The sequence below is a fragment of the Rhodopila sp. genome, from assembly GCF_035548095.1.
Lineage (GTDB): Bacteria > Pseudomonadota > Alphaproteobacteria > Acetobacterales > Acetobacteraceae > Rhodopila.
Window position 1 is genome coordinate 1 of sequence record NZ_DASZUV010000004.1, and the last position, 115,343, is coordinate 115,343.

A 115,343-nucleotide genomic window follows, 5' to 3' on the forward strand; every position below is an offset into this window, starting at 1 on the left:
CAGAAGCCAGCCGCAACACCGCGGCCCTGGCCGGGCTTCAGCGGCGTCTTGTAATGCGGGTGTTCCCTCGCCGCCTTCAGCGTGGCGAGGAAGCCGATGTTCTGGTGCGTCGGGCCGTAATGCGTCTTGGTGCCGTCGCGCGCACCATTCTGCTCCCGCAGCTCGATCGGGTCTTTGCCCAGCTTGCGGGCCAGGTCGTCCATCGCACTCTCCACCGCGAAGGAGGAGATCGGTGCCCCCGGTGCACGATAGGCAGCGACCTTCGGCCGGTTGGACACGACATCATAGCCGACCACGTCGATGTTCGGGATGTCGTACATCGCGAAGCCGCACATGCAGCCGGGGCCGATCGGCGAGCCGGGGAAGGCGCCGGCCTGATACTTCAGTATCTCCTGCGCGGCGACGATGGTGCCGTCCTTCTTGGCGCCGATCTTTACTTCGATCGTGGCGCCGGAAGTCGGGCCGGAGGCGCGGAACACTTCCTCCCGCGTCATCTGCATCTTCACCGGGCGGCCGGCCTTCTTCGACAGCGCGATCGCCACCGGCTCCAGATACACCAGCGTCTTGCCGCCGAAGCCGCCACCAATCTCCATCGCCACGGCGCGGATATTGGACAGCTCCAGGCCGAGCAGCTTGGCGCAGTAGGCGCGCACCATGAAGTGGCCCTGGCTGCTGCTCCAGATATTCACCTGGCCATCGGCGTTGTAGCTGCAAACGCAGGCATGCGGCTCGATATAGGCCTGGTGCACCGGCTTGGTGGTGTAGCGGCCCTCGACGATGACGTCGGCTTCCTTGAAGCCGGCCTCGGCGTCGCCTTTCACGAAGGTCACGACCTTGGCGATGTTCGACGGCTTGGTCGGCTTCGGGTTCACGCCCTGGGTGAACATGTCCTCGTGCAGGATCGGCGCGTCGTCCCGCATCGCCTCATCGGCATCGATGACATGCGGCAGCACCTCATACTGCACGTCGATCAGCGCCAGCGCCTCATCGGCGACCGACTGGCTGACCGCCGCCACCGCCGCCACCGCGTGCCCCTCGTACAGGGCCTTGCCACGCGCCAGGACGTTCAGCGACAGGTCGCGGAAATTCATCGGCCCCTCGCCGACGAACGCCTCCTCCGACGGGATGTCCGGCAGGTCCTCGGCGGTCACCACCGCCTTCACGCCGGGCAGCGCCAGCGCCTTGCTGGCATCGATCTTCAGGATGCGGGCATGCGCGTGCGGCGAGCGCTTGATCTTGCCCCACAGCATGCCGCTGATGCGGGTGTCGGCCGCGAACACCGCGCGGCCGGTCACCTTGTCGACCCCATCCGGGCGGACCGGACGGGTGCCGACGACTTTCAGGCCCGAGTCGATGTAGTTCATGCTACGGTCTCTCCTCGCATTTCAGCCGCGGCGTCCATCACCGCCCGAATGATCTTGTCGTAGCCCGTGCAGCGGCACAGATTGCCGGCCAGCCAGTAACGCGCCTCGGTTTCCGTCGGGTTCGGGTTCTCGTCCAGCAATGCCTTCACCGCGACGATCAGCCCTGGGGTACAGAAGCCGCATTGCAAGGCCGCGTGTTCCAGGAACTTCTGCTGGATCGGGTGCAGCTTGTCGCCCTCGGCAATGCCTTCGATCGTGGTGATCGCCTTGCCCTCGGCCTCGACGCCCAGCATGAGGCAGGAGCAGACGAGCCGTCCGTCCACCATGATGGAGCAGGCGCCGCAGTCACCCGACGCGCAGCCTTCCTTGCTGCCGGTCAGCCCGACGACGTCGCGCAGCACGTCCAGCATCGTCTGCTGGGTCTCGCACAGATACTCAACGGCCTCACCGTTGATCGTGCAGGAAACGTAGTTCTTCTTGGCCATGGTTTCAGTGAGCCTTTCCAGAGGATTTGCCGCTGGCGCGATCGAAGGCGATCGCGGCGGTGCGGCGCGCGAGCACGCCGGCCACCTTGGTGCGGTACTCGACGGTGCCGCGCTTGTCGCTGATCGGCTTGGCGGCGGCCTGTGCGGCGGCGTCCAGCTTGGCCAGCGTGGCCTCGTCCAGCTTGTTGCCGATCAGCACCTTCGCCGCCTCCGGCACCAGGATCACCGTCGGCGACACCGCGCCCAGCGCGACCCGGGCGGCGGTGCAGACACCGTTGGCGTCGAGCGTGACGTTGACGCCGCAGCCGACCACCGCGATGTCCATTTCCGTGCGCGGAATGAACCGCAGATACGCGTCGCTCGACCGCGCGGGACGTGGCGGGAACCTGAATTCCAGGATGAACTCATCCTTCGCCAGCGAGGTGCGGCCGGGACCGGTCGGGATCTGTTCCACCGGCACTTCGCGCCTGCCCTTGGACCCGACGACCACGGCGATGGCGCCCGCGGCGAACATCGCCGGCACGCTGTCGGCCGCCGGAGAGGCGTTGCACAGGTTGCCGGCCAGGGAGCAGCGACCCTGCACCTGCGTCGAACCGATCAGGTCCAGCGCCTCCACCACGCCCGGCCAGGCGGCCTTCATGCCCGGATGGGCCTCGACCACCGCGCCCGGCGTCGCCGCGCCGATCACGAAGCCGCCATTCTCCTCCCGGATGCCGATCAGGCCCGGGATCTTCTTCGTGTCGACGATCAGGTCCGGCTTCACCCGCCCGGAGCGAAGCTGCACCAGGAGATCGGTTCCCCCGGACATCACCTTCGCCAGCCCGGACGCGCCGGCAAGAACCTTGACCGCCTCGTCCACCGAGGTGGGGGCGGCGTAACTGAGATTTGACATCATCGCTCCCGATTGCACGCGTTCTTACGCATCCCGCGCCGGAGGGGCGCGGGGATGGTCCCTGAACGTTAAGGGATTGTCGGCGAATGGTCGAGTGCGCCCGGCCGCCCGGCCCGCCAGGCCGCCGGTGATCGCGGCCGGCGCTGGCGGCGGCCCCGGCCTACCGCCGCCGCAGCCACAACAGCGGCGCAAGATAGCGGCGCGCACATGCCAGCACGCGCTCCAGCTCGGTCAGCCGAGCGGCGTGGTCAGCAAGGATCGCGTGTACCGCGTCCTAGCCAACAGCCGCCTCCCGCGCCGCCGCGACCCGCTCGGTCTCCCGCACCACCCCAGCGCGTGCGGCGGGATCGGCCACGGCATCGGAGCATCGCTGATATAGCCCGGCCATGCCCCGCCGGGACGGGTCGATTTCCGCACCAGGGCGATATTGGTTTCCACGATCAGCCGCTCGATCGCCAGATAGAACGGCGCGCCGATCGACAGCTCCTGCATCAGATGATCGATCAGCTGCTTGATCACGCCGACCATGCCGCACTGGCTGCCGCGGAATTCCCGCATCCCCGGCTGGGCATTGGTCCAATCGGGCGGCGTGAACGCGACGCCGTCGGGATATTCCGGCAGGAAGCCGGTGCCGGAATCCTCGATCACGTACCAGCCGCCCGGCGCCAGCCAGCGCGGGAACAGGTAGTGCAGCGACCGCTTGGTCAGGTAGCCGATATGCGAGGCGTCATCGATGAATCAGGTCTTCCTTGCCGCGATCCTACCGCGAACGCCGCGCGCCGCAGCCCCTGATCGGACCGCCCTCCTGGCCGGGCGGCACGGCGGCGCCATTGCATGGGCGGCGGAACTGCGGGATGTGATCCACGTCATGCCGCGCGACAGCATCGTTGGATCAGACGTCGAAACGCCGTCCCAGCACCCGGCGCCGCGCCGGCGCGGACCGGCACGCCGCCTCGCGGTGCTGGCGCTGGTCATCGTCCTGGCCGCCGCCGCCGGCCGCTTCGGCTACGACTACTGGCGCTTCGGCCGCTATGAGGTCTCCACCGACGACGCCTATGTGAAGGCCGACTACACCACGATCGCGCCCAAGGTCGCCGGCTATATCAGCCAGGTCCTGGTCGGCGACAATCAGCGGGTGACGGCCGGCGACGTGCTGGCGCGCATCGACGACCGCGATTTTCGCGCCGCGCTGGACCAGGCCAGAGCCGATGTCGCCGCCGCCCAGGCCGCGGTTGGCAACATCAACGCCCAGATCAACCTGCAGAAGGCCGAGATCGGCCAGGCCCGGGCCACGCTCGCCGCCACCAAGGCCAGCCTCGCCTTCGCCCAGGCCGACGCCGACCGCTACCAGAACCTGGTCAGGACCGGCGCCGGCACCATGCAGCGGGCACAGCAATCCAGGGCGCAGCTCGACGAACTCACCGCGCGGGTCCAGCGGGACGAATCGGCGGTCACCGCCGAGGAACGCAAGATCGACGTGCTGACGACCTCTCGTGCCCAGGCCGAGGCGCAGGTCGCCAGGGCCAGCGCGGTGCTGCGCCAGGCGGAGCTGAACCTGGGTTATACGGCGATCACCGCGCCGGTCGACGGCACGGTCGGCGCGCGCTCCGTGCGCGTCGGCCAGTACGTCACCACCGGCACGCAGCTGATGGCGGTGGTGCCGCTGAACGCCGCCTACGTGCTGGCGAACTACAAGGAAACCCAGCTCGCGCACGTGCATCCCGGCCAACCGGTGCGGATCACCGTGGACGGCCTGCCCGACCTGCTGATCACCGGCCATGTCGACAGCATCGCCCCCGCCAGCGGGCTGGAGTTCGCGCTGCTGCCGCCGGACAATGCCACCGGCAATTTCACCAAGATCGTGCAGCGGATTCCGGTGAAGATCGTGCTGGACGATTCTGCCCGCGGCGCCCGGCTGCGCGCCGGCATGTCGGTCATTCCGGTGATCGACACGCGGCCGGATGCCACCGCGCCTCCGGGTAATGTCCCGCCGGGCGAAGCGGCGCCGGCCTCCCCCGCCCCGGATCGCCGCTAGGCGATGGCCACCGCCGTCACCGCGGCCGCCACCCCCGACCGGGCCGGCACCATCCGCACCTGGGTCGCGGTAGGCGGCGCCACGCTGGGTGCCTTCATGGCGGTGCTGAACATCTTGATCGTGAACGCGTCCCTGGCCGACATCCAGGGCGCGATCGGCGCCGGCGCGGATGACGGCGCCTGGATTTCCACCGCCTATCTGGTGGCCGAGATCGTGGTGATTCCGTTGACCGGCTTCCTGGCCCAAGTGTTTTCCCTGCGCCGCTATCTGCTGACCAACGCGATCCTGTTCCTGGTGTTCTCTATCGCCTGCGCCTACGCGCAGAACCTGGGCCAGATGATCGTTCTGCGTGCGATCCAGGGCTTCTCCGGTGGCGTGCTGATCCCGCTGGCGTTCCTGATCATCATCACCTTCCTGCCGCGCCCGAAACAACCCGTGGGACTGGCGCTGTTTTCCCTGTCGGCGACCTTCGCCCCCGCCATCGGCCCGACCATCGGCGGCTACCTGACGGAGCTGTATAGCTGGAAGTCCATTTTCTATATCAATCTGGTCCCCGGCCTGCTGATGGTCGGCATGCTGTGGGCGACCCTGGACAAGGCGCCGATGCGGCTGTCGCTGCTGCGCCAGGGCGACTGGGCCGGTATCGCGACGATGGCGATCGGCCTTGGCACGCTGCAGACGGTGCTGGAGGAGGGCAACAAGGAAGACTGGTTCGGTTCCCCTTTCATCGTGAAGCTGTCGATCATCGCCGGGGTGTCGTTGGCCGCCTTCATCGTCATCGAGCTGATCGTCGCGCGCCCCCTGCTGAACCTCCGCCTGATCGCGCGCCGCAATTTCGGGTTCGGACTGATCGCCAACACCCTGCTCGGCATCTCATTGTATGGCTCCGCGTATATCCTGCCGCAGTACCTGGCGCGGGTGCAGGGCTACAACTCGTTGCAGATCGGCTGGGTGCTGGCCTGGATGGGCCTGCCGCAACTGCTCCTGATCCCGCTGGTGCCAAAGCTGATGCGCTGGATCGATGCGCGGCTGCTGGTCGCGGCCGGGCTGGGACTGTTCGCCGTCAGCAACTTCATGAACATCCATCTGACCGCGGATTCGGGCGCCGACCAGTTGCTGGTGCCGAACCTGGTGCGCGCGCTGGGCCAGGCACTGGCCTTCTCGCCGCTATCGGCTCTGGCCACCGCCGGCATCGAGGCGGCGCAGGCCGGCTCTGCCTCGGCGCTGTTCAACATGACCCGCAACCTGGGCGGCGCCTTCGGCATCGCCATGCTGCAGACCTTCCTGACGCAGCGGGAACAGTTTCATTCCAACATCCTGACCTACAACATCTCCCTGTTCGACCAGGAAACCCGCCAGCGCATCGAGACATTGACGGCGTATTTCATGAGCCATGGCGTCAGCGACGAGGCCGCTTCCGTGCGGCGCGCGGTGATCGCGATCGGTCGCGGCGTGCGTCAGCAGGCGCTGATCATGGGGTTCAGCGACACGTTCCTGGCGATGGGCGCGGCATTGGCGCTGGCGGCCCTGGCCGCGCTGATGCTGCGCACGCCGGCGCATCTGCGCGGCGCCCCGGCGGGCGGCGGCGGTCATTAGACCGGCTTCACCAGAGACCGCCGTCACCAGGCAGCCGCCATCCGCCGCGATCAGCCGCCCTGGCTGATGACGATCAACGTGTTTTCGTCCGGCTTCGCGCCGCCGCCATAGAGAGGCACCGGATCGTTCAGCTTGCCGCGCTGGCGCTGATGCGCGGCGGACCGGCGCTCATCGAGGGTGCGAACGCTCCCATCCAGCAATTCCGCAACCATCGGTGCGCTGACGATATATAACTGCTTGTAGCCGAAGTCGTTCTTTTCGGCCGGATCAAAAAACGTTACCGGCACAAGGTCCTCCTGCGGCTCTGTCGGATAGGTCTCGGACAGCCACTTTAAGGTATGGCTGAATGACGATTGCCCCGGCGCTCTGACTTGCGAAAGGATAATTTCTTTCCCGATCGCTTGGAAAGCGAAACCACATGACAGGGCATCCGCTTCGTCCGGCCAGTCTCCGCCCCGCCGCCCAACCGGTCGGCGCGCATCGGATGCCCCGGTTGCCGTGCGGCATGCGCCTGACGTCGATGCACGACACCAGGGCCTGGAAAGACGACGGATGCGCAGCCGGCTGGCGATGCTGTATTGGCGCGTGCCGCGGTGCGCCGATGCGGCCCCGTGCCGCCGGCGACCGGGATGGGGCCCCATCGCTTCCGCTTCCATCGAAAGTGCGTTGCCATGGCGAATGTGTGACGCTAGCGTGCGACAACTTAAGAAAAAGAAACTGGAACGCCCTGCGCGCGCCGATACTGTCAAGCGATGACTACCGTCATTGGCAGCACGCTTGGCCGGTCTGAGCGAGTCCGTTTTCCAGGACCGGTCCTGGTTGGATGTGCCCCGGTTGGGATGTCCCAATGGCTTCCGGGCAACGGTCTGGCCGACGGATGCGACGGTCGGCAGGTGCCCGGACTCTCCGCTGCGCCGGGCGGGCAGGGTGCCCGCCGGACAGGTCTATGCTCGAACATGGGAAGGATGCGACGTGGCTTTGACTAAGACGACTGAGACGGCTGGAACAACGCGGCGTAAGGTCTTGAAACTGGCCGCGGCAAGCGCAGCCCTGCCCCTGGTCCATATCCGCAGCGGACGCGCGGCCGGAAAGGTATCGATAGCATTCTGGGATCACTGGGTTCCCGCCGGCAATGACGTGATGAAGAAGCAGGTCGAGGCCTGGGGCGCCAAGAACCAGGTGGAGGTCCAGGCGGACTTCGTGACCTCGATCGGCAACAAGAACCTGTTGACCATCGCCGCCGAGGCACAGGCCAAAACCGGCCATGACGTCATGGCGTTCCCCACCTGGGAAGTCCTCAACAACGCCGAAAACCTGGAAGCGCTCGACGACGTGATGAAGACGCTAACCGGCCAGTACGGACCGGTGAACGGCGTCTGCAACTATTTGGCGAAAGTCAAGGGCAGCTGGCGTGCCGTGCCGACTTCCTCCGGCACGCAGTACAAGGGGCCGTGCGGGCGCATCAGCCTGCTGAAGCAGCATGCCGGTCTCGATATCCAGGCGATGTATCCGGCGAAACCCGAACACACCAAGGCGTCGGACGACTGGACCTGGGATGCCCATCTGAAGGCCGCCGAGGACCTGAAGAAGGCCGGCTTCCCGTTTGCCATCGGGCTGGGCACCACGTCGGATTCCGTCGACACCGCCGGCACGTTGTTCGCCGCCTTCGGCGCCGAGCTGGTGGACAAGGACGGCACGATCACGGTGAAGTCGGACAAGGTGCGGCAGGTGCTGGAATTCGGCCAGAAGCTGGTCAAGGCCCTGCCCGACGACGCCGTCAGCTTCGACGACGCATCGAACAACCGCGCGCTGATCGCGGGCAAGAGCGCGCTGATCTGGAACCCGCCCTCGGCCTGGGCGGTGGCCAAGCGCGATGCCCCGCAGATCGCCGAGGATTGCTGGTCCTTCCCCGCGCCCAAGGGCCCGGCCGGTCGGTTCGAGCCATATCTGCCGTTTTTCTGGGGCGTCTGGTCCTTCGCCAAGAACAAGAGCGCGGGCAAGGAGCTGATCATCGCGCTGATGCAGCGCGACCAGGTGCAGCAGCGCTGCGACGCGGTGGTCGGCTACGACGTGCCGCCCTTCGATTCCATGCTGGACTTCAAGGTGTGGCAGGAGGCCGGGCCGCCGGTCGGCACGGTATACAACTATCCGCTGCGGCCGTTCCACCAGACCAAGGCGCATATCGCCGCCCTGCCCGCGCCGCCCGATATCGCGGTGCAGATCTACAACCGCGGCACCATGCCGACGATGCTGGCGAAGCTGAAAAGCGGCCAGTCGATCGACCAGGTGATCGCCTGGGCGAATGATGAGCTGGAAGGCTTCACCCGATAGAGCGCGATCGCCCGACGCCAAGCGCGGACGGCGTGCATCGCGCTCTTGAGGCAAGACGTGGCGGGGCATGATGGAGTCATCCTGATTCTGTCATGTTTTCAAGGCGATACGGCCGAGCCGGCAACGACCGGCTCGGCGGAGCCCGATGACGGAGCGATCGGCGCGGCCCGCGACGGCCGCCGTGAATGGCGTCCTGACATCGGCGAAATTTTGAGGCATGATCGGGGCTCGGCATGCCTCCGCTCATGCCCCACGCGTCACGAAGAACGGATCACAGGGAGGGACTAGAGTGGCAGACGGAACCAGTGTACCGATCGGCGCGATCGCGCCAGCCGGTCAGGCGGCCAGGCGACGCAGCCTGCGAAGTATCGCGAGCCAGCGCTCGACGACGGCGTTTCTGCTGTGCCTGCCGCTGATCCTGCTGATCGCGGCGTTCGTCGTGTATCCGGCCTTCTACGCGATCTACCTCAGCATGCTGAACAAGAAGATGACCAGCTTCGTGGGGCTGAGCAACTTCGCGTTCCTGCTGAAGCGGAACACGTTCCAGCTCGTCATCTTCCAAAGCTGCCTGTTCGCCATCACGTCGGTGGTGCTGAAGGCGCTGATCGGCTTCATCCTGGCGCATCTGATGCACAACATCCCCGGCACCAACCAGCGCATCTGGCGCGGGCTGCTGCTGGTGCCGTGGGTCATTCCGCTGGCGCTCTCCACGCTGACCTGGTGGTGGATGTTCGACCCCTCCTATTCCGCCTTCAACTGGATCCTGAACCAGATGGGCTTCGCCAGCGTGCCCTGGCTGGGTGTCGGCTGGATCGCCCGGCTGTGCACCATCACGGTGAACGTGTGGTACGGCACGCCGTTCTTCATGATCATGTATCTCGCCGCACTGAAATCGGTGCCGGAACAGCTCTACGAGGCGGCGGCGATCGACGGCGCCGGCGCGATGCAGAAGCTGTTCTTCGTCACCCTGCCGATGATGCGCAACATCATCGCCATCACCGTGCTGTTCAGCCTGATCGTCACTTTCGCGGACTTCGACATTGTCCGCATCCTGACCGCCGGCGGACCGCAGGACATGACCCACGTGTTCGCCACCTACGCGTTCCAGGTCGGCATCCAGTCGGGCGACATCCCGCTGGGCGCCTCGGTCAGCCTGTTCATGTTCCCGATCCTGGCCGTCGCGGCGTTCTTCGTACTGCGCGGCGTCAACAAGCGCACGAAGGAGATCGCGGCATGAGCGCCACCACCATGAACGGGGCGGCATCGCGCGCCGCCTCCCGTCCGCCGAAGCACTCGCTGCACCGGCAACGGCTGTGGGCGCTGTGGGGCAGCTATATCGCCCTGGCCATCTTCGTGATCATGTTCCTGGTGCCGCCCTTTTACACGCTGATGACCAGCCTGAAGTCGTCGGCCGAGATCTCGGCGCAGAGCGGCAGCCCGTGGATCGTGCACCACCCGACGCTGGAGAATTTCTGGTACCTGATCACCTATCCGGCGTTTCAGACCTTCTACCTGAACTCGGTGATCGTCACCGTGCTGACCGTGGTCTTTTCCATGGTGATTTCGGTGATGGCGGCGTTCAGCCTGGCCCGCATGGGGTTCTGGGGCAGCCAGACGCTGTCCACCAGCGTGTTCCTGACCTACCTGATCCCGCCCTCGCTGCTGTTCATCCCGCTGTTCCAGATCGTCGGCGCCATCGGCATGATCAACAATGTCTGGTGCCTGGTACTGCTGTACCCGACCCTGGCGGTGCCGTTCTGCACCTGGATCATGATCGGCTATTTCAGCTCCATCCCCAAGGAGCTGGATGAGGCCGCGCTGATCGACGGTGCCGGCTACCTGCAGATCCTGACGAAGATCTTCATTCCGGTGGCGATGCCCGGCATCATCGCCGCGACGATCTTCGCCTTCACTGTCTCCTGGGGCGCCTTCCTGTATCCGCTGGCCTATCTCTACACGTCGAACCAGATGGTGCTGACCGTCGGGATCATTTCGGACCTGATCCGCGGCGACGTGTTCCAGTGGGGCAAGATCATGGCCGCGTGCCTGCTGGCATCACTGCCGCCGATCATCATCTACGCGTTCCTGATGGACTACTATGTGGCCGGCCTGACCGCCGGCGCGACCAAGGGCTGACCCCTTCCAACCGAGCAGACAAGGAAACAGGGAAACCATGGCTGAAGTATCCTGCCGGAAAGTCGTCAAGGAGTACGACGGCGGCGTCCAAGCGGTGAAGGGGATCGACCTGGAGATCGCCGATCATGAGTTCGTGGTGCTCGTCGGTCCCTCGGGCTGCGGCAAGTCCACCACGCTGCGCATGATCGCGGGGCTGGAGGAAATCACCGGCGGCGAGATCTGGATCGGCGGCAACGTCGTGAACGACGTGCCGCCGCGCGACCGCGACATCGCGATGGTGTTCCAGAACTACGCGCTGTATCCACATATGTCCGTGTTCGACAACATGGCGTTCGGCCTGAAGCTGCGGAAGTTCCCGAAGGACGAGATCAAGCGCCGGGTGGATGAGGCGGCACGCATTCTGGACATCGCCCCGCTGCTGGAACGCAAGCCGCGCGCCCTGTCGGGCGGCCAGCGCCAGCGTGTCGCGATGGGACGGGCCATCGTGCGCAACCCGAAAGTGTTCCTGTTCGATGAGCCGCTGTCGAACCTGGACGCCAAGCTGCGCGTACAGATGCGCACCGAGATCAAGAAGGTGCACCAGACGGTCCGCACCACCACGGTCTATGTGACGCACGACCAGGTGGAGGCCATGACCCTGGCCGACCGCGTGGTGGTGATGAACCACGGCGTGATCGAGCAGGTCGGTTCCCCGCAAGAGCTGTATCACAACCCCCGCACCCGTTTCGTCGCCGGCTTCATCGGCTCGCCGGCGATGAACTTCCTGCCGTGCCGGGTGCAGGACGGCAATGGCGGCGGCCTGGCGATCAAGGTGGCAGACCAGATCGTCCTGCCGGTGCCGCCGGACCGTGTGGACCGCTACGGCAAGTACAAGGGCAAGGAGATGGTGCTGGGCCTGCGGCCGGAGCACCTGTTCGAATACCACGAACAGAGCAAGCCCAACTGGGCCCGTGTCGATCTGCTGACCGACGTGGTGGAGCCGATGGGCATGGAAACCATGGTGCATTTCTTCGTCGACGGAGCCCCTGTCTGCGCCCGCGTCGATCCGTCGACCCACGCGGAACCCGGCGAATTGCTGCCGCTGACGGCGGACCTGAACCAGATGCACCTGATGGAGAAGGACAGCGGCGTCGTCGTGTAGACGTCGGCGCGCACGGCCGGAGACGCGGCCCGTTGACCCGCGTCGCGTCCCGGCTTGTCCGGGTCACCGCATCGTGACCCGCTGGCCCCCATCCCCGTGCCCACGCCCCACCCGCGCCTACGCCCCAGCTCGCGCCTACGCCCCAGCCCGCGATCGGCCTGGGACGGATGGGACCACGGCCCCTTGCCGCAGCACGATCTCGAAAAGGAACCCCGAGGACCTTCATGGCCGCAACCACCACCGTCCCCGTCCCCATTCTGCAAGGCTTCATCAGCGATATTTTCACCGCCGCGGGGTGCGAGCGCGCCGAGGGCGACCGCATCGCGCATCATCTGCTGTCCGCCAACCTGACCGGCCATGACAGCCACGGCGTCATCCGCACGCCGCGCTACATCCTGTGGTTGCAGGAAGGCAAGGTCCGCGCCGGCCAGGAGCTGACCGTGGTGCACGAGACCCCGACCCAGGCGATCCTGGACGGCAATTACGGCTTCGGCCAGACGATCGGTCCGCTGGCGGTCGATCATGGCATCGCCAAGGCCCGGTCCGCCGGCATGGCGGCGATCGGCCTGCGCAATGCCGGCCACATAGGCCGCATCGGCGATTGGGGTGAGCGGGCCGCCGCCGCCGGATTGATCTCCATCCACTTCGTCAACGTCCAGGCCGGTGAGCTGGTCGCGCCCTATGGCGGTGTCGATCGCCGTTTCTCCACCAACCCGATCTGCATCGGCGTGCCCACCGACAAGGGACCGATCATCCTGGATTTCGCCACCTCACTGGTCGCCGAAGGCAAGGTGCTGGTCGCCTCCAACGGCGGCAAGCCGGTACCGCACGGATCGCTGATCGGCCCGGATGGCACCCTCTCGGCCGATCCGCGCATGCTGTATGGCGAGATCGCCGGCACCCATGTCCGCAACTCCGCCAACGGTGAGGGGGCGCTGCGGGCGTTCGGGGAGCACAAGGGGTCGGGCCTCGCCTTCATGTGCGAGCTGCTGGCCGGCTGCCTGACCGGCGGCGGCACGTCCGGGCCGATCCCCGGCGGCAAGCGCGGACGTATCGCCAACGGCATGCTGTCGATCTATCTCTCGCCCGGCAGCTTCGGCAGCACCGGCTTTTCCCAGGCCGCGTTGGACTATGCCCGCTATGTGAAGGCGTCCCGCCCGGCCGAGGCGGGGGCCGAAGTGCTGATCCCCGGCGAACCGGAAAACCGCACACGGGAGGCGCGGCTGCGCGACGGCATCCCGCTGCAGCCCGACACCTGGGCGGCGATCTGCGCCACCGCAAGGGAACTGGGCCTGACACCGCCGGCGGTGCCGGCGCCGAACGGCTGATGGGAGGCGCATGTCGATAGCGGGCGACGGCACCCGCCGCGATCGCGGCGGGCAAATGTCGACGGCAAGCCGGCCGGTATCGGAAAAGCCGGAGGCTTCCAGCCGCCGCCATGGGCGCGGGCGCTGTCGCCGGGCTCGCATCCGGCGGCCTGCGGGACGGCCGTCATGACACATGCCGCGACGGGCGCCATGCAGGACCAGGCGAGGTCCATCCCCGTATCGCCCATTTCCGTATCGCCCATCTCTGTATCAATCGTCACCGGCTTCCTGGGCAGCGGCAAGACCACGCTGATCAGCCGCCTGCTGCGCGATCCCGCGCTCGCCGGCACCGCCGTCATCGTCAATGAGTTCGGGGAGATCGGGCTCGACCACGACCTGATCGCCAGCAGCGATGAGAGCCTGCTGGCGCTGACCACCGGCTGCCTGTGCTGCGCGGTGCAGACCGATCTTGCCCGCACCCTGCTGGACCTGCACACCCGGCGCGCCGCCGGGACCGCCGCTTATGACCGCGTGCTGATCGAGACCTCGGGCCTTGCCGAACCCGCCCCGATCCTGCACGCGCTGATGACCGACGCGGCGCTGGCCCAGACCCATGCGTTGACCTCGGTCATCACCGTCATCGACAGCGTCCACGGCCCGACCACTCTCCACGAGCACCCGGCCGCTCGGCACCAGCTCGCCGTGGCCGACTGGTTGTTGCTCAGCAAGACAGACGTCGCGGCGCCGGCCGCCGCGCTGATGGACACGATCCGGGCGCTGAACCCGGGCGCCGAGGTGCAGACCACCGCCGAGGCTGCGCCCGCCCTGTTCTTCCAGCCGCGGCCGGTCGACGCGCTGGCGGCCCGCCTGGCAGAGCTGCCGCCGATGCCGGCGGATCACACGGCGGGGATCCAGAATATCGTGCTGCAACGGGATGCGCCCCTGCCCGCCCTGGCCCTGACCCTGTTTCTGCAGGCATTGGCCGAACATGCCGGTGCCAGGCTGCTGCGGATGAAGGGTCTGATCGGCATCGCGGAAATGCCCGGTCGGCCCGCGGTGATCCATGGCGTCCGCCACGTCGTCTCGCCGCCCGATTTCCTCGACCGCTGGCCAGGCGAGGATACCGGCACCCGGATCGTCTTCATCTCCATGGGCATGCCCCGCTGGTTTCCGGCCCGCCTGCTGGACGCGATCGAGGCGGAAGTCCTTGACGAAACGGCGACCGGCGCCTCCTGATGCATGCGTACCCCGATCATGCCGTCGGCTTTTGCGATCCCTCTTGATCTCCGCCGCGCATCAGGTCAGCCTCCATCCCATGGTTGAGCCTGTGAGTCTGAGCCACTATCGCGAGGACCAGCTTTGGGCGGTCATCGCGTCGATCGGACGGACGAGCCGCGTTGCCGCGGTGTTCAGCAGTCGCCTCGCCGCTCAGTCCGACCGGGAATGGCGTGAACAGCAGGTCAAGGATTACGCGAATTTTCTGCGGAGTTCCCGGCGCCCGGCGCCGTTTTACTCGATAAAGCCCATCAAGCGGGCGGAACTGCCCCGATCCTGGCGCCCCCTGCCCGCCCTGGGGTTTCTGCAAGAGAACTTCACGTAGGCCGAGGCACCCCCCGCAAACCGGCGCGGGCCGGCGGCTTGAAAGGCGCCGTGGCGGTGGAGCGCCGCCCCGGCGGCCTAAACCTTGAACGTCTGATGCTGCGTCGGCATCTCCACCCGTCCATTGCCGACCATCGGCGCGAAAGCCGCCATCGCCTTCTCCTCCCCATGCACCAGGAAGGTCGTCCGCACCCCGGCGATCGCGTGGCGCCACGCCAGCAGCTCCGCCTGATCGGCATGCGCGGAAAATCCGTTGATGGTGTGAATCCGCGCCCGCACCGGTATTTCTTCCCCGAACAGATCCACCGACCGGGCACCGTCGATGATCTTGCGGGCGAGCGTGCCCTGCGCGGCGAAACCGACGAAGATGATGCCGGCATCCGGCCGATACAGGTTGTGCTTCAGATGGTGCCGCACCCGTCCGCCGGTACACATGCCTGATCCGGCCATGATGATCGCCCCGCCCACGATGCGGTTGATCGCCATCGATTCCGAGGTCTCGCGGGTGAAGTGCAGGCCAGGTACCGCGAACGGATCCTCTCCACGCGCAAACAGGGCGGCCAGGGTTGAACCATAGCATTCCGGATGCCGCCGGAACACGTCGGTCGCCGAGATGGCCATCGGCGAGTCGAGGAAGACCTGTGTCGACGCCTGCAATCGCCGCGTCGCGACGCCGTCGCGCAGCACAAACAGAATCTCCTGTGCCCGCTCCAGCGCGAAGGTCGGGATGATGACGTTGCCGCCCCGGGCAAAGGTCCCGTGGATGGCGTCGTGAAACTCGTCGAGTGACGCCTTGTAGGGCCGGTGCAGCCGGTCGCCGTACGTCGTCTCCATCACCACGGCGTCGGCACGTGGCGGCGGCGCCGCATCGGCGAGCAGCGGATGCCCCGGGCCGCCGATATCCCCCGAGAACAGCACCGACGCCGAACCCGTGGGCGTCTCCTCCTCCAGCAGGATGCTGGCGGAGCCGAGGATATGGCCGGCATCGAAGAAGGTCGCGCGCAACCCGTCGCCAAGGCGCTTCGCCTCCCGATACGCCACGCTGCCCTCGAACCGGTCCATCGCATCCAGCGCGTCGATCACCGAATACAGCGGCTGCACCTCCGGCCTTTCCTTGCCGTGGCGCTGGGCCCGGCGTGTGGCGCGCCGAGCCTCCTCCTCCTGCAGGTGCGCCGCGTCCAGCATGACGATCCGGGCCAGGTCGCGCGTCGCCGCGGTGGCAATGATGCGGCCGCGGAAGCCCCGCTTCACCAGCAGCGGCAGCCGGCCGCAATGATCGAGATGCGCATGGGTCAGCAGCACCGTGTCGATCGAGGCCGGATCGAAGCCGAACGGTCCGGCATTCTCCTCCTCCACCGCGCGGCCGCCCTGGACCATGCCGCAATCGATCAGGATGCGCTGGCCACGCGCCTCCACGAGATGGCAGGAGCCGGTGACCGTGCGCGCGGCACCGTGGAATGTCAGCTGCATGGACCGGTTCCCTCCGACTACTCTTGCGCGGACTGCCTACCGCGCCCTGGCTGGCCGCACCTGTTCGCGTTTATCGGGTCAGCAGCGGCGTTCCCGCGCGGTCATACCAGGCCAGGATGTCGCTCCAGATGCCGTCGGCGGTCTCGGCGAAGGAAAACAGCGCCGCGTCGGCGGGATCGATCATCCCTTCCTCGACCAGCACATCGGCGTTGAAGACGCGCCGCCAATACGCCTCCCCCACCAGGATGATGGGCAGCGGGGCCAGCTTGCGCGTCTGCACCAGGGTCAGGATCTCGAACAGTTCGTCCAGCGTGCCGTAGCCGCCGGGAAACACCACCAGAGCCCGGGCGCGGAGCACGAAGTGCAGCTTGCGGATCGCGAAGTAGTGGAAGCTGAAGGACAGTTCCGGCGACAGGTACGCGTTCGGTATCTGCTCATGCGGCAGCGTGATGTTCAACCCGATCGACTGGCAGCCATTGTCATGCGCGCCGCGGTTGGCGGCTTCCATGGCACCCGGGCCACCACCGGTCATGATCAGGATGCGCCCGTTCCGGCCGCATTGCGACGCCGCGCCGACGAGGCGGCCGAAGGCGCGGGCGACGTCGTAGAAATGCGCCTTCTCCACCCGGCGTCGCGCGATGGCGCGATCCTGGCGCAGCTCATCGCTATCCGGATCGGCCGCCAGCGCCGCCTCCACGGCAGCCAGGCGCTGCTCCGCCACCGCCGGCTCCATCAGGCGCGTGCCACCGAACACGACGATCGTATGGGCAACATCGTGCTGGCGCAGCAGCAGCTCGGCCTTCAGGTAATCCAGTTGCAGCCGGACACCGCGGGTTTCCGGCTCATGCAGGAAGGCCACATCCTGGACCGCCTCCAGGTAGCTGGGGTGGCGCAGGATCGCCTCGACCATCGCCTCGGCGGTCAGCGGCGGGTCCGCCATCGGCCCGCCGCCTTTACGATTGCAGGGCCACGGCCGGCGTACCGGATTCGCGGGTCAGCCGGTCAACGATATCGTCGAGCTGGTACAGGTCGCTGAAGCTGATGCTGACATCGCCGCCGCCCTTGCGGTTGGTGGTAATGCTGACGCGATACCCGATCGCGTCCGACACCCGCCGCTCCATGTCGCTCAGGTCCAGGCTCTTGCGCTTCGGCGCTGGCGGGGCACCACGGGCGGCGATCTTCTTCGCCACCAGCGCCTCGGTCTGCCGCACCGACATGCCCTGCCGCAGGATCTGGTCCACCAGCGAATCCGGGTCCGGTGCGTTGATCAGCGCGCGAGCATGGCCGGCGGAGAGCGTCCCGTCCCGTACCCTGTCCTTGATCGGGTCCGACAGTTTCAGCAGCCGGACCACGTTGCCGATATGCGCGCGGGACTTGCTGACGGCATAACCCAGCGTCTCATGCGTCAGGTTGAATTCCTCCAGCAGGCGATGGTAGCCCTCGGCCTCCTCCATCGCGTTCAGGTCCTGGCGCTGCAGGTTCTCCACCAGCGCCAATATCGCGGCGTCGCTGTCCGAGGTCTCCCGCAGGATCGACGGGATTTCGGTAAGGCCGGCCAGCACGGCGGCGCGGAACCGGCGTTCGCCGGCGACGATCTGATAGCGTCCGATCGCCTCGGGGCTGGTGCGCAGCAGGATCGGCTGCAGCAGGCCCTGGGTACGGATCGAATCCGCCAGGTTCTGCAACTCCTCCTGATCGAACGCCATGCGCGGCTGGAACGGATTTGCATCGATCTGATCGACCGGCGTCCGGACGACCATCGTGCCCTGGTCCGAATTCGGCCGCAGATTGGCATCGCCGAGCAGCGCGGACAGGCCGCGGCCGAGACGGGGGGGAACTTTGCTCATGACGGACTCGTCTGTTGCTGAATCGTGATGGATTCCTTGCGCATCACCTCCTCGGCCAGCGCCGCATAGGCCTCGGCACCAGCCGACCGCCCATCATAGGTCAGCACCGGCTTGCCATGGCTCGGCGCTTCCGAGACGCGGACGTTGCGGGGGATCATCACGTCGAAAACCCAGTCTCCGAAATGGTCGCGCGCATCCTTCTCCACCAGGCCGGACAGGCTGTTGCGGCGGTCGAACATCGTCAACAGGATGCCGGCCAGCCTCAACCCGGGATTGAAGCGCCGTCGCACGGCCTCAATCGTATGCATCAGCGAGCTGATTCCCTCCAAGGCGAAAAATTCCGCCTGCAAGGGCACGATCACCCCGTTGGCGGCGACCAGCGCGTTCAAGGTCAGCAGGCCCAGGCCGGGCGGACAGTCCAGCAGGATGACCCGATAGCCGGAAAACACCGGCGAGCCGCCCAGCGCCCGCTTCAGGTGGAACTCCCGCTTCTCGGTATTCACCAGCTCGACCTCTGATCCGGCCAGATCGATGTCGGAAGCGATCAGCGACAGGTTCGCCACCTGGGTGGAGCGGATCGTCTCCTTGTCCGGCCGCCCGCTCATGAGCAGCGTGTAGGTGCCGTTGTAGCGCTCGCTGCGCTCCACCCCCAGGCCGGTGGAGGCGTTGCCCTGCGGGTCCATGTCGATCAGTAGCACCGGCACCCCGGCCAGCGCCAGCGCGGCGGACAGGTTCACGGCGGTGGTGGTCTTGCCGACGCCGCCCTTCTGGTTCGCGACGGCAAGCACGAGCGTTCTGGAAATGATGTCCCCCAGGATGAAAGGCAGGATGCCAGGCGGCGACGCCGCGCGCGATCATAGCCGCAGACCCGCCGGGCCGAAACGCCGGTCACCGGACGGCAGCATTGCCGACTTGGATAGGATTTAAAATCAATCTCTTGCGGTGACAACGACGCCGGCGGCCTCCAGCCTCGCCACCTGTTCCGGCGTATATCCGGCCTCCCGCAGCACCGCCTCGGTGTGCTCCCCCATCCGCGGCGACTGCATGCGGATACCCGGCCGGGCCCGTTCGGTGCCGAACTCGATGGGCAGCGCCGGCAGCTTGGCCGGCGTGCCCGTGGGGCCGCCCAGGCGGGAGATCATGACGTCCAGCAGCCCGCCGGTCGCCAGCAGGTGCGGATCGGTGAACAGGTCACCGGGCTGCCCGACCGGCGCCCAGGAGACGTTGGCGCGTTCGCAGCGGGCCTGCACCTCCTGCTGCGGATAGCGGGCGATGGTCTCCTGCAAGGCCGGGATCAGCCAGGACCGTTCGGCCAGCCGCATCACATTGGTGGCCAGGCGCGGATCGGCAGCGAGGTCCTGCAGGCCGAATTCCTCGACGAAGCGGGCCCATTGCTGGTCGGAGGTCACGCCGATGAACAGCTGGCCGTTTCCGGCGGTCTTGAACACCTCATAGATCGCCCAGGCGCCGCGGCGGGCGGGCATCGGCCGAGCCTCCAGCCCGGTGGCGACCATGCCGGCCATGTGGGTGCTCATGAGGAAGGCGGCGCTTTCGAACAGCGCGGAGCTGACCCGCTGGCCCTTGCCGGTGGTATCGCGTTCGCGCAGCGCCGCCTGCACGGCGATCACGCCGAACACCGCGCCCATGATGTCGATGACGGAAGCGCCGGCGCGCAGCGGCTGACCGACCGGGCCGGTCATGAAGGCGAGGCCGGTCTGGAACTGCACCACCTCGTCGAGCGCGGGCCGGTGTTCGTACGGTCCGGCGAGGTAGCCTTTCAGCGCCAGGTAGATCAGCCGCTCATTCAGTGGACCCAGCGTGTCGTAGCCGCAGCCCAGGCGTTCCATGGTGCCGGGGCCGTAGTTTTCCAGCACGATATCGACCGTCGGCACCAGCGCGCGGATCACCGCCTGGCCCTCCGGCTTCTTCAGGTCGACGGCCAGGCTGCGCTTGTTGCGGCTGAACGCGGCGAAGAAGCCGGCGGCGAACCCGCCCAGGCCGCGGGTGTGGTCGCCTTTCGGCACCGGTTCCACCTTGATCACGTCGGCACCCAGCTCCGCCAGGATCAGCCCGGCGGTCGGACCCATGACGGTGTGGCTGAATTCCAGGACACGGAGTCCGGCAAGCGGCGTTGCGGACACTCAGGCGGCCCCTTGGTGCATCAGGTTGATCATCGCGGTCCATCGTGTGGCGGAGCGGCCGAGTATAGGCGTCTTGGCCACCGGACGGAACGGTGGCGCGTGGGCGGGACGATGGACGGGGTGACGGGCGCGGGCAGGGTCCCGCTTGAAAATGGTATCAGATACTGATACCATTGCGCGTGAAAAAGCGCCACCAAGCCACGCTGGAACGGATTTACGCCCGCCCGGTGAACGGGTCGATCCGCTGGGCTGACATCGAGGCATTGTTCGTGGCTCTTGGCGCGGAGATCAGCGAACGGGAGGGATCTCGAATAGGTGTCTTCCTGTTCGGAGAGGTTCGCGTCTTTCACCGTCCGCACCCGTCGCCGGATACGGACAAGGGCGCCATCGCCAGTATCCGCAAGTGGTTGGACCAATACGGAGTGAAGCCATGAACAATGTCGTCGAGATCGATGGCGAGAAGGCGGTCATCGCCTTCGATCCAGAGATCCGGATGCTGCGCGGTGAGTTTGTCGGTTTGAATGGCAGCGCTGACTTCTATGCGGAAAACGTCCATGACCTGATCGCGGAAGGCCGCAAATCCCTGGCCGTCTATCTGGACATGTGCCGGGAGAAGCGCATCGAGCCGCGCCGGACATTCTCCGGCAGGTTCAACGTCCGTCTCAGCCCCGATGACCATGCGGCAGCGGTCATCGCGGCAGCGGCGGCTGGCAAGAGCCTCAACGAGTGGATCGTGGGGGCGATCCGGGATGCAGCCGAGACCGATCACCCGCGCCCGAAGGCATGAACCAGGTCTCCGTTCCGTTCTCGTGACGGCTTCGCCTATATCGTCACGCGCGCGAGCAGGCTGGGAGAATGGTAGTTGCTCACTTTGAAAGTGCGAAGCTTGAGACACCTTCGGTTTCACGAAACAAATACATCCGAGGCCAGTTCGGCTTGTTCGCAGCCGCGTCGATCATCACAGCCGCCTGCCAGGAGGCTGATGATCAACTTATTGTCGGCATGCAACGCCATCCAGGTCTACCGGTCGCCAGCGCCGTCCGGCGCAACTTTCGCCTTGGCGACATTCTTCCGCTTGGCATGAATGAAGGACCAGATTTCGTCGCACTGCACCTGCTTGGAGCGGACGTTGCCGATCTCCCGATAGAATGTATCGCACGCTTTCTAGCTTCCATAAGCGGATTCACCACCGTTCCGGGCGACACGTCCGCCACGCACGCGATGGATATCCTCGACGATACTCCCCGATTCCCCGTCTGCTCGACCAGTCTTCGTCACTCCGGAAAGAACCGGTTCCTCGGCCGCGGCAGCCCCAGATTCTCCCGCAGCGTCGTGCCCTCATAGTCGGTGCGGAACAGGCCGCGCCGTTGCAGCTCCGGCACCACCATGGTGACGAAGTCGTCCAGCCCGCCCGGCACATACGGGAACATCACGTTGAAGCCGTCGCAGGCGTCGGTGAACAGCCATTCCTCCATCGTGTCGGCGATCTGCGCCGGCGTGCCGACCATCGACAGCCCGCCATACCCCCCGACGATCTGCGCCAGCTGCCGCACCGTCAGATTGTCCCGCCGCGCGCGGTCGATCACCCGCTGGCGCCCCGACTTGCTCTGGTTGGTTTCCGGAATGTCGGGCAACGGTCCGTCCAGGTCGAACTGCGACGCATCGGTGCCCAGCGCGATAGACAGGGAGGCGATGCCGCTGTCCGGATGCACAAGGCTGTCCAGCAGGTCCTTCTTCCGTTGCGCCTCCTGCGTCGTCTCGCCCACGACGACCAGCGCGCCGGGCAGGATCTTCAGATGGTCCGGATCGCGCCCCAGCGCCGGCATGCGGCCCTTCACATCGGCATAGAAATCGCGGGCACCGGCGATCGGGCCGCCGGCGGCGAACACCATCTCGGCCGTTTCGGCGGCGATCTGCTTGCCGGCCTCCGACGCGCCGGCCTGCACGATCACCGGCCAGCCCTGCACCGGCCGGGCATGGTTCAGCGGCCCGCGGACCCTGAAATGCCTGCCCTTGTGGTTCAGCACGTGCAGCCGGTCGGGGTCGAAGAAGATGCCGCTTTCCTGGTCGCGCTTCCACGCATCGTCCGCCCAGCTGTCCCAAAGCCCGGTGACCACGTCGTAGAACTCGCGCCCGCGCTCATAGCGCTCGCCATGCTCGACATGCTCATCCAGGCCGAAATTCAGCGCCGCGTCGGGGTTCGACGTCGTCACCAGGTTCCAGCCCGCGCGACCGTTGCTGATATGGTCCAGCGAGGCGAATTTGCGGGCGATATGATACGGATCGTTGAAGGTGGTGGAGGCGGTGGCGATCAGCCCCAGCCGCTCCGTCACCACCGCCAGCGCCGGCAGCAGGGTCAGCGGATCGAAGGAGGTGTTGGTGGCGCTGCGCATCAGCGCGTTCATCGGCATGTTCAGCACCGCCAGGTGGTCGGCCATGAAGAACGCATCGAACCGGCCGCGCTCCAGCGTCCGGGCGAATCGCGCCAAGTGCTTGAAATTGAAGTTCGCGTCCGGATACGCGCCGGGATAGCGCCACCAGGCGGTGTGGATTCCCACCGGGCGCATGAACGCGCCCAACCGCAACATCTTCCGCTCCGCCATGTCCGTACCCCTGACTTCCGGCCTGAACGGTGGCTAATATGGGGGCGCCGCCCCAAGCCGTAAGGACCAGCCGCATGGACGCAGAACAGGTCGAGCTTGCCCGGATGATCCGGGATGCGGATCGGATCGTGCTGTTCACCGGCGCCGGCATCAGCACGGAATCCGGCATCCCGGATTTCCGCAGCCCCGGCGGCGTCTGGACCAAGCAGCGGCCCATCGACTTCTCCGACTTCATGCGCTCCGACGCCGCTCGGCGCGAATCATGGCGCCGCCGGTTCGAGATGGAGGAGACATGGCGCATGGCCACCCCCAACCGCGGCCACCGCGCGGTGGCGGAGCTGATCCGGTCGGGCAAGGCATCCTGCGTCATCACCCAGAACATCGACGGGCTGCACCAGGATTCCGGCATCCCAGACAGCAAGGTGATCGAGCTGCACGGCAACACCACCTATGCCCACTGCCTGGATTGCGGCACCCGCTATGAGATCGAGGCGCTGCGCGTGGATTTCGAACAGGACGGGATCGTGCCCCATTGCGCCTGCGGCGGCTGGGTGAAGACCGCCACCATCTCCTTCGGTCAGTCGATGCCGGTGGAGGCGATGCGGCTGGCGGAGCGGGAGACACTGATGGCCGACCTGTTCATCTCGCTGGGTTCCTCCCTGGTCGTCTATCCCGCCGCCGGCTTTCCGGAACTGGCAAAGCGGAACGGCGCCAGGCTGGCCATCGTGAACCTGCAGCCGACCGGGCTGGATGAGATCGCCGACCTGGTGCTGAACCAGCCGATCGGGGAGACGATGGGCGCGGCGGTGGGAGTCGACTGAGCAGGCATTGCGAGCCTCGTTTCAACCCTCGATTACGGATTGACACGCACCACGGACGCCCGTTACGGTTGTATTAACCTGCGATGAGCAACCTCCAGTAACGGTCGGTCCGACAGAACCGTGCCGCGGTCGGCAACCCGGTCGCCGCGCCCACACCCGGCCGTGTCGCTGCCGTGACGATCCTCGCCGGTTGGATACCGGTCCCGATGAGGCACTTCCCCAGCGGGACGTGGCGTCCAAGGGCAGTCCCGGTGAAGGCGTGGAGCGAGGCATGAACGGCAAGCGGGCGCGGATCTGTCTGGTTACCGAGGAATTATCCTACGGCAAGGGCACCGGCGGGATCGGCGGGGCATTTCACGAACTGGCGCTGGCGCTGCGGCACGCCGGGCATCATGTCGATATCGTCTACATTCCCGAAAGCGGCGCTCCACCGGCCGACATGATCGCCTATTACGGTGCGCACGGCATCCGCCTGCTGGATCCGAAGCTGGCGGACCAGGTCTGGGAGCCGTTCACCTATGAGAAGCGGTCCTACGCCATCTTCCGCATCCTGGCCGGGATCGAGGAGCCGTATGATTTCATCCATTTCCACGATTATCGCGGCCTGGGCTACGCGACCGTCGCCGCCAAGAGCCAGGGGCTGGGCTTTGCCGACACGACGCTGGTGGTGCAGGCCCATGGACCGACGCGCTGGGCCATGGAAGCCAACGACTATCCCCTGCTGCATGAGGACCAGCTGAAGATCGACCAGCTGGAGCGCGAGTCCGTTGCGCGAGCGGACGTTCTGGTCAGTCCCAGCGCCTATATGCTGACCTGGATGGAGGAGCACGGGTGGCGGATGCCGCCGGAAAGCCGCAGGCGCGTGCTGCAGAATATCTGCACCCATCTGACCGGCGTGCTGCCCGGGCGTCCCCGCCGCGCGGCCGGAATCCCCGCGAATGAAATCATCTATTTTGCCAGGCATGAGGAACGCAAGGGCATCGTACAGTTCTGCGACGCGCTGGACCTGCTGAAGGACGAGCTGGCCGCGGCCGATGTGCGGGTTACCTTCCTGGGCGGGTTCAGCGTCATCAACGGCGAGCCTTCGGCACTGTATCTGACTCGGCGGTCGCGACACTGGCAGTTCCGGATGCGGATCATGCCGGACTGCGACCGGATCGCCGCCGGCCGCTACCTGGCGGAGAATGAACGCTCCGTCGTCGTGGTCGCCTCGCGCTTCGAGAACAGCCCCTATGCCGTGGTGGAGGCGGCGGTGGCCGGCAAGCCGCTGATCTGCTCGAACGGCGGCGGCACGCCGGAACTGCTGAACCCGGCCCTGATCCCGGTGCTGACCTGCGAAATGACGCGCCAGGGCCTGGCCGCGCGCCTGTCGGAAGCCGTCGCCAGCGGCCTGCCGCCCGCCCGGCTGGCCATCGCCCCGGCGGAAACCGCGCGGCAATGGCTCGACTTCCACGCCAACCCGCCGGCATCCGCCCCGCGCACCGCCCGGAAGCCGGCGGCGCGGCGGCCGCGGGTGACCGCCGCCATTACCCATTTTGAACGACCGGCCAAGCTGTACGACGCGCTGATGTCGCTGGCCATGCAGACCTATCCGGCGATCGAGATCCTGGTGGTCGACGACGGCTCCCGCGATCCGGCGACCTTGCAGGCGCTCGACCGCCTGCAGCCCCTGCTGTCGCGCCTCGGTGCGCGCCTGGTCCGTCAGGAGAACAGATATCTCGGCGCCGCGCGCAACACCGCCATGCGCGAAAGCCGCTCGGATTACCTGCTGTTCCTGGACGACGACGACATCGCGCTGCCCAACCTGGTATCCACGCTGGTGACCGCCGCCGAAACGACAGGGGCGGACATCGTCAACTGCCTGTATCTGTACATGAACGAGGCGCGCCGGCATGAGGCGCATGGCAGCCCGGAACTGTTCCGCGAGAAGATCAGCCATATCGTCGGCGGTGGGCCGCTGGCCGCGACACCGTTCGACAATGTGTTCGGTGGCGCAACCGCCCTGATCCGCCGCACCGCGCTGGACCGGCTGGGCGGCTACACCGAGGCCTACGGCGTCGGCTTCGAGGATTTCGAGCTGTACACGAAGGCGGCGCAGGCCGGGATGCGGATCGAGGTGTGTCCCCTGCCCCTGCTGCTGTACGAGACCGGCCGGCCCAGCATGATCTCGGGAACCTCCCGCTTGCGCAACTGGAACCGGGTGCTGCGCGCCATCGACGTGGCGCAACAGCCGCGGGCCTGGAAGGATGTCGTGTCGGTCGTCGCCGGCAGCCGCGCGCAGGAGCACAACCGGAACTACTTCCTGTGGTGGATGTCGCAGCAGCCCGAGGCGGTGCTGTTGCACCGGATCGCCGATGAGCCGGTGACGACGGCCGCCTACGCCGGCCTGGTGCAGGAATACGCCCTGGCCCGCAAGGCACCCGCCATGGCCGATGCGATGCGCATCCTTGCCGCGGAGCGGGCGGCCCGCAGCGAGTCCGTGCCGCCGGTCCTGATGCCGCCGCTGGCCCCGCGGACCCGGGCCGAGGCGGAGCCGGCGGCGGAACTCGACGTGGTGCTGCTGGGCGCGCTGATCGACCTGTCGACCGGGCGCCTGGACGATGCGATCACCGGCTTCCTTCGCACCTGGAGCCGTGAGCCGGAGCAGCAGCCCACGCATGGCCAGGTGCGCTTTCTGAAGGCGCTGGTGCGCGACCCGGCATTGAGCGCGATGCAGGCATCCACCGTGCTGCGGGTGCTGGAGCAGAAGGTCCTGGAACTGGACGGTCTGCGGGAGATGATGCCGCTGATGTTCCGCCTCGCGCTGGCGGCGCGCGACGCCACCACCGCGCTGCGCTGCCTGGAACAGGCGCGGATCGTCGACGAGACCACCTACCTCGCGAGCCACCCCGCCGTGCAGGACGCCGTGGCGGCCGGCGACGTGTCGTCCGGGCTCGCGCACTGGATGCATGCCGGCGATAGCGCGGATCCGGCGGCGTTCCCGCTGCTGCGGGCCCTGCGCGTGGCGTTGCAGTCCGCCCTGGGGGTGGAGGTCGCGATCGGGTCGTTGCGGCACTATATCGGCCTGCTGGCCCAGGGCGGCAATGGCCCGGTGAGCGACGGCTCAAGGAGCCATCACCAAGGGGGCCGCGACCAGGGAAGCCATCACCTAAGGGGCCGCGACCAGGGGGGTTCCGACCAGGGGGGTTCCGACCAGGGGAGTTCCGACCAAGGGGGTTCCGACCGGGGCGGCCGCGGCCGGACCGTCCCGCGGGCGGCAGGCGCCGTCCGGGCTGGCTTGTCCGCGGCTTCGGTCGCTCGACCCATGGTCGGCCAGCCGGTCAACGACCACGGCCGGCAGGCGGCCATCGGTGCCGACTGATACCAGGGCGGCATCGATGCCGGCCGCTGCGCCGCTCCTTCCCGTCATGGCGGGCCCGCGCCGGTCATCCACCCTTTGCCGCAAGGGCACGGCCGCGGGATCGGATGCGCGGCGGAAAGCCCGGGACGGCGGGTCTGCGGCCGCCATGACGGCGGGACGCGCGATGAGCCAGACTCCGCGCCAGCTCGTATGACAGGACAGGACCTGAAGCGATCGTGCCGAACGAAACCAATATCGCCCGCCCGCTCACCCTGATCGGACTTGGCCGGTCCGGAACGACGCTGCTGGAAGCCTGTTTCAACCGCCATCCGCAGATCCAGACACTGAACGAAACCAGCGGCCTGATCTTCGGCGTCGCGGCGGGCGCGTTCGAATCGGCCTTGCCCTCGAAGGAACGCTTCAGCGACCCTTACGCCTTTGCCGGGGCGGCGATCCGCACCACGCTGATGGCGCTGGAACCGTCCGACCGGCTGTTCTGGTTCCACAAGCCCGGCGGGCTGCCGAAGCTGATCAGCTGGGTCTGGCAGGACGGCCGCAAGACCCCGACCGGTTTCCCGGTGGAATGGTACTGGCGCGTGATGAAATCCGCCTTTCCGCGATCATTGTTCATCACCAGCCTGCGCAATCCCTGGGATGTGGTGCTGTCCTGGGAGCGCTATATCGGCTGGCGGCAGCAGGATGTCTGGCATGACGTCGCGGACGTCTATGACATGCTGGACACCGGATTCGCCGATATCGGCGCCCTGGTCTTCTTCGAGGACCTGATCACGCAGCCGGAACAGACCCTGCGGGCCATACTGTCACTGGCCGGCGTCCCCTTCGACGACGCGGTCCTGGCCGGGTTTGCCCAGCCGCAGGCGCTGAAACCTGGCGACCAGCCCCGCGCGCACCATCGGGAGGATTGGGACCGCTGCGAACCCCCGCCGATCACCGAGGACGGGCGGGAGCGCATCATGCGGGTCTGGCGCGCGGCGGGACGGTCCTTCGGCTCCCCGCCGCGATTCGCCGACCTGTTCCCGTTCGATGCGAGCGCGTAGCGCACGCCTTCCGCAACCGCCGGCCTCAGGCGATCGCGCTTTAACCTCTTTGATTCGAGAGCGCGATTCACGCCTTCCAACCGCCGGCTTCAGGCGATCGCGCTCTCTAGTAGGACTTCGGCAGGTCCAGTACCCGTTCGGCGATATAGCACAGCACCAGCTCGCGGCTGACCGGCGCCAGGCGTGGCAGGACGCTTTCGCGGAACAGCCGCTCGACATGGTATTCCTGCGCGTAGCCCATGCCGCCATGCGTCATCACCGCCTGCTCCGCCGCCCGGAACCCGGCCTCGGCGCCCAGGTATTTCGCGGCATTCGCCTCGGCGCCGCATTCTTGACCGTTGTCGTACAGCCAGGCCGCCTTCATCATCACCAGGTTGGCCGCTTCCAGCTCCGCCCAGTTCTTCGCCAGCGGGTGCTGCACGCCCTGGTTCTGGCCGATCGGCCGGTTGAAGACCACGCGTTCGCGGGCGTAACGCGTGGCCCGAGCCAGGGCGGCGCGGCCGATGCCGATGGCTTCGGCGGCGATCAGGACCCGTTCCGGGTTCAGACCGTGCAGCAGCGCCTTGAACCCCTCGCCCTCCTCACCGATCCGGTTCTCCACCGGCACGCGCATATCCTCGAAGAACACCATGTTCGAATCGACAGCGTGACGGCCCATCTTGTGGATCAACCGGACCTCGGCGGCGGACCGGTCCAGGTCCGTATAGAACAGCGTCATGCCGTGCGACTTGCGCTTCACCTTGTCCAGCGGCGTGGTGCGCGCCAGCAGCAGGATCTTGTTCGCCACCTGCGCGGTGGAGGTCCAGATCTTGGTGCCGTTGATCCGGTAGTGGTCGCCATGCCGCTCGGCGCGGGTGGTGATCTCGGTCGTGTTCAGGCCGGCATTGGGTTCGGTGACGCCGAAGCAGGTCTTGTCCTTGCCCTGGATGATCGGCGGCAGCATGCGCCGCTTCTGTTCCTCGGTGCCGTACACCACGACCGGGTTCAGGCCGAAGATGTTCATGTGGATGGCGCTGGCGCCGCTCATGGCCGCGCCGGACTCGGCCACCGCCTGCGCCATCACCGCCGCCTCGCTGATCCCCAGCCCGGCGCCGCCATAGGCTTCCGGCATGGCGATGCCCAGCCAGTTGCCGGCCGCCATCGCATCATAGAACGCGGTAGGGAACGTCGCCTCGTTCTCGTGCCTCAGCCAATAGCCTTCATCGAAGCGGGTGCACAGGCGCAGGATCTCGTCGCGGATCTGCTGCTGGACGTCGGAAAGTGAAAAATCCATCGGACGGCCCTTTCGGGGAGTGTGTTGCTTATGCCTGGCGGATGGCGGCCGACCACGGCGAGGCGGCGTCGCTGATTCCCTGCCGCGTGCCGTCGGCGCCCTGCGCGATCATGTTCGGGCAGGCGAAGTTGATCGGCATCACCCCGTGCTCCACCACCTCGGTCGGCCCGTCCTGGCGCAGCGCCTCGATCACCTCCGGCGCCAGGCGGCGGTCGGCGGATACGTGATCCGGCCCGGAGACGTCGATGCGCGGGTGATGCGCCGCCTGGTCCAGGCTCATGCCGAAATCGGCGACGAAGGTCATCATCTGGGTCACCGCCGCCAGGATGCGCCGCCCGCCAGAGGCGCCGGCCGCCAGCCAGGGCCGGTCGCCATCCTTCAGAATGATCGGCGACATGTTGGTCAGCGGGCGCTTGCCGCCGGCGATCGAGTTGGCCTGATTCGGCCGCGGATCGAACCACATCACGCCATTGTTCAGCAGGATGCCGGTTTGCGGCAGCACCACCCGGCTGCCCATGGAGGACAGCAGGGTCGTGGTCATCGCCACCATCGTCCCTTCCTGGTCGCAGACGGTCAGGTGGGTGGTGCAGGTCTCGGCGGCCAGCGGATCGGCATCGCCCAGCCCGGCCAGGCGTTCGGCATAGGCGGTCTTCATCGCCCGTGCCAGCGCGACATACCAGGCCGCGTCGGGATGCTTGCCGTACGGCGCGTCGCGCATCTGCTCCAGCACCCGCGCCATGGTCGGCGCCGCGGTCAGGCCGCCGGCGGTCTGCAAGGTGCGGCCGCGCCACTGCACGTCGGTTGCCGGCAGCACGCGGGCCTGGCACTGCCGGAGGTCTTCCGCCGACAGCACGCCGCCCATCGCCTTCACGTCCGCCGCCAGCGCGGCGGCAACCTCCCCCTCATACTGGTCGCGCAGGCCGGCTCGGCCGAGCTGCTCCAGCGTGTCCTGCAGGCGGCCAAGGCGGAAGAAGCCCGGCGTGCCCTGATAGGGCGCGATGGGCGGCAGGCCGTTGGGCAGGTAGATGCGGGCGCTTTCCTCATAGTTCCGCAGCACGGCGGCCGAGGCGGCCACCTTCAGGGTGGTGTACCAGTCCTGCGGCAGCCCCCGGCGCGCCAGGGCGATGGCCGGCGCGATCACCTCGGACAGCGGCAGCTTGCCCCAGGCGGCGTGCATATGGGCATAGCCGGCGGTCGCCGAGGGAATCGCGAAGGACAGCGGGCCGTGGATGTTGGTGTCCCCCTCCACCTCGGGCCACGCGAACAAGTCCTGCGTCGTGCGGCCGGTCAGCTTGAACAGGGACGGGTTCAACGCGCGCGGCGCGACCGGCCCGAAATCCACCACCTCGGCCCTGGCCTGCCCGGCGCGGTGCACCAGCGCGAAACCGATGCCGCCCAGGCCGGAGTTCCAGGGTTCGACCGCCGCCAGCGCCAGAGCGGTGGCCACCGCCGCGTCGATCGCGTTGCCGCCGGCATCCAGCACCGCGACGCCCGCCTCCGCGGCGCTGGACGCCTGAGAGACGACGATGCCGCGCCGGCCGGTGGCCGACGGCTTTGTCAAAGTCCAGTTCTGGGTGACGTGCGGCGACGGCGTGTATGGCATGGTTTCCTCGGACGTCCGCTTGGGATGGTCGGGAGCATAATCCCTTCCGCGCCCGCGTCGACCCATGCCGGCGGCAGGACGAGCCCGTTCAGCACGAGCCGGCGGGTGGCCAATCCGTTACTGGCCAATCCGTTACTGGTAAGCCGGCCCGGAGTCGCGGTAACGAGGCTGGCATGGCTCCTCCCCCCTCCGCCTCGCCATTCGCGCCCGTCATGCGGGCCCTGGCGCAGCTCGACGACCCGGTGTTCCTGGGCGTGCTGGTCCGCTGCGTCGCCTGGTCGGTGGTCTGCTTCGTGGCCCTCTACGCGGGGGCGATTGCGACGGCACACTGGTTGTTGAACCTGCACGGCTGGCTGGCCTGGATGGCGGACCTGTTGGGCTCGATCGGCGCCGCGCTGCTGGCGTTCTGGCTGTTCCTGCCGGTCGCCGCCGCCATCGGCACGCTGTATTTCGACCGCATCGCCTTCGCGGTGGAGCGCCGCTACTATCCGTGGCTGCCGCCGCCGCATGCCGCGCCGCTGCTGGAACAGGTCTGGGACGGGCTGGCTGTGGCGCTGCGCGTGCTGGCGATGAACATCGTGGCGCTGGTGCTGGCGCTGCTGATCCCCGGCGTCGGGCTGGTGCTGGGCTGGATGGTGGCCGCCTATGCCATCGGGCGCGGCCTGTTCGTCGCGGTGGCGATGCGCCGGATGCCGCGGGAGTCGGCTGAAAGCCTCTACCAGGCCCGCCGCTGGAGCGTGCTGCTGACCGGCGGCGTGCTGGCGCTGGCAGCCTATGTCCCCCTGGCGAACCTGCTGATCCCGGTGGTCGGGGTGGCGGCGATGGTGCATGTGCTGGACGCCGCCATGGCCGCCGCCCCGATGCCCCGCTCGGCGCCGCCGAGACCGGTTTGATTGCGTAGCGACCGGAACAGGGCGTTGTTCGTCCACATGAGGCTATGGTAGGCAAACCGCCGTTCCAACCGGGGCACATGCATTGTTCAAACGCAAGAAGCCGATTGACGTGACGGCAGACAGGCCGGAAACGCCGCGTTCCGCCTCTTCTGCGCCGGTCGAGACCGGCCCGTCCGCGGGGTCCGTCCCATCCCCGGGCCCCTTGTCGACGCCTGGGATGACGCCCGGGCAAGCCGGAGGGCCGCCGACACGCGGGGCATCCCGAGGCCAGGAGCCCCGAGGTCATGAGTCCCTGGGCCAGGAATCCCCGCATCACGGCTCCGCCCAGGCGCCCACCGACTCCCCCGATAGCGGTCTCGGCGTCCCGCCGTTCCGTCCCGCAGCCATGAAGGACGCACAAGCGATGTCAAAATCCCCGTTTTCCGCCGTGAACCCGGTTCCCCCGCCGCCTTCGACGCCGGCCCGCCCGCTGGGCGGCACACCCGGCATCAACCCGGCTCGGCCGCCGGTCAAGGACCCGGCGGAGCGCCGCACGCTGGTGGTCGGCCGCGGCATCAGCGTGCAAGGCACGGTGCAGGACGCGGAGCGCCTGGTCGTGGAAGGCACCGTCGAAGCCAGCATGATCCGCGCGACGGAACTGTCGATCGCGCCGGGCGGGGTGTTCAAGGGCGAGGTCGAGGTGGATGAGGCGGAGATCGCCGGCACCATCGACGGTACGCTGGTGGCGAAGGCGGCACTGGTCGTGCGCGCCTCGGGCCGGGTGCTGGGCACCGCGCGTTGCCGCCGCCTGCAGGTCGAGGACGGCGGCCAGATCACCGGCCGGATCGAGATGATCACCGAGCCGGCGTCCGCCGCCCCCGCGCCGAGCGAATCACCCGCGAAGCCGAGCAGCGAGCCGGCACTGTGATTTGCGTTTGAGATGATCCCGCCGGCTTGAGATGGTCCGCTAGTTGAGATGGTCCGCTAGCTGAGAAGGTCCGCCTGGCGGGTCGTCTCAGCACGCGCCGGACGCCGCCGTTACAGACGGCCGTTACAGGCGCTCCGACACCGCCCGCATGATCGCGGCGTGCACGATCTCGATATCACCGGCGGCATTCACCAGGACGCAGCGCCGCGGTTCGGCCGCGGCGATCCGGCGGAAACCGTCGCGTACGCGGGCATGGAAACCGGCGTTCTCGCGTTCATAGCGATCCGGCGCCAGACCACGCCGCCGGGTCCGCTCCGCCGCCACCGCATCCGGCACGTCCAGCACCAGCGTCAGGTCGGGGGCGAATCCCAACAGGCCGATCTGCGCCGCGATGAACGCGCGGTCGGCGCCTTGTCCGAATCCCTGATACGCCATGGTGGAGTCATAGAACCGGTCGCAGACGACCCAGGTGCCGGCTTCCAGGGCGGGCTGGACGGTGCGGGCGACATGTTCGGCCCTGGCCGCGAAATGCAGCAGCGTTTCGGCGCGTGGCGACCAATCGATCCCGCCATCCAGCAGGATGCCGCGCAGGACCTCGGCGCCCGGCGCGCCACCCGGCTCCCGCGTGCGCAGCACGCTCAGTCCCCGCGTCTCCAGCGCCGCCGCCAGCCGGACCGCCTGGGTGGTCTTGCCGGCGCCTTCCCCGCCCTCCAGCGTGATGAACCGGCCGCGCGTCACGGTCAGGCGCCCGTCAGGTGCCGGTGACGTAGCGCTGGATGACCGCCATTGCCCGGCCCGGCAGACCCAGGCGGGTGATATCCTCGGCCGCCAGCAGCGGCACCTCCATGTTCGGGACGCCTTCGCCGGTCACGGTCAGCGTGCCGATCTGGTCACCCTTGGCGATCGGCGCCTTCACCGGCGAGGCATACGCGATCTTCACCGCCGCCTTTTGGCGCCAGTTCCGGGGCATGGTGACGATCAGGTCCTTGCCGGCCACCATCGGCACCGTCCGTTCCGATCCCAGCCAGACCGGGACCCGTTCGATCACGTCGCCGGCCGAGTACAGCGTCACGTCCTCGAAGTTGAAGAACAGCCAGTCCATCAGCCGCTCCGACTCCTCGGCCCGCTCATGCATCGTGCTCATGCCGTTCAGGCACAGGATCACGCGGCGGCCATTGCGCTTGGAGCTGACGACCACGCCATAGCCGCCGGCCTCGGTGTGGCCGGTCTTCAGGCCATCGGCGGTGCCCTTCTGCACCATCGGGTTGCGGTTGCCCTGCTCGATGCCGTTGTACTTGAAGGTCTTCTCCGAGTCGTAATGATAATATTCCGGGAAGTCGCGGATGATGCGGCTGGCCAGGACGCAGATATCGCGCGCGCTCATGGTCTGGTTGGCGTCGGGCCAGCCGGTGCAGTTGACGAAGTGGGAATGCGTCAGGCCCAGCTCCTGCGCCTTCTTGTTCATCAGTTCGACGAACCCCTCCTCGGACCCGCCAATCGCCTCGGCCAGCACCAGGGCGGCGTCGTTGCCCGACTGGACGATGACGCCGCGGATCAGGTCCTCGACCTTCACCTGGGTGCCGATCTGCACGAACATCTTCGAACCCTGCATCCGCCAGGCCTTCTCACTGACCGGCAGCTCGTCATCCAGCTTCAGGCGACCCTGCTTCAGCCGGTCATAGACGATGTATATCGTTATCAGCTTGGTCATCGAGGATGGCGGCATCTCATCGTCGCCCTGCTTGTTCAGCAGGACCGCGCCGGTGTCGAAGTCGATGCCATAGGCCCAGCGGGCGGTGGTATCCACCGGTCCCAGCGGCGTATCGGCCGGCGAACCGGTGACGGCCGGGTCCTTGGCCTTCCTGCCTCTCGCGGCCGACACCTTTCTCTGCTCCGCCAGGGCGGACCAGGGCCCGAAGGCAATGGCGGCAGATGCCAGCAAGCCGAGACGGCGGGTGAGCATCGAAACCTAAACTCCTGTTAATTCACGACGATCCGGGCATCAGGTATCCCGCGCGCCAGGGCTTGACGCAAGATGGAATCGGCGCTGGCCACGTCCGGCAGCGGACCGATCTCGGTGCGGTACAGCTGCCGGCGATCCTGCCGGAAGGACACGACGCGCGCGCCGGCATCGGCCATCCGGGCGCGTTGCTGCGCCGCATAGGATTGTTGCTGGAACGTGTCCAGCCAGACCATGAGCTGGCCGGGCTGCGGCGCGGTCCGCGATACCGTTTCCGGCAGGCGCAGCGGCGGCGCCGGCCCGGCTGACAGCGACGGCGTGTCACCACCGGCACTGGCGGCGACCGGGCGGCCGCCGCCTGATGCGACGCCGGGCGGCGGGGCCAGATCGGCCACCTCCACCGCCCCGCGCGGCGCCGCGGCTACGCCCAGGTTCGGCGCGCCGGGCACGGCCTCGACGGTGGCCCGGGTTTCCGCCTGCAGCACCTGCACACGCACCCGTGCCACCCCGTCGGGCGGGAACCGCAGCAGCTCCGCCACCCGCCTCGTGACCTCGGCGATCCGAGCGGGATTGCCGGTGCCGCGATCATTGATCCGCACGGTGGTCTGCAGCCCGTTCTCCAGATTGGTGATCCGGGCGATGCTCGGCAATTGCAGCGTCGCATGGGCGGCCGCCATCGCCGTCTGGTCGAACGCCTCACCATCCGTGGTCAGCCGGCCGGACCCGCCCGGCAGCACCGACGCAAGGCCGGTCTCATCCAGGGTGAGGCTTTCGGCCGGGTAGTGCCAGACCCCGCCGGCCTGATACGGCCCGCCCAGCACGTAATGCGGGTTGGATGTCGGGGCGGGGCCCTGGCAGCCGAACAGCAGCAGCCCCGCCACCATCGGAGACAGCCAGGCAAATCCCATCAAGGCGGACCCCACCAGGCCGGATCCAGCCTCGGCGGATCGGGTCATGGCCGGACGCCGCGCGTCACGCGGTGATCCCGTCGCCGATCAGGCCAACGGCGATGGCATAGAAATCGGACGGGTTATAGCGGCGGATGGCGGCGAAATTGGCGAACACCACGAAGGCCTCGCCATCCGCCCCATCGGGGGCGACGATCGCCGAGGCGGCGTCGAACGGCGCCACCCAGCGGCCCGCCAGCGGACGGATGCCGGCCGTGGCCCAGTCGCCCAGGCTCCGCTTCACATCCCGGCCCTGCGGATCGAAACCGGCGGGCAGGAGCACCTGCTGCCCCCAGGTCCCGCCCGAACGCCAGCCGGACCGCGCCAGGTAATTGGCGATCGACCCCAGCACGTCGGGCTTGCTGGTCCAGATATTGCGGTGGCCATTGCCTTCCAGGTCCACCGCGTAGCGCAGGTAGCTGGAGGGCATGAACTGCGGCTGGCCCATCGCCCCGGCATAGGAGCCCATCATGCCGGTGGGGGCGACATCACCATTCTCCAGGATTTTCAGGGCCGCCATCAGCTCGCCGCGGAAGAACGCCGCGCGGCGCCCTTCCCAGGCCAGCGTCGCCAGTGCGTCGATCACGTGAAAGTCGCCCATCGTGGTGCCGAAGCTGGACTCCAGCCCCCAGATACCGCTGATCACGCCCGGCGCGACGCCGAACTGCTGTTCGACGCGGGAGAACAACGCCCGGTTGGCGGCGAAGGCGGCGCGCCCGTCGGTGATGCGCTTGTCGGTGACCAGCAGGCCGCGGTAGCGCGCCCAGGTCATGGTGAACTCGGGCTGGTGCCGGTACCGGTCCAGCACCTTCTGGTTTGGACCGGAGACGCTGGCGAAGGCACGATCGACGGTGGTGGCGGAAATCCCGGACCGCCTGGCTTCGGCCTTCACGCCCTTCAGGAAGGATCCGAACGAGCCGGCATCCTGGGCGAGCCCGACGCCGTGCGTCAGGGCCAGCGTGGTCGGCAACGAGGCAGCCAGGAAAAAACGACGAGTCGGCATGACAGTTTCCTGCCATGCCGACTCGCGATGCTTCAACCGGAATTAGCGGATGAGCGGCAGCTCCGAGTAGGTGTGGAACGCGGGCGGTGAGCTCTGCGTCCATTCCAGCGTCGTGGCACCCTCGCCCCAGTAGTTATCGGCCACCTTCTCCTTCGAGGTGAAGGTCCGGAAGCAGACATACAGGAACACCAGCGTGGAGATGCCGCTGAGGAAGGCGCCCAGCGAGGACACCATGTTCCAGCCCGCGAAGGCGTTCGGGTAGTCCGGATAACGGCGCGGCATGCCGGACAGGCCCAGGAAGTGCTGCGGGAAGAAGGTCAGGTTCACGCCGATGAAGAACAGCCAGAAATGCACCTTGCCCCAGAATTCCGGATACTGATGGCCGGACATCTTGCCGATCCAGAAGTAGAAGCCGCAGAAGATGCCGAACACGGCACCCAGCGACAGCACGTAGTGGAAGTGCGCGACGACGTAGTAGGTGTTGTGCAGCACCTCATCCAGGCCGGCATTCGCCAGCACGACGCCGGTGACGCCGCCAACGGTGAACACGAAGATGAAGCCGATCGCCCACAGCATCGGCGTCTTGAACTCGAGCGAGCCGCCCCACATCGTGGCGATCCAGGAGAAGATCTTCACGCCCGTCGGCACCGCGATGACCAGGGTCGCGGCCATGAAATAGGCGCGGGTGTTCACGTCGATGCCCGACACGAACATGTGGTGCGCCCAGACGACGAAGCCGACCACGCCGATCGCGACCATCGCGTAGACCATGCCCAGGTAGCCGAAGATCGGCTTGCGGCTGAAGGTAGAGATCACGTGGCTGACGATGCCGAAGGCCGGCAGGATCATGATGTACACTTCGGGATGGCCGAAGAACCAGAACAGGTGCTGGAACAGCACCGGATCACCGCCGCCGGCCGGATCGAAGAAGGCGGTGCCGAAATTGCGGTCGCAGATCAGCATGGTGATCGCCCCCGCCAGCACCGGCACGGACAGCAGCAGCAGGAACGCCGTCACCAGCTCGGCCCAGATGAACAGCGGCAGCTTGTGCATCGTCATCCCAGGCGCGCGCATGTTGAAGATCGTGACGATGAAGTTCATCGATCCCAGCAGGGACGACACGCCGGCGAGGTGCAGCGCGAACAGCGTGCAGTCCATTCCCATGCCGGATTCGAAGGTGCTGTTGGACAGCGGCGGATACAGCGTCCAGCCGGTGCCCGACTCACCCAGAAGCAGCCCGATGACGATCAGCACCAGCGCCGGCGGCAGCAGCCAGAAGCTGATGTTGTTCAGGCGCGGGAACGCCATGTCCGGCGCGCCGATCATCAGCGGGATGAACCAGTTGCCGAACCCGCCGATCAGCGCCGGCATGACCGAGAAGAAGATCATCAGCAGCCCATGGGACGTGACGATCGTGTTCCACTCCTGCCCGCTCGACACGATGGTGCCGTGCGGATGCGCCAGCTGCGCCCGCATGATCATCGACAGCAGGCCGCCGACAAGGCCGCCAATGACCGCGAAGATCAGATAGAGCGTGCCGATATCCTTGTGATTCGTGCTGAACAGCCAGCGGGTCCAGAAACCTGGCATATGATCGTGATGATCATCGTGATGATCGTCATGGGTTGTGGCCGACACGAAACGCTCTCCAGCCTGATGCGATTGGGGAGACGCATTATCCCCAAGCGCGGGCGGCAGCAAGAGCCTACCCCGGCGCCGGCCTGAATCTTCCCCGCCGGCCCGGCGCCGGCCTGAATCGTCCCCGCCGGCCTGGCGCCGGCCTGAATCTTCCCCGCCGGAACCGGCGGCTCCCGGTCACGGACCGGGCCGCTAGCCCTGACAGCCCGTCTTGACAGCGGCCCACATCGGCAGAACCATCCGCATCACCAAAAAATGACCTGAAAGACTAACCTGGAGGAAACGGCTGATGATGTTGGCTCGACGCGATCTGCTCGCGCTGGGAACGGGCACGCTCGTCCTGGGGTCCGGACTCCGCCTTGCCTTGGCCGATGACAAGGTCATCGTCCTGGGCGTCAGCATCCCCTTGTCGGGCCCCGCCGCGCCGACCGGCATCACCACCCAGCGGACGCTGGAACACGCGTTCGAGTTGATCAACGCCAAGGGCATCATGATCGGCGGCGACCGCTACACCATCAGGCCGCAATTCTACGACAACAAGTACATCCCGGCCGAGGCGGTGGCGATCGTCGAGAAGATGCTGGCCGACAACGTCCACTTCCTGTTCTCCTCCGGGTCCGGCAATTCCGTGCCGGTGGTCGGCAAGACGACCGAGGCGAAGGTGCTGCAGATGTCCGGCGCCTCGGGCAAGGAACACCTGACGGGGCCGAAATTCCCCTACAGCTTCCGGGTGCAGCCGACGAACGAGACGGCCTATGCCGTCTATCCCTGGATCAAGCAGACCTACCCCGAGGTTAAGCGCGTCGCGCACATGAACCCGAGCGACGAGGCGGGGTACACGGAGTCGGAAGACCGCCGGATGATCTCCGAGAAGAACGGCTTCACCACCGTCGGCAACGAGTATTTCAAGCGCGGCTCCACCGACATGTATCCGGTGGCGACGCGGCTGGTGGCGCTGAACCCCGACATGATCGATTTCGGCGGCACCATCGGCCGCGACCAGGGCCTGGCCGTGAAGGCGCTGCGGGAGCTGGGCTACAAGGGCAAGATCCTGCTGGGCTACTCCGACGCGAAGTCCTTCGTCGACATCGCCGGCGCGGACGCCGCCGAGGGCACCATCCTGTTCGACACCCTGGCCGAACCGCAGAACGCCGGTCAGAAGGAGCTGTACGACTGGTGGATCAAGACCTACGGACCACCCTTCCCCAGCTATGCGTTCCTGATGTGGGACTGGCCGTTCATGTTCGCCGACGCGCTGCGCAAGGCGCAGTCCACCGACCCGGTGAAGGTGGCCGAGGCGATGCGGACCATCACCTATCACGGCATCTTCGGTGAGGAACGGTTCGGCATGAAGTCGGTCTACGGGATCGATTCCTCGCTGACCCGCGATATTCCGATGTCGGTGATCAAGGGCGGCAAGCCGGTCTTCCTGGCGACGGTCCCCTGGCCCGCCGGAGTCTGAACCCCTGTCCGCCACGCTGCTGCTGCAGATCGTCCTGAGCGGTCTGGTCACCGGCCTGATCTACATGCTGATCGCGCTGGGGGTGACGCTGCTGTTCGGCATCATGCGGGTCGTGAACTTCGTGCACGGCGAGCTGGTGATGCTGTCGGCCTTCGCGATCTGGTTCATCGGCGTCGACCAGGGGCTGCCGATGCCGCTGGCCATCCTCGGCGCCATCACCCTGGCGGCGGTGGTCGGCGTGCTGTGCCAGAAGCTGCTGTTCAAGCCGCTGCAGTACGACATCCTGAACTGCTTCATCGTCGGCATCGGCGCCAGCTTCGCCATCCGCTCCGCCTCCTGGTCCATCTTCGGGCCGGAGCCGCAGGCGATCCCGGCCATGCTGCCGGGCGTGGTGAAGCTGGGCGGGGTCTTCATGGCCAAGCAGCGGCTGCTGGCCGCCGGCGTCTGCGCGGTGCTGGCGATCCTGCTCTATGTCTTCCTGCACTACACCAAGCCTGGCAACGCCATGCGCGCGGTCGAGCAGGACCGCGAGGCGGCGATGCTGATGGGGATCAACCCGGAAAGCGTCTATGTGTCCGCCTTCATCATCAGCGCCGCCCTGGCCGCCGTCGGCGGCGCCATGCTCGGCTCCGTGTTCGGCGTCGACCCGGAGATGGGCGCCGAACCGCTGCTGAAGGCCTTCATCATCGTGCAGATCGGCGGCATGGGCAGCATCGCCGGCACGGTGATCGCCGGGCTGTTCATCGGCATCGCCGACAGCGTCACCGGCACGCTGCTGGGCGGCGAGCTGGCCTTCATCATCGACTTCGCGATCCTGATGCTGATCCTGATCGTGCGGCCGCGCGGACTGTTCGGCTATGATGTCTGATCCGAACGCCCGGAAACGACACCTTGCGGGCCCCGCCGCTCCCACCACGGTGGGCAGAGGTCCCTGCCATCGCGTCATCGCCGGCGAAGGGTCTTGCCACCTCGCCATGACCGCCGGCGGCCCTTGCCATCCCGTCATGACCGGCGAAGGCCGGCGATCCACGCCTTTGCCACCCGCGCGACGGCAGCCGCGCGCGGTCTCGCCACGCGCGGTCCCGCCATGCGTGGTCCCGCCGTGCGCGGCCGTGACGGACAGGCAACGCCGGCACCCGCGGCCCAACCGCCGCGCCCCGCGATGAACCGCCTGTTCGTCCCGGCCCTGATCGCCGTGCTGGTGCTGATGCCGGCGATCGTCCACGACGCCTATGTCCTGCACGTGGCGATCGTCATCGGCATCAACGTGGTGATGGCGGTCAGCATGTGGCTGCTGGGCATCACCGGCCTGATCTCCTTCGGCCAGGCCGGCTTCATGTTCATCGGCGCGATGACGACCGCGCTGCTGACCAAGAACCTCCATTGGCCGTTCTGGGTCGCCCTGCCGCTGTCCGCCGTCATCCCCGGCCTGATCGCCGCGCCGGTCGGGCGCCTGAGCCTGCGGGTCAAGGGCGTCTATTTCTTCCTGGTGACGCTCGCCTTCGGCCAGGTCGTCGCCGGTGTCTTCGCCTATTTCGAAGATCCGTTCGGCGGCTGGTACGGCATCCGCAACATTCCGCCGCCGCAGCCGGCCACCCTGTTCAGCACGCTGAACAAAGTCCCCTTCTACTACCTCTCGCTCGGCCTCGTCCTGCTCACCTGCTGGGTCATCCACCGCATCAGCCGGTCCTGGTTCGGCAATGTGCTGTGGAGCATCCGGGAGAGCGACCTGCTGGCCAGCTCGATCGGCGTCAATGTCCAGGGCAGCAAGCTGATCGCCTTCATCGTCTCGGCCTTCTTCGCCGGCGCGGCCGGCAGCGTCTACGCCGGGTATTTCGGCTATATCAGCCCGCTGGTGTTCACCTTCGAATATTCCGTCAACATCCTGGTGTTCATCGTCGTCGGCGGCTTCGCCAGCATGGCCGGCCCGATCGTCGGCGCGCTGGTGTTGACCATCGTGCCGGAAGCCTTCCGGGTCACCGGCAAATACCAGATGATGGCGTTCGGCCTGATCCTGGTCTTCTCCATGCTGCTGATGCCGCAGGGGATCATCGGCGCCTGGCAGCGCCTCGCGGTCCGCCGAGCCTTCGGCCGCCGCATCGCCCGCCAGGGGGGACGCTGACCATGCCGCTGCTGGAGGTGCGGAACCTGACTCGCCGCTTCGGCGGCCTGGTCGCGGTGAATGACGTGTCGCTGTCGGTCGAGGCGGGGGAGATTCGCGGCCTGATCGGCCCCAACGGCGCCGGCAAGACCACGCTGTTCAACCTGGTCAGCGGCACGCTGCCGCCGACCTCCGGCCACGTCCGGTTCGACGGCCATGACGTGACCCGCCACCCCATGCACCGGCTGGTGCGGCTCGGCCTGGTGCGGACCTTCCAGCACGCGCAGCTGTTTCCCACCTTCACGGTGCTGAAGAACGTGCTGATGGGCCTGCAAGTCCACGCCCGCGCGGGCTTCTGGGCTGGGCTGCTGGACACCCCGGCCACGCGCCGCCACAACGCGGCGCTGGAGGCGCGGGCGCGGGACATCATCCGTTTCGTCGGCCTGGCCGGGCGGGAGGAGGACATCGCCGGCGCCCTGTCGCATGGCTATAAGCGCATCCTGCAGGTGGCGATCGGCCTGGCGCCGAAACCCCGCCTGCTGCTGCTGGATGAGCCGGTGGCCGGCATGAACCATGCCGATGTCGACCGCATGATGGCGCTGGTGCGGAGCCTGCGCGACGAACAGGGCGTGACCGTCGTGCTGGTGGAGCACAATATCCGAGCGGTTATGAATGTATGCGACCGGATCAGCGTGCTGCAGTTCGGGCGGAAGATCGCCGAGGGCGTGCCGGCCGACGTGGCGCAGGACCGGACGGTGATCGAGGCCTATCTGGGCGTGGCGGATGATGACGAAGCTGCTTGATGTCCAAGGGATCGGCGTCGCCTACGGCACCGCCGAGGTGCTGCGCGAGCTGTCGCTGCATGTCGATACGGGTGAAACGGTGACGCTGATCGGCGCCAACGGCGCCGGCAAGACCTCCTGCCTGCGGGCGATCTCCGGCCTGGAGCCGTTGACCGCCGGCCATGTCGCCTTCGCCGGGGAACGCATCGACACGCTGACCCCGCGTCAGCGGCTGGAGCGCGGGCTGGTGCACGTGCCCGAGGGCAAGCGCCTGTTCCCGCGCATGACGGTCACCGAGAACCTGGCGATGGGTGGCTTCCTGCGCGGCGACAAGGCCGGGGTGAAGGCCGATATCGACCTGATGTGCGACCGGTTCCCGATCCTGCGCGCGCGCCGCAACCAGGCGGCCGGCAGCATGTCGGGCGGCGAGCAGCAGATTCTCGCATTTGCCCGCGGCCTGATGGCGCGGCCGAAACTGCTGCTGGTGGATGAGCCGACGGTGGGCCTGTCGCCGATCATGGTGAAGGAGCTGTCGGCCGCCCTGCGCTCGATCCACGCCGATGGCGTGGCCATCCTGCTGGTGGAACAGAACGCCGCGATGGCATTGCGGCTGGCCAGCCGAGGCTATCTTCTGGAGACCGGCCGCTGCGTCGCCGAGGACGACACCAAGGCACTGATGTCGAACGACTACGTGCGGAAGGCGTATCTGGGGATCTGACGCTTCTGGGGATCTGACGGTTCTGGGGACCTGACGCTGGCGCGGGCGGAGCCGCCATCGCCGCCACGGCAGACGAAGGCCCGGCACCTACAGTCCCGTGCACCTAAGGTCCCGTCATGGCGGGTCTTCGCCGGCCGGGGCGGGGTCGCGGCCCGCCCTCACCCCCGGCGCATCCTCCCCGCGACGAGCCTCGTATCCGGCCGCACCACATTCCAGGCCAGACCGATCGCCTCCAATCCCCACACCACGGCGAAGATCAGATCGATCTCCCACGCCGCATGACCATGCCGCGCGGCGCGGGGTTGGGCGTGATGGTTGTTGTGCCAACCCTCGCCGCTGGTCAGCACCGCCACGAGCCAGTTGTTGCGGCTGCCCTCGCCGGTCTCATAGGACTGATAGCCCCAGAGATGCGCGAGCGAATTCACCGACCAGGTGATGTGCCAGACGATCACGGTGCGCACGAAGACGCCCCAGACCAGCAGGCTGGCGCCGAACCGCACGGCCTCGGCCGGTGTTCCACCCATGGCCAGGCTTGCCGCCAGCCCGCCGCCGAAATACACGGCCCAGGACCCCAGGATGATGGCGGGATACAGCAAGGTCCGCTCCAGCCGGCGGTAGAACGGGTCGCGCAGGATGTCCTTCGCATAACGCTCATAGATCCCCAGGCGGATCAGGTCGCGGTTTTCCACCAGCATCCACGCCAGATGCCCCCACAGGAAATTCACCAGCGGGCTGTGCGGGTCCTCCTGCCGGTCGGAATGCTCATGATGGCGGCGATGCACCGCCACCCAGCGTGCCGGCGTGTCCTGCATGCAGCACACACCCAGCACGACGAACCCGTATTCCAGCCATTTCGGACAACCGAAGCCGCGATGCGTCAGCAGCCGGTGAAAGGCGAGGTTGATGCCGAGACCACCGAATAGATAGACACCCAGGACCGCCAGCACGACGCCGGTCCGGCTGAACAGCCAGGGCAGCAGCGCCGCCAACGCCAGCAGGTGATACACCCCGACGGTGGCCGCGTACGACCACACGATGCGGTGCATATTGACGGAGGCCGGCAGCGACAATGTCCCGCGCGGACGGGACAGGACGGGGTTCATGGCGACGGACGGTCCTTCGAACGATGCGGCCGAAGGCCGATGGCGGGACTGTCACCCCCCAGAACGCGACGGCGGCGTGCTTATGGATGATCGCGTGCCGCGAAGGAATTCACAAAAAGTGTCGCGACGGTCACAAACCGGACGGCGGCCTTGCGCGCGGCGCGGCCCGGCGTATCGCTACCCATGGCCGCTTCCTTGACACCGGCCATCTCCTGCCGTCCGACTGCATGCGCTACGGCGATCGGGTCCGGCGACGGGGGGACAGGTCCATGCAATTCGGCTTCTGCGTCATGGCCGATATCGATGAGATCGGCTTTTTCAGTCACGCCGAGGCGCTGGGCTACGATTCCGTCTGGGTCGCGGACAGCCAGATGATGTTCTCCGACGTCTACATGGTCTGTGCCCTGGCGGCCCGGCAGACGAAGCGCATCCGCATCGGGCCCGGCACCGCCATCTGCGGCACGCGGATCGCGCCGGTGCAGGTCGCGGCGATGGCGACGTTGAACCGCATGGCGCCGGGCCGCGTGGTATTCGGCATCGGCACCGGCAACACGGCGATGCGCACGATGGCGCAGAAACCGATGAAGATGGCGGATTTCGCCGCGTATCTGCGGGTCCTGCGTGGCCTGCTGGACGGCGAGGTGGTGAACTACAGCTTCGAGGGCCGCGCAAGACCGGTGACGATGCTGCGGCACGAGACGCGGTTCATGAACCTGCAACCGCGCATTCCCCTGTTCGTGTCGGGCTTCGGTCCGCGCGCCATGGCGCTGGCCGGGGAGTACGGGGACGGCCTGATCTTCGCCATTCCGCCGCGCGGCGTGCCGGTGCCGCAGGCGCTGGCGCATGCGCGGCAAGGCGCCGCCCGGGCCGGGCGTGACATGAGCGGCTTCCGGAACACCACGCTGACCAACGTGGTGCTGTTGAACCCCGGTGAGCGCGCCGATTCGGACCGGGTGAAACGAGCAATCGGTCCCAACGTGATGGCCAGCGTCTATTACTTCTACGACACGGTGCACGAACGCGGGATCGACCCGCCGCCTTTCCTGGAACGCATCTGGAAGCCCTATTGTGCCCTGGTCGAGCAGACCCCGCCGGAACACCGCCATTTCCGCACGCACGAATTCCACTACACCGACCTGCATCCCGGCGAGGCGGCGCTGATCGACGAACAGCTGATCCGCGACACCTGCCTGGTCGGCACGGCTGATGAACTGATCGAAACGATCCGAGCGCTGGAGCGCGACGGGTTGCAGGAGATGCTGTTTGCCAGCGGCAATTTTCACAAATGGGAACTGGCGGAACGATTTTCCCGCGAAGTGATGGCTCGGCTGTAGGCGTTCCACCCCGCCGGCACGGCTCGCCGGGACCGCGGTTCAGACGGATGGCCTGGAGCTGCCGCGCGACACCACCCGTCTCAATATCCCCGCGCCCAGTCCACCACGTTCCGCAGCGGCCTGCCGTCCAGCCAGCGCCGCAGATTGTCGCAGAACAGCGCGATCCCGCCATGGCGGTCCTGGTCGCTGCCGCCGGAGATATGCGGCGTCACCATCACCCTCGGATCCGACCACAGCGCATCCGGCGGCGGGCGCTCGAACTCGCCGGCATAGACGTCCAGCACCACGCCGCGCAGGCGCCCGGCCCGCAGCGTGGCAATCAGCGCATCCTCATCGACGATCTCGCCGCGGGCGACATTGACCAGGATGGCTCCGGGCTTCATGCGGGCGAAACGACCGGCGTCGAACAGCTTGTCCGTCTCGGGCGTCCACTGGCAGCAGACCGCCACCACGTCCGCTTCGGGAAGGTAACGGTCCAGATCGCCCGCCTCCCCCACGATCGAGAATCCCGGCGGCAGCGGGCCGGTCGGGGCGGTGCGCCGCGTGCCGACGACACGGAATCCCAGCGCCGCGAGCAGCCGTCCAAGCTCCTGCCCGATGCCGCCGGCCCCGACGACGCAGGCGGTCTTTCCATCCAGCAGCCAGGGCCGGTACGCACGGGCGTCGAAATGCCGGGCATCGCGCTCCAGCGGGACGCGGTGCAGGCCCTTGGCGAAATGGAGGATGCCGGCAACCGCGTATTCCGCGATCGCCAGCCCGTTCGCCTGGCCGCGGGAGGTGGTGACCACGACGTTGCTGCCCCAGAGATCACCGCGCTTGAGGTTGCTGGCTCCGGCCGGACGCTGGTGAAACCACATCAGCCGCGGCGCCCTCGCCCGCAGATCCAGCGGGAACGGAAAGCCGCCCAGAATCACGTCGGCTTCCGCCAGCAGCGCATCCCTCTCGGCTCGCGTCCCGAGACCGTTCGCGTCCGGCGCCAGATAGCGGGCGGCCGTGAAGGCCGGCCAGGTCGCACGGATCTCCCCGTCGAACCAGCCGGCGGCATCGGTCAGCCGCACCCGCTGGTCCACCGCTTCCACACGCGCCCGGTCCGCGGCGCCCAGCCGCTGGATGGTCAGCACGTTCAGCGTCTGCATGGCGGTTGGCATGACGCGGCAGACTAACGCTGTTTTAACTTCCGTTTCCACCCGGCGATCGGTCAAGACTGCGCCGAGGGAGCATCGTCACCCTATGTCAAGCGCCACTGCCTCGCATGCCAGCCCGGTTTACACCGATGACCACCACGCCGGTGACCACCACGCCGGCGGTCCGGCGCCAAACCGGCGGGATCTGGTGAAACTGATCGCCACGGCCGGTGCCGCGATCGGCATCGGCGCCATCGCCTGGCCGTTCATCGACAGCATGAACCCGTCCGCCGACGTGATCGCCGCCGGCGCGCCGATCGACATCGACCTGTCAAAGATCGGTGAGGGCCAGCAGATCGTCGTGCTGTGGCGCGGCGCGCCGATGCTGGTGGTCCACCGCACGCCGCAGGCGCTGAAAACCCTGCAGGCCCCGGCGATGATCCAGCAACTGGCCGACCCGAACTCCGTGGTGCACCAGCAGCCCGCCTTTGCCGAGAACTGGCACCGCTCTGCCAAGCCCGAGTTCCTGGTGCTGGTCGGCATCTGCACCCATCTGGGCTGCCTGCCGAACTATATGCCGACGCCGGATCCGGTCTCTCCGGCGCCGAACTGGATGGGCGGGTATTTCTGCCCCTGCCACGGCTCGAAATACGATCTCGCCGGCCGGGTCTACAAAAGCGTTCCCGCGCCGTACAACCTGCCGGTGCCGCCATACCGTTTCGTCGACGACAAGACGCTGCGGATCGGCGAGAACCCGCCGGGCATCGCCTACACCCTGAACGACATCGTGCAGATGTAGCCTTCGGGTTTCCCGCGGGCTCCGCCCCGCCTCGACCGCGGGCGGCAAACCGTGGCACCATGGGCATCCCGATGGAAAGGATGCCACGATGACGACAGGGCCGCTCGCGCGCTTCAAGGTGATCGATCTCACCCGCGTCCGTGCCGGGCCGACCTGCGTCCGCCAGCTCGCCGACTGGGGCGCGGACGTGATCAAGATCGAATCCCCCGAGGGCGATGCCGGCCTGGGCGGGGAACGGCACGGGCCGGATTTCCAGAACCTGCACCGCAACAAGCGCAGCCTGACGCTGAACCTGAAAGCGCCGGACGGCGTGGAGGTGATGAAGCGCCTGGTCAAGCAGGCCGACGTGGTGGTGGAGAATTATCGCCCCGACGTGAAGTTCCGCCTGGGCGTGGACTATGAGTCGCTGAAGGCGATCAACCCGCGCATCGTCTATGCCAGCATCTCGGGGTTCGGGCAGGACGGGCCGTATCGCGACCGGCCCGGCTTCGACCAGATCGCCCAGGGCATGGGCGGGCTGATGTCGATCACCGGTGAGCCCGGCCGCGGCCCGATGCGGGTGGGCATCCCCGTCGCCGACCTCACCGCCGGCATCTTCGCCGCCATGGGCATCCTGATCGCGCTGCTGGAGCGCGAGCAGTCCGGCGAGGGTCAGTGGATCACCTCCTCGCTGCTGGGCGCGCAGATCTCCATGCTGGACTTCCAGGCGGCGCGCTGGACCATCGCCAAGGAGGTGCCGGGCCAGGCGGGCAACAACCATCCGACCTCGATCCCCACCGGCGTGTTCGCCACCGCCGACGGGCATATCAACATCGCCGCCGCCGGGGACGACATCTATCGCCGCCTGTGCAAAGCGCTGAACGCCGACCAGCTGGCGGCGGCGCCGGCCTATGCCACGGGCCGCGCGCGGTCCGAGAACCGGGACGCGCTGAACGCGGCGATCGAGGCGATCACCCGCACCCGCACCTCGGCGGAATGGATCGATGCGCTGAACAAGCAGGGCGTGCCGTGCGGGCCGATCTACAGCATGGACCAGGTCTTCGCCGACCCGCAGGTGAAGCACCTGGGCATGACGCGCGTGGTCACGCATCCGGTCCTGGGCGACGTGGAGGTGGTCGGCCAGCCGATCGAACTCAGCCGCACGCCCTGGAGCATCCGCAGCGCCACGCCCGAACCGGGCGAGCACACCGACGCCATCCTGGCCGAGCTTGGCTACAGCGCGGCCGAGATCGGCAGGCTGCACGCCGGTAAGGTCGTATAGTGACACATGGATAGACGTCCGTAGGGACACGGGCAGGATCGGACAAGGGAGGAACATATCCTCCCGCAGCAACGATAGAGAGAGGAAGCGATGAACTTCACCGACAAGGTTGCCCTGATCACCGGCGGCGGCGGTGGCATCGGCCGCGCCACCGCCCTGGGCTTCGCGCTGCGTGGCGCCAAGGTGGTAGTGGTCGATGCGGACGCGGCGCTGGGCCAGGGCACCGTCGATGTCATCACCCAGCGCGGCGGTACCTCGGCCTTCGTCCAGGCCGACGTGACCCGATCCGGATCGGTCCGCGACTATGTCGAAAAGACCCTGGCGCTGCATGGGCGGATCGACTGCTTCTTCAACAATGCCGGGATCGAGGGCAAGGTCGTGCCGATCCAGGACTATGACGAGGAGGTGTTCGATCAGGTCATCGCCGTGAACCTGAAGGGCGTGTTCCTGGGCATGCGGCATGTGCTGCCGGTGATGCTGAAGCAGGAATCCGGCGTCATCGTGAATACCGCCTCGGTCGCCGGCCTTTTCGGCGCACCCGGCATGCCGGCCTATGTCGCCTCCAAGCATGGCGTGCTGGGTCTGACCAAGGTCGCCGCCGCCGACGTGGCCGCCAAGGGTGTCCGCGTCAACGCGGTCTGTCCCGGGCCGGTGGAGACGCGCATGATGCGCTCGCTCGAGGCGCAGCGGAATCCGAACGATCCGCAGGGGGTTCATGCCGCCTATGCCGCCGGCATTCCCACCGGCCGCTACGCGACCCCCGAGGAGATCGCCGGCGCCGTGCTGTACCTGTGCTCCGACCTGTCCGGTGACGTCACCGGCACCCATATCGTCATCGACGGCGGCCGCTCCGGCACCGGCGGTGTCGCTCCTCGCCGCTCCTGATCAGGAGGTTTCCCGCATGCCCGACCTGTTCGAAATCATCGGCTCCACCCGTTCCATGCGCCGGCTGAAGCCGGATCCGGTGCCGGACGAGCTGATCAGGAAGATCCTGGAAGCCGGCACGGCGGCTGCCAATGGCGGCAATTTCCAGACCTGGCGTTTCCTGGTGGTGAAGGATCCGGCGATCAAGAAGGCCGTGCAGGTCTGGTACAAGAAGGCGTTCGATGAGGTGGTCGGCCCGCGCTATGCAACCAGCGCGCCGCCACCGGGCGTGACGGCGGATAAATACAAACGCCAGCACAGCGCGGTGGAATACCTGACGGACCATTTCCACGAGGCGCCGGTCTGGATCGTCGCCTGCCTGGTGGACGGCCCGAACCCGTCGCGCGGCAACGGCGCCTCGATCTATCCCGCCGTGCAGAACATGCTGCTGGCGATCCGGGCGCTGGGCCTGGGCTCGACCCTGACGACGCGGCACCTGATGTATGCGAAGGAAGCCGACGCCGCGCTGGGCCTGCCGGAGGGTGTGCATTCCTACGCCATCCTGCCAATCGGCTATCCGATGGGAAAATTCGGCCCGGTCGGCCGCGGCAAGCTGTCCGATTTCGTGTTCCTGGACAAATGGCAGCAGCCTTATCCGGCGGTGGCCGACGCATAGCGCGGCGGGATGTGGCAAAGGCGCTTTGACACGCGATAACCCGCGTCGATCGAAGAACCCGGCACGCAAATCGGCAAACGGGGCAACGGCCTGACGCCGCGTCCGGCCACGCCGCGTCCAGCCAATTCGCGTGGCCCCGTGCCCGCTGTCTGCTTCCCGCGGCCTGCCGCCTGCTGTCCACGGCCTGCCGCCTGCTGTCCGCGGCCTGCCGCCTGATGCCTGCCGCCTGATGCCGGGCGTCCTGTTCCCCTCCCCCTCCGTCTCATGCCAAGCCGCCTTCATACCGGCCGCTTCGCCGGTCCTTCCCGTTCCGCGGTTCCCGCCGGTTCCGCCGGCCCTTCCCGTCATGGCGGTCGCGGACAAGGCGTTGCCGGCGATCCGGCAATACGATGATCGCAATTCATAGTACGGGTATATAATAGAAAATTAATCTTTTATCATCGCAGTATATTGTCATTCAGAGAAAATTATACCTTCTATTCGGCACCCCGTCCCCCCGCGCGGGCACCCGAGAGACCAGGCCATGCTCAACGACACACTCGACACCGCCGGCAGCGTCCCGCCATTCGCCGGCCAACCCGAGGCGAACGCCCTCGCCCGCCACCTGAACGAGCGCCACGGGACACTCGGCGCCCACGCGCTGCTGGAGAATATGCTGTGTCGCACCTTCCTCGGCCGGATCGCCCTGGTGTCCTCCTTCGGCACCGAGTCCGCCGTGCTGCTGCACCTTGTGGCTCGGATCGACCGCGCCACGCCCGTCCTGTTCCTGGATACCGGCAAGCTGTTTGCGGAGACGTTGCGCTATAAGGACATGCTGGCCGAGCGGCTGGGCCTGACCGATATCCGTGTGCTGCGGCCGAAGCCATCGGAACTGCGCGATGACGACCGCGACGGCACGCTGTGGAAGTTCCTGCCCGACCATTGCTGCCATCTGCGCAAGGTACTGCCTCTGGCCGCCGGATTGCGGGGCTTCGACGCCTGGATCACCGGCCGCAAGCGGTTCCAGGGCAGCACCCGGGCGGCCCTGCCCGCGATCGAGCCCGATGCCGACGGACGGATCAAGATCAACCCGCTGGCGGACTGGACCCAAGCCGACATCGCCGCCTATTTCAAGGCGCACGACCTGCCGCGCCACACGCTGGAGGCGGACGGCTACCGCTCGATCGGCTGTGCCCCCTGCACGGATCGGGTCGCACCCGGCGAGGACTCCAGAGCCGGACGCTGGCGCCACGCCGCAAAGACCGAATGCGGCATCCATGCGCCGATGGTTCCGATCGCAACCTGTTTCGGATGAGCCGGCCCCGCACCCGCACCCGGCCGTTTCACGCTCGGATCGAACGGATCGACGGCAACGGCCCGGACACCAGGCGCCGTCTTCCGGCATTCCCGGACGAGTGGCCGCTCGTGGGCCGTCACGTCGGCGCGCGAACCGGCATTGGTCTGGCCGCGGAGCGGGCCGCCCAGCCGCAGCCATGGCACGGCGCGCGGACCCATCACCTTCATGTGCACGCCGGACGCGCCGTGCTGGAACGCCAGCGGCCCATGCCGGCCGTGCCGCCCGGAGAGACCAGCTCCCGCGATCCGCCGGGCCGCCGTCCTACCCGCCCTCGATCTTCGGAATGAAGAACACCTCCGCCCCCGGCGGGACCGGCTGGAAATAGCCGGTCTCGTGCAGTTCGCCATTGATGGCGACGGTGGTCTCCTCCTCCAGGTGCCCGCCCAGGCCAGGATACATCTCATCCATCGCCTTGATGACACCGCGGAGGTTCTTCGCCTCCACCTCGAACTCCCGCACGCCGCCGGTGTAGCGGCGCGCGAAGCCCGCGGTGAACACGATGCGTGCCAAGCCGTCAGCCCGCCGAGAGTGCTTCCAGCACGCGCGGCGGCGACATCGGCAGCGAGGTCATGCGCTTGCCGATCGCCTGCGAGACGGCACTGCCGATCGCGGCCATCGGCGGGCAGATATTCGCCTCGCCGACCCCCTTGGCGCCATACGGATGCACCGGGTTCGGCACCTCCACCAGGATCGTGTCGATCATCGGCAGGTCAGACGCGACCGGGCAGCGGTAGTCCAGGAAGCCTGGATTATCCAGCTGGCCCTTGGCGTTGTAGATGTATTCCTCATTCAACGCCCAGCCGATGCCTTGCACCACGCCGCCCTGCATCTGGCCCTCGACATAGCTGGGATGGATCGCCTTGCCGACATCCTGCGCCACCACGGCGCGCAGGATCGTCACGTGCCCGGTCTCGGGGTCGACCTCCACGTCATAGAACTGGGCGCTGAAGCCGGGCGCCTGGCCGCCGGGGTTCACGCCGGCCGATCCGGTGATCGGGCCGCCGGTGGCCGCCGCCTTGGCCGCCAGCTCTTTCAGCGACAGCGGCTTGAAGTCGCCGACATTGGCGCCGGCCGGCTTGGCGTGGCCGTCTTCCCACACCACGCCTTCCGGATCGACGTCCCAGATCATCGCCGCGCGGCGGCACAGATCCTTGATGACGTTCTGCGTCGCCGTCACCACCGCGATGCCGGTGGCGAAGGTGACCCGCGACCCGCCGGTGACATGCGTGTAGCCGACCGATCCGGTATCGGCGACGATCGCGCGCACCGTGCTGTAGTCGACGCCCAGGGTCTCGGCGGCCATCAACGCCATCGAGGCGCGGGAGCCGCCGATATCCGGGCTGCCGGTCGCCACCAGCACGGTGCCGTCGGCGTTCACCTGCAGGGTCGCGCCGGACTCGCCGCCGCCGTTGAACCAGTAGCCGCAGGCCACGCCGCGGCCCTGGTTCGGTCCCAGCGGTGCCTTGTAACCGGGGTGGTTGGCCAGCGCCTGCAGCGTCTCCTTGAACCCGGCATGGGCGTGCTTCGGCCCGGCGATGGTCGGCGAGCCGATGCCGGCCACGTTCTTGATCCGCAGCGCCAGCGGGTCCATGCCGATCGCCTTGGCGCACATGTCCAGCACGCTCTCGACCGCGAAGCCGGCGATCGGCGAGCCGGGCGCGCGATACGCCGCCGCCTTCGGCCGGTTCGACACCACGTCGTAGCCGACCGCGCGCTGGTTCGGCACGTCGTACGGGGCGAAGCCGCACAGGCAGCCATTCATCACCGGCGAGCCCGGGAACGCACCGGCCTGGAACTTGTACAGCCCCTCCATCGCGGTGATCGTGCCGTCCTTCCTGACACCGATCTTCACCCGCATCGACGCGCCCGAGGTGGGGCCGGAGGCGCGGAACACCTCCTCCCGCGTCATCTGCAGGCGCACCGGCAGGCCGGCCTTCCTCGACAATGTCGCGGCGACCGGTTCCAGATAGGTGACGGTCTTGCCGCCAAAGCCGCCGCCGATCTCGGCCGGCGTCACGCGGATATCGCCCAACCGGGCGCCGATGATCTGCGCGGTCAGCGCGCGCATCGCGAAATGGCCCTGGCTGGACGACCAGATCTCGATCTGCCCGTCCGCCTCGGCCTTCGCCACGCAGGCATGCGGCTCGATATAGGCCTGGTGCACCGCCGCGGTCTTGAACGATTCCTCGATCACCACGTCGGCTTCGGCGAACCCCTTGTCGATGTCGCCAATGGCGAACTCCAGCCGCTTGGAGATGTTGGAGGGTTTTTTCGGCGCCGGCTCGATGCCGCGGGTGATCATGTCCTCGAACAGCAGCGGCGCGTCCTCGGCCATCGCCTCGTCCACGTCGATGACATGCGGCAGGACCTCGTACTCGACCTTGATCAGCCGGGCCGCTTCCTCGGCGATCGAGGCGCTGACCGCGGCGACGGCGGCCACCGCGTGGCCCTCATACAGCACCTTCTCGCGCGCCATGATGTTGCGCGTGACGTGCCAGAAATTCACCGCCACACGCTCCGGACCGATATAGTCGAATTTCTGCTCCGGCAGGTCCTTGCTGGTCATCACCGCCTTCACGCCCGGCAGCGCCTCGGCGGCCGCGGTGTCGATCGACTTGATCCGCGCATGCGCGTGCGGGGAGCGCAGCACCTTGCCATAGATCATGCCGGGCAGCTTCAGGTCCGCCCCGTACAGCGCCCTGCCCGTCACCTTCGGCACGCCATCCGGGCGGATGGGCCGGGTGCCGACCCATTTGTAACGCTTGGTCGATTCGGTGACGATCGTGGAGTCGTTCACGGCATCCTCGCTTGGCTGGTCCGGGACAACAGGCAGGCTGATGAGAATAGCCCCGCGCGGCGGAATCGCAAATACTGGAGGCGTTGTATTTGATTGGGAATAGCGAAGAGCACCCGTAATAATTCGGCCAACTTCACCCGCGTCGACTGGCGTTCATTTTCCCGGCACTGCCAGACCGGCCGCCCTCACATTGACGGCCGCACGACGGCGGACGGCACCGGCAGCGACGACCGGGCCGGCGAGATGACCCCGGCGAGAGTGCCGCGGCGAGATGACCCCCGGCGAGATTGTCCCGGTGAGAGTGCCGCGGCGAGATGACCCCCGGCGAGATTGCCCCGTATGGCGCGGCCTACCGCCCCGGGCCGCCGGCCAGCAGCTCGGCCGCCACGCGCGCGGTCGCCTCATTCGCCTGCGGAATGAACGGCAGGTTGCTCAGCGTATCCAGCGTGGCTTGCGGCCCCCTCTCGAACAACGGCGGCGTCAGCGTCACGGCCGCCGCGCTCGCCGCCCCGTTGGGGACATCCTGCACGAAGGCCAGCAGCGCATTCACCACCACCTGCGGGGGCGCATCGGCGCGGATGCCGACGACCTGCCGCACCGCCTCGCGAGCCTGCCGCAGCCGCGCCTTGCTGGTGGCGTCGACGCTGACCCAGCGCGGGCTGTCCAGTTCGCCGGCCAGGTATTCCACCGCCACGATCGCGCGCGCCGCGTCGACCGGGTTGCCGCGCGTGTTGGCCGGCGAGGCGAAGGCCCAGGCGGCGAAGCTGATCCCGCCGACATCATTGTCCAGGTAGATGCCCCAGACCATCGGCGGCAGCACCGGCGTGGGCAGTGGCGGCACGCTGATGGTGACACAGCCGCCCAACAGCGAGGCGCCCAGCAGCGAGGCGCCCAGCAGCAAGGTGCCCAACAGCGAGGCGGCCAGCGGCGCGCCCGGACCGCCCCGGGCCCCGACGCGGCGCCCCCGCCCGAGCGCCCGCGCCGGAGTTGGTGCCCAGGCCCGGGCCAGGGTCGGGCCCAAGGTCCGGGCCAGGGTTTGCACCGATGTTTGCGCAAGGTTTTGTGCCGATGTTTGCACCGATGTTCGCGCCACGCGCCGAAGAGTCGGCCCGCCGCGCATCAGGCCGCCCCCTGCCGGGTGGTCTCGACCTCCGGTGCCGGGGCGGCGGATGGCGACAAGTCCGATGGCACCGCCATATCCGGCCCTGTCCGCGCGGGCTCGGACGGGTTCGGCATGGCGGGGTCCGACGCCGCCGCGCCGGATGGCGGCAGCACGGCATCCGCGGCGGTGCGCAGAAACCGGTCCGCCAGCGCCGGATCATCCGCCAGCCGCGCCAGCGTCACCGCCCCCACCATCGTCGCCAGCACACTCGGAGCCTCGGCCGGCCGCGGCAGGCAGCGCTCCAATGCCGCCAGCATGGCCTGCAACGGCTCATCCATGGCGTGCCGCATCGTCGGCCGCCGCCCGGCTTCCGAGGACAGCGTGGTCAGCGGGCAGCCGATCGCGGCCTGCGTGTGGGCGACCGACAGGTACGGCTCGACGATCCGGCGCAGCCCCCGAACCTTGTCGGGATCGGTGCTGCAAGCGGTCCAGCGGGCCGCGCCGCGGGCCAGCAGCGCGCGCGAGACCTCGGCGACCAGCGCTTCCTTCGAGGCGAAATGCGCGTAGAACCCGCCATGCGTCAGCCCCGCCTCCCGCATGATCGCGTCGACGCCGACGCCATCGACGCCATGCTCGCGGAACAGCCGCCCGGCCGCCTCGATGATCCGCCGGTGGGACTCGTCCCGCCGCTGCACCCTGTTGTTCATTCCGCCTCCTGCCGAACGGCCAGTCTGGCACCTTGACAATCATATGACGAGCGTCATTTGAATGCGCGCGAAGATGGAGCGTTTGTCATGCGGCCGGACACCATGGGGCCAGGAACCATTGCGCGGCTGGTCGGCCGGCGCCTGCACTACGCCTGGGTGGTGGTGGGGATCATGTTCGTCGTGATCCTGGCCAGCGTCGGCGTGCGCGCCGCGCCGGGCGTGCTGATCGTGCCGCTGCAGGACGCGTTCGGCTGGACCAATACGGCGATCTCGGGCGCCATCTCCCTGAACATCCTGCTGTTCGGGCTGGTCGGGCCGTTCGCCGCCGGCTTCATCCAGACCATCGGGCTGAAGCGCACCATCCTGGCGTCGATGACGCTGCTGGTGCTGGGGGCCGGCCTCAGCGGCTTCATCACCGAGATCTGGCAGCTCTACCTGACCTGGGGCGTGCTCGTGGGGCTGGGTTCCGGCGCCGGCATGGTGGGTCTGGCCACGGCCATCGCCAACCGCTGGTTCACCGCGCGCCGCGGCCTGGTCGTCGGGCTGCTGACCGCCTCCAACGCCAGCGGCCAGCTGGTGTTCCTGCCGCTGCTCGCCAGCCTGGCCACGCATCAGGGCTGGCACGCCGTGCCGCTGGTGGTCGCCGCGGTGATCCTGGCGCTGATGCCGGTGGTGATGCTGTTCCTGCCGGAGAGCCCGGCCGCGATCGGCCTGCCCGCCTATGGCGCGACCGAGGTGGCTCCCCTGCCGGTCCCCGGCGGCAACCCGTTCCTGATCGCCTTCGAGGGCCTGGCGCGCGGCCTGCGCTCCATCGATTTCTGGCTGCTGCTGATCACCTTCTCCATTTGCGGCTTTTCCACCAACGGGCTGGTGGGCACCCACCTGATCCCGTACTGCATCGATCACGGCATTCCCGAGGTCAGCGCCGCCGGGCTGCTGGCCGCGATGGGGATCTTCGATCTCGTCGGCACCACCCTGTCCGGCTATCTGACTGACCGGTTCAATCCGCGCATCCTGCTGTTCTGGTATTACGGCCTGCGCGGGCTGTCGCTGGCGGTGCTGCCGTTCACCGATTTCGACGTCGTCAGCCTGGGCATCTTCGCCATTTTCTACGGCCTGGACTGGGTCGCCACCGTGCCGCCCACGGTGACGCTGACGAATGAGGTGTTCGGCCGCAAGGACGCCCCGGTCATGATCTCCTGGATCGTCGCCGGCCATGCGGCGGGCGGCGCGATCGCCGCGCTGGGCGCCGGCACCGTCCGCTATGAGACCGGCAGCTACGTTATGGCCTTCGTCGCCAGCGGCGTCGCCTGCCTGCTGGCCGCGCTGCTGGTGCTGCGGATCGCGCGGCATCGCGGCCCGGCCCTGATGGTGGCGGAGTAGCCTACCGCCCCGACCGGAACATGAATTCCAGCTGCCAGCGCATCTCCTGCTGCGACAGCGGAAAACCGCCGCCGGGACGGGCCGCGATCACCTGGTCGGGCGGCAGGCGGCCCAGCACGATCTGCAGCGCCTGCGCGACCTGCATCGGCAGCCCGGCCCGCCAGGCCAGGGCGATCAGCCCTTTCGGGCTGCGCAGGGCGATCGCCCGCTCCACCACCTCGGCCGGCACGCTGGCCTTCAGGGCCAGCATTGCCCCCATCAACCCGGCCTGGCCCTGCCTGGCGGCCTCGATGAACGCGTCATCCTTCAGCCGGCCGGTGTCGCGGATGGCGCAGGCCTTGCGCCAGGCGGCCTCGATCTCGGACGCCGGCTTCGGCGCCGCCGTTACGGTGGTACGGTCGATCCGCGCGCGCAGTTCCTCGGCCAGCGCCGGGTCCAGGTCGGCGCGCGCGCACAGCTCCTCCAGCAGGTGCGAGGTGACGATCTGCGACAGCGCCCGCGCGGCGGCGGCCGACAGCGACTTGTGCCGCACCAGCTGCCGCTGCCAGCCCACCTCGCCGCCGGCGCGCGCGGCCAGCGCGTCCAGCGTGGTCTCCATGATCTGGGCCGAGGGGTTCTCCAGCAGCGCCGCGATCGCCTCGCCATGCGCCGCGTCGACGATGGCCTGCGCCACCGCGCCGTCGATATGGGGCCGCCGAGCGACCACGGTGACGGTGTCGGCTGTCGGCGCGGCGACGATCAGCCGCACCAGGTCCTGCGAGGTCAGCACCGGCGAGAACAGGATGACCGGCGTCGCCACCATGATGGCGGGATCGTGCGCCAGCCGCAGGATCAGCTCGCGCGGCGCCTGCGGCATCGATTTCAGTGCCTCGGCGATGCTGGCGCGCACCCGCTCCGCCTCGTCTTCCACCAGCCTTGTCAACAGCGCCAGCGTGCTGTGGCGCAGCGCCGCCTGCGCCTCCGACGTCAGGCCGGGCAGCAGCGCCGCCAGCTTGCGGCCCAGCAGCGCGCGGACGCGTTCATCGCCGTCCTCGGCCAGCACCGCGTCCAGATCGCGTGGCGTCGCCGGGTTCAGCGCCACGGTGGAGCGGACGGTCACCGACGGGTCGCGCACCAGCCGCGCCAGCAATGCCGGCTCGACGTGCCGGTTCGCACCCTGGCGTACCCGCGTCGCCTCGTCCGCCCGCGTCATCAGTCCCCGTGTCATCAGTCCCCGCGTCATCAGTCCCCGTGTCATCAGTCCTCGAGCAGCGACACGCGCCAATGGCCACGGCCGCCCCGCTTGACCGCATACATCGCCTCATCCGCTCGGCGCATCACGCTATCGATCGGCTCGTCACCGCCGGCATGACGCGTGGCGATGCCGATCGACAGGCCAAGACCCGGCACCGGCGCCGGCAGCTCGGCATTAAGGGCGCGCGGCGCTTCGCGGCGCAGGTACTCCGCCCGTTCCGCCGCCGTCAGATGGTCGGCGCCGCTCATCCAGACGGCGAACTCATCGCCGCCGAACCGGGCGACGAGGTCGCTGGGCCGCACCAGCTCCCGCAGCGTGGTGGCGACCTGCATCAGCACCTGGTCCCCCGCCTCGTGCCCGAACCGGTCATTCACCTCCTTGAAGCAATCCAAGTCGATGAACATCAGCGTGCCGGGCAGCTCTTCCCGGTCCAGCCGGTCCACGTGGCGCCTTAACTCCTCGGTGAAGGCGCGGCGGTTCAGCAGGCCGGTCAACGGGTCGGTGCGCGCCTGCCGCGCCATCTCATGCTGGATCGCCTCATGCTCCAGGATCATCCGGATCACGCCGCCGGCAGACCGGGCCAGAAGCATGTCGTCGCGGTCCCAGGGCCGCGGATCGGCGCCGCGCCAGGCGACGAAGGCCGCCTTGGCGTCGAACCGGGTCTTGCATCCCACCGCCAGCACCGCCCACCCGTCGGGCGTCATCGCCTGGCCGGGCTCGATCGCGTGCCGGGCGACCAGCTCACGGGCGGCGGCCCAGACCGTATCGGGGCCCGGACCGGTGGCGTGCAGGACCTGACCCCCGGCTGCCTCGCCGGCCGTCTCTCCGGCCGCCCCTCCGGCCGCCCCTCTGGCCGCGGCGCCAGCCGTGGCGGCGATCACCGCGGCGCCGTCCGCCGACAGCGCGTTGATCAGCGCCGCCAAGGCCGCGTCCATCATGCGCGGCGCCATCACCTCCTGCGCCACGCCCCACAGGATGAAATCCAGCACCTCCCCCCGCCGCAGGCTGCCGGCGATCTCGGCGGCGTGGTCGTAAAACTCGGTGACATCGAAGGCGATCCCGCGCGAACCGCCATAGCGGCCGGTGGCATCGATCAGCGGCGTGGCGGCGAAGGACAGGCAGGCCGGCTGTCCGTCGAAGCGGCGCACCCAGGCGCGGCCCGCCTTGCCCGGGCGGCACGGCCGGAACGGGTTGGGACCGACCGCGCGGATATCCGCCAGCAGCAGCATGTCCGCCGGCTGCCCCACCAGCATGCCGGCCGGCCAGCCCAGCGCGTCATCCGGCACCACGAAGGTGAAGCGCCCCTTGGCATCGGTCTCGAACGCCAGGTCGGCACCCAGCCGCACCATGTCCTGCCAGCGCTCACGGCTGCTGAGCAGCGGGCCGTTCACCAACACGGCAGCCTGGGCCGCGGCGCCCTCCGGCACGGCAGGCTGGGCCACCGCAGCCCCGGGCATAGCCGCTTGGGGCATGGTCCCTTGGGGCATGGCACCTTGGGGCGCGGCGGCGTGGGAGGCCGCATGGGCCGCGGTGGTCGAGTGAGGCTGCGTCCCGGTCATGCGTGGCGGAATCCCCGGCGGATCGAAATCAGCCGGGACTCAGCCACACATTCCTTAACGAAACGTTGCCCCTGCCGGCGGACGCATGACCGTCACGCCGACTTTGTCGCCACCGGTTGCCCGCCGTTCCACCAATGGTGGGGCGCCAACGGTGGGAGGCCAATGGCGGGGCGCCCAATGATGGGGCGCCAATGGCAAGCCTGGGCGAATTCTCAGCCGCGCAGGATGGTGGCGCCGGCGTAGCGGGCGGCGGCGCCCAGCTGCTCCTCGATGCGGATCAGCTGGTTGTATTTCGCCGTGCGGTCGCTGCGCGCCAGGCTGCCGGTCTTGATCTGGCCGCAGTTGGTGGCCACCGCGAGATCGGCGATCGTCGCATCCTCGGTCTCCCCCGACCGGTGGCTCATCACCGTGTTCCAGCCGGCCCTCTGCGCCAGTTCCATCGTCTCCAGCGTCTCCGACAAGGTGCCGATCTGGTTCACCTTGATCAGAATCGCGTTGGCCGATCCCTGCCTGATGCCACGGCGCAGGCGTTCCGGACTGGTGACGAACAGGTCGTCGCCGACGATCTGCAGGCGCTTGCCGAGGGTCCCGGTCAGCAATTGCCAGGTGTCCCAGTCATCCTCGGCGCAGCCATCCTCGATCGAGGTGATCGGATAGCGGGCGCACAGGTCGGCATAGTATTTCACCAGCGACTCGCCATCCAGAATTTTTCCTTCACCTTCAAGATGGTATTTGCCGTCCTTGAAGAATTCCGTGGATGCGGGGTCGAGTGCGAAGGTGATGTCCTCGCCCAGCTTGTAGCCGGCCTTCTCCACCGATCTTGCAATGAACGCCAGGGCTTCGTCGGCGGATTTCAGGTTTGGCGCGAAGCCGCCCTCGTCGCCGACATTGGTATTGTGCCCGGCATCGTGCAGCTCCTTCTTCAGGACCGCGAACACCTCCGACCCCATGCGCACCGCATCCGCCACGGTCGGCGCGGCGATCGGCTGGATCATGAATTCCTGGATGTCGATCGGGTTGTCGGCATGCTTGCCGCCGTTCAGGATGTTCATCATCGGCACCGGCAAGGTGCGGGCGTAGACGCCGCCGACATAGCGGTACAGCGGCAGGCCCAGATCGGCGGCGGCGGCCTTCGCCACTGCCAGCGACACGCCCAGAATGGCATTGGCGCCCAGCCGAGCCTTGTTCGGCGTGCCGTCCAGGTCGATCATCACGTTGTCGACCTCGACCTGGTCGGTGGCCTCCATGCCGACCAGCGCGTCCAGGATCTCGCCCTCGGCGTTGGCACAGGCCTTCAGCACGCCCTTGCCGCCGTAACGGGACTTGTCGCCGTCCCGCAGCTCCACCGCCTCATGCGCTCCCGTCGACGCCCCGGACGGCACCGCCGCCCGGCCGGTCGCCCCGGTTTCCAGCAGAACCTCCACCTCCACGGTCGGATTGCCGCGGCTGTCCAAAATCTGGCGAGCGGTGATATCGGCGATGGCGGCCATGCTGTCTCGTCTCCCACAAGGTCTGTGGGCGGTGCGTAACATCTTGGCCGCCGCGCGGCCAGAGCATGGTGCGGTGCGGCAGGATCAGCGGCCGCGCACCATCTGGAACGCGACCAGAGACGCGATCATCAGCGACGCGCCGGCGCCTTGGGCCAGGGTCATCGTCTCCCCCAGCAGCGCGATGCTGGCCATGGTGGTCAGCAGCGGCTCCAGGTTCATCACCAGCGCGGTGCGGAACGGGCCGATCCGGGCGGTGGAGATGTAGATCAGCAGCGTCGACAGCGTGGAGGTGGCGGTGACGCCGAGGAACGCGCCCCAGCCGGCGACGGAGCCGGGGATCGCCCAGGTGCCGACCAGCCCCAGGGCAATGAGGTACACGGCGGTGGACGGGACCATCGAGTACCAGGTGGTGAGCCGCGCATCCGCCTGGTTGAGACAGGCGCGCGTCAGCAGCAGCGTGGCCACCCGCGCCAGGGCGGCGATGAAGGCGCAGGCCAGGCCCAGCGGCGCCAGGTCCTGCACGTGGAAGCCCAGCATCATGCCCAGGCCCAGGAACGCCGAGGCGGCGGCGAGCAGGGCGCGCCAGCCGACCCGGTCGACCCCGGTGACGGCGCCGGCCAGGCCGGTCAGCAGCGGGTAGACGAAATAGGCCAGGATGGCGATCGACACCGGTAGCAGCGCCACCGCTTCCAGCAGCCCGAACATGGTCACCGAGAACAGCAGGCCGATCCCCAGCGCGATCCAGCGTTCCCGCGCCGTGTGACGCCGCATCGGCGGGGACAGGCGCAGCCATGCGATGAAGAAGATCACCACGACGACGCCGCGCAGCGTCGCCAGCGACAGCGCGTTCATGCCGGAGGCGAAGGCGACCTTCAGCAGGATGTCGGTGATGCTGAACGACGCGGCGGCGGTGATGCCGTAGAGGGAGTCCGAGTACCGCCTTGGGATGGCGACGGACAGGGCGGTGCTGCTCATCGGCCGGGGTCACGGCATGGACGGGCAGCCGCTTTCCCAGCCGGCGGGCGGCTTCTATCGGGGACGCGCATGGGGTCGGTTTCCTGGACGCGGCGGGTTGGTCCCGCCGACTGCTTCGGTGCGGGAGTGTGACGGCAAGCGGTGCGGGTCTCAAGTCCGGTGCACCGGCGGCGCACCGGCGCGGGACGCGAAGCCGGTCGGCCGCCCAAGGGGGTCCAAAGGGGGCCCAAGGGCGACGCGGTGCCAGCCGCCGCCACACGCGGGGCAGTCTGTTGACTCGGTCAGGACCGTCTTTCACCCTGGACACACACTCCCAACCGTGGAGCACACGCACCATGAACCCACCGGACAATGCGTGGCGCCAAGTGATAGCGGCAGTGCATGCGTCCGGCCGCAAGGCCGCGCTTGCGATCACCGGGGGCGGCAGCGGCGCCATCGGCGAATTGCTGCGTGTTCCCGGCGGCTCGCGGCTGCTGATCGACGCGCAGGTTCCCTATGATGCCGCGGCGCTTGCGGCCTATCTGGGGTTTGCCCCGGCCCAGGCGTGCAGTGCCGAGACGGCGGTCGCGATGGCGCAGAGCGCGCGGACACGCGCGGCCGGCCTGGTGCCGGCCGACACCGAGGTGGTCGGCCTCGCGGCGACCGCAGCGCTGGTCAGCGACCGCCCCCGCAGGGGCGAGCATCGGTTCCACATCGCCTATGCCACCGCCGCCGGCGTGACGCGCTGCACCGGCGTGATGGCCAAGGGACGGCGTGACCGCGACGCCGAGGAGACGCTCGTTTCCCGGGCGATCGTCCTGTTCCTGGCCCGCGCCTGCGGCATCGCCGCATCGTCGCCCGGCAGCCTGCTCGACGCGGACGAAGAGTATGCGGAAGCGTCCGTCAGCACCGCCGACATGATCAATCAGCTGCTGGGCGGCGAGCATGACCGCGTCTCCGTCCATCCCGACGGTCAAATGGCGCTGCTGGCGCCGCCGCCGGCCGTGCTGCTGCCGGGCTCGTTCAATCCGGTACACGACGGACACGTGTCGCTTGCCCGGATCGCCGAAGACGTCAGGCAGTGTCCCGTGGCGTTCGAGATCTCGGTGATCAATGTCGACAAGCCGCCGCTGGCGCGCGAGACGGTGCGGCGGCGGCTGGCGCAGTTCGCCTGGAAGTCGCCGGTCGAGCTCACGCGGGCACCGACCTTCGTCGAGAAGTCGCGCCTGTTCCCGCGGGCGACGTTCGTCATCGGCGCCGATACGGCGGAGCGGCTGGTCGCACCGAAATATTATGCCGACGATGAGCAGCGGATGCACATGGCGCTGGAGGAAATCGGCCGCGCCGGGGGCAGTTTCCTGGTCGCCGTGCGCGTCGACGCGAGCGGGCGCCTGCGCGCGCTGAGCGATATACGGGTGCCCCGGCGCTACGCGGATCTCTTTACCGAAATTCCCGAACACCGTTTTCGGTCCGACCTCTCCTCGACCAAGATCAGGGCCGGATGGAGCGTGGCCGCCGGTTGAGGGAGGCGGATTCGCAAACGTCCGACCCCCCTACCCCCGCAGATTGACCGCGCCGCCCTCGGCGATCACGCTCGCCCCCCGAGAGACGCCGCCGCACGGCGTCCGGGACGCCGGAAGAGCGAGGACGCGAAGACCGAGAACGGGAAGACCGAGAACGGGAAGACCGAGAACGGGGGGATCAAAGATGGCTGCATCACCAGCGGGCGCGCAGCCGGGGCTTGGGCTGGCCTTGTGGGGCGTGGAGCCGGTGCGGACGCTGGCGGCAAACGCGGCCCTGGCGGAACAGGCCGGGTTCGAAAGCGCCTGGATCATCGACTCGCAGCTTCTGTGCCGCGAGGTCTATGTCTCGCTCGCCGCCTGCCTGATGCGCACGACGACGCTGCGCGTCGCGACCGGCGTCACCCAACCGGCGACACGGCATCTGTCGGTCGTCGCGAGCGCCGCCGCGACGTTGCAGGAGATGGCGCCGGGACGGGTGATGCTGGGTTTCGGCACCGGTTTCAGCTCCCTCAAGACCATCGGCAAGCCCGCGGTGCGGATCGACGAACTGGAGCGCTTCACTGGCGCGTTGCGCAGGCTGCTGAACGGCCAGGGGGTCACGTTCGACCACGGCGTGGAGGGGAGCATCAGCTGGCTGCGGCAGCCGGCCGGGGTGCCGATCCACTATGCCGCCAGCCGCCCGCGCATGACCCGCAGCGCCGGCGCGCATGCCGACGGGGTGATCCTGCTGCAGGGAACCGCACCCGATCTGGTGGCGCGCGCGATCGCCTGGCTGGACGAGGGCGCCGAGACGGCGGGCCGGCCGCGCGGATCGGTCGAGATCTCCTGCTGGGTGCCATTCAGCCAGGACGTCGACCGGCGCAAGGCGCTGGATCGGGTCCGCTCCCGCGTGGCCGGTGCGCTGATGCAGGCCAATCCGGATTGGTTCGAGGGCGGGGAACGGGACGCCATCGTCGCGCTGAAGAAACAGTACGCGGTCGGCGACCACGCGGCGGCGTCGGCGGCGCATGCGGCGATCGTTCCGGACTCGCTGGTGCGCAAGTTCGCCATCGCCGGCGATGCGCAAGAGGTGCGAGAGCAGGTTCGGCGGCTTCGCGCCAATCCGCGTGTCAGCCGCATCATCTTGAACCCGCAGATCCCCGGTCCGGGCGCGCTGCCGATCGATCAGGTCATCCGCGACTTCGGAGAGGCGGTGCTGCCGCACTTGTAAGCGGACCACCCAAGCGGACCAGCGGCGATGGACCTGATGATCCGGCGCATTGCGCTTTTTCGCCGAGGCCGGCCAGGCCGAAGCGGACAGGCCGGCCTCAGCGGCGGCAGAAAGCATCAACGGAAAGCGCCAATAGAAGACGGAGGATGACCCCGGAATGCGTTCCATCCCATCACGACTGTCCTGGCTGGCCCGCGGCGCCGGCGCCGCCGCGATGCTGATCGCCCTGCATGGCGCCGCGGTCGCGGACGGTGTCGTCAAGCTCGGCATCCTCGATGACCTGACCGGCCCGTATTCGCTCGCCAGCGGCATCGGCACCGTCGAGGCCGTGAAGCTCGCCATCCAGGACTACGGCGGCAAGGCTCTCGGCAAGCCCGTCGAGGTCGTGGTCGCCACCGACCAGAACAAGCCCGACATAGCGGTTGCCGTCGTGCGGGAGTGGCTGGATCGCGACAATGTCACCGCCGTCATCGGCCTGCCGAACTCGGCCTCCGCCCTGGCCGTGAGCAAGGTCGTGCAGGATGCCGACAGCGTCGCGCTGGTGACGGCGTCCGCGACCTCCGACCTGACCGGCAAGGGCTGCACGCCAAATACGACGCACTGGTTCATGGACACCTATGCCAGCGCCAAAAGCCTGACCAACGGCCTGATGTCGCAAGGCCTGAAAAGCTGGTTCTTCATCACCGTCGATTACAATTTCGGCTTGACGCTGCAGGCCGAGGCCTCACGCATGATCACCGCCCAGGGAGGGACAGTGGCGGGCAGCGCGAAGCATCCGCTGGGCGAAACGGATTTTTCCAGCGCGCTGCTGACCGCGCAGGCCTCCAAGGCGCAGGTCATTGCCATGGCGAACGCGGCGGCGGATCTCGATAACGGGATCAAGAGCAGCCGGGAGTTCCATCTCGAGCAGGGCGGCCAGCACGTCGCCGCCTTCTTCCTGAACATCAGCGATATCGTTTCGGTCGGACAGAAGGAGCTGCAGGGCGCCATCGGCGTCGCCGCTGTCTATCCTGGCTTGAACCCGGCGACGCTGACGCTGAGCCATCGGATCGCCGATCGCCTGCCCAGCAGAAGTCCGCCGACGGCCCAGAACCTGACGGCCTACGAGGCCGCCTTCCACTATTTGCAGGCGGTGGATGCCGCCGGCACGACCGAGGGCAAGGCCGTGATGGCCAAGATCAAGTCGATACCGGTCAATGATCCAATCACCCGGAACGGGTCCATCCGAGAGGATGGTCGTTTCATGCGAGACGTTACCGTTTTTCGGGTTAAAGCCCCTTCCGAGTCGAAGGACCCGTTCGATTTCCTGGAACCGGTCAGGGTCATTCCGGCCAGCGACGCGTTTCGTCCGCTATCGGAAGGCGGCTGTCCCTTCGTCAGATAGCCCCGCCTGCATCCGCCGGGTCGTGACGCGCGCGGCGATCGGCGATCGGCCTCGACTCACCCTTGCGATTGGGCCATGTCCAAGAATCCCGGACCAAGGACAACCGACATGCCGCGGATCGAAACCGCCCTCACCCGTCTGCTTGGCATCGAGCATCCGATCCTCACCGCCCCGATGACCGGCGCGGTTGGCGGTGCCCTGGCCAATGCCGTCAGCCAGTCCGGCGCCATGGGCCTGATCGCGCCCGGGCAGGACGAGGCGGTGATCCGCCGCGAACTGCAGGCCGCCGGCAATGCGCGGATCGGGATCGGCTTCGTCACCTGGCAGCTCGCCCGCAACCCCGCCGCCCTCGATATCGCCCTGCAGGCTCGGCCCGAAGCCATCATGCTGTCGTTCGGCGATGCCTCGCCCTACATCCCGCGCATCAAGGCGGCCGGGACGAAGCTGATCTGCCAGGTGCAGAGTCTGGCGATGGCGCGCGATGCCGCTTCGGCGGGCGCCGACATCATCGTCGCGCAGGGCCGTGAGGCCGGCGGCCATGGCGGTGCCATGCGCGGCACGCTGGCGCTGGTGCCGGCGGTGGTCGACGCGGTCTCGCCGATTCCGGTGGTGGCGGCGGGCGGCATCGCCGACGGGCGGGGCCTGGCGGCGGTGCTGTCACTGGGCGCGGCCGGCGTGTCGGTCGGCACGCGCTTCGTCGCGACGCGGGAATCGCTATGGCCCGAGGCGCGCAAGGCCGCGCTGATCGCCGCCGGCGCCGACCAGACCGTGCAGTCCCGGCTATATGACACGCTGAACGACCGCGGCTGGCCGCACGAATTCCCGGCGCGTTTCATTCGTAACGAAACGGCCGAGCGCTGGGCCGGCAGGGAGGCCGAGCTGGAGGCGGATCCGGATATGGAACGAGCCGAATATGCCAGACTGCCGCTGGACGATGTGCAACGCCGCCTGGTGCTGGGCGGCGAGGGCCTCGACCTCGTCACCGACCTTCCTTCGGCCCGCGACGTGGTGGAGCGGATCGTCGCCGAGGCGGCGGCCGCGCTGCGGCGAAGCGCCGGCCTGCTGCGTGATTGAGCCGGTGACACCGCCGCTTTCGCCCGCCGACGCCACCGCCGTCCGCGCGCCGACCCGCGATTATAGGAAAATAGGCTTGATATCGCCGCTCAACCTATGATAGAAGTCCGGCGTTCTCCTGCACCGTCCGGTCCCGATGTCCGCGCCCCCTTCCGATCAAGACGCCCTGTTTCCCATCCTGATCACTCTTCTGGTGCCGCTTTTCCTGGGCGGCGCCACCGGCAACACGGACCCGGCCCTGGCCCGCGCCGCCGCGACCCAGGCGCTGCAGGGCTTCAGCCCCGCCAATACGTGGGAGGCACTGACGGCCCTGCGCATCGTCGGTTTTTCCATGGGCGCCGCCGCCTCCCTGGCCGCGGCGGCGGACGACACCGTGCCGCCGGCCGCCGCCATGCGCTGGCGGTCGAACGCCGGCGCGCTGCAGCGATCGGCCGATCGCGGCCAGGACCGGCTGGACGCATGCCGCGGCATCCCGGGCAGGCCACGCGCCGCGCCCCGCCGCGGCGGGGCCGGGGCAAGTGCCGCCGTGCTCCCCTCGCTGGATGACGCCGCCATCGCCGAGGCGATGCGGCAGGTCGCCGAGCTGAACGTCCGGGTCGCCGAGGCGCGAGACCGCCTGCGGGCGGAGTTGCCGGCGATCGACGGCCCGCCGCCCGAACCGGCGCCCCAAGCCGCCATGCCAGAAGCCGCCACACCCGAAGCCGCCCCGGCGGCGCCGGCGCGGCTGACACCGCCGCCACAGCAGAGCCGAGCCGCGAAGCCGCGATGGCGGCGGAAGGGTTTGAGGCAGCGCCAGGGTTTGAAGCAGGGTCCAGGCCGGAGGCTTCGGCGGCATCCCCGGCGAGCGCTCCATCCGGGTCCTCGGCGGAATCCTCATCGCAGGCCGTACCAGAAGCCGCGGCGAACCGGTGGGAACGGCTCAATCAGATCGTGTTTGCCGAAGGGATCGCAGCGGTCGCCACGGAGTTTGCGCAGGAGCTCGCTTTCCTGCCGCCGGCGGAGCAGCGCAAGCACCGGATGCGAATCCGGGCGCTGACCACCGCCGCGTCGAACATCCAGGATGGCGTGCCGCGCGACCTGGACGCCATACCGGGCTTCCGACTGCCGGCGGAGCTACGCCAAACTCGCAACTGAACCCGGTTGAACCTCGGTTCAGCCCCTGGGGCGGCATCGATGCCGCGTGCGCTGCCCTCCCGTCATGACCGGAACCGGCGGGCAGGCCGAGGCGAACAATTGGATTTGATCCGGCCTGACACCGATATCCAATTCATTGAATTTACACGATATTCTGGCAATTTTCCCGGCCACGCCAGAGGGTTGCGGCCGCGCCGGCGGAAACCGGCGGGCCCCATCCGACATTTCAGACGCATCGTCCACTGCAAACAGGAGCGATCCCCTGATGTCCCATTCGATGTCCAAGACGCTGTCCAAACCGGCTCTTTTCACCGCCGCAATGGCCTTGTCAGCCGCCCTGACGCTGCCTGCGCTGGCCGCGGACCCGACCGCGCCGTCCAGCCCGTCCTCGCATGTGCCGGGGACCCAGACCATGACACCGTCGAACCAGGCACCGGCCATGGCCACGCCGGCGCCGGCCGCGAACACGATGTCAGGGACGGCGACGCACGCCGGTTCGCCGGAATACGTGACCGCCGACCAGCAGTTTCGGGCGAGCAAGATGATCGGTGCCTCGGTCTATAACGACCAGAAGCAGAAGATCGGCTCGATCGACGAGATCCTGTTCGGCCAGAACAACCAGGTCGACAGCGTGGTGCTGTCCGTCGGCGGCTTCCTGGGCATCGGCAGCAAGCTGGTGAAGGTCCCGTACAGCGACCTGCAGGTCCGCAGGGACACCATCGTGATGTCGGGCGCCACCAAGGACCAGCTGACGCAGATGCCCGGCTACAAATACACCGGCTGATCGCGGGTGGATTCAGGACGGTCCGGCGTCGGGGCGGACCGACCGGCGATGCCCCTCCGGGCGCGGCCCCGTGCCTTCCGTCAGGCTGGCGGTCCTGAAGCGTGAGCCTGTCATGCTCAGGCTGTGATGGTTGACCAACCGACGGAAACGGCCGGCACCGACGCTGCACACCGCCAGCCACCATCACGCGCCAACAACGATGCGCCTGCTCGGGATCCCCTGGGCGGGCGTTTTCGTATCACAGCGGGAAGCATTGCGCGCCCCGATGCAGCCCCGCGCCCACTGCACATGGCCCACTGCACATGGACTGCACATGGGCCCGCCAGAATCACCCGCGCGGTCACCCGACGGCCAGTGCCTTCCGGTACAGCGCCGCAAGCTCGCCGAAGGCGCGATCCGCCGCGTCCTTGTTGTAGACGGCGCCGTCGCTGACGCACCAGCCATGCATGCAGCCGGCATAGACCTCGATGGCGACCGGCTTGCCGGCGAAGGCCTCCCGCAGCTTGTCCTTGGCATCCGGCTGGCGCTGGTCGTCATTGGCGGCGATGGCGATATAGAAGGCCGCCTTGATCCGGGGTGCCAACAGATGCGGGCTGTCCGGCTTGTCGGTCACCAGCCCGGCCCCGTGGAAGGAGCCACCGGCGCCGACCCTGTCCGGTGCCGCGGCCGCCGCGATCAGCGTGTAGGGACCGCCCATGCAATAGCCGGACACACCCAGCTTCGCCGTCCGGCTCACCTGGGGCGCGGTCTCCAGCCAGGCCAGCCAGGCAGCGGCGTCGGCGGTCTTCGCCTCGGTGGTCAGCGGCGCCACCAGCGGGACCAGCTTCGCCCGGTCGTCCGGGTTGGCAAAGTTGAACGGTCCGCTCAACACCGGCGCCTTGCGGGTGCGGTAGAACGGGTTGGGGACCAGCACCGTGTAGCCCTCGGCGGCGAGGCGGCTGCCCATGTCCCTGAACGCCGGCCGCAGCCCCAGCGCGTCGGGAAAGATGATGCAGCCGGGCCAGGGCCCCTGGCCGGCCGGATGGAACAGCGCCGCGTCGCAGGTCCCGTCGGCCATCCTGATGGTGACATCGGCTTCCGTTACCGCCGGTGCGGCGACGGCGGAGGCGGTCGCCGCGCCGGCGCCGACGCCAAGCGCGGCGAAGCCGCGCCGGGTGAGCGCGAAACGCCTGGATTGCTCAAATGGCGCTGGCATGTCGTCGTGCATGGCGAGCCTCCCTATGGACCATCGCTTCAGGATGGACGTTCTGCCGCGATCCGCAAGACCACCCCGAAGGGCTTTGCCTCGCCGGGACCTCTGCCTCGCCGCCTGAATCAGGACGGGCCAGGTTGATCCTGTCATGCTTTACAACTCTTTGATTCAAAATCGCTATTCACGCCTTCTGACCGCCGGCTTCAGACGGTCGCGCTCGATGTCCCGCCGGACCGCCATCCGCCAGAGCAGCCGCCACCGGAGCAGCCTCCGCGACCTGGAACGGAGCAGCCGCGGGGCGCGGCCGCGGGAACGGAGCAGCCACGGGGACGGAGCAGCCATGGGGACGCGGATCAGCGCAGCAGGACCAGCCGCGCCGGCTGGCGGGTCCGGACGATGACCACGGCGTTCTGGCGGAACCGGCGCGCGAGGCGGATAGCCGGCCGCGGATCGCCCAGGATCAGCAGGTGCGCCTCCCGCCAGCCGCGCCAGCTCCCGGTCGCCGGCACCACCGGCAGGCGCCGCGCCGCCAGATGAAGCCGGGCCAGCATCCGCCGGTTCCAGCCATCCGCCATCCGGCGGGAGAACGGGTTGTCCGCCGCCACGAAGGTCGCCACGCGATGACCCCGCCCCGCCAGCAGCCGGTCCATGCCCGGGGAACACCGCCCAGGCCGGGCGGTTGCGCCGCCGGCCTGGTACCGGGTCAGCCGGTAGGCCCGCAGCAGGCGCGGCGGCAGGCCGCCGTCAACTCGGCTCACGCGCGGGAAATTCGACATCGCGATGCACATGGACCGACATCAGCACGCCGAATCCCGCCATCACCGTCAGCATGGCCGAGCCGCCATGCGAGACCAGGGGCAGCGGCACGCCGCCCACCGGGATCGCCCCCATCACCATGGCGATGTTGGCGAACACGTACAGGAAGAAGTTGCAGGAAATCCCGAATGCCACCAGCCGGCCAAACTGGTTGCGGCAGCGCATCCCGATCAGCATGCCGCCCAGGATGATCAGGCACAGCAGGCCGATGACGCAGACCGCGCCGACCAGGCCGAATTCCTCACCGATCATGGTGAAGATGAAGTCGGTCTGCTTCTCCGGCAGGAAGTCCAGATGACCCTGCGTGCCCTGCAGGAACCCCTTGCCCCACATCCCGCCGGAGCCCAGGGCGATCTTCGACTGGATGATGTTGTAGCCGGCCCCCAGCGGATCGCTTTCGGGATGCAGGAAGGTGTCGATCCGGGCACGCTGGTAGTCGTGCATGTGATGGTAGACGAAGCTGCCCAGGAACGGCATCGGCGCCAGCACCAGGATGAACTTCCACCACCGCACCCCGGCGCCGAAGAACAGCGCCCCGCCCAGGGCGCCGGTGATGGCGGCGGTGCCCAGGTTCGGCTCCTTCAGGATCAGGCCGACCGGGATCAGGGTGGCGAGCAGCGGCGGGATCAGGAACAGCGGGTTGCCCATCCTCTCCCACGAGGCGCGGTGGAACCAGGCGGCCAACGCCAGGATCAGCGCCAGCTTCATCATCTCGGACGGCTGCAGCTGCAACCCGCCAAGGTCCAGCCAGCGCTGCGCCCCCTTGCCGACATGGCCCATGCGCAACACCAGCACCAGCAGCCCGACGCACAGGGCCCAGAGCGGCCAGGCGAGCCGGGCGATGAAACGGATATCGATCATGCCGATCCCCAGCATCAGCACCAGGCCGAAGGCGAAGCGCAGGACGTGACGGTTGGCATAGGGCTCCGGCGAGCCGCCGGCGGCGCTGTACAGCGCGGTGTAGCCGACCCCGGCCAGCGCACACAGCAGCAGCACGTACAGCCAGTTGATGCGGAAGATCTTGCCCATCAGGTCGAAGGACGGTTCCCGCCACAGCCGCCGCTCGCTCAGCATGGGCGGTGACCCGGCAATGTGGCAGTCCGGCAGCCAGATACCGGCGGGACCGGACGCGGCGCGACGGGCATCATCGGGATTGCGCCACCTGGGCGCCGTCGGGCGGCGTGGTGCGGTTCGCGGGGTCGCGCCGCAGTGTCGCCAGCATGATCTCCCGCGCCAGGGGAGCGGCCGCGGCGGCGCCGGCATTGCCATGCTCCACCACCACCGACAGCGCGTAGCGCGGATTGTCGTACGGCGCGTAGGCGACGAACAAGGCGTGCGGGCGGTATTCCCAGGGCAGCTTCTCGCTGTCGAACTTGCCGCTTTCCCGCAGTTCGCGGGACACGCGGCGGACCTGGGCGGACCCGGTCTTGCCGGCCAGCTGCACCGAGGGATCGCCCAGCCGCGCCAGCGGGGCGGTGCCGCCCGGTTCATTGACCACCGCCCACATGCCCTGGCGGACCGTGTGCAGCATCTTATCGGTCAGGCCGAGCATCGGGTAACTGTCGGGGTGGCTGGCGGGCTGCAGGGCGCCGGCCAGCGTGCGCGTCAGGTGCGGCTGCACCGCCCGGCCGGTGGCGACGCGGGAGACATAGGTGCACAGCTGCAGCGGCGTGACCTGGATATAGCCCTGGCCGATCCCGGATACGATGGTATCGCCGATCGCCCAGCGATGGCCTTTCTTCGCCCGCCACTCCTTGGTCGGCACCAGCCCCTGGCGCTGGCCGGGCAGGTCCAGGTCCAGCTCCACCCCCATGCCCAACCGGTGCGACATGGCGGCGATGTGATCGATGCCGGTGCGGCGCGCAACCTCATAAAAATACACGTCGCAGCTGTATTTCAGCCCGGTCTGCAGGTCGACCGACCCATGCCCGCCCTTGCGCCAGCAGTGGAACCGGGCATTGCCGACATCCAGATAGCCGGGGCACTGGAACCGGTCGAAGGGGGTGATCGCCTTGCTCTCCAGCCCGGCGAGCGCCACCGCCATCTTGAACGTGGAGCCCGGCGCGTAGACGCCCGAGGTCGCCTTGTTGATCAGCGGCGTCCGCCGGTCGCTGGTCCATTTCAGCCATTGCGCCTGCGACACGCCCGAATTGAACAGCGACGGGTCGAAGGAGGGGTTGGTGGCCATCGCCAGCACCTCCCCGTTGCGGCAGTCCATCACCACCGCCGAGGCACTTTCATCGCCCAGCGTCTTCAGCACCGCCTGCTGCAGGCCGGCGTCGATGGACAGGCCGACATCCTCGCCCTGCACGCCTTCCACCCGGTCCAGCTCCCGGATCACCCGGCCGACCGCGTTCACCTCCAGCTGCACCGATCCGGCCCGGCCGCGCAGCTCCAGGTCGTGGAACTTCTCGATCCCGGCCTTGCCGATGCGCAGGCCCGGCAGCGACAGCATCGGATCGTCGGCGACATCCTTGTCGTTCGGCGGCGCGACATAGCCGACGACATGGGCGAACTTGTCGGAGAACGGGTAGATCCGCTTGGTGCCGTTATCGACCACGACCCCAGGCAGGTCCGGGGCGTTGACCTCGATCTTCGCCATCTCGTCCCAGGTGAGGAACTCCTTGATCAGGATCGGGATGAACTTGCGGTGGCGATGCACCTCCCGCTCGATGCGGGCACGCTCATAGTCGCTCAATGGGATGATGGCGGCGAAATGGTCCAGCGTGTCGCTGACGTTGTTGGATTCCTCGGCGACCAGGTCGGCGCGCCAGTTGATGCTGTTGCCGGCCAGCACGATGCCGAACCGGTCCAGGATGCGCCCGCGCGGCGGCGCGATCATGCGCGCGCTGATGCGGTTGTCCTCGGCCATCGTGTTGTAGCGGGCGCCGTCCTCGACCTGCATCTGGTACAGGCGGGCGACCAGCGTCCCCAGCACGCTGACCTGAGCCCCCATCACCAGCAGGGCTCGGCGGGTGAACACGCTGGTGCGCTGGGTTTCCCGTTTCATGCCCGATCCGTGTCGGTGATGCCGCGCCGGGCGGCGCCGAACGGCACCGCCAGGGCCGGGTACAGGGCGATGGTGACGATCGCCTGGAAAAAGACCGGGACCGGCGACAGCAGCCGGAACAGCAGGATCATCATCAGCAGCCACATCAGCAGCGCCGCCCCGACCGCGATCGGGACAAAGGCGAGCCAGTTCATGCCGAAGCCGCGCGGCACCAGATAGCGGCGCAGCGCGGCGGCGATGCCGTAGCTCATCAGCAGGGTCAGCGTGCCGACGCCGAACGGCAGATAGCCCAGCAGGTCCAGCAGCAGTCCGATCAGGAACACGACCGGCGGCGGCATGTACTGCGGCTGGTGCAGGGACCAGAACCAGACGCATCCCAGCGCCATCGCCGGCTGCAGCGCGGCCTGCCCGGTCAGGCCCAGCGGCGCCTCGGCCAGCAGCATCAGCAGCACCGTCGCGCCGGCGGGAAAGCAGGCCCTGGCGGCCAGGTCCAGGCGGCGCCCCAAAGACGGGCGGGGCCGCACACCGGGACGGCGGTCGATCCAGGCCATCAGTGCGTCGCCGGGGTGATGTGCAGCGGCGCGGGCTTCGGCCTGGGGGCGGCCTTGTCCTGCGGCGAGGGGATCGGCGCCGAGCCGCTGAGCCCGTTGATGCCGTAGTCGAAGATGCGGACGATCTCCAGCTTCTGTAGCTGTGCGATCGGCTCGACCTCCGGCACGCCGTTCGCCGCGTAATGCACCGTGCCGACCGGCAGGTTGGCGGGGAAGGCGTTGGCCTCGGCGCTGGTGACGATGCGCTCACCCTCTTTTGGGGACACGCCTTCCGGCCAGAACATCAGCCGCGGGCGGGAATTGTTGGTGCCCACCAGGATCGCCCGCGCGCGCGAGGATTCCATGGTCACAGGAATCCGGCTGTTCAGGTCGGTGATCAGCAGGACGCGGGCCGTGCGGCTGCCCACCTCGGTCACCCGGCCGACCAGGCCGCGATCATCCAGCGCGATCTCACCCTTGCGGATGCCGTGGTTCGGCCCCAGCGACAGCAGCACGGCCTTGGCATACAGCCCGCCGGCATCGGCGACGACGCGGGCGGTGACGAAGGAGGCGTCGGGGTCGGGGATCCAGTGCAGCGCCGCCTTCAGCCGCTGGTTCTCGGCATCCAGCGCCAGGGCGACGGACTGCCAGCGGCGCAGCTGCTCATTCTCGGCGCGCAGCCGGGCATTCTCCTCCCGCATCGACCACAGATCGACCACCTCGTCCCAGGAGGCGCGGGCGTGCTCGATCGGGTCGGCCAGCATACGGTAGATCGGGGCAAGCCCGTCGGCCAGGGCAGAGCGCGCCTTTTCGGCCAGCAGCGCGTCCGCCTTGCCAAGCAGCATCAGGGCGAAGGACGCCAGGACCAGGACCGGCAGGGTGAGGCGCGCGAGAGCCTGGCGCGCCTGGATCGAGAGGCGGATCATCGGCTTGTCCCACGCGGCTGACCACGGCCTTGCCACACCCGAACGCCGCCGGCCATCCGGCCGCGCCGCCGCGAATGGGGCGCAAACATCCGGTAAATCAATACAGTGACCCGGGCCGCGGGCTCAAACGGTTTCTCCATGATCCCCGGAGGGACGCCTTGGCAGATGCCTGCGCCCTGCAACGCCTTGTCGACCATAGCACCCGGATCGCCCGCCGTTGCCAATTCCCGTTCATGCGCCGCGCCGGTCGGCGGACAACCGTGGGGGTGACCGCCGGGTACCAGCCCGGCAGGCGGCCTCAATACATGCTGGTCAGCACGTTGCTCAGCCGCTTGCGCTCCTCCAGCGCTCGGCCGGTTCCCATCGCCACGCATTGCAGCGGGTTCTCGGCGATCACCACGGCCAGGCCGGTGGCATCGCGCAGCACCTGGTCCAGACGGTACAGCAGCGCGCCGCCGCCGGTCAGCACGATGCCCCGGTCGACAATATCGGCCGCCAGCTCCGGTGGGGTGTTCTCCAGCGCCACCTTCACCGCCTCGACGATCGCCGAGACCGGCTCCGCCAGGCTTTCGGCGATCTGCCGCTGGCTCACCATCACCTCGCGCGGCACGCCGTTCATCAGGTCGCGGCCGCGCACTTCCCGGTACGGCCCCTCGCCGCCATCGTCGGGCGGCGCGGCAGCCCCCAGCTCCATCTTGATCCGCTCGGCCGACGCCTCGCCGATCAGCAGGTTGTGGTTGCGGCGGATATAGCTGATGATCGCCTCATCCATCTTGTCGCCGCCGACGCGCACGCTGCGCGAATAGACGATGCCGCCGAGGGAGATCACCGCGACCTCGGTGGTGCCGCCGCCGATATCGACGACCATGGAGCCCGAGGGTTCGGTGACCGGCAGCCCGGCGCCGATCGCCGCCGCCATCGGCTCCTCGATCAACCGCACCTGGCGGGCGCCGGCGCTTTCCGCGCTTTCCTGGATGGCGCGGCGTTCCACCGCGGTGGACCCGGACGGCACGCAGATGACGATCAGCGGCGAGGCGAAGCCGCGGCGGTGATGCACCTTGCGGATGAAATGCTTGATCATCTCCTCCGCCACCTCGAAATCGGCGATGACGCCGTCGCGCAGCGGGCGGGAGGCGGTGATGTAGCCGGGGGTGCGGCCCAGCATCTGCTTGGCTTCCTCCCCCACCGCGACGACCTGCTTCTTGCCGCGGACATCGGCGATGGCGACGACGCTGGGTTCGGCCAGAACGATGCCCCGGCCCTTCACGTAGACCAGGGTGTTGGCGGTGCCGAGATCGATGGCCATGTCGGCTGACATGAAGCCGAGCAACCGGGAAAACATTCGGTGAACCTTCGTCGGAATGGGAGCGGTGCGGGCGGGCGGCGAGGGGCTTAACCGTCACTGGCCCCGATCACAAGGGGTTGCTTGACGATTGCTTGAATGCGTTGCCCGCATGTAGGCGTGCATGCATCCTGGCCGCCGCGATCCGGTCACCGCAACCCCGGCCGGTCCACGCGCGGCATGCCCGGCGATCCCGGCGCGCGAGCCCGGACGGCGTGGCGCCGTCCCCCGGATCGCGGCGCGCGTGGCGAGGCCGTGCCGGCGGGGAGCCGGGAGGATTACACGGGTAGGATTACACGGGTAGGATTACACGGGGACACCTTCCCACGGGGTCAGCCGGCACCCGGCACCAGCCGCGCCATGACAAGCCGCGAGGCGTGGGCTAGACGACGCCCATGATCCGCCTTTCGACCGCCGAACCCGATTTTGAAGCCCGCTTCGCCGCGCTGCTGCTGCAGGCCCGCGAGACCACGGAGACCGTGGACCGTGCCGTCGCCGCCATCATCAGCGACGTGCGCGCCCGCGGCGACGCGGCCCTCATCGACTACACGGCCCGGTTCGACCGCCAGACGCTGACACCGGACGGTCTGCGGGTATCCGCCGCCGCGATCGATGCCGCGGTGGCATCGGTCTCCCAGGAGCTGAGGCACGCGCTGGACCTCGCGGCGACGCGGATCGAGACGTTTCATCGCGCCCAGTTGCCGCAAGACCTGCGGATGACGGACGCCGCCGGCCTGACGCTGGGCATGCGCTGGACGGCGCTGGACGCGGTCGGGCTGTATGTTCCGGGCGGCAAGGCCGCCTACCCGTCATCGGTGCTGATGAATGCGATCCCGGCGCGGGTGGCGGGGGTCGCGCGGATCGCCATGTGCGTTCCCTCCCCTGGCGGCCAGCTGAACCCCCTGGTCCTGGCGGCGGCGCACCGGGCCGGCGTCAGCGAGATCTATCGCATCGGCGGGGCCCAGGCGGTGGCGGCGCTGGCCTATGGGACCACGACGGTCGCGCCGGTGGACCGGATCGTCGGTCCCGGCAATGCCTATGTTGCCGAGGCGAAGCGCCAGGTGTTTGGCCGTGTCGGCATCGATTCGATCGCCGGCCCGTCCGAAGTGGTGGTGGTCGCCGATGCCGGCAACGATCCCCGGCGGGTCGCCGTCGACCTGCTGGCGCAGGCGGAGCATGACGAGGCCGCGCAATCGATCCTGATCACCAACGACGCCGCCTTTGCCGAGGCCGTCGCGGCGGCGGTGGAGGCGGAGCTGCCCACCCTGCCCCGCGCCGCGATCGCCGGCGCCAGCTGGCGGGCCCATGGCGCGGTCATCCTGGTGCGCGGCTGGGAGGAGGCCGCGAGCCTGGTCGACCGCCTGGCGCCGGAGCACCTGCAGTTGATGCTGGCGGATCCCGATCCGCTGTTCGCCCGGGTCAGGCACGCGGGCGCCATCTTCCTGGGCGGCTTCTGCCCGGAAGCGGTCGGCGACTATGTCGCTGGGCCGAACCATGTGCTGCCGACGGGCCGCACGGCGCGCTTCGCCTCGGGCCTGTCGGTGTTCGACTTCCTGAAGCGCACCACGTGGGTGTCGGCCAGCCGGGATGCCCTGGACCAGGTCGGCCCGGCGGCCGTGGCGCTGGCCGAGGCCGAGGGCCTGCAGGCCCATGCCCGCAGCATAGCCCTGCGCCTGGGCGGTTGAGCCCGGGCGTCGTCCCGGCCGCATCGCCGCGCGTCAGGACAGGCGCGCGTCAGGACAGGCGGGCGTCAGGACAGGCGCGTATCGGCACAGGCACGTATCGGTCTTGGAAGCTTGACAGGGTCGGGTTGACCCGGTCAGGCTCCATCAACTCCCTGATTCAAAAGCGTGATTCACACCTTCTGGAGCCGGCTTCAGGCGATCGCGCTCTGACCGGCCGATCCGAACGGTCGCGGTGCGTCCGGGAATCAGCCGGACATCGGCCGGCGGGTCCTCCAGCACGATCCGGACCGGGATCCGCTGGGCGAGTCGCACCCAGTTGAAGGTCGGATTGACGTCCGCGAGCAGGTCGTTGTTGGAGGAGCGCTCGCGGTCGGCGATGGCACCGGCGATACTCTGCACATGGCCGGGCAGCCAGCTTGTTTCACCCATCAGCTGCACATAGGCCCTGGCCCCCACCTGGATGCGCGGCAGCTTCGTCTCCTCGAAATACCCGTCGATATGCAGGCTGGCGGTGTCCACCAGCGCCGTCACGGGACGCCCGGCGGTCACGTAGTCGCCGCGCTGCAGATCGAAATTGGTGATGATGCCGTCCACCGGCGCCGTCACGTTGGCCCTGTCCAGGTTGAGCTGCGCCACGCCACGATCGGCCAATGCCTGCTCATAGGCGGCGGCGGCCTGCTGGGCGATCGCCGTCGTCTGCTGCTGTTTCTCCTGGCTCACCTCGGTGTTGGTCAGCGACTGGTAGCGGGCGGCCTCCCGCGCCGCTTCCTGCACCGCGGCAAGGCGGCTTTTCACCACCGCTTCGGCCTGCATCAGCGCCAGGCGAAACCGTTCCGCATCGACACGAAACAGCACCTGGCCGCGCGTCACATGCTGATTGTCATGCACCAGGACCTGGCTGACGAGGCCGGAAACGTCGGGCGTCACCTGTACGATATCGGCACGCACCCGACCGTCCCTGGTCCAGGGTTCGTTCATGTAATAGGCCCAGATTCTCGTGCCGGCGAAGACGGCGACCGCGACGATGACAAGTGTCAGGACGACGCGGCCAAGAGCGCGCAACGCGGCGCGGGTGGTCGTGGACATGATCAGGGCTCCAGAATTCTGGCGGAGACGGCAACGACCACTGCCAGCAGGATGACATAGAGCGCGGCGTCGAACAGCGCGCGGTGCCAGACGAAACGGTAGACGCCTGTCGCCGACAGCAGGCGGCGCAGCGCCAGATTCAGAAGGAAGGCGATCAGCGCCCATACCAGGAGCGACGGGACGAACACGCCGTCGATGCTGATCTCACCGATCATGCGGGCTGCACCCGCACATCGTGCCCGGCCGGCGCCGGCGGCGTGTAGGCCGGCGCCTCCGGCAGCAGCGCGGACCGGATGCCGACGACGCCGAGCAGGGCGTCGCGCCGGCCCGGCCCGTCCGGCAGTGCCGCGATCGCTTCCAGCGCCTTGTCGATGTCGCGAACCAGCGGCGCCGGCGATGCGGAGCGGCCGGCGGCGCGGGCCCGGAAATAGGCCGCCAGCGCATCCAGCATCGTGTCGATGACGGACCGTGCCGCCTCGGGCATGTCATAACGGGCGCGGCGCAGATCGACGATGTTCAGTCCCACGCGAAGCCCGTTCAGCAGGCGGGATGCCGCTGTGTCCTGACCCGCGTCGGCGGACGCCAGACGCGGCATGACCAGGGCGAACCGGTCCAGCATCAGGGCCGCGAACACCGCCCTGTCGTGCCGGCCGCGATGCAGTGCCGCCGCCTCCAGGTCCGCCCAGGCGGCTCGCATCAGGCGCCGCGCGCTCCATTCCGCGCCGACGGCGCGGGTGATCGCGGTGATCACCGCCGCGATCGTCATGCCGATCACGGTGGCGATGCCGGCATTCACGAAGGTGGGAAAATCGGCCTCATAGGCGCTTTGCAGGCTGAGCAGCGTGGCGCCGTTGGCGGCGAGCGCCATGCCGATGAACGCGGTGGACGGCATGGCAATCAGCACCCCGAACAGCAGGAAGGCGGGAGACAGCACAAGGATCAGCACCGGGAAATCGTGAACCATGGGCAGCACGGCGAAGAGCAGAAGCGTGTCCAGCAGCAACGCCACCACGGTCCATTTCAGGAAGCCGATGATCATGGGGACCGGGTTGTCCTGGGCGGCAAAGAAGCTGCAGGCCACCGCCACCATCTCCGCGGCGATGAAACCGTCCTCCCAGCCTGTCTGGATCCACATCACGCAGCAGACCAGGACCGCGCCGGCAGCGGCGAGGCCGGACCACACCGCCATGCCGTGATCGATCTGCCGGGCACCGCCAGCCGCCGCGTCGGCCGGGTAGAGCATCGTCGGGAACGGCGCGCCCGGTTCGGTCACCTGCCGCAGAATCCGCCAGCCATCCTGCCAGAGCTGGGTCAGGTCGCGCAGCCGCAACAGCAGGCTGGCGGTGAGGATGCGCGTCCAATCGGCCCGCGGACCAAGCCGCGCCTCCACCTCATCGATCCGGTGGCGCAAGGCTGCGCCACCCGTGTCCAGCGCGTCCTCATCCCCCCGCAGCCATGCTTGCACACTGTCCAGCAGGTCCGACAGCCGCGGCGACAGGGGACCGGCCTCATGCAATGCCCGCACGCGATCGCGAATGGATGCAACGATCGGCATCAGCAGCAGCAGGCGCCAGCGAAACGACTGCACCATGCCCCGCGCATCCGCCCGGTGCGTCGGGTCCCAGGCGAGGAAGCTGTCCAGCAGGTCCAGCTCCGTCGCCACGGCGGCGATGCGTTGACGGTTCGCGCGTATTTCCACCGCATCCTCGTCGCCGGTCAGTGCCGCGGTGGCCCACCGCTCGACCAGCCGCAGCGATTCGGCGATGCGCGCCGCGATGACCGGACCGACCGGGTTGGGAAACACCAGGGAATGAACGACGGTCGCGCATAGGATGCCCAGGCTGATCTCCTGCACCCGGGCGATGGCGACGTCGAAGATCTGGCCTGGGGTGGAGACGGTGGGAAAGCCGATAATGGCGGCGCTGTAGCCGGCCAGCAGAAAGACGTAACTGCGCGGCGTGCGGTCCAGCAGGGACAGGTACAGGCACAAGCCCACCCAGGCCGCGAGCGCGGCCGACAGCAGCGCCGGCGCGTCGACCAGGTTGGGAACCAGCACGATGGTCGCCGTCGCCCCCAGCAGCGTCCCCAGAAGGCGATACATGGCCTTGGACCGCGTCGCGCCGGACAATGGCTGCGACGCGATGTAGACCGAGGCGAACGCCCAGTAGGGCCGCGGCATATCGGCGGCGAAGGCAACATACAGGGCGATCGTCGCGGCCAGGAAGCACCGGAAGGAGAACATCCAGGCCCGCCAATCGGGCAGCACCCAGCTGGACAGCATCCAGTTGGGCAGCACCCGATCGGGCAGCGCGCCACGCCGCGGCATTACGCGGCGTCCCGCGCCGTCGGCGGGGCGCCACGCCGGGCCGCCGTCTCCATCGCGTGGAAGACGCGCAGCGCGGCGGTGAGATCGGCTTCCGCCACGCCGCCGAGCAGCCGTTCGCGGACACCGGCCAGCGCGGCCTCCGCCTGCCGGGCCAGCGCCATGCCGGAGGCCGTCAGATACAGGGTCCTGGCGCGGCGGTCGCTGGCATCGGCGCGGCGTTCGACAAGGCCGGCGCCGGAGAGCTGGGTCAGAACCGGGCTGAGCGAGGCTTCGTCGATAGCCAGGGCATCGGCCAGCTCGACCTGGCGAAGGCCCTGGCCAAGCCGGCCAAGCGTCACCAGGGGCAGAGCGGTCGAAGCCGACAGCATGTGGCCGGCGAGAGCCGCGTCGGCCTCACGCCGCCACGCGCGCTGCAGATGCGGCAGCGCGGAGAGAAACCGGCTGGCGAGGGGAACGGCATCGGCCATCGCCGATCCTTAGGAGCCTAAGTATTTTTGTGCCAGCCGGAGAACGCGGCCCTGGCATGCCGTGGCCGCCTCACTGCCGGCCGTCCGCGCCAGCCGCCGCGGCGCGCGCGACGACCCCTGCCGCGATGACCCCTGCCGTGATGACCCCCGGCCGCGATGACCTCCTACCCCGCCGCGACGCCCGCCATCTGCCGATCCACCAGGCGCGCGTAGCTGCCGCCGCGCGCAAGCAGTTCCGCATGCGTGCCGGCCTCGACCAGCCGCCCGTTCGCCAGCACCAGGATCAGATCGGCTGCCTTGATGGTGGACAGCCGGTGCGCGACGATCACCGTCGTCCGGTCCACCATCAGCGCGTCCAGCGCGCCACGCACCGCCTGCTCGCTCAGCGTATCCAGATGGGACGTCGCCTCATCCAGGATCAGCAGCGGCGCGTCCTTCAGAAAGGCTCGGGCGATGGCGATGCGCTGGCGCTGGCCGCCGGACAACTGCACCCCGCGCTCGCCGACGCGGGTTGCCAGGCCCTCCGGCAGGCTCGCGATGAAATCCGCCAGCGCGGCGCGGGACAGGGCCAGCTTCACCTCCTCGGCCGAGGCATCGGGGCGAGCCAGTCGGACATTGGCTTCCAGCGTGTCGTTGAACAGATAGGTGTCCTGCGCCACCAGGGCGATGCGGCGGCGCAGCCCGTCCAGGGTCACGTCCCGCAGGTCGACGCCGTCCAGCCGGATCGTGCCGTGATCGGGGTCCCAGAAACGCAGCAGCAGGTTGGCCACCGTGGTCTTGCCGGATCCGGACGGGCCGACCAGGGCGACGGTGGCGCCCGCCGGCATGTGGAAGCGCAGCCCGGCCAGGGCCGGAGCGGCGCGCCCTGGATACGTAAAGGCCACATCATCGAAATCCACCGCCGAACCGCCCATGTGCGGCACCGGCTCACGTGGCCCGTCGGTGATCGTCACCGGTTCCTTGTGCACCACCGCCAGCCGGCGGGTCGACGCGATGGTGTCGGCCAGTTGCCGCCCGACCTGGGCGATCTCCGACACCGGCAGGAAGGCGGCGATCGAGACCAGGGTGACCAGCGGCAGCATGCCGGCGGACAGGCCATGGTGCATGACCAGCACCGCGCCCAGCGCGGCGACCGCCAGGCTGCCCAGGCCCGTCGCGGCCTCCAGCGCCGCGGTCTGGAACGAAAGGTCATGCAGGAGTTTCAGACGCAGCGCCTGATAGTCCCGCACGGCGCGCCGAAATCCGTCACGCCGGCGATCGGCGGCGCCGAAGGTGACGATCTCGGAAAGGCCCTGGATCGTTTCGGTCGTGAAGGCGCTGATCGTGCCCAGCCCGCCGCGCGCCGCCGAGGCCAGCGCGTCGATCCGCCGCCGGCCCAGCACCGGCGACAGGCCGGCATATAGCAGGAACGGCGCCAACCCCAGCGCCAGCGGCCAGGCGATCAGGCCCAGGGTCACCATCACCGCCGCCGGCACCAGCACCGCCACGATCGCCGGGGCGATGGTGTGGGCGAAGAAATATTCCACTGTCTCCACGTCCTGCGTCGCCAGCGCCACCAGGTCGCCGGAACGGCGCCGCAGCAGATAGGCGGGTGCCAGCGCGTCGAGTTTCCGGAACAGATCGATCCGCATCTCGGCCAGCAGCGCATAGGCCATGGCATGGGCGATCCAGGACTCCAGCCAGTGCAGCAGCCCGGCCAGCGGCGCGGTCAGCAGCAGGCCGGCGACCAGCGCCGTCAGCGGCGTGTGCGCACGCACCGCGGCCAGCACCAGCGCGCCCAGCACGGACACGCCGATGAACGCGACCACGCGGCCGATGCCGGTCAGCACGGTGACCGCCAATTGTCCGCGATAGGGGCGAACGACGCGCATCAGGGTGCGGATCGTTTCCGGCCAGCCGATGGTCTCCGCGTCCTGCGCCAGGCTCCGCGGCGATGCCGCGCCCGGGGTGGCGGCCGTTTCGGTGTCGGCGGCCGGCGCCTGCGGACCGTCCAGTCCGATATCGGTCCGTTCCGCCACCTGCGGACCCATCAGGTCGCGGTACGGGCCGGGCGCCGCGATCATTTCGCGATGCGTGCCCGATTGCGCGACGGCGCCGTCGCGCAATACCGCGATGCGGTCGGCGCCGATCACGCTGGACAGGCGGTGCGCCAGGATCAGGGTGGTGCGCCCGGCCATCAGCCGGTCCAGCGCCTGCTGGATGATCGCCTCATTTTCCGCGTCGACGGCCGACAACGCCTCATCCAGCACCAGGATCGGCGCATCGCGCAGCAGGGCGCGCGCGATGGCGATGCGCTGGCGCTGGCCGCCGGACAGCTGGGTGCCACGCTCCCCGATCACGGTCTGGTAGCCCTGCGGCAGCGCACTGACGAAACCGTGCGCGTTCGCGGTCCTGGCGGCGGCCACCAGTTCCTCCCGGGTGGCGTCGGGCCGGCCGAGGCGCAGGTTCTCCTCCACCGTGCCATGGAACAGATAGGTATCCTGGGCGACCACCGCGATCATCGCGCGCACCGCGTCGGGATCCAGCGTGCGCAGGTCGCGCCCGCCGATACGGATGCTGCCGGCGGACGGGTCGTGCAGGCGCAGCAGCAGCCGCACGATGGTGGACTTTCCCGACCCCGAGGGACCGACGATACCGACCCGCTCGCCCGCGGCGATGGCAAGCGACAGGCCGGCATGCGCCGGCCGGCGGCCGCCGGGATAGGCGAAGGTGACGTCCCGGAAATCGATCGCCGGCTCCAGCCCCGCCGTCGGCGCCTTCCCCGCGGTGGCGGGCCCGGTCACCGGCGTATCCAGCAGCCGGCGGATGCCGATGGCGGCGGCCTCCCCGTTCAGGCCCTGGTGCAGCACCGCGCGCAGGTCGCGCAGCGGCCGGAAAATCTCGGTCCCGGCCATCAGGACGATCAGCAGCGCGTCCAGGCTCATCTCGCCGTGCACGACCCGCCATGTGCCCAGCGCGAGGGCGACCGCGCTGCCAAGCGCGGTGCCCAGGTCGGTGAAGCCGCGGGTGGCCACGTTCCAGGCCAGCACCCAGAATGTACTGTCGCTCAAGGCGCGCGCCTTTTCCGCGAGCATTGTCCCATAGGCCGCGCTCTGCCCGAAGGCCTTCAGCGTGGGCAGGCCCTGGACCGCATCCAGGAACTCCTCGCCGAACGACTTGAAGGCGGTCTGCCGAGCGCGGGAGGCTCGGGCGGTCTTGCGGTGGACGGTGGCGGGCAGGACCAGGGTGAACAGCGCGGCGGCCAGCATCACCAGCGCCACCGGCACGTCCCACCACGCGATGAAGGCGAAGATGGCGATCGGGGCGCACAGGGCGATGGTGACCTGTGGCAGGTACTGGCCGAAGAAGGACTGCAGCTGCTCGACGCCATCGACCATCGACAGCATCACGCCGCCGGTGCGCTCCGCACCGAACCAGGCGGGCCCCAGGGCGACGATCTTGTCGAACAGGGCGAGGCGGAGCTTCTCCTGCACCCGGCCGGCGGTGCGATGGGCGATCATCGTGCGGGCGTGGTCCAGCGCGACGCGCAACAGGATGGCGGCGGCCGTGGCCGCCAGCAGCGGCAGCAGGGACAGCCAGGGATCGCCACGGAACACCCCGCCGATGAACAGGCCCAGAAAGGCGAAACGGGCGATGCCGACGGCCAGCGCCAGCAAACCCAGCAGGGTCGAGGCGGCAATCCGCCCGCGCACCCCCGCCGTCAGACGCCAAAGCTGAAGATCGAAATGCACCGGCCTGCTCCCTGGTCCGACGGCGCCGAGTGTGGTGTGACCGCGCGCCTGGCGCAAACGCCAGAAGGATGCCAGTGCCAGCCCGGAGAAGGAATGGACGACCTGGCTGCGGCATTTCGGGCTGGCAGCAGGGCCGCGGACACGCATGGTGCAGTTCAGCACCTTCGCCGCCACGATTGCCGCCGCCACGATTGCCGCCGCCATCGCCGGGGCGGGCGTGGCGCTGGGCCGATCGCCGCTGATCGACGCGGAACTGGCAAGCGGGCGGCTGGTGCGGCCATTCGGCGCGGCCGCCATGCCCGGGTCGTGGGACGTCGTTCTCCGCCGCCGCCCCGGCGCGCAGCGGGACGCGCATGTCGCGCAGCTTGCGGAGTTCCTGCTGACGGAGGCCAAATCCCCCCACCAGTGCCACCCGCGGGTACGCACCGGTTGACCAATCACCGACCACGCCCACATGCCGGGCACTCTCATCGGGAGACGAAAATCGATGTCCGAAGAATACGTTCCGCCGAAAGTCTGGACCTGGGACAAGGAAAGCGGCGGCCGGTTCGCCAATATCAACCGCCCGATCGCCGGCCCGACGCATGAGAAGGAGCTGCCGGTCGGCAAGCACCCGATGCAGCTCTACTCCCTCGGCACGCCGAACGGGCAGAAGGTGACGATCATGCTGGAGGAGCTGCTGGCCCTGGGGCACAGCGGCGCCGAATACGACGCCTGGCTGATCAAGATCGGCGACGGCGACCAGTTCGGCAGCGGCTTCGTCGCCATCAACCCGAACTCCAAGATCCCCGCGCTGCTGGACCGCAGCGGTCCGAAGCCGGTACGCGTGTTCGAGTCCGGATCGATCCTGCTGCATCTGGCGGAGAAGTTCGGCGCCTTCCTCCCCGCCTCGGGGCCCGAACGGACCGAGGTGCTGAACTGGCTGTTCTGGCAGATGGGCAGCGCGCCGTACCTGGGCGGCGGCTTTGGTCATTTCTATGCCTATGCACCGATGAAGATCGAATACGCGATCAACCGGTTCGCGATGGAGACGAAACGCCAGCTCGACGTGCTGGACCGGCGGCTGGCCGAAACGGAATATCTCGGCGGCGCCGACTACTCGATCGCCGACATCGCCGTGTGGCCGTGGTACGGCGCGCTGGCGAAGGGGTTGCTGTATGGCGGCGGCGAGTTCCTGTCCGTGCAGGACTACAAGAACGTCAACCGCTGGACCGACCAAATCGCCCAGCGGCCGGCGGTGAAGCGTGGCCGCATCGTCAACCGGTTGCAGGGGGATCCCTCGGCCCAGCTGCATGAACGGCACGACGCCAGCGATTTCGATACCAAGACGCAGGACAAGATCGGCGCAAGGGACTAGGAATGGCCGCCGGTGCTCCGGCGGCCGGCGGCACGCAAGCATGACAGGGTCGGGTTGACCCTGTCGTGCTTTACCAACTATTTGATTCAACAGCGCGATTCATGCCCTCTCGCCGCCGGCTTCAGGTGATCGCGCTTCAGCCTGGCGGCGCGCCGACGGACCGAGGGAGCATGACGGGGGACAAGCGCGATCTGACCCGGACCACGCTGGCGGTCATGTCCGTCAGTGGCCTGATCATCGGCACGGTCTGGATTCTGCGGCCATTCATTCCGGCGATCATCTGGGCCATCACCCTGGTGCTGGCGACGTGGCCCGTATTGCTGCAGGTCCAGCGCCGAACCGGCGGACGGCGCGGCGTGGCGGTGGCGATCATGACCATCGGCCTGCTGTTGCTGCTGGTGGCGCCGCTGTCGCTCGCGGTCGTCAAGGTGGTGGAAAACATCGACCAGATCAGCGCCTTCATCGGCAAGGCGCTGTCGCTGCAATGGCCGCCCATGCCGGCCTGGGTCGGCGATCTGCCGCTGGTCGGGGAACGGCTGGCGCAGCTCTGGCAGGATCTCTCCGACCTCACCATCGCGGAACTGGCACCTCGGCTCAGCCCCTATGCCGGAACGATCACCCACTGGTTCGTCGCCTCCGTCGGTGGCGTCGGCAGCATGCTGATCCAGTTCCTGCTGACCATCGCCATCGCGGCGGTGCTGTACGCGAACGGCGAGTACGCGGCCAGGACGGCCTTGCGCTTCGGCCACCGGCTGGGCGCGGAGCGGGGTGAAGCGGCGGTGCGGCTGGCCGGCGCCGCCGTGCGCGGCGTGGCGCTGGGGGTTGTGGTTACGGCACTGGTGCAATGCGCGCTCGGCGGCATCGGCCTGGCGATATCCGGCGTGCCGTTCGCCACGCTTCTGACCGCCGTGATGTTCATCCTATGCCTGGCGCAGGCGGGTCCCGGCCTGATCCTGCTGCCGGCGGTGGGCTGGCTGTTCTGGTCGGGCGCGACGCTGCAAGGCGCCGTTTTGACAGGGTTTACCGTGATCGCCCTGACCATGGACAATGTCGTCCGCCCGCTCATGATCCGCACGGGCGCGCCGCTGCCGCTGCTGTTGATCCTGGCCGGGGTGCTGGGTGGGTTGATGGCCGCTGGCCTGCTGGGAATCTTCGTCGGACCGACAGTGCTGGCGGTTGCCTATACGCTGGTAATGAGCTGGATCGGGGAAGAGGATCCGGGACCCGCGCGGCAAGGCGAGGGGCTCGGCCGACCGGTATCCGAGCGGCTGGCGGGTGATCCCGCGGACACGGCTTTGACCGGCGGACGCGCCGGCGCCACCCTGGCGGGAGGAGGAACATCCCCATGACCAATCAATTCAACTTCCTGATGCTGCCGCCTCAGACGGCGATTACCCGAGGATGGGCGGACCGACTGGCCCACAGCGTGCCCGGCATGAACCTGATCGTCGCCGAGGACGGCGCACAGGCCGCATCCGCCATCGAGACGGCCGATGCCGCCTTCGGCACGCTGCCGCCCGACCTGCTGACGAAAGCGAAACGGTTGCGCTGGCTGCAGGCCCCGATGGCGGCGCCGCCGGCCGGCTACTATTATCCGGCGCTGATCGAGCATCCCGCCGTGATCACCAACTTCCGCGAGATCTACAACGACCATATCAGCGCCCATATCCTGGCCTTCGTGCTGGCCCTGGCGCGCGGCCTGCACGTCTTCATTCCGCAGCAGATACGTCGTGAGTGGAGGAAGCCGCCCGAGGATCACGGTGTCGTGCCGCTTCCGGGCGCCGTCGCCCTGATCGTCGGTGTCGGCGGCATCGGTGCCGAGACCGCTCGGCTGCTCGCCGCCTTCGGCGTGCGCGTGCTGGCGACCGATGCACGGCGGACCGACACACCGGAAGGCGTCGCCGAGCTGCACCGGCCGGAAGCGCTGGATTCGCTGCTGCCGCAAGCCGATTTCGTGATCCTGACGGTGCCTCACACGCCGGCGACGGAGGGATTCTTCCATCGCGATCGTTTCGCCAGGATGAAAAAGACGGCGTTCTTCATCAATATCGGCCGCGGCATGACGACACGGCTGGATGATCTGGTGGCGGCGCTGCAATCCGGAACGATCGCCGGCGCCGCGCTGGATGTATATGAGCAGGAGCCGCTGCCCCAGGCACACCCGCTATGGGGGCTGCCGAACGTGATTCTGACCCCGCACATGGCCGGCTATGGGCCGCATCTCAATGAGCGGCGGTTCCAAATCATCCAGGATAACTGCCGCGCGTTCGCCGATGGGCGGCCGCTGCGCAATGTGGTGGACAAGAAGAACTGGTTCTGAGGACCAGGTCGGCTGCGGACCCGTGCCTTTTCACCAAAGGCGCGGACCGGGGGCCTTCGCGCCATGACGGGAGGACACAGCGGCGCCGGAACGGACGGATGGCGGAACGGACGGATGGCGGAACGGACGGATGGCGGGACGAGCAAGGACGGGACGGGCAAGGACGGGACGGGCAAGGACGGGACGGGCAAGGCACAGCGGCACCGGAACGAATGGCGGGACGCCCGGCCCTGTCGTTGCCCGTCGGGGCCGCCGGTACTCACCCGGTGACCGGTGTCACGCGGCCTCCACCGTGAACCCGGCATCGCGGAATGCCTCGGCCACCGCGTCGGGAGGCGCGTTCGTCTTCACCGTCACCAGCTTCGTCTGCAGGTCGGCCTGGACCGTCGCGCCGGCATCCAGCTCCCTCGCCGCCGCGGCCAGCGAGCGGACGCAGCCGTCGCAGTGGATGTCAGAGACACGAAACACGCTCATTCCCTCGGTTCCTTCAGCCTTCGCGGCGGTGCGTATCACGGTGTTTCATCCGCAGAAAGCAGGCGGTAATCCGGACCGCGCTCTCCACGCACCGCGTCCTTGAGGTCGGACGCCACGCGATCGGCGGTGGCGACCGTCGTGTGCATTCCATCCCAGTAGTGATCGTCGTCATCGGTGATCGGGCTATGGCGCAGGAAGTCGACCACCACGGTGTTCGGCACGGTCTTCGTCAACGCCGCCGCGCGCCGCTTGCATTCCGCCCACACCGTGGCGACCGGATCGCCCGGCGCCGGCAGCATCCTTTGGTTGTACGGCACGAAATACAGGATCTTCAGCGTCTCGGCCGGCAGGCGATTCAGCATGTCGCGCAGGACCTCCTGCGTCGGATAGCGCCACGCGGATGGCGGTCCATGCCGGGCACCATCCGGGATCGACACCCCATACTCCGCCAGCTTTCGCTGTGCCCTGGCCCGGTCGTAATCGGAATCAGGCGGCACGAAACGCGTATAGCCGTCGGAGCCCATGTCGGGTTCCTTGATCCCGGTCAGCACGCCGAACGCCTTTCCGGCCTCCTGCACCGCAAACAGGTTCAGGAGGTTGGCATACCCCAGCCAACGGCTGTGGCCGTACATCCACTCGGGGAACGGCCGCGGCGTGAGTGTCTGATAGCTGTCGCCGGTCACGCACCACCGCACATCCAGACCGACGATCAGCACCTTGGGCGCGGGATGCGCCGCGAGGAACTCGTTGAAGATCGCATGGGCCTCGAACACCGTGGCATCGTTCATCGCGAGATTCACGAAGCGGGCATCGAACGCGGTGTCCAGAAGCGCCGGCCGCAGCAACCGGCTGGTGGAGGTGCCGATCACGGCGCTGTCGAAGCGCGGCGAACGCGCCAGGGCCGGATAGGAAAAGCGCTGGTTTCCCGTCACCGGCACGCGCGACGCCGGCCAGTGCAGCGGCAGCGTATCCCACGGGTCGGTGAGGGCCACGAACAGGAACAGCACCGCGACGGCACCGGCCGCGGTCCCCACGGCGAGGCGGAAGAACCGCCGCCACGCCGTGGGATCAGAACTGGAAGTAGATGAAGGCATTGGGCAAACGGCCGCCGATCAGCAGCAGGAGATAGGCCAGCAACACCCCGGCCGGCACGGCCAGCCAGGGGCGCGGGCTCAGGCGGGTCAGCGCCGCTTCCTGGCTGACCGGCCCCAGCAGCGCAATGGCGGCACCCCCGGCCAGGGCGGCGGCGTTCTCCTGGTTCAGGGCCAGGTCGCCCAGCCCGTGCCGCCCCGCCATCGCCAGCAGGATGGTACCGGCCTCGCCGAATGTTGGGCACCGGAAGAGCACCCACCCGACCATGACGAACAGCAGCGTCAGCAGCCAGGCCAGCGGTCGTGGCAGGCGCGGGCCCCTGCCCTCCCACAGATGGTTCACCGCGAGCGCGCCGCCGTGCAACCCGCCCCAGGCGACGAAGGTCCAGTTGGCGCCGTGCCACAGGCCGCCGAGCAGCATCGTCAGCACGAGATTCACCGCCTGGCGCCAGGCCGGCACGCGGCTGCCACCCAGCGGGATATACAGGTAGTCGCGCAGGAAGCGGCTGAGGGTCATGTGCCAGCGCCGCCAGAAATCCCGCACCGATACGGCGCGGTACGGTGCGTTGAAGTTGAAGGGCAGGCGCAGGCCGAACATCAGGCCCAATCCGATCGCCGTGTCGGAATAGCCCGAGAAGTCGAAATAGATCTGCAGCGTGTAGGCGCCTGCCGCCGTCCAGGCCTGCGCCGCCGTCAACGGCGCTGTCTGTGCGTGCGCGAACAGCGGGTCGGCCAGCATCGCCAGCGTATCCGCCAGCAGCACCTTCTTGGCGACGCCGATCAGGAACAGGATGAAGCCGCGCGACAGGTTCTCCCACATGTCCGGCCGGCGCGGATCGGCATCGAACTGCCAGATGATCTCATTATGGCGAACCAGCGGGCCGGCGATCAGCTGCGGGAAGAAGCTGACGAACATGCAGAAATCGAGAAAGCCGTAGATGTGCCGGTCTCCCCGCCGCAGGTCGACCAGGTAGGAGATTTTCTGGAAGACGAAGAAGCTGATGCCCAGCGGCAGCACCAGCGACCAGGGCCGCCAGGGTTCGTCGAGCGCGCCGTAAACGGTGCCGCGGAAGAAATCGGCGTATTTGAACAGGCCCAGCGCGCCGAGGTTCAGCGCCACGCCGAGCAGCGGGATCCAGGGGCGGCGCCAGCGGCCAAACGCCTCGGCGATCAGCCAGGTGGCGACGGTCAGGCCGACCAGCAGCGGCACGAAGCGGACATCCCACCAGCCGTAGAAGATGACCGAGGCGACCACGACCGCCATCTGCCGCATGGTCCGGCTGCCGGCGCAGGCGTAGTACAGGCCCACAACCGCCGGCAGGAACAGGAGGATGAAAACCTGGGAGTTGAACAGCATCGGGTGGCGAGAAACCTGCGGCGCACGTGATCCGGCGGCAGGCCGGACCTCGCGTAACGCCCGGGGCGGGTGAGCGGCGCCGCCGGGTCGGGCGAAGAAAGCCAGCGGGGTTTGGCGGAACCGGGGATTCGCCGCAAGCCCCGCGGCTGATCCACGGCCTCCCGCGGCACGCGGCGCACTGGCCGAGCCTCATCGCGGCCGGCCAGCCGAACGGCCGCGCCCCCTGCGCCGTAGCCGGCATGCGATAAAGCATAGCAAGGTCAGGCTGACCCTGTCATGCTCTATCAACTCTTTGATTCAAGAGCGCGATTCACGCCCTCCAACCGCCGGCTTCAGGCGATCGCGCTCTATCGCCAGTCCAAGAGCGCGATTCACGCCCTCCAACCGCCGGCTTCAGGCGATCGCGCTCTACTAGGCGGCCCGCATCGCCCGCAGGAACTCGGTAACGTGAGCGGTCAGTGCCTCACCGTTCTGCGACAGCTCGGCGGTGGCGGACAGCATCTGCGACGCGGCGGCGCCCGTCTGGCTGGCGGCCTCGCTGACGCCGCCGATATTCGCCGCCACCTCCTGCGTGCCCTGGGCCGCCTGCTGGACGCTGCGAGCGATTTCCTGCGTCGCCGCGGACTGCTCGTCCACCGCCGCCGCGATGGCCGCCGCCGTTTCGCTCACCTGGCCGATGGTCCCGGTGATGCCCTGGATCGACTGCACCGAGGCCTGCGTCGCCTCTTGAATCTCCTTGATCTGCTGGGAGATCTCGTCGGTGGCCCGGGCGGTCTGGCCGGCCAGGGCCTTCACCTCGCTGGCGACGACGGCGAAGCCCTTCCCGGCATCGCCAGCGCGTGCCGCCTCGATGGTGGCGTTCAGCGCCAGCAGGTTGGTCTGGCCGGCGATATGGGTGATGATGCCGACGACATCGCCGATCTTCTGGGCCGCCCCGGCCAGGCTGCGCACCTGCGTATCACTGTCCCGGGCCTGCTGCACGGCATCGGCGATCAGTCGGCTGGATTGCGCGATTTGCTGGCTGATCTCATGGATCGAGCTGCTCAGCTCCTCGGCGGCGGCGGCCACGGTCTGCACGTTCTGCGTCGTCTGCGCCGACGCCGCCGACACCGCGGTCGCCTGGTGCGTGGTCTCCTCGGCGGTCGCCGACATGGCACGGGCGGTCGATTCCAGCTCCGTCGCGGCCGAGGCAACGCCTTGCGTCACCCCTTCGACCACGCTTTCGAAGCTCGCCACACAGCTGTCGATGGTGCGGGCCCGCGCCAACTGATGCTCCTGCTCCGCCTGTTGGCGGGTCCGCAGGCGTTCCGCCTCGATCATGCTTTCCTTGAAGACCTGCACCGATTGCGCCATGGTCCCGATCTCGTCCTTCTGGTCGCGGGCCGGGATCTCGGTCTCCATGAGGCCCTCGGCCAGCTTCCGCATCGCCGCGGTCATCGCCACCACCGGACGTCCGATGACGCCGCCGATGATCCAGGCAACCACCATGCCCACCACCACCGCGCCGACCGACAGCACGATCAGCAGCCATTCGCTCCGCGCCATCGTCGCCTCGGCCTCTGCCAGCACGGCCTGCTTGTCGGCGTCGGCGCTTTCCACCACGGCCTGAGCCTCGGCCATGATCGTATCGGCATCCTGCCGCATGCTCTCATTCATCAGGTGATCGAGCTGCGCGGTCAGCGCGGCGGCGCGATGAAACGCCTGCGCATAGACCTGCGCCTGCTGGCGGGCATGCGCCAGCGACGCCTGGAACGTGTCGGCGGCGGAGACCGGCTGCAACCGCGCCAGCGCCTGGTCCAGTTTGTCGAACTGCGCCTCGGCGGTCTTGACGAAGTCGTTGTCGTGACGCTGCAGCATCTTGTTGGCGACCAGACGGAGCTGCATCGCGCTCACCGCGGCATGACCCGCGGTGCCGGCGGCTTCGCTCAGGCCAGCCTGCGCGGTCGCGTCCACCAGCGCTTCCATGTCTTCCGCCAGGCGGGGGCCGACGACGTCCATTGTCTCGCGTTGCAGGTGGTCGAGCTCCGCCCGCATCTGCCGGATCTTGCCAAAATCGCTCAGCAGCGCGTCCTGCTTGTGGCCGATCTCCCGCATCCGCTGCGCCCGTTCCGGGTCGCTGATCGCGGCGGCAGCCTTCGCCACCGCCTCCCGCGCGGTCTTCGCCGCGGCGTCGGCGGCCGCGGCCGCCGCGGCGTCCCCGGTCAGCGCGTATTGCTGCACCGGCAGGCGCAGTCGGGTGAAGGCAGCCGACACGTCTTCCGTCAGTTCACTGACCAGGGCGCGATGCGCCAGCGCGGTGAAGGCGCGCTCGACCTTCGTGAAGCTGGTATAGGCGGTCACCGCCGAGACCATGAGGATGGCCAGCACGACGCCGAACCCGGCCAGGATCTTGGCCTTGATCGGCAGGTTGGCAGCGGCCCGTGACAAGGACGACATCTCTATATCCCTTCCGAACATCGGGGCGGACGACGGCCGCCGATCCAACTTTCAGCCCATTCCGGAACCGAACGGCGCGCCGTCGCGGCGGCCAGACATGCCCCCCTCGGCATGCGGCACCTCATTTTGAGGCGGGCACCGTTTTCGAAGATCCGGCCAGCGCGGCGATCATCCCGGTGGGTCCATCGGGTTCGATCCCGTACTGACGGCGATGTTCTATGGGCGGCCGGTTAAGAATTGGTGAACGCCGGCCTTCCCGGCGCCATTGCCGCTCCCCAAGGCGGCCCGTTCCGCCCGCGCCGGCCAGGCCGCGCGGCATGCCGCCATGAGTCGTTCGCCTTCCGGTCGTTCACCTCAACGCCTCGTGCACGTCTTCCCCCTTTCGCCCGGCGTGGCGTGTGATAACAATCCGCGAGCAAGATCAGGAGTTTCGGCGTGGTGGAACGTCCAGGCCTGTATGCGCCGATCGTGCGCGAAGCCATGGCGTACGTACTCGCCGGCGGGCGCGGCACGCGGCTGCTGGAGTTGACGGACACACGCGCCAAGCCAGCCGTGTATTTCGGCGGCAAGAGCCGGATCATCGACTTTGCCCTGTCCAACGCGCTGAATTCCGGCATTCGCCGGATCGGCGTGGCGACCCAGTACAAGGCGCACAGCCTGATCCGGCACCTGCAGCGTGGCTGGAACTTCTTCCGGCCCGAACGGAATGAGGGGTTCGACATCCTGCCGGCCTCGCAGCGCAGCGGCGACGACTGGTACGCCGGCACCGCCGACGCGGTGTTCCAGAACATCGACATCATCGCCGACTACCATCCCGAGTACATCGTCATCCTGGCAGGCGATCACGTCTACAAGATGGACTATGCCATGATGCTGCTGCAGCACGTCGAGCAGGACGCCGACGTGACCGTCGGCTGCATCGAGGTGCCGCGCACCCAGGCCACCGCGTTCGGCGTGATGCATGTCGATGAGAGTGATCGTATCGTCGCCTTCGTCGAGAAGCCGGCCGACCCGCCGGCCATACCGGACCGGCCGGACTTCGCCCTGGCCAGCATGGGCATCTACGTGTTCCGCACGCGGTTCCTGATCGAGCAGTTGCGTCGCGACGCCGCCGATCCCAACTCCAGCCGCGATTTCGGCAAGGATATCATTCCGTATCTGGTACAGCACGGCAAGGCCGTGGCGCACCGGTTCCAGAGCTCCTGCGTCACATCGGGCGCCGAGCGGGAAGCCTATTGGCGAGACGTCGGCACGCTGGATGCGTATTGGGAAGCCAATATCGACCTGACCGCGGTCATACCCGCACTGGATCTGTTCGATCGCGACTGGCCGATCTGGTCGTATGCCGAAATCGTGCCGCCCGCGAAATTCGTCCATGACGCGCCCGGGCGGCGCGGCGAGGCGATCTCCTCGCTGGTATCGGGCGGCTGCATCGTCTCCGGCGGCTCCTTGCGGCAATCGCTGCTGTTCACCGGCGTTCACGTCCATTCCTACGCCAGCGTGGAACGCGCGGTGATCCTGCCCAACGCCGATATCGGCCGGCATGTCCGCCTGAAGAACGTGATCGTCGAGAAGGGCGTGCACATCCCGGACGGGCTGGTGGTGGGGGAAGACCCGCTGGCCGATGCCCGCCGGTTCCGTCGGACCGAACGCGGCGTCGTGCTGATCACGCAACCGATGATCGATCGCCTGTCCGCTTGACCCGCGTCCTGTCCGTGACCTCGGAGATCTTTCCGCTGGTGAAGACCGGCGGTCTGGCCGACGTGACCGGTGCCCTGCCAGGCGCGCTGGCGCAGCTGGGCGTGGAAACGACCACGCTGGTGCCGGGCTATCCGGCGGTGACGGCGGCGCTGACGACTGCGTCCGAGGCAGCCCGCTTCGATGATCTGTTCGGCGGCCCGGCGACGGTGCTGGCCGGCACCACGGCGGGCCTGAAGCTGCTGGTGCTGGACGCGCCCCACCTCTTCGCCCGCGACGGCAGCCCGTATTTCGGTCCGGATGGGCGGCCCTGGCCGGACAATGACCTGCGCTTCGCCGCCCTGAGCGCCACCGGCGCCGCCCTGGCCGTCGGCGAGGGCGCTCCCGGTCCAACGGCCAGCGGCAAGGCCGCGATCGGCGGCAAGGTGGCCGGGCGGGGCTTCGACATCGTGCACGCGCATGACTGGCAGGCGGCCTTGGCGGCGGTCTATCTGCATGTGCATGACGGTCCGCGGCCCGGCACCGTGCTGACGATCCATAACCTGGCCTTCCAGGGCCTGTTCCCGGCCAGCCTGTATCCGCGCCTGGGTCTGCCGCCCGGCCTGTTCACCCCCGCCGGGCTGGAGTTCTGGGGTCAGGTCAGCTACCTGAAGGGCGGGCTGGTGTTCGCTGACCGGCTGACCACCGTCTCCCCGACCTATGGGCTCGAAATCAGCCATGCAGGCGCCGGGGCCGGCCTCGACGGCGTGCTCCGCGAACGCGGCGACGTGCTGTGCGGCATCCTGAACGGCATCGACGACACGGTGTGGGACCCGGCCAGGGACACGCTGATCCCATCCCCCTTCTCCGCGCCGCGGCTGCCGCGCAGGGCGGCGAACAAGGCGGCGCTGCAACAGCGCATGGGGCTGGCGCCGGAGCCCGGCACGCTGCTGATCGGGATCGTCTCCCGCCTGACCGAGCAGAAGGGGCTGGACCTGCTGCTGGAGGAGATCGGACCGCGGGCGGCGACCGGCATGCAGTTCGTCATCCTGGGCTCCGGCGACCCGGTCATGCAGGACGGGTTCCTTGCGGCCGCCGCCGCGCACCCCGACCGGATCGGCTGTGAGATCGGCTATGACGAGGCGCTGGCCCATCTGATCCAGGCCGGCGCCGACGCGGTGCTGATGCCGTCCCGCTTCGAACCGTGCGGCCTGACCCAGCTATGTGCCCTGCGCTACGGGGCGATCCCGATCGTCTCCCGCGTCGGTGGGCTGGCGGACACGGTGATCGACGCCAATCCCGCCGCCCTCGCCGCCGGGGTCGCCACCGGCATCCAGTTCGCCCCCGTCACCGGCCCCGCCCTGTCCGACGCGCTGGACCGCGCCGAGACATTGTGGCGGGACCGCGCGACCTGGACACGGATGCAGCGGAACGCCATGAAGGCGGATGTCTCCTGGCGCCGCTCCGCGCAGGAATATGCCACCCTGTATCGCGCGCTGGAGGCGGAGCGGGCTTGAAGACGATAACCGCCGGTTCCCCGTTTCCGCTGGGGGTTACCCAGGTGGGGGCTGCCCAGGTGGGGGTTACCCAGGCCGCCGGCGGGATCAACGTCGCCATTCCCTCCACCTCGGCCGGCGCGATCGCGATCTGCCTGTTCGATGCCATGGACCGGGAGACGGTGCGGCTGCGCCTGCCGGGACGGACCGGGCCGGTGTTCCACGGTTTCGTGCCGGACGTCCCTGCCGGCACGCGCTACGGGCTGCGGGCCTGGGGTCCCTGGGACCCGGGGCGGGGCATGCGGTTCAACCCGGCAAAGCTGCTGGTCGATCCATGGACAACGGCGGTCGACCGGCCGTTCCGGCTGCATGAGCACCTGTTCGACCGCGACACGCCACGCCCGGACGACACCGCCCGGCTGGTGCCGAAAGGCATCGTCGGCACACCCGTACTGGCCGACGCCCGGCCGCGCCCGTTCGACTGGGACCGGCAGGTGATCTACGAGCTGCACGTCCGTGGCTTCACCAGGCTGCATCCGGGTGTACCGGAGCCGCTTCGCGGAACCTTCGCCGGCCTCGCGCATCCCGCCGCCATCGCGCATCTCCGCCGGCTGGGCGTGACCACCGTCGAGCTGATGCCCTCCACCGCCTGGCTCGACGAACGCCACCTCCCCCCGCTCGGCCTCTCCAACTACTGGGGCTACAACCCGATGGCGCTGCTCGCCCCGGATCCGCGATTGGCGCCTGGCGGCTGGGATGAGGTGCGGGCGGCCGTCGCCGCGCTGCACGAAGCCGGCCTGTCGGTGGTGCTGGACATGGTGCTGAACCATAGCGGGGAGAGCGACGAACGCGGCCCCACCGTGTCCCTGCGCGGGCTGGACAATGCCGGCTTCTACCGGCTGCGACCGGACAATCCGGCGCTGTATGTCGACGATGCCGGCTGCGGCAACGTGCTGGCACTGGACCGGCCGCTGCCGTTGCGGCTGGCGCTGGATTCCCTGCGCGCCTGGGCGCTGTACGCGGGGGTGGACGGGTTCCGGCTGGACCTCGCCACCACGCTGTGCCGGCGCGACACCGGTTTCGACCCGGCGGCACCGTTCCTGGCGGCGGCGGAGCAGGACCCGCTGCTGGCCGGCCGGGTGATGATCGCCGAACCCTGGGATATCGGTCCCGGCGGCTACCAGCTGGGCAGCTTTCCCGGCGGCTGGGGTGAGTGGAACGACCGCTATCGCGACGTCATGCGCCGCTTCTGGTGCGGCGATGGTGGCATGGCGGGTGCCTTCGCGACGCGTTTCTCGGGCTCCGCCGACATCTTTGGCGCGGCAAACAGGCCCCTGACCCGCAGCGTCAATTTCATCACCGCGCATGACGGTTTTACCCTGGCCGACCTGGTCTCCTACGCCGCCAAGCACAACGAGGCGAACGGCGAGGACAACCACGACGGGTCCGAGGACAATCATTCCTGGAACAACGGTGTCGAAGGCCCGACCGGCGACGCGGCGGTGCTGGCGCGGCGGGCGGCGGATGTCAGGGCATTGCTGGCAACGCTGCTGCTGTCCCGCGGCACGCCGATGCTGTGCATGGGCGATGAGGCCGGGCGGACACAGCGCGGCAACAACAACGCCTATGCCCAGGACAACGCCATGACGTGGTTCGACTGGGCCGCGGCCGACGATGAGCTGATCGGCTTCACCGCCGGCCTGATCGCGCTGCGCCGGCGGCTGGCGCCGCTGTTCACCGGCGCGCCGCTGACCGGCCAGACAAGCACCGGCCAGACAAGCACCGGCCAGGCAGACGGCACCGCCACCCTGCCGGACGTGGTGTGGCTGCGGCCGGACGGCGAACCGCCCTCGCCGGAGGATTGGAACCGGCCGGATAACCGCACGGTCATCGCCGGGCTCACCGCCGGCGACACGCTCGCCCTGCTGGTGTTCCACGCCGGCCGTGACGCCACCACGGCGATGCCGCCGCCGCCCCGCCCCGGCCGCCACTGGCAGCGCGTGCTCGAAACCGCACCGGGTGGCGGCGACAACTCCGCACCGCGTGGCGGCGACGACCCCGCATCGCGTGGCGGCGACGACCCCGCACCGCGTGGTGGTGGCGGCCTGGCGATCCCGCCGCGCGGCGTCACCGTCTTCGTGGAGACGGACTTCGGGGAGGCGGATGACGCCGCCTCCGCCGACGCCACCGGCACCACCCGGCATGCAGCGGCCGCAACGGACGCCGATGTGGCGCGGCTTGCCGGCCTCGCGGGCATCCGGCCGGGCTGGCGGGATGTCGAGGGCCGGCACCACGTCATCTCGGTCGAGACGCAGCGGGCGCTCCTGGCGGCGATGCGGCTGCCGGCGGACACCCGGGATGACTGCCGCGACAGCCTGATGAGGCTGACCGCGATGCGTGGCGCGGCGCTGCCGCCGGTGATGACGGTCCGCGACGGAGAGGCCATCCGTGTGCGCCTGGGCACGCCCCGGCCGGCCTGGGTGACGCTGGTGCGGGAGGACGGGGCCCTGGAGCGTTACGCGGCCGACGCGGACACGCTGTCGCTGCCGCCTCTGCCGGTTGGCCGGCACCGCCTGTTGCTGGAGGACCGGCCGGAGCAGGTTTGCCACCTGATCGTCGCGCCGCGGGGCTGTTATCTGCCGCCCGAGCTGGCGGCGGGACGGCGGCGTTTCGGGATCGCGGCGCATCTGTATTCGCTGCGAAACCCCGCCGCCGATCCGGGCATCGGCGATTTCGGCACGCTGCGCCGTTTTGCCGCCGATGTGGCACGGACCGGCGCCGAGCTCCTCGGGTTGAACCCGCTGCATGCGATGTTTCCCCATGACCGCCGGCGGATCAGCCCCTATCAGCCCTCCGACCGGCGGTTCCTGGACCCGATCTATATCGACGTCTCGGCCCTGCCCGGCGGCGCCACCCCCGCGTCGCCGGCGCCGGCGCCCGGCCCGGTCGACTACCCCGCCGTCTGGGCGCGCAAACGCGCCGTGCTGCGCGCCGCCTTCGATGCCGCGCCGCGGGATCACCGGCCGGTGCCGGAGGCGCTGCGCCGCCTGGCCGTGCATGAGACGATCTGCGAGGTGGTCGGCCATTCCGATTGGCGCTCCTGGCCTGCCGGGTTGCGGCATCCCGCCGATCCCGGGGTTGGCGCCTTTGCCGCGCAGCATGCCGAGGATGTCGGCTTTCACGTCTTCCTGCAGCGCCTGGCCGACCGGCAGCTGGCGGAGGCCGCCGCATCGGCCGCCGCCGGCGGCCTGTCGCTGGGCTTCTACCGTGACCTGGCGGTGGGCGCCGCGCCGGACGGAGCCGAGGCGTGGTCGAACCAGGACACGCTGATGCGCGGGGTGTCGGTGGGGGCGCCGCCCGATCCGTTCTCCACCCAGGGCCAGGTATGGTCGCTGCCGCCGCCGGACCCGGTGGCGATGCAGCGCGAGGGCTACGCCGGGTTCGCGGCGCTGCTGGAAGCGAACATGCGTCATGCCGGGGCCTTGCGGATCGATCACGTGATGGGGCTGCAGCGGCTGTTCGTGGTGCCGGACGGCGCCACGGCGGCGCACGGCGCCTATGTGGGCTATCCATGCGGCGACCTGCTGGCGCAGGTGGCCCTGCACAGCCGGCGCGCGCGTTGCCTGATCGTGGGCGAAGACCTGGGCACGGTGCCGAAAGGCTTTCCGGAGGCGCTGGCGGCCGAGAACATCCTGTCCTACAGCGTGCTGTGGTTCGAGCGGGAGGATGGCGCGATCAAGCCCGCCGCCGCGTGGCGCCAGCGCGCCGCCGCCTGCGTCTCCACCCACGACCTGCCGACCCTGGCCGGCTGGTGGGAGGGCGCGGACATTTCCGAAAGGCGTGCCCTGGGCCTGATGGACACGCCCGCCGCCGGCGCCGCGATGGCGGAGCGGATGCGGGACAAGGCCGCATTGCTGGCGCTGCTGCGCAAGGACGGGCTGCTGGCGGCGGCGGTCGACCCGGCGGCTTCCCCCCTGCCGGTCGCGGTCGCCGCCGCGGTGCACGCCTTTGTCAGCAGCACACCGGCGATGCTGGCGCTGGTGCAGGCCGACGACCTTGCCGGCGAGCTGGCCGCCGTGAACCTGCCCGGCACCGATCGGGAGCGTCCCAACTGGCAGCGCCGCCTGGCCATGGACGTGGATGCGCTGTTCGGCACGACGCTGGCGGCGGCCATCCTGGCGGCGATGCGGACCCGCACGTCCGATCGGGACGCCTGAGGTTCGCAGCGGCGGTGGGGAAACCGGCCGCGAGGCGTCGTATCCAGCCGTGCAGAACGGTGAAATCCCTGGATTTTCTCCCGCTTGACCGCGTCGGGGCGGCGTGGCCAAACTCGGTAACCAAGAGAGACGTTCAAGCGGCGGGCCGTGGTTTTTGCCCGCTTTTGGCGTCCCGTCCTGACGGAATTTTCGGCAAGAGAGGGGGAGCGCGATGCCCCAGGTCACTCTGACGGTCAATGGCAAGCAGCACACGGTCGAGGTCGAGGGCCGCACCCTGCTGGTCGAGCTGCTGCGCGAGAAGCTCGGCCTGACCGGCACCCATGTCGGCTGCGACACCAGCCAGTGCGGTGCCTGTGTCGTGCACATGGACGGCGTATCGGTGAAATCCTGCACCACGCTGGCGCTGCAGGCCGACGGCACGTCGGTCACCACGATCGAGGGCCTGGCCGCGGCCGACGGCACGCTGCACCCGATGCAGGAAATGTTCCGCGAGCATCACGCCCTGCAATGCGGCTTCTGCACCCCCGGCATGGTGATGACGGCGATCGACCTGGTGAACAGCCACCCCGCCGGCCTGACCGAGAAGGAGATCCGGGAGGGCCTGGAAGGCAATCTGTGCCGCTGCACCGGCTACCATAACATCGTGAAGGCGATCGCCGCCGCGCATCCGCTGATGCACGCCAAGGCGGCCGAATAAACGCCACAAGGGAGAGGCGATCATGGGCTTCGAGGGCATCGGCGCCGCGGTTCGGCGGCGGGAGGATATCCGCTTCCTGAGCGGGCGCGGCAACTATACCGACGATATCAACCGGCCCGGCCAGCTCTACGCGGTGATCAAGCGGTCCGACCGCCCGCATGCCCGGATTAACGGCATCAAGACCGACGCCGCCAAGGCCGCGCCCGGCGTGGTCGCGGTATATGTCGGGGAAGACATGGCGGCGGACAATGTCGGTGGCCTGCCCTGCGGGTGGCAAATCCACAGCCAGGACGGCCAGCCGATGGCGGAGCCGCCGCACCCGGTGATCGCGGTGGGCAAGGTCCGCCATGTCGGCGATCCGGTCGCGGTGGTGGTGGCCACCAGCAGGCAGGAAGCGAAGAACGCCGCCGAACTGATCGAGGTCGACTACACCGACCTGCCCGCCGTGGCCTCCACCCTGGACGCGATGAAGCCCGGCGCGCCCGAGGTGCATGACGGGGTGGCGGGCAATCTCTGCTACGACTGGGTGATCGGCGACAAGGCGGTGGTGGACGGCGTGTTCGCCAATGCGCCGAAGGTGGTGAAGCTGGAGCTGACCAACAACCGGCTGATTCCGAACGCGATGGAACCGCGCGTGGCGCTGGGCGAGTGCGACCCATCCTCGGGCGACTACACGCTATGGACCACCAGCCAGAACCCGCACGTGATCCGGCTGCTGATGGGCGCCTTCGTGCTGCACATCCCGGAGAACAAGCTGCGCGTGGTGGCACCGGATGTCGGCGGCGGGTTCGGCAGCAAGATCTACCACTATGCCGAGGAGGCGATCGTCACCTGGGCGGCCGGCAAGCTGAAAAAGCCGGTGAAGTGGACGGCCGATCGCTCGGAAAGCTTCATGAGCGACGCGCATGGCCGCGACCATGTCAGCACCGCCGAGATGGCGCTGGACAATGACGGCAAATTCCTGGGCCTGCGGATCACCACGATCGCCAACATGGGCGCCTATCTGTCCACCTTCGCGCCCTGCGTGCCGACCTACCTCTACGCCACGCTGCTGGCCGGCGTGTACACGACGCCGGTGATCTACTGCAACGTCAAGGCGGTGTTCACCAACACGGTGCCGGTGGACGCCTATCGCGGCGCCGGCCGGCCGGAGGCGACCTTCCTGCTGGAACGGCTGGTCGACGTGATCGCCCATGACACCGGCATCGACCGTGTGGAGATCCGGCGGAAGAACTTCATCCCGAGGGATGCCTTCCCCTACCAGACCCCGGTCGCGCTGCAATACGACAGCGGCGACTATCAGACGACGCTGGACGTCGCGCTGAAGAACGCCGACTGGGCCGGCTTCGAGTCACGCCGAGCGGAAGCCAGGGCGCGGGGGAAGCTGCGGGGGATCGGGATCTCGACCTATCTGGAAGCCTGCGGCATCGCGCCGTCGGCCGTGGTGGGCAGCCTGGGCGCGCGCGCCGGCCTGTACGAGGTGGCAAATATCCGCGTCCACCCGACCGGCAGCGTCACGGTGTTCACCGGCACGCACAGCCACGGCCAGGGGCATGAGACGACGCTGGCGCAGCTCGTCGTCGACCAGTTGGGCGTGCCGTTCGACCAGGTGGAGGTGGTGCACGGCGACACCGCGAAAATCCCCTTCGGCATGGGCACCTATGGCAGCCGCAGCCTGGCGGTGGGCGGATCGGCGATGGTGAAGGCGATGGACAAGATCATCGCCAAGGGCAAGAAGATCGCCGCCCACCTGATGGAAGCCTCGGTCGACGACATCGAGTTCAAGGATGGCCAGTTCCGCGTCGCCGGCACCGACAAGGCGAAGACGCTGACGGACATCTCGCTGGCCGCGTACGTGCCGCACAACTATCCGATCGAGGAGCTGGAGCCGGGCCTGGACGAGACCGCGTTCTACGACCCGAAGAACTTCACCTTCCCGGGCGGCTGTCATATCGCCGAGGTGGAGATCGACCCGGAGACGGGTGTGGTGCGGATGGTGAACTTCACCGCGGTGGACGATGTCGGGCGGGTGGTCAATCCGATGATCGTGGAGGGCCAGGTGCAGGGCGGCGTCGCCCAGGGCATCGGCCAGGCGCTGCTGGAGAACGCGCAGTACGACGCGCAGGGGCAGCTCCTGTCCGGGTCCTATATGGATTACGTGATGCCACGCGCCGACAATATTCCGTCCATGTCGGTCGCCACCGAGAACACGATGTGCACGCACAACCCGCTGGGCTCGAAGGGCTGCGGCGAGGTTGGCGCGATCGGGTCGCCGCCGGCGGTGATCAACGCGGTGGTGGACGCGCTGCGGGACTACGGCGTACGGCACCTGGACATGCCGGCGACCGCACCAAAGATCTGGTCGATCATCCAGTCGGCCCAGCCGCGCGTGGCAGCGGAATAACGCAGGCACAAGGGGACAGAACCGATGTACGATTTTGCCTATCAGAAGCCCGGCAGCCTGGCGGATGCGGTCGGCGTGCTGACCGGCGATCCGGACGCCAAGGCGCTGGCCGGCGGGCAGACCTTCATCCCGGTGCTGAAGCAGCGCCTGAACAAGCCGACGACGGTCGTGGACCTGGCGAAGCTGGGTCTGTCCGGGATCACCGTGTCGGGCAATGCGATCACCATCGGCGCCATGACCCGCCACTGCGACGTCGCGGCCCATCCCGACATCAGGGCGAAAATCCCCGGCCTGGCCGACCTGGCCTCCTGGATCGGCGACGAGGCGGTGCGCCATCGCGGCACGATCGGCGGATCGCTGGCGAACAACGACCCGGCCGCCTGCTATCCCTGCGCGGTGCTGGCGCTTGGGGCGACGGTGAAGACCGACAAGCGGTCGATCAAGGCCGACGACTACTTCCAAGGCCTGTTCACCACGGCCTTGGCGCAGGGCGAGCTCATCACCGCTGTCGAGTTCCCGATCCCGGAAAGGTCAGCCTACGAGAAATTCCGCAACCCGGCCTCGCGCTATGCCATCGTGGGCGTCTTCGTGGCGAAGTTCCCCGACGGCGTGCGTCTGGCGATCACCGGCGCGGGACAGAACGGCGTATTCCGGCATGCGGCGATGGAGAAGGCATTGTCGGCGAATTTCAGCCCGGATGCGCTGAACGGGATCACCACGCCGGCGGGGGACATGAACAGCGACATCCACGCCTCGGCGGAATACCGCGCGCATCTGTGCGGCGTGATTGCGAAGCGGGCGGTGGCTAAGGCGTGATCGCCTGACGCCGGCGGCGAGAGGGCGTGAATCGCGCTCTTGAGTCAACAAGAGAGCTGCTGACAGGGTCAACCTGTCGGCCCTGGCGTGCTTCAAGGCGCGGCGGCGGCAGCCGGTCTGATGCGCCCGGTGAATGGCAGGGAATCGCCGCCAGGCCCTGGCCACCTGCCGCCCTATCCGGCCAGCCGTGACGCCAGTTTCCGCGCGAGCAGCCAACCCGGCAGCGCGGCCGCCGGTCCGGCCGGGATCAACAGCAGCCAGCCGATATTGGCTCCGGCGACGATCAGGTTCATGCCGATGCCCAGCATCAGGCCCCCGACCAGGGAGCCGGTAACGCCGGCCGCCACGCCGAGCCAGATGATGTCGCTGCGCTGTATCATGCGGCGGTGGGTAGAGCAGCCGGGCGGCGTTTGACAAGCCACCGTCCGGCGCCTATACGCCCGCTTTCCATTGCCGGGAACGTGGACGGCCTTCCGTGAAGGCCGCGCCCGCCTGCCCTGTCCAGGGCCGGCCTACCGGTGCAACAACAGACTCCGAAAGGGCAACGCGCCAATGACCAAGCGCGCCGAGAGCAAGTACAAGATCAATCGCCGCCTGGGTATCAACCTGTGGGGCCGGCCCAAATCCCCCGTCAACAAGCGCGAATACGGTCCCGGCCAGCATGGCCAGCGCCGCAAGAAGCCGACCGACTTCGGCACGCAGCTGATGGCGAAGCAGAAGCTGAAGGGTTACTACGGCAATATCGGTGAGAAGCAGTTCCGGAAATATTACGAGGAAGCCGTGCGCCGGAAGGGCGACACGTCGGAGAACCTGATCGAGATCCTGGAGCGGCGGCTGGACGCGGTCATCTACCGCATGAAGTTTGCCATCACGCCCTTCGCCGCTCGGCAGTTCGTCAGCCACGGCCATGTGCTGGTGAACGGCAAGCGGGTGAACATCCCATCCTACCTGGTGCGTGACAACGACACGATCGAGGTGAAGGACAAGTCGAAGCAACTGGCCATGGTGCTGGATGCGACCCAAAGCACGGAGCGCGACGTGCCGGAGTATCTGGAAGTCGACCATCGCGCCATGAAGGGTCGTTTCGCGCGCGCGCCCAAACTGTCCGACGTGCCGTATCCGGTGCAGATGGAACCGAACCTGGTGGTCGAGTTCTACTCACGGTAAGTCTGCCGCGGCCGGCGATGCAATCAAGTCGGGGGGCGTTGCGGAACAGCCGCGACGACCCCTTTCCTATATGCCGCCTGCACGCCGCCCCGGCGCTCACTCAGACGCCGGGTGAAGATCGGCACCCCACGGCGGACGAAAGCGACGTCCACACCACAACCCTATGAAATAACGCCGCTAATTACGCAGGAGCCGCTTGCGGCGCGATATTCTGCGCGTGGGGGCTATGACAGGGCTGCCGCGATTGAGCGGTAACGGCCTGACCGCGACGGCCGGAAGCCCACATCGCGGAACGTCATGGCCTTGTTGCGCCTCCTGTGGGGCCAGCGACCACGACGACGTAGCCGTCCGGATCGCGCAGCCAGATTTCCCATTGGTTGGGCGCGGGATTGATATGGGCGTCCTCAACCACCTCGGCGCCAAGGTTCTGAGCCCGCTGCACCGCTGCATGGAAATCCCCCACCATGAACCATAGGAGCACTCCGTGCCCTGGCGGCGCAGCGGTCCGATCGACCAGGTTGGGATGGTTCTCTTCGTCCCAGGCATGGAGTTGCAGGACCATCCGATCGGACGAGAAGAGCCTGTCATAGAAATCCCGATGGGGATGTTCGGGAGAGCCGTTCACTCCAAGGAGTTCGGAGTACCACCGGCTACTCGCCCGCACATCGCGAACGGCGATCAGCGGCTGGGCTTCGACCATTAAAACCTCCGCGACGGATGACAAGAGGATCGAACCTGTCGGCTAGAACTTTGCCTTTGTGCCTGGCATATCGCGTCGAGCGGCAAAGCTGTTCCCGACCAGGCGGTCCGACCTCCCACCTTATGCATCCAGAAGAAAATGTAACAGACAACCACTAAGCCAGCTTGCGTACAGCGTACTCTGAAGGGTGCACGATGTATACATGAGTAAAGATCACATCTTCGCTGCTGCCAGGACGATTCTCGATCACCAGGGGATCGAGGGGCCTTTCGGTGCGCACAGTCGCCACACGCGGCGGACTGGTGATCTGGGGGACGGATCATTGATCATTCCAAGAACGACATAAATGGAATCATGTCATTCGCGCTGAAATCAGCGGCCTTTCGTCGATTAGAGTTATCGCTTGCCGCTGAGAACAGGGTAAAGCCTATCTCACCCAGGCCGCCGAACGACCCTCAGTTTTCCGCTCGGACCGCCGCCGCAAAAGAAGCGACGGTCGCCGTCGGATTCTAGTCCGGATACGCCCACACCCTGCGGCATGAGAAGGCTTTCCAGGACCTCGCCCGTCTGATGGTCGACACGTCTCACGTCGCTTTCGTCATCTTCCCACGTGCCGTGCCAGAGTTCGCCATCGATCCACGTGACGCCGGTAACGATTCGATTGGATTCAATTGTCCGAAGGATTGCTCCGGTCTCAGGATCGATTTGATGAATCTTTCGACCTTGATGCTCTCCCATCCACAGTGAGCCCTCAGCCGATGCGAGGCCGGAAGCGCCGCCATAACCGCGGCCTGCTCCGCCCGGTACAGGAATTGTCTTCACCGTATAGCCGGTGGCTGGATCGATTTTCTTGATAGTGTCGTCGGCAATCTGAAACACGTATCGGCCATCGAACGCCGTCCCTGCGTGCGCCGGGACATCGATCGTGCGCTCAATCTCTCCGGTCGCGGGATCAAGGGCGTTGAGTCTGGCTCCCGAGGCAAACCAGACGTATCGACCGTCAAATGTGACGCCATGCACCTGCTCTGCGCCCGAGAAGGGGCCATACTCACGTAAAATTTCGGCCGGAGATCGTTTCATGGGTCCACCCTAACGGTTGGAAGTGCGCCCGGGAGCAAGGTCGTTGGAAATCCTGGCACCGACGAAGATATCCAGCGCCGCGCCGGTCCGCGGCCGAAAGACCGCACCTTGCCTGAGGCCGAAAGCGATTCGAGCGCCCGCTGGACGGTACGCTGGCTGGCGCCTAGCGCGAGTCCCAACGCCGAACTGGACCACGCCTCGCCGTCAGCCAGACGGGCGAGAACTGACGCGTGTTGCTCTTCAACGACCGGGGCCAGGACAGCGACTTCACCTGCGCGGTGCGGCATCAGTGCGAATCCGCGCTTTGTAGCGCTTACGCCTGCCATTGCTCGAAGCGCTCGGCGAAGCCTCGCGTAAAGGCTGGATGCTCTGACGATTTGACCGCCGACCTGCGGTGACAGAGCGGTTGGATTGTCTGGATCAAAAACGATCGCCAACATGGCGGACCCTTCGCTCAAGGATCGGATTGCCGAGCAGATCAGCATGCGGGACCAGGCGGTTGCCGATGCGGAGCGAACGACAGCCACAGTCGAAAGGCTCGGGCCGGCGATCACACCGGAAAGCCTGCGAACATTTGTTCTGGCAGCGCGGCGCAGGCTGCGGAACGAAGATGGAACCTGCCGGCGCGACCATCTGCTGGCGCGCTGGGAGCGGGAGGGACTCGTGCAGTCCGATGGTCCCGCCAGCACGGAGACGGAGGTAGGCTACTGCCCCGGTCCTGGACGATACGCGTCAGGGCACCCCGCGCGCCGGTGCTGCATGGCACGATATACAGCGGTGAGGGTCACACGCTGATCATTTGAGCGACGCAATCCGCATACCGGTCTCGCTGGTTTAAGCGGCCAGGAAGCACTACATTCCACATGCCGAGGCAATCAGGCCCGGCCCCTCGAGGAACAACCCGATGAGCGCAACCACCGAAATCCATGATCGAGACCTCCGCGAGCAGATCGCGCGCATTGATCGCGCGCAGGAGGAAACCCGGAAATTCGTTGCCGAACAGCACAAGCTGATCGCGGAGCAATTGAAGCTGGCGGCTGAAGCAAAGAAGTTGGACCGCGACCGGTTCCTGGCGCCGCTCGCCATGGTTGTCTCCGCGATGGCGGCGGGAGGAGCCTTGGTCGGCGGCACGGTCGCGCTGATGAAGCTGCTGGGCCAGTGAGCCCCACCCGCATTCGCGAGTGCCTTGCCACGTTGGGATGGTCCCAGCGCGGCTTGGCGCGCGTCCTGGACCGCCCGGAGGGTGTCGTCCGGGGCTGGGCACGGGGCGCCGCGCCGGCGCCATCCGATATCGCGGCGTGGCTGGAAAAGCTGGCCCGTTTCCATGAGGCCAACCCGCCGCCGGCGCCGTCACTTGATCCAGTATTTCGCGGCCAGGATGCCGGCGACGGCCACGATCGCCGTGAAGGCGCCGGGGTAGACGATCCACAGGATGAAGTCGGGCAGGGTCACGGCCTCAGCCTTCAAAGCACGCGTCGCCCCTCGAGGAGGCTGGAAAGGGATCAATCCTGATGAGCGACCATCCTGGCAACCTGATCCTGGCGACGCTGCGCGATCTGCGCGGCGACATGGCGGACCTCAAGGCCGATGTGCAGGAGCTGAAACTGCGGCAGTCCGCCACGGAGACCCAGATCGTCGCCTTGCGGCAGAGCGTTGACCGGCGTTGACCGCGTCGTCGGTGACATCGAGCGCATCAAGCGTCGGCTCGACCTTGTAGAGGTTCCATGACGACGGCGCTGGCACTGCAAGGCCCGGCCGACTGGCTGGCCGCGCTGTTGATGGGTGTGGCGCTGGGCTGGCTGATCTCGGTCGGCATCGACCGCACCACCACCGCATGCGCGGGGAAGAATTCGGGGGACACACGACGATGAAACGCTATTGGCCAGTATCGGCGACGATCGCCGTCCTTTTGATATCCAACACCGCGCTGGCACAGTCCTCGCAACCCGTCGAAATGCCGAGATTCGAGACAAAGGAGAACTGCGACACCATCGCCTCAGCCGGCGGGTCCCGATCCGAGCGCGTGTTCGGCACGTGCTTTAAGCGGGAACAGGCCGCGTACAACGCATTGAAGCCGCGATGGGCGGACGTGGCGCCAAGCATCCGCGCTCATTGCGAGAAGGTCACCATGGTAGGAGGGGCTGGCAGCTTCAACACGCTGAAATCATGCGTGGATCGCGAGGAGAAGTCAGCGGCCGCCAATACGCTGAGGACGTTCCAGAGGTAGAAGGATGGCGACCCCGGCAGGGCTCGAACCTGCGGCATCCTGCTTAGAAGGCAGGTGCTCTATCCAACTGAGCTACGGGGCCACTACGCATCTCGCATAGCAGGATGGTGTGCGCGGTGGAACCCATCCGCGCGGCCTCTGGCCTGGCGCTCCGCCAGTTCTCACCATTGCGTATGGATGAGTGTGATCTCGCGCAGCACCCGTACAGACCGGGCCGTCTGATACACCTCTTGCAGCATCACCACCGCTGGCTTCCGGCCACATGGCCCGCGCGTCGTCGTCTTGCAGGCCTATGGCGAGTTGGGAGATCGCGTTGCGCGCTTCCAGCGCCATCGAGGTGAAATTGCGTGCCTTGTGTTTGTCGGTGCGGCCGAAGGCGTCGTCGAAGACCTCTCGCCAATTGTCGAGCATGGTCTTCAGCAGGCCGTACGCGTCGAGCTTCGCATTCGGGCTGCCGCCGGCGGCGCGGCTCGCATAATGCAGCCAGTTCGTCCCATGCTTGTCCTTCATCCGCGCTTCGACGAAGGGGGCGAGTCCCTTTTGCAGATGGAACAGACCGTCTTGGACCCTGCGAAGGGTTTCCTTTTCTGCACTCATGGTGTGAACCAATCTGTCTTGTTGTGACCGCAAAGGTGTTTGACTTGAATGCCCTCGGCGGTCAGGGTTTTCGCGTGATCAAGCCAGTCACTGTCGGTCGCGTTGAAAACCGGCACGTTCTCTCGCCGCGCCAGAGCCGCGAACTTGCGATCACTGGGATCGAACCCGTTGTCGATCAGGGCCTGCGGCAGATCGGCATATTCGCCGTCGGCCCTCCTGGGCAGAGTGATCCGTTCGACTAGCACGGGAGAACTGTGGAGAACGACTTGGTAGAATCTATCCCCCACACCCGGCTGACCGCTCGGACGAAGGTGTCGGCGATATTCCTCCTCGATTTGCTTTTCCAGATCGAGAAGCACGACACCGCTGACCAATAATTTCTTCAGAAACGTGATGGCGGCTATCCGGCAGTCAATCGAAGGTGGCCGCGCGTCATCCGGGTTGGGACGCCCATTAGCTACGATCGGAACATTGGTGTCCACGACGCATCGACTCATTCAGCGGCCTTCATCCGCCGGAGACGCGCCAGTTCGGCTTCCGCCGTTTCCTTGAACGCGTCGCCCATGAATCGGTCGGGCCAGTTGCGGATGTTGCCCAAAAGATCGACGTCGAGTGGCGTCAGCTTGGAAATGCCCTTCGGGGCATCACAGAAATAGAGTTTTACGTCATTGGAAGGGATGACTTCCTCTGCAATCCGTCGCTGCAAACGTAGCAGCAGATGCTCAGAGTGGCTTTCCAGAATAATCTGGACCTTGCGATGCATGGCCGCTTGGATAAGCACGTCGGCGAGTCCGGCCTGGGCAAGTGGATGAAGATGAATCTCGGGCTGCTCCAGAATGACCGTCGAACCTTCAGGCACATATTGCAGCAGCGTCACCACGGGCAGAACTTGCGACACGCCAAAACCGACATCTGTCAGCAGCACCTCGCTCGCGCCGGGACGGGTCCGGATATGCGCCTGGTAGCGATTGGAACCATCAGCGATCTCTTCGACCTTGAACCCCTCGATCAGCCCCATCTCGCGCAGCCAATAGGCGATCATTTCCTGAAACGGCCTAAGACGAGCCTTCGGCTTGAGATTACGGGTTTCCTCGGCGTCCGTTGCCGCCAGAATGGCGTCTATTGCTTTCTCGCCGCGCTGGCCCACATCGGTCGGACGGGAGCGAGCCCAGAGATAATCCCGCTTCGGGAATTCCCTGAGCGGACCCAGATAGAAGATGCGGTCGAGGGCGGCTTCATAGGCTGCCTCCAAATCGGCAAGGAAGCCCGAATTCTGGAAGTAAGTTCGCGCCTGATCAGGAAAAGCATAAGATTTTATAGGCCCCGGTAACTGCCAAGGGCGGCCTTTGGTTCGCAAAAACGAGAAATCACTTACTGTATTGTCCGGTGAAGATGCCTTTAATTCGAATTGGGTCGCTTCGCCCGTTCGGGGCGCCAGGCTGAAACGCTTGTTGCCGAGAGTGTAGGCGATGCGCCGCGCCGAAGGCGCGCGCTGATGCACGCCAACCTCGGCCTCCATGACGAGGACATCGCCGCGCGCGACCGTCGATGTCCGGCTCTCACTCGGATCGATGAGGGCAAGCTCCGTGGGCAAATGGCAGGACAAGCCGATCTCGATCGATCGCTTTTCATCGTGTTGATGAATGGCATCCTTGATCGTGCCGAGTTGGACCAGATCGGCATTCAGTTCCAGTGAAATCGCCCGATCCGTTGCCTCCTTGGTCTGCTTGAGCAAAAGAAGGAATTGGAGAAGGCTGGTCTTGCCAGAGGAGTTTGTGCCGAAAATGCCCGTGATCCGGCCGCAAGTCAGATCGACTGCCGGCCAGGACTTGAA

102 protein-coding genes and 1 tRNA gene (1 of these 103 running past the window's edge) are annotated in these 115,343 nt (G+C 68.0%); 51 read left to right on the top strand and 52 right to left on the bottom strand.

What is annotated here, in order from left to right; translation table 11 throughout:
- The 4 genes from VHC04_RS04265 to VHC04_RS04280 form a co-directional block, all read right to left on the bottom strand.
- Positions 1–1,364 (bottom strand): xanthine dehydrogenase family protein molybdopterin-binding subunit (locus tag VHC04_RS04265; protein WP_325678315.1); only part of this gene is annotated, 1,364 nt, incomplete at its 3' end.
- A complete protein-coding gene (locus tag VHC04_RS04270) occupies positions 1,361–1,849 on the bottom strand; it encodes a (2Fe-2S)-binding protein (RefSeq protein WP_325678317.1) in 489 nt (162 codons plus the stop codon). The genes VHC04_RS04270 and VHC04_RS04265, both read right to left, overlap by 4 nt.
- A 4-nt stretch (positions 1,850–1,853) precedes the next feature.
- Positions 1,854–2,741 (bottom strand): FAD binding domain-containing protein, encoded by an 888-nt coding sequence (locus VHC04_RS04275; protein ID WP_325678319.1) that lies wholly within the window; start codon positions 2,739–2,741, stop codon positions 1,854–1,856.
- Between the two features lie 231 nt (positions 2,742–2,972).
- Positions 2,973–3,389: a hypothetical protein gene (locus VHC04_RS04280; protein WP_325678321.1), complete on the bottom strand. Its 417-nt coding sequence runs from the start codon at positions 3,387–3,389 to the stop codon at positions 2,973–2,975.
- Between the two features lie 85 nt (positions 3,390–3,474).
- Between VHC04_RS04280 and VHC04_RS04285 the strand changes: the two genes are divergently transcribed.
- Both VHC04_RS04285 and VHC04_RS04290 read left to right on the top strand, forming a co-directional pair.
- Positions 3,475–4,776: an HlyD family secretion protein gene (locus VHC04_RS04285; RefSeq protein WP_325678323.1), complete on the top strand. Its 1,302-nt coding sequence runs from the start codon at positions 3,475–3,477 to the stop codon at positions 4,774–4,776.
- Between the two features lie 3 nt (positions 4,777–4,779).
- Complete coding sequence (locus VHC04_RS04290) at positions 4,780–6,372, top strand: MDR family MFS transporter (protein ID WP_325678325.1); 1,593 nt, start codon at positions 4,780–4,782, stop codon at positions 6,370–6,372.
- 50 nt (positions 6,373–6,422) lie between these two features.
- On the opposite strand, the gene VHC04_RS04295 is transcribed toward VHC04_RS04290, so the two are convergent.
- Entirely contained in the window at positions 6,423–7,028 is a 606-nt protein-coding gene (locus tag VHC04_RS04295) for a hypothetical protein (protein ID WP_325678327.1), read from the bottom strand.
- Positions 7,029–7,350: 322 nt separating this feature from the next.
- Here VHC04_RS04295 and VHC04_RS04300 point away from each other — a divergent pair, with 322 nt between their 5' ends.
- The 7 genes from VHC04_RS04300 to VHC04_RS04330 all read left to right on the top strand — a co-directional run bounded on the left by VHC04_RS04300 (position 7,351) and on the right by VHC04_RS04330 (position 14,887).
- Positions 7,351–8,703 (top strand): ABC transporter substrate-binding protein, encoded by a 1,353-nt coding sequence (locus VHC04_RS04300; protein ID WP_325678329.1) that lies wholly within the window; start codon positions 7,351–7,353, stop codon positions 8,701–8,703.
- Positions 8,704–8,992: 289 nt separating this feature from the next.
- Positions 8,993–9,940 carry a carbohydrate ABC transporter permease gene (locus tag VHC04_RS04305; protein ID WP_325678331.1) on the top strand — a complete coding sequence of 316 codons (948 nt, stop codon included), beginning with the start codon at positions 8,993–8,995 and terminating at the stop codon, positions 9,938–9,940.
- Complete coding sequence (locus tag VHC04_RS04310; protein WP_325678333.1) at positions 9,937–10,839, top strand: carbohydrate ABC transporter permease; 903 nt, start codon at positions 9,937–9,939, stop codon at positions 10,837–10,839. The genes VHC04_RS04305 and VHC04_RS04310 overlap by 4 nt, the downstream gene beginning before the upstream one ends.
- Before the next feature lie 37 nt (positions 10,840–10,876).
- Positions 10,877–11,980 (top strand): ABC transporter ATP-binding protein, encoded by a 1,104-nt coding sequence (locus VHC04_RS04315; RefSeq protein WP_325678335.1) that lies wholly within the window; start codon positions 10,877–10,879, stop codon positions 11,978–11,980.
- Positions 11,981–12,204: 224 nt separating this feature from the next.
- Positions 12,205–13,308 (top strand): malate/lactate/ureidoglycolate dehydrogenase, encoded by a 1,104-nt coding sequence (locus tag VHC04_RS04320; RefSeq protein WP_325678337.1) that lies wholly within the window; start codon positions 12,205–12,207, stop codon positions 13,306–13,308.
- Between the two features lie 165 nt (positions 13,309–13,473).
- Positions 13,474–14,523 (top strand): CobW family GTP-binding protein, encoded by a 1,050-nt coding sequence (locus tag VHC04_RS04325; protein WP_325678339.1) that lies wholly within the window; start codon positions 13,474–13,476, stop codon positions 14,521–14,523.
- A 43-nt stretch (positions 14,524–14,566) separates the two neighbouring features.
- Positions 14,567–14,887 (top strand): hypothetical protein, encoded by a 321-nt coding sequence (locus VHC04_RS04330; RefSeq protein ID WP_325678341.1) that lies wholly within the window; start codon positions 14,567–14,569, stop codon positions 14,885–14,887.
- 77 nt (positions 14,888–14,964) lie between these two features.
- Here VHC04_RS04330 and VHC04_RS04335 read toward each other — a convergent pair whose 3' ends face one another.
- The 5 genes from VHC04_RS04335 to VHC04_RS04355 form a co-directional block, all read right to left on the bottom strand.
- On the bottom strand, positions 14,965–16,356 hold the full coding sequence (locus VHC04_RS04335; protein WP_325678343.1) for an MBL fold metallo-hydrolase: 1,392 nt from the start codon (positions 16,354–16,356) through the stop codon (positions 14,965–14,967).
- Positions 16,357–16,426: 70 nt separating this feature from the next.
- On the bottom strand, positions 16,427–17,296 hold the full coding sequence (locus VHC04_RS04340) for an LOG family protein (RefSeq protein ID WP_325678345.1): 870 nt from the start codon (positions 17,294–17,296) through the stop codon (positions 16,427–16,429).
- Between the two features lie 13 nt (positions 17,297–17,309).
- The gene (locus VHC04_RS04345; protein WP_325678347.1) at positions 17,310–18,203 is read right to left on the bottom strand and encodes a ParB/RepB/Spo0J family partition protein; all 894 of its coding nucleotides are present in this window, start codon (positions 18,201–18,203) and stop codon (positions 17,310–17,312) included.
- The gene (locus VHC04_RS04350) at positions 18,200–18,991 is read right to left on the bottom strand and encodes a ParA family protein (RefSeq protein WP_325678349.1); all 792 of its coding nucleotides are present in this window, start codon (positions 18,989–18,991) and stop codon (positions 18,200–18,202) included. Before VHC04_RS04350 ends, VHC04_RS04345 begins: the two co-directional genes overlap by 4 nt.
- A 141-nt stretch (positions 18,992–19,132) precedes the next feature.
- On the bottom strand, positions 19,133–20,344 hold the full coding sequence (locus tag VHC04_RS04355) for a CaiB/BaiF CoA transferase family protein (RefSeq protein ID WP_325678351.1): 1,212 nt from the start codon (positions 20,342–20,344) through the stop codon (positions 19,133–19,135).
- Between the two features lie 173 nt (positions 20,345–20,517).
- Here VHC04_RS04355 and VHC04_RS04360 point away from each other — a divergent pair, with 173 nt between their 5' ends.
- The 3 genes from VHC04_RS04360 (at position 20,518) to VHC04_RS04370 (ending at position 21,688) form a co-directional block, all read left to right on the top strand.
- A complete protein-coding gene (locus VHC04_RS04360) occupies positions 20,518–20,778 on the top strand; it encodes a type II toxin-antitoxin system HicA family toxin (RefSeq protein WP_408903774.1) in 261 nt (86 codons plus the stop codon).
- Entirely contained in the window at positions 20,775–21,131 is a 357-nt protein-coding gene (locus VHC04_RS04365; RefSeq protein WP_325678355.1) for a type II toxin-antitoxin system HicB family antitoxin, read from the top strand. Before VHC04_RS04360 ends, VHC04_RS04365 begins: the two co-directional genes overlap by 4 nt.
- A gap of 68 nt (positions 21,132–21,199) precedes the next feature.
- Complete coding sequence (locus tag VHC04_RS04370) at positions 21,200–21,688, top strand: hypothetical protein (RefSeq protein WP_325678357.1); 489 nt, start codon at positions 21,200–21,202, stop codon at positions 21,686–21,688.
- Here the strand turns inward: VHC04_RS04370 and VHC04_RS04375 are convergent.
- Positions 21,619–22,947, bottom strand: a complete 1,329-nt coding sequence (locus tag VHC04_RS04375; protein WP_325678360.1) for an LLM class flavin-dependent oxidoreductase — start codon at positions 22,945–22,947, stop codon at positions 21,619–21,621. The genes VHC04_RS04370 and VHC04_RS04375 overlap by 70 nt on opposite strands.
- A gap of 74 nt (positions 22,948–23,021) precedes the next feature.
- Here VHC04_RS04375 and VHC04_RS04380 point away from each other — a divergent pair, with 74 nt between their 5' ends.
- The 3 genes from VHC04_RS04380 (at position 23,022) to VHC04_RS04390 (ending at position 28,166) form a co-directional block, all read left to right on the top strand.
- Positions 23,022–23,768: an SIR2 family NAD-dependent protein deacylase gene (locus tag VHC04_RS04380; RefSeq protein ID WP_325678362.1), complete on the top strand. Its 747-nt coding sequence runs from the start codon at positions 23,022–23,024 to the stop codon at positions 23,766–23,768.
- A gap of 190 nt (positions 23,769–23,958) precedes the next feature.
- Positions 23,959–27,129, top strand: a complete 3,171-nt coding sequence (locus VHC04_RS04385; RefSeq protein ID WP_325678364.1) for a glycosyltransferase — start codon at positions 23,959–23,961, stop codon at positions 27,127–27,129.
- Positions 27,130–27,344: 215 nt separating this feature from the next.
- Positions 27,345–28,166: a sulfotransferase family protein gene (locus VHC04_RS04390; RefSeq protein WP_325678366.1), complete on the top strand. Its 822-nt coding sequence runs from the start codon at positions 27,345–27,347 to the stop codon at positions 28,164–28,166.
- Positions 28,167–28,272: 106 nt separating this feature from the next.
- Here VHC04_RS04390 and VHC04_RS04395 read toward each other — a convergent pair whose 3' ends face one another.
- A complete protein-coding gene (locus VHC04_RS04395; protein ID WP_325678368.1) occupies positions 28,273–29,439 on the bottom strand; it encodes an acyl-CoA dehydrogenase family protein in 1,167 nt (388 codons plus the stop codon).
- Between the two features lie 28 nt (positions 29,440–29,467).
- Complete coding sequence (locus VHC04_RS04400) at positions 29,468–31,042, bottom strand: gamma-glutamyltransferase (protein WP_325678370.1); 1,575 nt, start codon at positions 31,040–31,042, stop codon at positions 29,468–29,470.
- 173 nt (positions 31,043–31,215) lie between these two features.
- Here VHC04_RS04400 and VHC04_RS04405 point away from each other — a divergent pair, with 173 nt between their 5' ends.
- Positions 31,216–31,935: an EI24 domain-containing protein gene (locus tag VHC04_RS04405; protein ID WP_325678372.1), complete on the top strand. Its 720-nt coding sequence runs from the start codon at positions 31,216–31,218 to the stop codon at positions 31,933–31,935.
- A gap of 403 nt (positions 31,936–32,338) precedes the next feature.
- Positions 32,339–32,842 (top strand): bactofilin family protein, encoded by a 504-nt coding sequence (locus tag VHC04_RS04410; protein WP_408903775.1) that lies wholly within the window; start codon positions 32,339–32,341, stop codon positions 32,840–32,842.
- A 123-nt stretch (positions 32,843–32,965) separates the two neighbouring features.
- Here the strand turns inward: VHC04_RS04410 and tmk are convergent, their stop codons facing one another.
- The 5 genes from tmk to ctaD are packed head-to-tail and all read right to left on the bottom strand — an operon-like array spanning position 32,966 to position 38,342.
- Positions 32,966–33,580: a dTMP kinase gene (gene tmk / locus VHC04_RS04415; RefSeq protein ID WP_325678374.1), complete on the bottom strand. Its 615-nt coding sequence runs from the start codon at positions 33,578–33,580 to the stop codon at positions 32,966–32,968.
- A 13-nt stretch (positions 33,581–33,593) separates the two neighbouring features.
- Complete coding sequence (locus VHC04_RS04420) at positions 33,594–34,805, bottom strand: D-alanyl-D-alanine carboxypeptidase family protein (RefSeq protein ID WP_325678376.1); 1,212 nt, start codon at positions 34,803–34,805, stop codon at positions 33,594–33,596.
- 17 nt (positions 34,806–34,822) lie between these two features.
- Entirely contained in the window at positions 34,823–35,758 is a 936-nt protein-coding gene (locus VHC04_RS04425) for a septal ring lytic transglycosylase RlpA family protein (protein WP_325678378.1), read from the bottom strand.
- A 16-nt stretch (positions 35,759–35,774) separates the two neighbouring features.
- A complete protein-coding gene (locus VHC04_RS04430) occupies positions 35,775–36,752 on the bottom strand; it encodes a lytic murein transglycosylase (protein WP_325678380.1) in 978 nt (325 codons plus the stop codon).
- 42 nt (positions 36,753–36,794) lie between these two features.
- On the bottom strand, positions 36,795–38,342 hold the full coding sequence (ctaD, locus tag VHC04_RS04435; RefSeq protein ID WP_325679044.1) for a cytochrome c oxidase subunit I: 1,548 nt from the start codon (positions 38,340–38,342) through the stop codon (positions 36,795–36,797).
- Between the two features lie 337 nt (positions 38,343–38,679).
- On the opposite strand from ctaD, the gene VHC04_RS04440 reads away from it, so the two are divergent.
- The 5 genes from VHC04_RS04440 to VHC04_RS04460 all read left to right on the top strand — a co-directional run bounded on the left by VHC04_RS04440 (position 38,680) and on the right by VHC04_RS04460 (position 43,453).
- Positions 38,680–39,852: an ABC transporter substrate-binding protein gene (locus VHC04_RS04440; protein WP_325678382.1), complete on the top strand. Its 1,173-nt coding sequence runs from the start codon at positions 38,680–38,682 to the stop codon at positions 39,850–39,852.
- A 43-nt stretch (positions 39,853–39,895) separates the two neighbouring features.
- Entirely contained in the window at positions 39,896–40,720 is an 825-nt protein-coding gene (locus tag VHC04_RS04445) for a branched-chain amino acid ABC transporter permease (protein ID WP_325679046.1), read from the top strand.
- Between the two features lie 294 nt (positions 40,721–41,014).
- Entirely contained in the window at positions 41,015–41,974 is a 960-nt protein-coding gene (locus VHC04_RS04450; protein ID WP_325678384.1) for a branched-chain amino acid ABC transporter permease, read from the top strand.
- 2 nt (positions 41,975–41,976) lie between these two features.
- On the top strand, positions 41,977–42,756 hold the full coding sequence (locus VHC04_RS04455) for an ABC transporter ATP-binding protein (protein WP_325678387.1): 780 nt from the start codon (positions 41,977–41,979) through the stop codon (positions 42,754–42,756).
- Positions 42,740–43,453 (top strand): ABC transporter ATP-binding protein, encoded by a 714-nt coding sequence (locus tag VHC04_RS04460; RefSeq protein WP_325678389.1) that lies wholly within the window; start codon positions 42,740–42,742, stop codon positions 43,451–43,453. The genes VHC04_RS04455 and VHC04_RS04460 overlap by 17 nt, the downstream gene beginning before the upstream one ends.
- 158 nt (positions 43,454–43,611) lie before the next feature.
- On the opposite strand, the gene VHC04_RS04465 is transcribed toward VHC04_RS04460, so the two are convergent.
- Together VHC04_RS04465 and VHC04_RS04470 are read right to left on the bottom strand one after the other, a co-directional pair.
- Entirely contained in the window at positions 43,612–44,556 is a 945-nt protein-coding gene (locus tag VHC04_RS04465; RefSeq protein WP_325678391.1) for an acyl-CoA desaturase, read from the bottom strand.
- Positions 44,557–44,636: 80 nt separating this feature from the next.
- Entirely contained in the window at positions 44,637–44,765 is a 129-nt protein-coding gene (locus tag VHC04_RS04470; protein WP_325678400.1) for a hypothetical protein, read from the bottom strand.
- Between the two features lie 60 nt (positions 44,766–44,825).
- Here VHC04_RS04470 and VHC04_RS04475 point away from each other — a divergent pair, with 60 nt between their 5' ends.
- Positions 44,826–45,890, top strand: a complete 1,065-nt coding sequence (locus tag VHC04_RS04475; RefSeq protein ID WP_325678402.1) for an LLM class flavin-dependent oxidoreductase — start codon at positions 44,826–44,828, stop codon at positions 45,888–45,890.
- 80 nt (positions 45,891–45,970) lie between these two features.
- On the opposite strand, the gene VHC04_RS04480 is transcribed toward VHC04_RS04475, so the two are convergent.
- Positions 45,971–47,026, bottom strand: coding sequence for a D-2-hydroxyacid dehydrogenase (locus tag VHC04_RS04480; protein ID WP_325678404.1), 1,056 nt, complete (start codon positions 47,024–47,026; stop codon positions 45,971–45,973).
- Between the two features lie 94 nt (positions 47,027–47,120).
- Here VHC04_RS04480 and petA point away from each other — a divergent pair, with 94 nt between their 5' ends.
- From petA to VHC04_RS04505, 5 genes are all read left to right on the top strand, one after another.
- Positions 47,121–47,813, top strand: a complete 693-nt coding sequence (petA, locus tag VHC04_RS04485; protein WP_325678406.1) for a ubiquinol-cytochrome c reductase iron-sulfur subunit — start codon at positions 47,121–47,123, stop codon at positions 47,811–47,813.
- 88 nt (positions 47,814–47,901) lie between these two features.
- Positions 47,902–49,074: a CaiB/BaiF CoA transferase family protein gene (locus VHC04_RS04490; RefSeq protein ID WP_325678408.1), complete on the top strand. Its 1,173-nt coding sequence runs from the start codon at positions 47,902–47,904 to the stop codon at positions 49,072–49,074.
- Between the two features lie 90 nt (positions 49,075–49,164).
- Positions 49,165–49,959 (top strand): glucose 1-dehydrogenase, encoded by a 795-nt coding sequence (locus VHC04_RS04495; RefSeq protein ID WP_325678409.1) that lies wholly within the window; start codon positions 49,165–49,167, stop codon positions 49,957–49,959.
- Positions 49,960–49,975: 16 nt separating this feature from the next.
- Positions 49,976–50,614, top strand: a complete 639-nt coding sequence (locus VHC04_RS04500) for a nitroreductase family protein (RefSeq protein WP_325678410.1) — start codon at positions 49,976–49,978, stop codon at positions 50,612–50,614.
- Positions 50,615–51,137: 523 nt separating this feature from the next.
- Positions 51,138–51,908: a phosphoadenylyl-sulfate reductase gene (locus VHC04_RS04505; protein WP_325678411.1), complete on the top strand. Its 771-nt coding sequence runs from the start codon at positions 51,138–51,140 to the stop codon at positions 51,906–51,908.
- A 303-nt stretch (positions 51,909–52,211) separates the two neighbouring features.
- Here the strand turns inward: VHC04_RS04505 and VHC04_RS04510 are convergent, their stop codons facing one another.
- From VHC04_RS04510 to VHC04_RS04525, 4 genes are all read right to left on the bottom strand, one after another.
- Positions 52,212–52,460 (bottom strand): MoaD/ThiS family protein, encoded by a 249-nt coding sequence (locus VHC04_RS04510; protein WP_325678412.1) that lies wholly within the window; start codon positions 52,458–52,460, stop codon positions 52,212–52,214.
- 4 nt (positions 52,461–52,464) lie between these two features.
- Entirely contained in the window at positions 52,465–54,747 is a 2,283-nt protein-coding gene (locus VHC04_RS04515) for a xanthine dehydrogenase family protein molybdopterin-binding subunit (RefSeq protein WP_325678413.1), read from the bottom strand.
- A gap of 349 nt (positions 54,748–55,096) precedes the next feature.
- Positions 55,097–55,789 (bottom strand): hypothetical protein, encoded by a 693-nt coding sequence (locus VHC04_RS04520; RefSeq protein WP_325678416.1) that lies wholly within the window; start codon positions 55,787–55,789, stop codon positions 55,097–55,099.
- Between the two features lie 77 nt (positions 55,790–55,866).
- The gene (locus VHC04_RS04525; RefSeq protein WP_325678419.1) at positions 55,867–56,556 is read right to left on the bottom strand and encodes a TetR/AcrR family transcriptional regulator; all 690 of its coding nucleotides are present in this window, start codon (positions 56,554–56,556) and stop codon (positions 55,867–55,869) included.
- An 87-nt stretch (positions 56,557–56,643) separates the two neighbouring features.
- Here VHC04_RS04525 and VHC04_RS04530 point away from each other — a divergent pair, with 87 nt between their 5' ends.
- On the top strand, positions 56,644–57,939 hold the full coding sequence (locus tag VHC04_RS04530; protein ID WP_325678421.1) for an MFS transporter: 1,296 nt from the start codon (positions 56,644–56,646) through the stop codon (positions 57,937–57,939).
- A gap of 1 nt (position 57,940) precedes the next feature.
- Here the strand turns inward: VHC04_RS04530 and VHC04_RS04535 are convergent, their stop codons facing one another.
- The 4 genes from VHC04_RS04535 to VHC04_RS04550 form a co-directional block, all read right to left on the bottom strand.
- Complete coding sequence (locus VHC04_RS04535) at positions 57,941–59,161, bottom strand: DUF2336 domain-containing protein (RefSeq protein ID WP_325678424.1); 1,221 nt, start codon at positions 59,159–59,161, stop codon at positions 57,941–57,943.
- Positions 59,162–59,175: 14 nt separating this feature from the next.
- Positions 59,176–60,564: a sensor domain-containing diguanylate cyclase gene (locus VHC04_RS04540; protein ID WP_325678426.1), complete on the bottom strand. Its 1,389-nt coding sequence runs from the start codon at positions 60,562–60,564 to the stop codon at positions 59,176–59,178.
- 380 nt (positions 60,565–60,944) lie between these two features.
- Positions 60,945–62,222 (bottom strand): phosphopyruvate hydratase, encoded by a 1,278-nt coding sequence (eno, locus tag VHC04_RS04545; protein ID WP_325678428.1) that lies wholly within the window; start codon positions 62,220–62,222, stop codon positions 60,945–60,947.
- An 84-nt stretch (positions 62,223–62,306) separates the two neighbouring features.
- A complete protein-coding gene (locus VHC04_RS04550; protein ID WP_325678430.1) occupies positions 62,307–63,197 on the bottom strand; it encodes a DMT family transporter in 891 nt (296 codons plus the stop codon).
- 335 nt (positions 63,198–63,532) lie between these two features.
- Between VHC04_RS04550 and VHC04_RS04555 the strand changes: the two genes are divergently transcribed.
- From VHC04_RS04555 to VHC04_RS04580, 6 genes are all read left to right on the top strand, one after another.
- On the top strand, positions 63,533–64,699 hold the full coding sequence (locus VHC04_RS04555; RefSeq protein ID WP_325678432.1) for a hypothetical protein: 1,167 nt from the start codon (positions 63,533–63,535) through the stop codon (positions 64,697–64,699).
- A 184-nt stretch (positions 64,700–64,883) separates the two neighbouring features.
- The gene (locus VHC04_RS04560) at positions 64,884–65,909 is read left to right on the top strand and encodes an LLM class flavin-dependent oxidoreductase (RefSeq protein WP_325678462.1); all 1,026 of its coding nucleotides are present in this window, start codon (positions 64,884–64,886) and stop codon (positions 65,907–65,909) included.
- A 157-nt stretch (positions 65,910–66,066) separates the two neighbouring features.
- Positions 66,067–67,293 (top strand): ABC transporter substrate-binding protein, encoded by a 1,227-nt coding sequence (locus VHC04_RS04565; protein ID WP_325678464.1) that lies wholly within the window; start codon positions 66,067–66,069, stop codon positions 67,291–67,293.
- Between the two features lie 108 nt (positions 67,294–67,401).
- Positions 67,402–68,367, top strand: a complete 966-nt coding sequence (locus VHC04_RS04570) for an NAD(P)H-dependent flavin oxidoreductase (protein WP_325678466.1) — start codon at positions 67,402–67,404, stop codon at positions 68,365–68,367.
- 930 nt (positions 68,368–69,297) lie between these two features.
- Positions 69,298–69,501, top strand: a complete 204-nt coding sequence (locus VHC04_RS04575) for a hypothetical protein (RefSeq protein ID WP_325678468.1) — start codon at positions 69,298–69,300, stop codon at positions 69,499–69,501.
- Between the two features lie 265 nt (positions 69,502–69,766).
- Positions 69,767–70,285, top strand: coding sequence for a PRC-barrel domain-containing protein (locus tag VHC04_RS04580; protein WP_325678470.1), 519 nt, complete (start codon positions 69,767–69,769; stop codon positions 70,283–70,285).
- Between the two features lie 340 nt (positions 70,286–70,625).
- Here VHC04_RS04580 and VHC04_RS04585 read toward each other — a convergent pair whose 3' ends face one another.
- The 7 genes from VHC04_RS04585 to VHC04_RS04615 form a co-directional block, all read right to left on the bottom strand.
- On the bottom strand, positions 70,626–71,492 hold the full coding sequence (locus tag VHC04_RS04585) for a dienelactone hydrolase family protein (protein WP_325678472.1): 867 nt from the start codon (positions 71,490–71,492) through the stop codon (positions 70,626–70,628).
- Between the two features lie 338 nt (positions 71,493–71,830).
- Entirely contained in the window at positions 71,831–72,235 is a 405-nt protein-coding gene (locus tag VHC04_RS04590; protein WP_325678475.1) for a DUF3293 domain-containing protein, read from the bottom strand.
- Positions 72,222–73,367 (bottom strand): rod shape-determining protein RodA, encoded by a 1,146-nt coding sequence (gene rodA / locus VHC04_RS04595; RefSeq protein WP_325678477.1) that lies wholly within the window; start codon positions 73,365–73,367, stop codon positions 72,222–72,224. Before rodA ends, VHC04_RS04590 begins: the two co-directional genes overlap by 14 nt.
- A gap of 70 nt (positions 73,368–73,437) precedes the next feature.
- Positions 73,438–75,303: a penicillin-binding protein 2 gene (gene mrdA, locus VHC04_RS04600; RefSeq protein WP_325678479.1), complete on the bottom strand. Its 1,866-nt coding sequence runs from the start codon at positions 75,301–75,303 to the stop codon at positions 73,438–73,440.
- Positions 75,300–75,854: a rod shape-determining protein MreD gene (locus VHC04_RS04605; protein WP_325678481.1), complete on the bottom strand. Its 555-nt coding sequence runs from the start codon at positions 75,852–75,854 to the stop codon at positions 75,300–75,302. Before VHC04_RS04605 ends, mrdA begins: the two co-directional genes overlap by 4 nt.
- Positions 75,854–76,759 carry a rod shape-determining protein MreC gene (gene mreC / locus VHC04_RS04610; protein ID WP_325678483.1) on the bottom strand — a complete coding sequence of 302 codons (906 nt, stop codon included), beginning with the start codon at positions 76,757–76,759 and terminating at the stop codon, positions 75,854–75,856. Before mreC ends, VHC04_RS04605 begins: the two co-directional genes overlap by 1 nt.
- A gap of 298 nt (positions 76,760–77,057) precedes the next feature.
- On the bottom strand, positions 77,058–78,101 hold the full coding sequence (locus VHC04_RS04615; protein WP_325678485.1) for a rod shape-determining protein: 1,044 nt from the start codon (positions 78,099–78,101) through the stop codon (positions 77,058–77,060).
- Positions 78,102–78,496: 395 nt separating this feature from the next.
- Here VHC04_RS04615 and hisD point away from each other — a divergent pair, with 395 nt between their 5' ends.
- Positions 78,497–79,786 (top strand): histidinol dehydrogenase, encoded by a 1,290-nt coding sequence (hisD, locus tag VHC04_RS04620; RefSeq protein ID WP_325678487.1) that lies wholly within the window; start codon positions 78,497–78,499, stop codon positions 79,784–79,786.
- Positions 79,787–79,930: 144 nt separating this feature from the next.
- On the opposite strand, the gene VHC04_RS04625 is transcribed toward hisD, so the two are convergent.
- The 5 genes from VHC04_RS04625 to VHC04_RS04645 form a co-directional block, all read right to left on the bottom strand.
- Entirely contained in the window at positions 79,931–80,872 is a 942-nt protein-coding gene (locus tag VHC04_RS04625) for an HlyD family secretion protein (protein WP_325678489.1), read from the bottom strand.
- Between the two features lie 2 nt (positions 80,873–80,874).
- A complete protein-coding gene (locus VHC04_RS04630) occupies positions 80,875–81,087 on the bottom strand; it encodes a DUF1656 domain-containing protein (protein WP_325678492.1) in 213 nt (70 codons plus the stop codon).
- Positions 81,084–83,198 (bottom strand): FUSC family protein, encoded by a 2,115-nt coding sequence (locus VHC04_RS04635; protein WP_325678493.1) that lies wholly within the window; start codon positions 83,196–83,198, stop codon positions 81,084–81,086. Before VHC04_RS04635 ends, VHC04_RS04630 begins: the two co-directional genes overlap by 4 nt.
- Positions 83,198–83,665 (bottom strand): MarR family winged helix-turn-helix transcriptional regulator, encoded by a 468-nt coding sequence (locus VHC04_RS04640; RefSeq protein ID WP_325678495.1) that lies wholly within the window; start codon positions 83,663–83,665, stop codon positions 83,198–83,200. Before VHC04_RS04640 ends, VHC04_RS04635 begins: the two co-directional genes overlap by 1 nt.
- 164 nt (positions 83,666–83,829) lie before the next feature.
- The gene (locus VHC04_RS04645; RefSeq protein WP_325678496.1) at positions 83,830–87,396 is read right to left on the bottom strand and encodes an ABC transporter ATP-binding protein; all 3,567 of its coding nucleotides are present in this window, start codon (positions 87,394–87,396) and stop codon (positions 83,830–83,832) included.
- 145 nt (positions 87,397–87,541) lie between these two features.
- Here VHC04_RS04645 and VHC04_RS04650 point away from each other — a divergent pair, with 145 nt between their 5' ends.
- From VHC04_RS04650 to VHC04_RS04665, 4 genes are all read left to right on the top strand, one after another.
- Positions 87,542–87,829, top strand: coding sequence for a LysR substrate-binding domain-containing protein (locus VHC04_RS04650; protein ID WP_325678498.1), 288 nt, complete (start codon positions 87,542–87,544; stop codon positions 87,827–87,829).
- Positions 87,830–87,883: 54 nt separating this feature from the next.
- Complete coding sequence (yghU, locus tag VHC04_RS04655) at positions 87,884–88,753, top strand: glutathione-dependent disulfide-bond oxidoreductase (RefSeq protein ID WP_325678500.1); 870 nt, start codon at positions 87,884–87,886, stop codon at positions 88,751–88,753.
- Between the two features lie 170 nt (positions 88,754–88,923).
- On the top strand, positions 88,924–90,102 hold the full coding sequence (gene ydiK / locus VHC04_RS04660) for an AI-2E family transporter YdiK (protein ID WP_325678502.1): 1,179 nt from the start codon (positions 88,924–88,926) through the stop codon (positions 90,100–90,102).
- Positions 90,099–91,073 carry a D-2-hydroxyacid dehydrogenase gene (locus VHC04_RS04665; protein WP_325678504.1) on the top strand — a complete coding sequence of 325 codons (975 nt, stop codon included), beginning with the start codon at positions 90,099–90,101 and terminating at the stop codon, positions 91,071–91,073. Before ydiK ends, VHC04_RS04665 begins: the two co-directional genes overlap by 4 nt.
- 276 nt (positions 91,074–91,349) lie before the next feature.
- Here the strand turns inward: VHC04_RS04665 and VHC04_RS04670 are convergent, their stop codons facing one another.
- From VHC04_RS04670 to VHC04_RS04685, 4 genes are all read right to left on the bottom strand, one after another.
- Positions 91,350–91,547, bottom strand: a complete 198-nt coding sequence (locus tag VHC04_RS04670; RefSeq protein WP_325678505.1) for a heavy-metal-associated domain-containing protein — start codon at positions 91,545–91,547, stop codon at positions 91,350–91,352.
- Between the two features lie 35 nt (positions 91,548–91,582).
- Positions 91,583–92,641, bottom strand: a complete 1,059-nt coding sequence (locus tag VHC04_RS04675; RefSeq protein WP_325678507.1) for a hypothetical protein — start codon at positions 92,639–92,641, stop codon at positions 91,583–91,585.
- The gene (locus VHC04_RS04680) at positions 92,616–93,995 is read right to left on the bottom strand and encodes an MBOAT family O-acyltransferase (RefSeq protein WP_325678509.1); all 1,380 of its coding nucleotides are present in this window, start codon (positions 93,993–93,995) and stop codon (positions 92,616–92,618) included. The genes VHC04_RS04675 and VHC04_RS04680 overlap by 26 nt, the downstream gene beginning before the upstream one ends.
- 411 nt (positions 93,996–94,406) lie before the next feature.
- Positions 94,407–96,431 carry a methyl-accepting chemotaxis protein gene (locus tag VHC04_RS04685; RefSeq protein WP_325678511.1) on the bottom strand — a complete coding sequence of 675 codons (2,025 nt, stop codon included), beginning with the start codon at positions 96,429–96,431 and terminating at the stop codon, positions 94,407–94,409.
- A gap of 480 nt (positions 96,432–96,911) precedes the next feature.
- Between VHC04_RS04685 and glgC the strand changes: the two genes are divergently transcribed.
- The 6 genes from glgC (at position 96,912) to VHC04_RS04715 (ending at position 107,738) form a co-directional block, all read left to right on the top strand.
- On the top strand, positions 96,912–98,132 hold the full coding sequence (gene glgC / locus VHC04_RS04690) for a glucose-1-phosphate adenylyltransferase (protein ID WP_325679048.1): 1,221 nt from the start codon (positions 96,912–96,914) through the stop codon (positions 98,130–98,132).
- Positions 98,129–99,625 (top strand): glycogen synthase GlgA, encoded by a 1,497-nt coding sequence (glgA, locus tag VHC04_RS04695; protein ID WP_325678514.1) that lies wholly within the window; start codon positions 98,129–98,131, stop codon positions 99,623–99,625. The genes glgC and glgA overlap by 4 nt, the downstream gene beginning before the upstream one ends.
- Positions 99,622–103,821: a glycogen debranching protein GlgX gene (gene glgX, locus VHC04_RS04700; protein WP_325678516.1), complete on the top strand. Its 4,200-nt coding sequence runs from the start codon at positions 99,622–99,624 to the stop codon at positions 103,819–103,821. Before glgA ends, glgX begins: the two co-directional genes overlap by 4 nt.
- 211 nt (positions 103,822–104,032) lie before the next feature.
- Positions 104,033–104,518: a (2Fe-2S)-binding protein gene (locus VHC04_RS04705; RefSeq protein WP_325678518.1), complete on the top strand. Its 486-nt coding sequence runs from the start codon at positions 104,033–104,035 to the stop codon at positions 104,516–104,518.
- A 22-nt stretch (positions 104,519–104,540) separates the two neighbouring features.
- The gene (locus VHC04_RS04710; protein ID WP_325678520.1) at positions 104,541–106,922 is read left to right on the top strand and encodes a xanthine dehydrogenase family protein molybdopterin-binding subunit; all 2,382 of its coding nucleotides are present in this window, start codon (positions 104,541–104,543) and stop codon (positions 106,920–106,922) included.
- A 24-nt stretch (positions 106,923–106,946) separates the two neighbouring features.
- Complete coding sequence (locus VHC04_RS04715; RefSeq protein WP_325678522.1) at positions 106,947–107,738, top strand: FAD binding domain-containing protein; 792 nt, start codon at positions 106,947–106,949, stop codon at positions 107,736–107,738.
- Positions 107,739–107,911: 173 nt separating this feature from the next.
- On the opposite strand, the gene VHC04_RS04720 is transcribed toward VHC04_RS04715, so the two are convergent.
- Positions 107,912–108,118, bottom strand: a complete 207-nt coding sequence (locus VHC04_RS04720; protein ID WP_325678524.1) for a hypothetical protein — start codon at positions 108,116–108,118, stop codon at positions 107,912–107,914.
- A gap of 172 nt (positions 108,119–108,290) precedes the next feature.
- Here VHC04_RS04720 and rpsD point away from each other — a divergent pair, with 172 nt between their 5' ends.
- The gene (gene rpsD / locus VHC04_RS04725; protein WP_325678526.1) at positions 108,291–108,905 is read left to right on the top strand and encodes a 30S ribosomal protein S4; all 615 of its coding nucleotides are present in this window, start codon (positions 108,291–108,293) and stop codon (positions 108,903–108,905) included.
- A gap of 295 nt (positions 108,906–109,200) precedes the next feature.
- Here rpsD and VHC04_RS04730 read toward each other — a convergent pair whose 3' ends face one another.
- Both VHC04_RS04730 and VHC04_RS04735 read right to left on the bottom strand, forming a co-directional pair.
- Positions 109,201–109,605 (bottom strand): VOC family protein, encoded by a 405-nt coding sequence (locus tag VHC04_RS04730; protein ID WP_325678528.1) that lies wholly within the window; start codon positions 109,603–109,605, stop codon positions 109,201–109,203.
- 432 nt (positions 109,606–110,037) lie between these two features.
- The gene (locus tag VHC04_RS04735) at positions 110,038–110,685 is read right to left on the bottom strand and encodes a hypothetical protein (RefSeq protein ID WP_325678530.1); all 648 of its coding nucleotides are present in this window, start codon (positions 110,683–110,685) and stop codon (positions 110,038–110,040) included.
- A 904-nt stretch (positions 110,686–111,589) separates the two neighbouring features.
- On the opposite strand from VHC04_RS04735, the gene VHC04_RS04740 reads away from it, so the two are divergent.
- From VHC04_RS04740 to VHC04_RS04755, 4 genes are all read left to right on the top strand, one after another.
- Positions 111,590–111,847, top strand: a complete 258-nt coding sequence (locus tag VHC04_RS04740) for a hypothetical protein (protein WP_325678532.1) — start codon at positions 111,590–111,592, stop codon at positions 111,845–111,847.
- A gap of 349 nt (positions 111,848–112,196) precedes the next feature.
- Complete coding sequence (locus VHC04_RS04745; RefSeq protein WP_325678534.1) at positions 112,197–112,352, top strand: hypothetical protein; 156 nt, start codon at positions 112,197–112,199, stop codon at positions 112,350–112,352.
- 57 nt (positions 112,353–112,409) lie between these two features.
- Positions 112,410–112,556, top strand: coding sequence for a hypothetical protein (locus VHC04_RS04750; protein ID WP_325678536.1), 147 nt, complete (start codon positions 112,410–112,412; stop codon positions 112,554–112,556).
- The gene (locus tag VHC04_RS04755; protein ID WP_325678538.1) at positions 112,553–112,912 is read left to right on the top strand and encodes a hypothetical protein; all 360 of its coding nucleotides are present in this window, start codon (positions 112,553–112,555) and stop codon (positions 112,910–112,912) included. Before VHC04_RS04750 ends, VHC04_RS04755 begins: the two co-directional genes overlap by 4 nt.
- Positions 112,913–112,917: 5 nt before the next feature.
- Here VHC04_RS04755 and VHC04_RS04760 read toward each other — a convergent pair.
- From VHC04_RS04760 to VHC04_RS04775, 4 genes are all read right to left on the bottom strand, one after another.
- Positions 112,918–112,994: transfer RNA gene (locus VHC04_RS04760), tRNA-Arg, on the bottom strand.
- Positions 112,985–113,509, bottom strand: a complete 525-nt coding sequence (locus VHC04_RS04765) for a Swt1 family HEPN domain-containing protein (protein ID WP_325678540.1) — start codon at positions 113,507–113,509, stop codon at positions 112,985–112,987. The genes VHC04_RS04760 and VHC04_RS04765 overlap by 10 nt, the downstream gene beginning before the upstream one ends.
- Positions 113,506–113,991, bottom strand: a complete 486-nt coding sequence (locus VHC04_RS04770; protein WP_325678543.1) for a hypothetical protein — start codon at positions 113,989–113,991, stop codon at positions 113,506–113,508. Before VHC04_RS04770 ends, VHC04_RS04765 begins: the two co-directional genes overlap by 4 nt.
- Before the next feature lie 11 nt (positions 113,992–114,002).
- A protein-coding gene (locus VHC04_RS04775) for a DUF3696 domain-containing protein (RefSeq protein ID WP_325678545.1) crosses the window boundary here: on the bottom strand, positions 114,003–115,343 show its 3' portion. It continues 27 nt past the right edge of the window; only the last 1,341 of its 1,368 coding nucleotides appear in the window; its start codon lies off the right edge, out of view — the gene reads right to left on this strand; its stop codon occupies positions 114,003–114,005.

Coding starts and splice junctions, on each gene's coding strand:
- rpsD (WP_325678526.1), top strand. CDS start 108,291: ATGACCAAGCGCGCCGAGAGCAAGTACAAGATCAATCGCCGCCTGGGT.
- rodA (WP_325678477.1), bottom strand. CDS start 73,367: ATGCTGAGCGAGCGGCGGCTGTGGCGGGAACCGTCCTTCGACCTGATG.
- VHC04_RS04715 (WP_325678522.1), top strand. CDS start 106,947: ATGTACGATTTTGCCTATCAGAAGCCCGGCAGCCTGGCGGATGCGGTC.
- VHC04_RS04755 (WP_325678538.1), top strand. CDS start 112,553: ATGAAACGCTATTGGCCAGTATCGGCGACGATCGCCGTCCTTTTGATA.
- VHC04_RS04420 (WP_325678376.1), bottom strand. CDS start 34,805: ATGCTCACCCGCCGTCTCGGCTTGCTGGCATCTGCCGCCATTGCCTTC.
- VHC04_RS04535 (WP_325678424.1), bottom strand. CDS start 59,161: ATGACGCGGGGACTGATGACACGGGGACTGATGACGCGGGCGGACGAG.
- VHC04_RS04670 (WP_325678505.1), bottom strand. CDS start 91,547: ATGAGCGTGTTTCGTGTCTCTGACATCCACTGCGACGGCTGCGTCCGC.
- VHC04_RS04400 (WP_325678370.1), bottom strand. CDS start 31,042: ATGCCATACACGCCGTCGCCGCACGTCACCCAGAACTGGACTTTGACA.
- VHC04_RS04370 (WP_325678357.1), top strand. CDS start 21,200: ATGGTAGTTGCTCACTTTGAAAGTGCGAAGCTTGAGACACCTTCGGTT.
- VHC04_RS04335 (WP_325678343.1), bottom strand. CDS start 16,356: ATGCAGCTGACATTCCACGGTGCCGCGCGCACGGTCACCGGCTCCTGC.
- VHC04_RS04470 (WP_325678400.1), bottom strand. CDS start 44,765: ATGGCCGGTGTCAAGGAAGCGGCCATGGGTAGCGATACGCCGGGCCGC.
- VHC04_RS04475 (WP_325678402.1), top strand. CDS start 44,826: ATGCAATTCGGCTTCTGCGTCATGGCCGATATCGATGAGATCGGCTTT.
- VHC04_RS04685 (WP_325678511.1), bottom strand. CDS start 96,431: ATGTCGTCCTTGTCACGGGCCGCTGCCAACCTGCCGATCAAGGCCAAG.
- VHC04_RS04365 (WP_325678355.1), top strand. CDS start 20,775: ATGAACAATGTCGTCGAGATCGATGGCGAGAAGGCGGTCATCGCCTTC.
- VHC04_RS04465 (WP_325678391.1), bottom strand. CDS start 44,556: ATGAACCCCGTCCTGTCCCGTCCGCGCGGGACATTGTCGCTGCCGGCC.
- VHC04_RS04315 (WP_325678335.1), top strand. CDS start 10,877: ATGGCTGAAGTATCCTGCCGGAAAGTCGTCAAGGAGTACGACGGCGGC.
- VHC04_RS04290 (WP_325678325.1), top strand. CDS start 4,780: ATGGCCACCGCCGTCACCGCGGCCGCCACCCCCGACCGGGCCGGCACC.
- VHC04_RS04320 (WP_325678337.1), top strand. CDS start 12,205: ATGGCCGCAACCACCACCGTCCCCGTCCCCATTCTGCAAGGCTTCATC.
- VHC04_RS04740 (WP_325678532.1), top strand. CDS start 111,590: ATGAGCGCAACCACCGAAATCCATGATCGAGACCTCCGCGAGCAGATC.
- hisD (WP_325678487.1), top strand. CDS start 78,497: ATGATCCGCCTTTCGACCGCCGAACCCGATTTTGAAGCCCGCTTCGCC.
- VHC04_RS04480 (WP_325678404.1), bottom strand. CDS start 47,026: ATGCAGACGCTGAACGTGCTGACCATCCAGCGGCTGGGCGCCGCGGAC.
- petA (WP_325678406.1), top strand. CDS start 47,121: ATGTCAAGCGCCACTGCCTCGCATGCCAGCCCGGTTTACACCGATGAC.
- VHC04_RS04650 (WP_325678498.1), top strand. CDS start 87,542: ATGGTGCAGTTCAGCACCTTCGCCGCCACGATTGCCGCCGCCACGATT.
- VHC04_RS04430 (WP_325678380.1), bottom strand. CDS start 36,752: ATGCCGACTCGTCGTTTTTTCCTGGCTGCCTCGTTGCCGACCACGCTG.
- VHC04_RS04720 (WP_325678524.1), bottom strand. CDS start 108,118: ATGATACAGCGCAGCGACATCATCTGGCTCGGCGTGGCGGCCGGCGTT.
- VHC04_RS04585 (WP_325678472.1), bottom strand. CDS start 71,492: ATGCACGACGACATGCCAGCGCCATTTGAGCAATCCAGGCGTTTCGCG.
- VHC04_RS04735 (WP_325678530.1), bottom strand. CDS start 110,685: ATGAAACGATCTCCGGCCGAAATTTTACGTGAGTATGGCCCCTTCTCG.
- VHC04_RS04495 (WP_325678409.1), top strand. CDS start 49,165: ATGAACTTCACCGACAAGGTTGCCCTGATCACCGGCGGCGGCGGTGGC.
- eno (WP_325678428.1), bottom strand. CDS start 62,222: ATGGCCGCCATCGCCGATATCACCGCTCGCCAGATTTTGGACAGCCGC.
- ydiK (WP_325678502.1), top strand. CDS start 88,924: ATGACGGGGGACAAGCGCGATCTGACCCGGACCACGCTGGCGGTCATG.
- VHC04_RS04405 (WP_325678372.1), top strand. CDS start 31,216: ATGGCTCCTCCCCCCTCCGCCTCGCCATTCGCGCCCGTCATGCGGGCC.
- VHC04_RS04525 (WP_325678419.1), bottom strand. CDS start 56,556: ATGAACAACAGGGTGCAGCGGCGGGACGAGTCCCACCGGCGGATCATC.
- VHC04_RS04375 (WP_325678360.1), bottom strand. CDS start 22,947: ATGGCGGAGCGGAAGATGTTGCGGTTGGGCGCGTTCATGCGCCCGGTG.
- VHC04_RS04295 (WP_325678327.1), bottom strand. CDS start 7,028: ATGGAAGCGGAAGCGATGGGGCCCCATCCCGGTCGCCGGCGGCACGGG.
- VHC04_RS04550 (WP_325678430.1), bottom strand. CDS start 63,197: ATGAGCAGCACCGCCCTGTCCGTCGCCATCCCAAGGCGGTACTCGGAC.
- VHC04_RS04680 (WP_325678509.1), bottom strand. CDS start 93,995: ATGCTGTTCAACTCCCAGGTTTTCATCCTCCTGTTCCTGCCGGCGGTT.
- mrdA (WP_325678479.1), bottom strand. CDS start 75,303: ATGAAACGGGAAACCCAGCGCACCAGCGTGTTCACCCGCCGAGCCCTG.
- VHC04_RS04615 (WP_325678485.1), bottom strand. CDS start 78,101: ATGTTTTCCCGGTTGCTCGGCTTCATGTCAGCCGACATGGCCATCGAT.
- VHC04_RS04750 (WP_325678536.1), top strand. CDS start 112,410: ATGACGACGGCGCTGGCACTGCAAGGCCCGGCCGACTGGCTGGCCGCG.
- VHC04_RS04560 (WP_325678462.1), top strand. CDS start 64,884: ATGGCTGCATCACCAGCGGGCGCGCAGCCGGGGCTTGGGCTGGCCTTG.
- VHC04_RS04310 (WP_325678333.1), top strand. CDS start 9,937: ATGAGCGCCACCACCATGAACGGGGCGGCATCGCGCGCCGCCTCCCGT.
- VHC04_RS04745 (WP_325678534.1), top strand. CDS start 112,197: ATGAGCGACCATCCTGGCAACCTGATCCTGGCGACGCTGCGCGATCTG.
- VHC04_RS04490 (WP_325678408.1), top strand. CDS start 47,902: ATGACGACAGGGCCGCTCGCGCGCTTCAAGGTGATCGATCTCACCCGC.
- VHC04_RS04455 (WP_325678387.1), top strand. CDS start 41,977: ATGCCGCTGCTGGAGGTGCGGAACCTGACTCGCCGCTTCGGCGGCCTG.
- yghU (WP_325678500.1), top strand. CDS start 87,884: ATGTCCGAAGAATACGTTCCGCCGAAAGTCTGGACCTGGGACAAGGAA.
- VHC04_RS04765 (WP_325678540.1), bottom strand. CDS start 113,509: ATGAGTGCAGAAAAGGAAACCCTTCGCAGGGTCCAAGACGGTCTGTTC.
- VHC04_RS04730 (WP_325678528.1), bottom strand. CDS start 109,605: ATGGTCGAAGCCCAGCCGCTGATCGCCGTTCGCGATGTGCGGGCGAGT.
- VHC04_RS04530 (WP_325678421.1), top strand. CDS start 56,644: ATGCGGCCGGACACCATGGGGCCAGGAACCATTGCGCGGCTGGTCGGC.
- VHC04_RS04630 (WP_325678492.1), bottom strand. CDS start 81,087: ATGATCGGTGAGATCAGCATCGACGGCGTGTTCGTCCCGTCGCTCCTG.
- VHC04_RS04505 (WP_325678411.1), top strand. CDS start 51,138: ATGCTCAACGACACACTCGACACCGCCGGCAGCGTCCCGCCATTCGCC.
- VHC04_RS04270 (WP_325678317.1), bottom strand. CDS start 1,849: ATGGCCAAGAAGAACTACGTTTCCTGCACGATCAACGGTGAGGCCGTT.
- VHC04_RS04380 (WP_325678362.1), top strand. CDS start 23,022: ATGGACGCAGAACAGGTCGAGCTTGCCCGGATGATCCGGGATGCGGAT.
- VHC04_RS04555 (WP_325678432.1), top strand. CDS start 63,533: ATGAACCCACCGGACAATGCGTGGCGCCAAGTGATAGCGGCAGTGCAT.
- VHC04_RS04395 (WP_325678368.1), bottom strand. CDS start 29,439: ATGGATTTTTCACTTTCCGACGTCCAGCAGCAGATCCGCGACGAGATC.
- VHC04_RS04340 (WP_325678345.1), bottom strand. CDS start 17,296: ATGGCGGACCCGCCGCTGACCGCCGAGGCGATGGTCGAGGCGATCCTG.
- glgC (WP_325679048.1), top strand. CDS start 96,912: ATGGCGTACGTACTCGCCGGCGGGCGCGGCACGCGGCTGCTGGAGTTG.
- VHC04_RS04325 (WP_325678339.1), top strand. CDS start 13,474: ATGACACATGCCGCGACGGGCGCCATGCAGGACCAGGCGAGGTCCATC.
- VHC04_RS04275 (WP_325678319.1), bottom strand. CDS start 2,741: ATGTCAAATCTCAGTTACGCCGCCCCCACCTCGGTGGACGAGGCGGTC.
- mreC (WP_325678483.1), bottom strand. CDS start 76,759: ATGATCCGCCTCTCGATCCAGGCGCGCCAGGCTCTCGCGCGCCTCACC.
- VHC04_RS04285 (WP_325678323.1), top strand. CDS start 3,475: ATGAATCAGGTCTTCCTTGCCGCGATCCTACCGCGAACGCCGCGCGCC.
- VHC04_RS04565 (WP_325678464.1), top strand. CDS start 66,067: ATGCGTTCCATCCCATCACGACTGTCCTGGCTGGCCCGCGGCGCCGGC.
- VHC04_RS04675 (WP_325678507.1), bottom strand. CDS start 92,641: ATGCCTTCATCTACTTCCAGTTCTGATCCCACGGCGTGGCGGCGGTTC.
- VHC04_RS04460 (WP_325678389.1), top strand. CDS start 42,740: ATGACGAAGCTGCTTGATGTCCAAGGGATCGGCGTCGCCTACGGCACC.
- VHC04_RS04640 (WP_325678495.1), bottom strand. CDS start 83,665: ATGGCCGATGCCGTTCCCCTCGCCAGCCGGTTTCTCTCCGCGCTGCCG.
- VHC04_RS04705 (WP_325678518.1), top strand. CDS start 104,033: ATGCCCCAGGTCACTCTGACGGTCAATGGCAAGCAGCACACGGTCGAG.
- ctaD (WP_325679044.1), bottom strand. CDS start 38,342: ATGCCAGGTTTCTGGACCCGCTGGCTGTTCAGCACGAATCACAAGGAT.
- VHC04_RS04500 (WP_325678410.1), top strand. CDS start 49,976: ATGCCCGACCTGTTCGAAATCATCGGCTCCACCCGTTCCATGCGCCGG.
- VHC04_RS04345 (WP_325678347.1), bottom strand. CDS start 18,203: ATGAGCAAAGTTCCCCCCCGTCTCGGCCGCGGCCTGTCCGCGCTGCTC.
- VHC04_RS04665 (WP_325678504.1), top strand. CDS start 90,099: ATGACCAATCAATTCAACTTCCTGATGCTGCCGCCTCAGACGGCGATT.
- VHC04_RS04425 (WP_325678378.1), bottom strand. CDS start 35,758: ATGACCCGATCCGCCGAGGCTGGATCCGGCCTGGTGGGGTCCGCCTTG.
- VHC04_RS04635 (WP_325678493.1), bottom strand. CDS start 83,198: ATGCCGCGGCGTGGCGCGCTGCCCGATCGGGTGCTGCCCAACTGGATG.
- VHC04_RS04625 (WP_325678489.1), bottom strand. CDS start 80,872: ATGTCCACGACCACCCGCGCCGCGTTGCGCGCTCTTGGCCGCGTCGTC.
- VHC04_RS04710 (WP_325678520.1), top strand. CDS start 104,541: ATGGGCTTCGAGGGCATCGGCGCCGCGGTTCGGCGGCGGGAGGATATC.
- VHC04_RS04605 (WP_325678481.1), bottom strand. CDS start 75,854: ATGGCCTGGATCGACCGCCGTCCCGGTGTGCGGCCCCGCCCGTCTTTG.
- VHC04_RS04450 (WP_325678384.1), top strand. CDS start 41,015: ATGAACCGCCTGTTCGTCCCGGCCCTGATCGCCGTGCTGGTGCTGATG.
- VHC04_RS04580 (WP_325678470.1), top strand. CDS start 69,767: ATGTCCCATTCGATGTCCAAGACGCTGTCCAAACCGGCTCTTTTCACC.
- VHC04_RS04570 (WP_325678466.1), top strand. CDS start 67,402: ATGCCGCGGATCGAAACCGCCCTCACCCGTCTGCTTGGCATCGAGCAT.
- VHC04_RS04410 (WP_408903775.1), top strand. CDS start 32,339: ATGTCAAAATCCCCGTTTTCCGCCGTGAACCCGGTTCCCCCGCCGCCT.
- VHC04_RS04440 (WP_325678382.1), top strand. CDS start 38,680: ATGATGTTGGCTCGACGCGATCTGCTCGCGCTGGGAACGGGCACGCTC.